Source organism: Streptomyces sp. V1I1 (assembly GCF_030817355.1).
Taxonomy (GTDB): Bacteria; Actinomycetota; Actinomycetes; order Streptomycetales; family Streptomycetaceae; genus Streptomyces.
This window is the reverse complement of the sequence record NZ_JAUSZH010000001.1, coordinates 3,020,891-3,135,343: the sequence shown is the minus strand read 5'-3', so window position 1 is coordinate 3,135,343 and position 114,453 is coordinate 3,020,891. Positions and strand designations below refer to the sequence as shown.

General features: G+C 69.6%; 103 protein-coding genes and 2 pseudogenes (1 of these 105 running past the window's edge). 54 read left to right on the top strand and 51 right to left on the bottom strand.

The features are described from left to right. Positions 1-770, bottom strand: the 5' portion of a protein-coding gene (locus tag QFZ67_RS14590) for an alpha-2,8-polysialyltransferase family protein (protein ID WP_307661532.1). Its footprint begins 580 nt before the window's first position; the window shows 770 of its 1,350 coding nt (coding positions 1-770); the start codon lies at positions 768-770; the stop codon falls past the left edge of the window. Further along, positions 770-1,755, bottom strand: a pseudogene (locus QFZ67_RS14585) (glycosyltransferase family 2 protein). The gene QFZ67_RS14590 and the pseudogene QFZ67_RS14585 overlap by 1 nt, the downstream one beginning before the upstream one ends. A 187-nt stretch (positions 1,756-1,942) precedes the next feature. Here QFZ67_RS14585 and QFZ67_RS14580 point away from each other — a divergent pair. The 13 genes from QFZ67_RS14580 (at position 1,943) to QFZ67_RS14520 (ending at position 16,218) form a co-directional block, all read left to right on the top strand. Beyond that, entirely contained in the window at positions 1,943-3,268 is a 1,326-nt protein-coding gene (locus tag QFZ67_RS14580) for a DUF6716 putative glycosyltransferase (protein ID WP_307661531.1), read from the top strand. A 50-nt stretch (positions 3,269-3,318) separates the two neighbouring features. Next, positions 3,319-4,647 (top strand): acylneuraminate cytidylyltransferase, encoded by a 1,329-nt coding sequence (locus tag QFZ67_RS14575; RefSeq protein WP_307661530.1) that lies wholly within the window; start codon positions 3,319-3,321, stop codon positions 4,645-4,647. Positions 4,648-4,660: 13 nt separating this feature from the next. After that, the gene (locus tag QFZ67_RS14570; protein WP_307661529.1) at positions 4,661-5,584 is read left to right on the top strand and encodes an N-acetylneuraminate synthase family protein; all 924 of its coding nucleotides are present in this window, start codon (positions 4,661-4,663) and stop codon (positions 5,582-5,584) included. Between the two features lie 105 nt (positions 5,585-5,689). Further along, on the top strand, positions 5,690-6,772 hold the full coding sequence (locus QFZ67_RS14565; RefSeq protein ID WP_307661528.1) for a hypothetical protein: 1,083 nt from the start codon (positions 5,690-5,692) through the stop codon (positions 6,770-6,772). A gap of 162 nt (positions 6,773-6,934) precedes the next feature. After that, positions 6,935-8,203: an amidohydrolase gene (locus QFZ67_RS14560; RefSeq protein ID WP_307661527.1), complete on the top strand. Its 1,269-nt coding sequence runs from the start codon at positions 6,935-6,937 to the stop codon at positions 8,201-8,203. Between the two features lie 478 nt (positions 8,204-8,681). After that, positions 8,682-9,728: a BMP family protein gene (locus QFZ67_RS14555; protein ID WP_307661526.1), complete on the top strand. Its 1,047-nt coding sequence runs from the start codon at positions 8,682-8,684 to the stop codon at positions 9,726-9,728. Positions 9,729-9,906: 178 nt separating this feature from the next. Further along, entirely contained in the window at positions 9,907-11,499 is a 1,593-nt protein-coding gene (locus tag QFZ67_RS14550; protein ID WP_307661525.1) for an ABC transporter ATP-binding protein, read from the top strand. Then, complete coding sequence (locus tag QFZ67_RS14545; protein WP_307661524.1) at positions 11,496-12,599, top strand: ABC transporter permease; 1,104 nt, start codon at positions 11,496-11,498, stop codon at positions 12,597-12,599. The genes QFZ67_RS14550 and QFZ67_RS14545 overlap by 4 nt, the downstream gene beginning before the upstream one ends. Further along, the gene (locus tag QFZ67_RS14540; RefSeq protein WP_307661523.1) at positions 12,596-12,727 is read left to right on the top strand and encodes a hypothetical protein; all 132 of its coding nucleotides are present in this window, start codon (positions 12,596-12,598) and stop codon (positions 12,725-12,727) included. The genes QFZ67_RS14545 and QFZ67_RS14540 overlap by 4 nt, the downstream gene beginning before the upstream one ends. Continuing rightward, on the top strand, positions 12,724-13,989 hold the full coding sequence (locus QFZ67_RS14535) for an ABC transporter permease (RefSeq protein WP_307661522.1): 1,266 nt from the start codon (positions 12,724-12,726) through the stop codon (positions 13,987-13,989). The genes QFZ67_RS14540 and QFZ67_RS14535 overlap by 4 nt, the downstream gene beginning before the upstream one ends. Beyond that, positions 13,986-14,387, top strand: a complete 402-nt coding sequence (locus tag QFZ67_RS14530; RefSeq protein WP_307661521.1) for a cytidine deaminase — start codon at positions 13,986-13,988, stop codon at positions 14,385-14,387. The genes QFZ67_RS14535 and QFZ67_RS14530 overlap by 4 nt, the downstream gene beginning before the upstream one ends. Before the next feature lie 105 nt (positions 14,388-14,492). Beyond that, positions 14,493-15,770, top strand: coding sequence for a thymidine phosphorylase (locus tag QFZ67_RS14525; RefSeq protein WP_307661520.1), 1,278 nt, complete (start codon positions 14,493-14,495; stop codon positions 15,768-15,770). Positions 15,771-15,924: 154 nt separating this feature from the next. Continuing rightward, positions 15,925-16,218 carry an STAS domain-containing protein gene (locus QFZ67_RS14520; RefSeq protein WP_307661519.1) on the top strand — a complete coding sequence of 98 codons (294 nt, stop codon included), beginning with the start codon at positions 15,925-15,927 and terminating at the stop codon, positions 16,216-16,218. A 254-nt stretch (positions 16,219-16,472) separates the two neighbouring features. On the opposite strand, the gene QFZ67_RS14515 is transcribed toward QFZ67_RS14520, so the two are convergent. The 3 genes from QFZ67_RS14515 to QFZ67_RS14505 all read right to left on the bottom strand — a co-directional run bounded on the left by QFZ67_RS14515 (position 16,473) and on the right by QFZ67_RS14505 (position 19,652). Beyond that, positions 16,473-17,489, bottom strand: coding sequence for a sigma-70 family RNA polymerase sigma factor (locus tag QFZ67_RS14515; protein ID WP_307661518.1), 1,017 nt, complete (start codon positions 17,487-17,489; stop codon positions 16,473-16,475). A 67-nt stretch (positions 17,490-17,556) separates the two neighbouring features. Beyond that, a complete protein-coding gene (locus tag QFZ67_RS14510) occupies positions 17,557-18,225 on the bottom strand; it encodes a L,D-transpeptidase family protein (RefSeq protein ID WP_307665846.1) in 669 nt (222 codons plus the stop codon). A 158-nt stretch (positions 18,226-18,383) separates the two neighbouring features. Then, positions 18,384-19,652, bottom strand: coding sequence for an MFS transporter (locus QFZ67_RS14505; RefSeq protein WP_307661517.1), 1,269 nt, complete (start codon positions 19,650-19,652; stop codon positions 18,384-18,386). A gap of 62 nt (positions 19,653-19,714) precedes the next feature. On the opposite strand from QFZ67_RS14505, the gene QFZ67_RS14500 reads away from it, so the two are divergent. Beyond that, the gene (locus QFZ67_RS14500; protein ID WP_307661516.1) at positions 19,715-20,668 is read left to right on the top strand and encodes a LysR family transcriptional regulator; all 954 of its coding nucleotides are present in this window, start codon (positions 19,715-19,717) and stop codon (positions 20,666-20,668) included. 20 nt (positions 20,669-20,688) lie between these two features. Here QFZ67_RS14500 and QFZ67_RS14495 read toward each other — a convergent pair whose 3' ends face one another. Then, entirely contained in the window at positions 20,689-21,369 is a 681-nt protein-coding gene (locus QFZ67_RS14495) for an alpha/beta hydrolase (RefSeq protein ID WP_373430222.1), read from the bottom strand. Positions 21,370-21,664: 295 nt separating this feature from the next. Here QFZ67_RS14495 and QFZ67_RS14490 point away from each other — a divergent pair. Next, a pseudogene (locus QFZ67_RS14490) lies at positions 21,665-22,818 on the top strand (adenosine deaminase). A gap of 125 nt (positions 22,819-22,943) precedes the next feature. Continuing rightward, positions 22,944-23,324: an ATP-binding protein gene (locus QFZ67_RS14485; RefSeq protein WP_307661514.1), complete on the top strand. Its 381-nt coding sequence runs from the start codon at positions 22,944-22,946 to the stop codon at positions 23,322-23,324. A gap of 110 nt (positions 23,325-23,434) precedes the next feature. On the opposite strand, the gene QFZ67_RS14480 is transcribed toward QFZ67_RS14485, so the two are convergent. The 6 genes from QFZ67_RS14480 to QFZ67_RS14455 form a co-directional block, all read right to left on the bottom strand. Then, entirely contained in the window at positions 23,435-23,635 is a 201-nt protein-coding gene (locus QFZ67_RS14480) for a PspC domain-containing protein (RefSeq protein ID WP_307661513.1), read from the bottom strand. 94 nt (positions 23,636-23,729) lie between these two features. After that, on the bottom strand, positions 23,730-24,299 hold the full coding sequence (locus tag QFZ67_RS14475) for a VanZ family protein (protein ID WP_307661512.1): 570 nt from the start codon (positions 24,297-24,299) through the stop codon (positions 23,730-23,732). Between the two features lie 100 nt (positions 24,300-24,399). Beyond that, a complete protein-coding gene (locus QFZ67_RS14470) occupies positions 24,400-25,041 on the bottom strand; it encodes a hypothetical protein (RefSeq protein WP_307661511.1) in 642 nt (213 codons plus the stop codon). Further along, entirely contained in the window at positions 25,038-26,600 is a 1,563-nt protein-coding gene (locus QFZ67_RS14465; RefSeq protein WP_307661510.1) for a HAMP domain-containing sensor histidine kinase, read from the bottom strand. Before QFZ67_RS14465 ends, QFZ67_RS14470 begins: the two co-directional genes overlap by 4 nt. Positions 26,601-26,643: 43 nt before the next feature. Further along, positions 26,644-27,321, bottom strand: a complete 678-nt coding sequence (afsQ1, locus tag QFZ67_RS14460; protein ID WP_175257369.1) for a two-component system response regulator AfsQ1 — start codon at positions 27,319-27,321, stop codon at positions 26,644-26,646. Between the two features lie 130 nt (positions 27,322-27,451). Beyond that, positions 27,452-27,769, bottom strand: a complete 318-nt coding sequence (locus tag QFZ67_RS14455; RefSeq protein ID WP_307661509.1) for a hypothetical protein — start codon at positions 27,767-27,769, stop codon at positions 27,452-27,454. 262 nt (positions 27,770-28,031) lie between these two features. Between QFZ67_RS14455 and QFZ67_RS14450 the strand changes: the two genes are divergently transcribed. Beyond that, the gene (locus QFZ67_RS14450) at positions 28,032-28,766 is read left to right on the top strand and encodes a SigE family RNA polymerase sigma factor (protein WP_307661508.1); all 735 of its coding nucleotides are present in this window, start codon (positions 28,032-28,034) and stop codon (positions 28,764-28,766) included. A 356-nt stretch (positions 28,767-29,122) separates the two neighbouring features. On the opposite strand, the gene QFZ67_RS14445 is transcribed toward QFZ67_RS14450, so the two are convergent. Continuing rightward, positions 29,123-29,761: an ATP-binding protein gene (locus QFZ67_RS14445; RefSeq protein WP_307661507.1), complete on the bottom strand. Its 639-nt coding sequence runs from the start codon at positions 29,759-29,761 to the stop codon at positions 29,123-29,125. Between the two features lie 120 nt (positions 29,762-29,881). Here QFZ67_RS14445 and QFZ67_RS14440 point away from each other — a divergent pair, with 120 nt between their 5' ends. Then, positions 29,882-30,283 carry a hypothetical protein gene (locus QFZ67_RS14440; RefSeq protein WP_307661506.1) on the top strand — a complete coding sequence of 134 codons (402 nt, stop codon included), beginning with the start codon at positions 29,882-29,884 and terminating at the stop codon, positions 30,281-30,283. Between the two features lie 80 nt (positions 30,284-30,363). On the opposite strand, the gene QFZ67_RS14435 is transcribed toward QFZ67_RS14440, so the two are convergent. From QFZ67_RS14435 to deoC, 3 genes are read right to left on the bottom strand one after another with little or no spacing between them, the layout of a single operon-like run. After that, positions 30,364-31,254, bottom strand: a complete 891-nt coding sequence (locus QFZ67_RS14435; RefSeq protein ID WP_307661505.1) for an aldehyde dehydrogenase family protein — start codon at positions 31,252-31,254, stop codon at positions 30,364-30,366. Further along, positions 31,247-32,683 carry an aldehyde dehydrogenase family protein gene (locus tag QFZ67_RS14430; RefSeq protein WP_307665845.1) on the bottom strand — a complete coding sequence of 479 codons (1,437 nt, stop codon included), beginning with the start codon at positions 32,681-32,683 and terminating at the stop codon, positions 31,247-31,249. Before QFZ67_RS14430 ends, QFZ67_RS14435 begins: the two co-directional genes overlap by 8 nt. Continuing rightward, positions 32,683-33,627 (bottom strand): deoxyribose-phosphate aldolase, encoded by a 945-nt coding sequence (gene deoC / locus QFZ67_RS14425; RefSeq protein WP_307661504.1) that lies wholly within the window; start codon positions 33,625-33,627, stop codon positions 32,683-32,685. Before deoC ends, QFZ67_RS14430 begins: the two co-directional genes overlap by 1 nt. Before the next feature lie 137 nt (positions 33,628-33,764). On the opposite strand from deoC, the gene QFZ67_RS14420 reads away from it, so the two are divergent. After that, positions 33,765-34,400, top strand: coding sequence for a PH domain-containing protein (locus QFZ67_RS14420; RefSeq protein ID WP_307661503.1), 636 nt, complete (start codon positions 33,765-33,767; stop codon positions 34,398-34,400). 128 nt (positions 34,401-34,528) lie between these two features. Here the strand turns inward: QFZ67_RS14420 and QFZ67_RS14415 are convergent, their stop codons facing one another. From QFZ67_RS14415 to QFZ67_RS14400, 4 genes are all read right to left on the bottom strand, one after another. Further along, positions 34,529-35,734, bottom strand: a complete 1,206-nt coding sequence (locus tag QFZ67_RS14415) for a hypothetical protein (protein ID WP_307661502.1) — start codon at positions 35,732-35,734, stop codon at positions 34,529-34,531. Positions 35,735-35,868: 134 nt separating this feature from the next. Continuing rightward, positions 35,869-37,524, bottom strand: coding sequence for a phospho-sugar mutase (locus tag QFZ67_RS14410; protein WP_307661501.1), 1,656 nt, complete (start codon positions 37,522-37,524; stop codon positions 35,869-35,871). A gap of 385 nt (positions 37,525-37,909) precedes the next feature. Further along, positions 37,910-38,740: a purine-nucleoside phosphorylase gene (locus tag QFZ67_RS14405; RefSeq protein ID WP_373430041.1), complete on the bottom strand. Its 831-nt coding sequence runs from the start codon at positions 38,738-38,740 to the stop codon at positions 37,910-37,912. A 102-nt stretch (positions 38,741-38,842) separates the two neighbouring features. After that, positions 38,843-39,280, bottom strand: coding sequence for a gamma-glutamylcyclotransferase (locus QFZ67_RS14400; protein WP_142214025.1), 438 nt, complete (start codon positions 39,278-39,280; stop codon positions 38,843-38,845). Between the two features lie 163 nt (positions 39,281-39,443). Between QFZ67_RS14400 and QFZ67_RS14395 the strand changes: the two genes are divergently transcribed. Continuing rightward, a complete protein-coding gene (locus QFZ67_RS14395; RefSeq protein ID WP_307661500.1) occupies positions 39,444-40,883 on the top strand; it encodes an NAD(P)H-quinone dehydrogenase in 1,440 nt (479 codons plus the stop codon). Between the two features lie 155 nt (positions 40,884-41,038). Then, positions 41,039-42,001, top strand: a complete 963-nt coding sequence (locus QFZ67_RS14390) for a DeoR/GlpR family DNA-binding transcription regulator (RefSeq protein ID WP_307661499.1) — start codon at positions 41,039-41,041, stop codon at positions 41,999-42,001. A 189-nt stretch (positions 42,002-42,190) separates the two neighbouring features. Here QFZ67_RS14390 and QFZ67_RS14385 read toward each other — a convergent pair whose 3' ends face one another. Then, complete coding sequence (locus QFZ67_RS14385; RefSeq protein WP_307661498.1) at positions 42,191-42,802, bottom strand: TetR/AcrR family transcriptional regulator; 612 nt, start codon at positions 42,800-42,802, stop codon at positions 42,191-42,193. Between the two features lie 123 nt (positions 42,803-42,925). On the opposite strand from QFZ67_RS14385, the gene QFZ67_RS14380 reads away from it, so the two are divergent. Further along, positions 42,926-44,356, top strand: coding sequence for an MFS transporter (locus tag QFZ67_RS14380; RefSeq protein WP_307661497.1), 1,431 nt, complete (start codon positions 42,926-42,928; stop codon positions 44,354-44,356). Between the two features lie 77 nt (positions 44,357-44,433). On the opposite strand, the gene QFZ67_RS14375 is transcribed toward QFZ67_RS14380, so the two are convergent. After that, a complete protein-coding gene (locus QFZ67_RS14375) occupies positions 44,434-46,188 on the bottom strand; it encodes a biotin carboxylase N-terminal domain-containing protein (RefSeq protein ID WP_307661496.1) in 1,755 nt (584 codons plus the stop codon). 356 nt (positions 46,189-46,544) lie between these two features. Here QFZ67_RS14375 and QFZ67_RS14370 point away from each other — a divergent pair, with 356 nt between their 5' ends. Continuing rightward, entirely contained in the window at positions 46,545-47,012 is a 468-nt protein-coding gene (locus tag QFZ67_RS14370) for a hypothetical protein (protein ID WP_307661495.1), read from the top strand. Between the two features lies 1 nt (position 47,013). Here the strand turns inward: QFZ67_RS14370 and QFZ67_RS14365 are convergent, their stop codons facing one another. From QFZ67_RS14365 to QFZ67_RS14350, 4 genes are all read right to left on the bottom strand, one after another. Continuing rightward, on the bottom strand, positions 47,014-47,619 hold the full coding sequence (locus QFZ67_RS14365; RefSeq protein WP_307661494.1) for a nucleoside triphosphate pyrophosphatase: 606 nt from the start codon (positions 47,617-47,619) through the stop codon (positions 47,014-47,016). Between the two features lie 20 nt (positions 47,620-47,639). Next, on the bottom strand, positions 47,640-47,768 hold the full coding sequence (mmpB, locus tag QFZ67_RS14360; protein WP_307661493.1) for a morphogenic membrane protein MmpB: 129 nt from the start codon (positions 47,766-47,768) through the stop codon (positions 47,640-47,642). 217 nt (positions 47,769-47,985) lie between these two features. Further along, on the bottom strand, positions 47,986-48,192 hold the full coding sequence (locus tag QFZ67_RS14355) for an acyl-CoA carboxylase epsilon subunit (protein ID WP_307661492.1): 207 nt from the start codon (positions 48,190-48,192) through the stop codon (positions 47,986-47,988). Positions 48,193-48,225: 33 nt separating this feature from the next. Then, on the bottom strand, positions 48,226-49,815 hold the full coding sequence (locus QFZ67_RS14350; RefSeq protein ID WP_307661491.1) for an acyl-CoA carboxylase subunit beta: 1,590 nt from the start codon (positions 49,813-49,815) through the stop codon (positions 48,226-48,228). Positions 49,816-49,929: 114 nt separating this feature from the next. Here QFZ67_RS14350 and QFZ67_RS14345 point away from each other — a divergent pair, with 114 nt between their 5' ends. From QFZ67_RS14345 to hutH, 5 genes are all read left to right on the top strand, one after another. After that, a complete protein-coding gene (locus QFZ67_RS14345; RefSeq protein WP_307661490.1) occupies positions 49,930-50,787 on the top strand; it encodes a biotin--[acetyl-CoA-carboxylase] ligase in 858 nt (285 codons plus the stop codon). Positions 50,788-51,087: 300 nt separating this feature from the next. Continuing rightward, on the top strand, positions 51,088-52,176 hold the full coding sequence (locus QFZ67_RS14340) for an adenylate/guanylate cyclase domain-containing protein (protein WP_373430221.1): 1,089 nt from the start codon (positions 51,088-51,090) through the stop codon (positions 52,174-52,176). A 91-nt stretch (positions 52,177-52,267) separates the two neighbouring features. Beyond that, positions 52,268-53,062, top strand: coding sequence for an enoyl-CoA hydratase/isomerase family protein (locus QFZ67_RS14335; protein WP_307661488.1), 795 nt, complete (start codon positions 52,268-52,270; stop codon positions 53,060-53,062). Between the two features lie 82 nt (positions 53,063-53,144). Beyond that, complete coding sequence (locus tag QFZ67_RS14330) at positions 53,145-54,311, top strand: diguanylate cyclase domain-containing protein (RefSeq protein ID WP_307661487.1); 1,167 nt, start codon at positions 53,145-53,147, stop codon at positions 54,309-54,311. Between the two features lie 86 nt (positions 54,312-54,397). Continuing rightward, positions 54,398-55,939 (top strand): histidine ammonia-lyase, encoded by a 1,542-nt coding sequence (hutH, locus tag QFZ67_RS14325; RefSeq protein WP_307665843.1) that lies wholly within the window; start codon positions 54,398-54,400, stop codon positions 55,937-55,939. A 61-nt stretch (positions 55,940-56,000) separates the two neighbouring features. Here the strand turns inward: hutH and QFZ67_RS14320 are convergent, their stop codons facing one another. Continuing rightward, a complete protein-coding gene (locus QFZ67_RS14320) occupies positions 56,001-56,273 on the bottom strand; it encodes a hypothetical protein (protein ID WP_307661486.1) in 273 nt (90 codons plus the stop codon). A gap of 108 nt (positions 56,274-56,381) precedes the next feature. On the opposite strand from QFZ67_RS14320, the gene QFZ67_RS14315 reads away from it, so the two are divergent. Together QFZ67_RS14315 and QFZ67_RS14310 are read left to right on the top strand one after the other, a co-directional pair. After that, positions 56,382-56,747, top strand: coding sequence for a hypothetical protein (locus QFZ67_RS14315; protein WP_307661485.1), 366 nt, complete (start codon positions 56,382-56,384; stop codon positions 56,745-56,747). 159 nt (positions 56,748-56,906) lie between these two features. Next, a complete protein-coding gene (locus QFZ67_RS14310) occupies positions 56,907-58,166 on the top strand; it encodes an Ig-like domain-containing protein (RefSeq protein ID WP_307661484.1) in 1,260 nt (419 codons plus the stop codon). 104 nt (positions 58,167-58,270) lie between these two features. On the opposite strand, the gene QFZ67_RS14305 is transcribed toward QFZ67_RS14310, so the two are convergent. Beyond that, the gene (locus QFZ67_RS14305; protein WP_307661483.1) at positions 58,271-59,140 is read right to left on the bottom strand and encodes a helix-turn-helix transcriptional regulator; all 870 of its coding nucleotides are present in this window, start codon (positions 59,138-59,140) and stop codon (positions 58,271-58,273) included. Between the two features lie 119 nt (positions 59,141-59,259). Between QFZ67_RS14305 and QFZ67_RS14300 the strand changes: the two genes are divergently transcribed. Then, a complete protein-coding gene (locus QFZ67_RS14300) occupies positions 59,260-60,303 on the top strand; it encodes an NAD(P)-dependent alcohol dehydrogenase (protein WP_307661482.1) in 1,044 nt (347 codons plus the stop codon). An 81-nt stretch (positions 60,304-60,384) separates the two neighbouring features. On the opposite strand, the gene QFZ67_RS14295 is transcribed toward QFZ67_RS14300, so the two are convergent. The 7 genes from QFZ67_RS14295 to QFZ67_RS14265 all read right to left on the bottom strand — a co-directional run bounded on the left by QFZ67_RS14295 (position 60,385) and on the right by QFZ67_RS14265 (position 68,503). Next, positions 60,385-60,753 (bottom strand): VOC family protein, encoded by a 369-nt coding sequence (locus QFZ67_RS14295; RefSeq protein ID WP_307661481.1) that lies wholly within the window; start codon positions 60,751-60,753, stop codon positions 60,385-60,387. A gap of 56 nt (positions 60,754-60,809) precedes the next feature. Then, entirely contained in the window at positions 60,810-62,477 is a 1,668-nt protein-coding gene (locus QFZ67_RS14290) for a hypothetical protein (protein WP_373430040.1), read from the bottom strand. Between the two features lie 913 nt (positions 62,478-63,390). Then, positions 63,391-64,647, bottom strand: a complete 1,257-nt coding sequence (locus QFZ67_RS14285) for an ABC transporter substrate-binding protein (protein WP_307661480.1) — start codon at positions 64,645-64,647, stop codon at positions 63,391-63,393. Continuing rightward, the gene (locus tag QFZ67_RS14280) at positions 64,644-65,894 is read right to left on the bottom strand and encodes a branched-chain amino acid ABC transporter permease (protein WP_373430039.1); all 1,251 of its coding nucleotides are present in this window, start codon (positions 65,892-65,894) and stop codon (positions 64,644-64,646) included. The genes QFZ67_RS14285 and QFZ67_RS14280 overlap by 4 nt, the downstream gene beginning before the upstream one ends. Further along, positions 65,887-66,777, bottom strand: coding sequence for a branched-chain amino acid ABC transporter permease (locus tag QFZ67_RS14275; RefSeq protein WP_307661479.1), 891 nt, complete (start codon positions 66,775-66,777; stop codon positions 65,887-65,889). Before QFZ67_RS14275 ends, QFZ67_RS14280 begins: the two co-directional genes overlap by 8 nt. Then, positions 66,774-67,646 (bottom strand): ABC transporter ATP-binding protein, encoded by an 873-nt coding sequence (locus QFZ67_RS14270; RefSeq protein WP_307661478.1) that lies wholly within the window; start codon positions 67,644-67,646, stop codon positions 66,774-66,776. The genes QFZ67_RS14275 and QFZ67_RS14270 overlap by 4 nt, the downstream gene beginning before the upstream one ends. Further along, positions 67,643-68,503 carry an ABC transporter ATP-binding protein gene (locus QFZ67_RS14265; protein ID WP_307661477.1) on the bottom strand — a complete coding sequence of 287 codons (861 nt, stop codon included), beginning with the start codon at positions 68,501-68,503 and terminating at the stop codon, positions 67,643-67,645. The genes QFZ67_RS14270 and QFZ67_RS14265 overlap by 4 nt, the downstream gene beginning before the upstream one ends. A gap of 370 nt (positions 68,504-68,873) precedes the next feature. Here QFZ67_RS14265 and QFZ67_RS14260 point away from each other — a divergent pair, with 370 nt between their 5' ends. From QFZ67_RS14260 to QFZ67_RS14250, 3 genes are all read left to right on the top strand, one after another. After that, positions 68,874-70,178 (top strand): CdaR family transcriptional regulator, encoded by a 1,305-nt coding sequence (locus QFZ67_RS14260; RefSeq protein ID WP_307661476.1) that lies wholly within the window; start codon positions 68,874-68,876, stop codon positions 70,176-70,178. 276 nt (positions 70,179-70,454) lie between these two features. Continuing rightward, positions 70,455-70,670: a hypothetical protein gene (locus QFZ67_RS14255; RefSeq protein WP_307661475.1), complete on the top strand. Its 216-nt coding sequence runs from the start codon at positions 70,455-70,457 to the stop codon at positions 70,668-70,670. Further along, positions 70,670-72,274 (top strand): cation acetate symporter, encoded by a 1,605-nt coding sequence (locus QFZ67_RS14250; protein ID WP_307661474.1) that lies wholly within the window; start codon positions 70,670-70,672, stop codon positions 72,272-72,274. Before QFZ67_RS14255 ends, QFZ67_RS14250 begins: the two co-directional genes overlap by 1 nt. A gap of 37 nt (positions 72,275-72,311) precedes the next feature. On the opposite strand, the gene QFZ67_RS14245 is transcribed toward QFZ67_RS14250, so the two are convergent. The 3 genes from QFZ67_RS14245 to QFZ67_RS14235 form a co-directional block, all read right to left on the bottom strand. Further along, a complete protein-coding gene (locus QFZ67_RS14245) occupies positions 72,312-74,216 on the bottom strand; it encodes a nitrate- and nitrite sensing domain-containing protein (RefSeq protein ID WP_307661473.1) in 1,905 nt (634 codons plus the stop codon). 311 nt (positions 74,217-74,527) lie between these two features. After that, the gene (locus QFZ67_RS14240; RefSeq protein ID WP_307661472.1) at positions 74,528-74,650 is read right to left on the bottom strand and encodes a hypothetical protein; all 123 of its coding nucleotides are present in this window, start codon (positions 74,648-74,650) and stop codon (positions 74,528-74,530) included. 380 nt (positions 74,651-75,030) lie between these two features. After that, positions 75,031-75,351 carry an MmcQ/YjbR family DNA-binding protein gene (locus QFZ67_RS14235; protein ID WP_307665840.1) on the bottom strand — a complete coding sequence of 107 codons (321 nt, stop codon included), beginning with the start codon at positions 75,349-75,351 and terminating at the stop codon, positions 75,031-75,033. 267 nt (positions 75,352-75,618) lie between these two features. Here QFZ67_RS14235 and QFZ67_RS14230 point away from each other — a divergent pair, with 267 nt between their 5' ends. The 6 genes from QFZ67_RS14230 (at position 75,619) to QFZ67_RS14205 (ending at position 84,199) form a co-directional block, all read left to right on the top strand. Further along, positions 75,619-76,827 carry an IS110 family transposase gene (locus tag QFZ67_RS14230; RefSeq protein WP_307659275.1) on the top strand — a complete coding sequence of 403 codons (1,209 nt, stop codon included), beginning with the start codon at positions 75,619-75,621 and terminating at the stop codon, positions 76,825-76,827. 182 nt (positions 76,828-77,009) lie between these two features. Continuing rightward, complete coding sequence (locus tag QFZ67_RS14225) at positions 77,010-78,497, top strand: recombinase family protein (RefSeq protein WP_307661471.1); 1,488 nt, start codon at positions 77,010-77,012, stop codon at positions 78,495-78,497. Positions 78,498-78,758: 261 nt separating this feature from the next. After that, positions 78,759-78,947: a hypothetical protein gene (locus QFZ67_RS14220; protein ID WP_307661470.1), complete on the top strand. Its 189-nt coding sequence runs from the start codon at positions 78,759-78,761 to the stop codon at positions 78,945-78,947. A gap of 2 nt (positions 78,948-78,949) precedes the next feature. Then, positions 78,950-80,119 carry an FxsB family cyclophane-forming radical SAM/SPASM peptide maturase gene (locus QFZ67_RS14215; RefSeq protein WP_307661469.1) on the top strand — a complete coding sequence of 390 codons (1,170 nt, stop codon included), beginning with the start codon at positions 78,950-78,952 and terminating at the stop codon, positions 80,117-80,119. Continuing rightward, positions 80,109-81,233, top strand: coding sequence for a hypothetical protein (locus QFZ67_RS14210; RefSeq protein WP_307661468.1), 1,125 nt, complete (start codon positions 80,109-80,111; stop codon positions 81,231-81,233). Before QFZ67_RS14215 ends, QFZ67_RS14210 begins: the two co-directional genes overlap by 11 nt. Further along, positions 81,203-84,199 (top strand): tetratricopeptide repeat protein, encoded by a 2,997-nt coding sequence (locus QFZ67_RS14205; protein WP_307661467.1) that lies wholly within the window; start codon positions 81,203-81,205, stop codon positions 84,197-84,199. The genes QFZ67_RS14210 and QFZ67_RS14205 overlap by 31 nt, the downstream gene beginning before the upstream one ends. A gap of 473 nt (positions 84,200-84,672) precedes the next feature. Here QFZ67_RS14205 and QFZ67_RS14200 read toward each other — a convergent pair whose 3' ends face one another. Beyond that, positions 84,673-85,650: a hypothetical protein gene (locus tag QFZ67_RS14200; RefSeq protein ID WP_307661466.1), complete on the bottom strand. Its 978-nt coding sequence runs from the start codon at positions 85,648-85,650 to the stop codon at positions 84,673-84,675. Between the two features lie 220 nt (positions 85,651-85,870). Between QFZ67_RS14200 and QFZ67_RS14195 the strand changes: the two genes are divergently transcribed. Together QFZ67_RS14195 and QFZ67_RS14190 are read left to right on the top strand one after the other, a co-directional pair. Continuing rightward, positions 85,871-86,410: a winged helix-turn-helix domain-containing protein gene (locus QFZ67_RS14195; RefSeq protein WP_307661465.1), complete on the top strand. Its 540-nt coding sequence runs from the start codon at positions 85,871-85,873 to the stop codon at positions 86,408-86,410. Then, on the top strand, positions 86,407-86,943 hold the full coding sequence (locus QFZ67_RS14190) for a transposase (protein ID WP_307665839.1): 537 nt from the start codon (positions 86,407-86,409) through the stop codon (positions 86,941-86,943). The genes QFZ67_RS14195 and QFZ67_RS14190 overlap by 4 nt, the downstream gene beginning before the upstream one ends. Positions 86,944-87,045: 102 nt before the next feature. On the opposite strand, the gene QFZ67_RS14185 is transcribed toward QFZ67_RS14190, so the two are convergent. The 3 genes from QFZ67_RS14185 to QFZ67_RS14175 form a co-directional block, all read right to left on the bottom strand. After that, a complete protein-coding gene (locus QFZ67_RS14185; protein ID WP_307661464.1) occupies positions 87,046-87,243 on the bottom strand; it encodes a hypothetical protein in 198 nt (65 codons plus the stop codon). A 100-nt stretch (positions 87,244-87,343) separates the two neighbouring features. Then, positions 87,344-88,015, bottom strand: coding sequence for a peptide-methionine (S)-S-oxide reductase MsrA (gene msrA, locus QFZ67_RS14180; protein WP_307661463.1), 672 nt, complete (start codon positions 88,013-88,015; stop codon positions 87,344-87,346). A 78-nt stretch (positions 88,016-88,093) separates the two neighbouring features. Beyond that, positions 88,094-89,197, bottom strand: a complete 1,104-nt coding sequence (locus QFZ67_RS14175) for a hypothetical protein (RefSeq protein ID WP_307661462.1) — start codon at positions 89,195-89,197, stop codon at positions 88,094-88,096. Positions 89,198-89,372: 175 nt separating this feature from the next. Here QFZ67_RS14175 and QFZ67_RS14170 point away from each other — a divergent pair, with 175 nt between their 5' ends. After that, on the top strand, positions 89,373-90,527 hold the full coding sequence (locus tag QFZ67_RS14170; protein ID WP_307661461.1) for a cystathionine gamma-synthase: 1,155 nt from the start codon (positions 89,373-89,375) through the stop codon (positions 90,525-90,527). 82 nt (positions 90,528-90,609) lie between these two features. Here QFZ67_RS14170 and QFZ67_RS14165 read toward each other — a convergent pair whose 3' ends face one another. From QFZ67_RS14165 to QFZ67_RS14150, 4 genes are all read right to left on the bottom strand, one after another. Then, complete coding sequence (locus QFZ67_RS14165) at positions 90,610-90,801, bottom strand: DUF1059 domain-containing protein (protein ID WP_307661460.1); 192 nt, start codon at positions 90,799-90,801, stop codon at positions 90,610-90,612. 63 nt (positions 90,802-90,864) lie between these two features. Beyond that, entirely contained in the window at positions 90,865-91,116 is a 252-nt protein-coding gene (locus tag QFZ67_RS14160) for a hypothetical protein (protein ID WP_307661459.1), read from the bottom strand. Next, positions 91,113-91,586, bottom strand: a complete 474-nt coding sequence (locus QFZ67_RS14155; protein WP_307661458.1) for a sigma factor-like helix-turn-helix DNA-binding protein — start codon at positions 91,584-91,586, stop codon at positions 91,113-91,115. Before QFZ67_RS14155 ends, QFZ67_RS14160 begins: the two co-directional genes overlap by 4 nt. Positions 91,587-91,618: 32 nt before the next feature. Beyond that, the gene (locus QFZ67_RS14150; RefSeq protein WP_307661457.1) at positions 91,619-92,131 is read right to left on the bottom strand and encodes a MarR family winged helix-turn-helix transcriptional regulator; all 513 of its coding nucleotides are present in this window, start codon (positions 92,129-92,131) and stop codon (positions 91,619-91,621) included. 145 nt (positions 92,132-92,276) lie between these two features. Here QFZ67_RS14150 and ilvA point away from each other — a divergent pair, with 145 nt between their 5' ends. From ilvA to QFZ67_RS14135, 3 genes are all read left to right on the top strand, one after another. Continuing rightward, positions 92,277-93,506 (top strand): threonine ammonia-lyase, encoded by a 1,230-nt coding sequence (gene ilvA / locus QFZ67_RS14145; protein ID WP_307661456.1) that lies wholly within the window; start codon positions 92,277-92,279, stop codon positions 93,504-93,506. Positions 93,507-93,700: 194 nt separating this feature from the next. Further along, positions 93,701-94,747, top strand: a complete 1,047-nt coding sequence (locus tag QFZ67_RS14140; RefSeq protein ID WP_307661455.1) for an ATP-binding cassette domain-containing protein — start codon at positions 93,701-93,703, stop codon at positions 94,745-94,747. Beyond that, entirely contained in the window at positions 94,744-95,604 is an 861-nt protein-coding gene (locus tag QFZ67_RS14135) for an ABC transporter permease (RefSeq protein ID WP_307661454.1), read from the top strand. Before QFZ67_RS14140 ends, QFZ67_RS14135 begins: the two co-directional genes overlap by 4 nt. 68 nt (positions 95,605-95,672) lie before the next feature. Here the strand turns inward: QFZ67_RS14135 and greA are convergent, their stop codons facing one another. Both greA and QFZ67_RS14125 read right to left on the bottom strand, forming a co-directional pair. Next, the gene (greA, locus tag QFZ67_RS14130; protein ID WP_307661453.1) at positions 95,673-96,170 is read right to left on the bottom strand and encodes a transcription elongation factor GreA; all 498 of its coding nucleotides are present in this window, start codon (positions 96,168-96,170) and stop codon (positions 95,673-95,675) included. 173 nt (positions 96,171-96,343) lie between these two features. Next, on the bottom strand, positions 96,344-96,748 hold the full coding sequence (locus tag QFZ67_RS14125) for a DUF4307 domain-containing protein (protein ID WP_307661452.1): 405 nt from the start codon (positions 96,746-96,748) through the stop codon (positions 96,344-96,346). A gap of 153 nt (positions 96,749-96,901) precedes the next feature. Between QFZ67_RS14125 and mca the strand changes: the two genes are divergently transcribed. Further along, positions 96,902-97,783: a mycothiol conjugate amidase Mca gene (gene mca, locus QFZ67_RS14120; RefSeq protein ID WP_307661451.1), complete on the top strand. Its 882-nt coding sequence runs from the start codon at positions 96,902-96,904 to the stop codon at positions 97,781-97,783. Beyond that, entirely contained in the window at positions 97,776-98,030 is a 255-nt protein-coding gene (locus tag QFZ67_RS14115) for a hypothetical protein (protein ID WP_307661450.1), read from the top strand. Before mca ends, QFZ67_RS14115 begins: the two co-directional genes overlap by 8 nt. Before the next feature lie 147 nt (positions 98,031-98,177). On the opposite strand, the gene QFZ67_RS14110 is transcribed toward QFZ67_RS14115, so the two are convergent. Continuing rightward, entirely contained in the window at positions 98,178-101,384 is a 3,207-nt protein-coding gene (locus QFZ67_RS14110; RefSeq protein WP_307661449.1) for a tetratricopeptide repeat protein, read from the bottom strand. 154 nt (positions 101,385-101,538) lie between these two features. On the opposite strand from QFZ67_RS14110, the gene QFZ67_RS14105 reads away from it, so the two are divergent. From QFZ67_RS14105 to QFZ67_RS14085, 5 genes are all read left to right on the top strand, one after another. Continuing rightward, positions 101,539-103,590 carry a thioredoxin domain-containing protein gene (locus QFZ67_RS14105; protein WP_307661448.1) on the top strand — a complete coding sequence of 684 codons (2,052 nt, stop codon included), beginning with the start codon at positions 101,539-101,541 and terminating at the stop codon, positions 103,588-103,590. A 228-nt stretch (positions 103,591-103,818) separates the two neighbouring features. Further along, entirely contained in the window at positions 103,819-105,033 is a 1,215-nt protein-coding gene (locus QFZ67_RS14100; RefSeq protein WP_307665838.1) for a glycosyltransferase, read from the top strand. Continuing rightward, positions 105,030-106,694, top strand: coding sequence for a glycosyltransferase family 39 protein (locus QFZ67_RS14095; RefSeq protein WP_307661447.1), 1,665 nt, complete (start codon positions 105,030-105,032; stop codon positions 106,692-106,694). Before QFZ67_RS14100 ends, QFZ67_RS14095 begins: the two co-directional genes overlap by 4 nt. Continuing rightward, positions 106,691-107,926 carry a glycosyltransferase gene (locus QFZ67_RS14090; protein ID WP_307661446.1) on the top strand — a complete coding sequence of 412 codons (1,236 nt, stop codon included), beginning with the start codon at positions 106,691-106,693 and terminating at the stop codon, positions 107,924-107,926. The genes QFZ67_RS14095 and QFZ67_RS14090 overlap by 4 nt, the downstream gene beginning before the upstream one ends. Next, positions 107,926-110,502, top strand: coding sequence for a galactose oxidase-like domain-containing protein (locus QFZ67_RS14085; RefSeq protein WP_307661445.1), 2,577 nt, complete (start codon positions 107,926-107,928; stop codon positions 110,500-110,502). Before QFZ67_RS14090 ends, QFZ67_RS14085 begins: the two co-directional genes overlap by 1 nt. A gap of 62 nt (positions 110,503-110,564) precedes the next feature. On the opposite strand, the gene QFZ67_RS14080 is transcribed toward QFZ67_RS14085, so the two are convergent. Together QFZ67_RS14080 and QFZ67_RS14075 are read right to left on the bottom strand one after the other, a co-directional pair. Next, on the bottom strand, positions 110,565-111,200 hold the full coding sequence (locus QFZ67_RS14080) for a TetR/AcrR family transcriptional regulator (protein WP_307661444.1): 636 nt from the start codon (positions 111,198-111,200) through the stop codon (positions 110,565-110,567). Positions 111,201-111,286: 86 nt separating this feature from the next. Continuing rightward, positions 111,287-111,964, bottom strand: coding sequence for a hemolysin III family protein (locus QFZ67_RS14075; RefSeq protein WP_307661443.1), 678 nt, complete (start codon positions 111,962-111,964; stop codon positions 111,287-111,289). A 280-nt stretch (positions 111,965-112,244) separates the two neighbouring features. On the opposite strand from QFZ67_RS14075, the gene QFZ67_RS14070 reads away from it, so the two are divergent. Continuing rightward, entirely contained in the window at positions 112,245-114,068 is a 1,824-nt protein-coding gene (locus QFZ67_RS14070) for a phosphoenolpyruvate carboxykinase (GTP) (RefSeq protein WP_307661442.1), read from the top strand. Positions 114,069-114,453 lie beyond the last annotated feature (385 nt).

Here is a 114,453-nt window from a genome sequence, read left to right as displayed (position 1 = left end):
ATCCGGCGGTGGCCGAGCGCGACCGCGCCCCGCACCATCCGGACGTGGAGGGCCTCTTCCTCATCGGGCGTGATGATGCCGAGCGCCGCGAGGTACTGGCCGAGCAGCAGGGCCGGGCCGTCGCCCGCCGCAGTTCCCTCGCCCGCCGCAGTCCCCTCGCCGGGTGCCACATCCGTGACGCCGTCGGAGAGTTCGGCGACGACCTTGACGAACGCCTCCGTCGGGACGACCTGCGGCTGCGCCCCGAACTCCGCGAGCAGCAAAGGCTTCAAGCCCGGCACGAGGTCCAGATGGAACAGCCTGCGCACCCGCTCGCCGACCAGCGGGTCGATCTTGCTGCGGGTCGGTCCGTAGCTCATCAGCCCGTCCGCGTACACATCCAGCGTCGCGTCCGGGAAGAGCTGCGCGATCGCCAGCGCCGGGTTGACCTGGATGGACTCGACGGCCAGCTCGATCCGGTCGTCACCGAGGTCCCACAGCATCCGCAGATACCGCTCCCACAGCGGGCCGTCGTCCGGGCGCGGGGCCCAGCCGCCCGGATGAAAAGGGGAGATCGCCTCGTTCCAGGAGAGCACCCCGTCGAAGCGGCCGCGCAGCTGCTCGAAGCCGGGCATCGTGTCCAGCGAAGGCGAAGTCTCCGGCGTCGCCGCGTTGTTGGCGACCAGCAGGAGGCGCCGGTCGGCGGTCGCGAAGCAGCCGCTGTCGATCGCCGCGGCCAGCGTGGCGGCCCCGTACAGCGAGGACGCGTAGAAGATCTGGGTCGTACGCATCAGGCCGCTGCCTCCCCGGAGAGCGGGGCGGGGCGGCGGCGTAGCCTGCGCAGCCTCGATGCGCGCGCTCGACGTCCATCGAGTCGAGCGCGTCCTTCAAAATGTCCTGCGGCATCCGCTTCAGGGCCGCCGCGCTCATTGCACGCAATTTCCGCGCCACTGCGGGTTCGAACCTCTCTACTGATCCCAAGTGGTGGGAAATGACGGCACAGTACGTTCGCACGGCTTTTGGCAACAGCTGAGCGGAATCCGGATCCTTCGCCGTTTCTTCGAGCACCTGGTCGAATGCCCGGATGAAATCAAGCTGGCGAATGTCACCAATTTGTGTCAGGGATGATGCAACGCCGCGTCGGTAGAAGATCCCCAAGTGGCTGATCGCGGCAAAAGACTCGGCCTCGCGGTGCAGCCGCCAGATCCACGGCCGGTCCTCGGCGGTGCGCAGCCCGTGCGTGAAATGCAGCAGCCCGCGCTCCGCGAGCCGCCGGTGATACATCCCGGCCCAGGCGAAGGGGTAGTCGACGCCGGTCGACCGGTCGGCGGGCAGGATCGCGTCCCGCGGCCGCAGCACCTCGCCGCGCCGGCCGACCGGGACGCGGTGGACCGTGCGGGCCCTGGCCGTGCACTGGACATGGTCGGTGCGGACGAAGTCGCAGCCCAGCTCCTCGATGGCCGTGAGCAGCCGCTCGTAGTGGCCGGGCGCCAGCCAGTCGTCGCCGTCGAGGAAGGTGAGGTACTCCCCGCTCGCGGCGTCGAGACCGGTGTTCCGCGCGGTGGCGAGGCCGCCGTTCTGTTCATGTCTGATCAGCCGAGCCCCCGGAACCTCACGCTCCGCGCGCTCCAGGATCTCCGGAGTCCCATCTGTCGAGCAATCGTCGACAAGCAGGAATTCGAAGTCCTCGCGGGCGTTCGCCTGGAGGCTTCTCAGGGTGTCGGGGGCGTATGTCTGCACGTTGTAGAACGGCACGATGACGGAGAGCTTAACCACCCGCGTGAGGCTAGGCCGAGACCCGGCATTCGTTCTGTCGCTGGGAGGGATGGCGGGTGAACGCAGGGCGGCGAGTCCGTTAACCAGCTTGATTCATGGGCCTTTTCGCCAACCGTAGACGCGCTGTTAACCAGCTGTTGTGGTCGAGTTGGGCCGTCAAACGGAATGCCTTTCTAACGTCCTCGGCGTGCCATCAAGTACAAGCGAGGCCGTACGGGTCGCCGTACTCGCCGACTCCGACACCCGGTGGAAATGGGGCGCGCTCACCGCGCGTCGTATCGCCCCCTCCGACGCCCCGGACTCCATCGAGCTGAGCGGCTTTCTGCTGCGCGGCCGGGCCACTCCCACGGCCCGTCAGCTCGCCGAAGTCGGAGTGCGTGCCGACGAGCTGCGCGAGGTGACCGGGAACGAGTTCCTGCGGGCGATGAAGGACGAGCCGTACGACGTGATCGTGCTCTCCCTCGTCGGCGGCGCGGTCCAGGCCATGCTGCACGGGCTCGCCGCGCTGGCGCTGCCCCGCAGACCCGTCGTCGTCACCGGCTATGTCGGCGTCGTATACGAGAAGCTCGCCGACGGCCTGCTGCTGCGGCACGGCGCGGACGTCGTCCTCGCCAACTCACGGCACGACGCGGAGCGGTTCCGCGCGGTGTACGAGGGCGTGGGCGCCGACGCCTCGTCCGTCACCGAGGCCGCGCTGCCGTTCCTCGGCGGCGCGCCCTACGAGGCCGCGGACGACCGCGACACCGTCGTCTTCGCCGCTCAGCCCTCCGTGCCCGAGTCCCGCGCCCACCGCACCTATCTGCTGCGGCGCCTGGTCGAGCACGCCAGGCTCCATCCGCACCGCGAGGTGCTGCTGAAGCTGCGCTCCAAGCCCGGCGAGCACACCACGCACCTCGAAGAGCTGCCGTACCAGAAGCTCGCCGACAAGCTGCCCGGCGGACTGCCGCCGAACTTCAAGCTGGTCTACGGGCACATGGGCGAGGTCCTCGACCGCACCGACCTGCTGGTGACGGTCTCCTCGACGGCCGCCCTGGAATCCCTGCACCGGCGCATCCCCACCGCGGTCCTCAGCGACCTGGGTGTGCGCGAGGCGCTCGGCAACCACCACTTCATCGGCTCCGGGCTGCTGACCTCCTGGGACAGCCTGGACGGCGGCTACCGGCCCGTCCCCGACCCGGACTGGCTGGCGCGGCAGGGCGTCGCCGCGGACGGTACGTACGAAACGGCCTTCGACGCCGCCCGCAAGCGCGTTGCCGAGCTGCTCGAGCAGCCCGAGCTCCCTCCGATCGCGCCGTACTACACGCCCGCCACCGCGCCCGGCTATCTGCCCGGCATCCTCGCCCGCCACCACCTGGCCCCCGACGGCACCCCGCGGCCTGGCGCGGCCCCGAAGACAGAGGCCACCGGCATACGGCGCGTGGTGCGCGACGCCGTACGGAACGCGGCGCGCGGCGCGTACCGCCACGGCGTGCAGCGCGTCGCCCCCATCATCCGCCGGATGGGCGAGCTGTGACCCCCGTCGCCCCGGGCGCCTCCCCTCAACTCCCGTACTCAGGAGCACAGATGACCGTTCTCGCCGTGATTCCCGCCCGTGGCGGCTCCAAGGGCGTACCGGCAAAGAACCTGGCCCCGGTCGGCGGCGTGCCGCTCGTCGCACGCGCCGTCCGCGAGAGCCTCGCCGCCCGCCTGGTCACCGATGTCGTGGTCTCCACGGACGACCCGGACATCGCGTCGGCGGCGCGCGGCGCGGGCGCCGAAGTTGTGCTGCGGCCGGCCGCGATCGCCGGGGACACCGCCACCAGCGAGGCGGCGGTGCTGCACGCGATGGACGCGCACGAGGCGATGCACGGCGCGCCCGTGGACGTGGTCCTGCTCGTCCAGTGCACCAGCCCCTTCCTGACGCGCGCCGACGTCGAGGGCGTCGCCGCCGCGGTCATCGAGGACGGCGCGGACAGCGCGGTCACCGTGGCCCCCTTCCACGGCTTCGTCTGGCGCGAGCAGGGCTCCGACTCCGGCGCCGAGCAGCCCGCCACGGCGGCCATCGGCGCCCAGCGCGTCGGCGGCTCCACGGCCGTGCTCCTCGAGGCCGCCCCGGCCTCCGGACACGGCGTCAACCACGACGAGTCCTTCCGGCCGCGCCGCCAGGACCGGCCGCAGGACTTCCTGGAGACGGGAGCCGCGTACGCGATGTCCGCCACCGGTTTCCGCGAGGCCGGGCACCGCTTCTTCGGCCGCACCGCGCTGGTGCGAACCGACCCCGCGCGCGTCCTCGAGGTCGACGACCCGCACGACCTCGCCCGGGCCCGCGCGCTCGCCCCGCTGCTCGACACCTCCGCGCTGCCCACGCGCGACGCCGTCGACGCCGTCGTCCTGGACTTCGACGGCACCCAGACCGACGACCGCGTCTACATCGACGCGGACGGGCACGAAACCGTCGCCGTGCACCGCGGCGACGGCCTCGGCATCGCGCATCTGCGCAAGTCCGGCCTGGAACTGCTCATCCTGTCCACCGAGCAGAACCCGGTCGTCGCCGCCCGCGGCCGCAAGCTCCAGATCCCCGTCCTGCACGGCATCGACCGCAAGGACCTCGCGCTGAAGCAGTGGTGCGAGGAGCGCGGGATCGCGCCGGACCGGGTGCTCTACGTCGGTAACGACGTCAACGACCTTCCGTGCTTCAACCTCGTCGGCTGGCCCGTGGCCGTCGCGAGTGCGCACGGCTCCGTACGTGCCGCAGCGCGTGCCGTCACTGCCACGCGCGGCGGCGAGGGGGCGATCCGCGAAATCGCCTCCTGGCTCCTCGGCCCGACTCTCAACACCCCTGCGAGCACCACCAACACCCCTGAGAACACCCCCGATACCCCTGCCACCTCCCACAACTCCCCCGAGAAGTAAGGAACGACCCCTCATGAGCACGTCTCGTCTGCGCACCCTCGGCACCAAGACCGCGGGCCCCGGTCACCCCGTCTACGTCACGGGTGAGATCGGCATCAACCACAACGGCGACCTGAACAACGCCTTTGCGCTCATCGATGCCGCCGCCGACGCCGGCTGTGACGCGGTCAAGTTCCAAAAGCGCACCCCGGAGATCTGCACCCCGCGCGACCAGTGGGACATCGAGCGCGACACCCCCTGGGGCCGGATGACGTACATCGACTACCGCCACCGTGTGGAGTTCGGTGAGGACGAGTACCGCCAGATCGACGCGCACTGCAAGAAGCGCGGCATCGACTGGTTCGCGTCCCCGTGGGACACCGAAGCCGTCGCCTTCCTGGAGAAGTTCGACGTCCCCGCCCACAAGGTGGCCTCCGCGTCGCTCACCGACGACGAGCTGCTGCGCGCCCTGCGCGCCACCGGCAAGACCGTCATCCTCTCCACCGGCATGTCCACGCCGAGGCAGATCCGGCACGCGGTCGAGGTGCTCGGCAGCGACAACATCCTGCTCTGCCACGCCACGTCGACGTACCCGGCGAAGGCGGAGGAGCTCAACCTCCGCGTCATCAACACCCTCCAGGGCGAGTACCCGAACGTCCCGATCGGCTACAGCGGCCACGAGACCGGCCTTCAGACCACCCTCGCCGCGGTCGCCCTCGGCGCCGCCTTCGTCGAGCGCCACATCACCCTCGACCGTGCCATGTGGGGCTCCGACCAGGCCGCCTCCGTCGAGCCGGGCGGCCTGCAGCGCCTGGTCCGCGACATCCGCACCATCGAGACCGCGCTCGGCGACGGCGTCAAGAAGGTCTACGAGTCCGAGCTCGCCCCGATGAAGAAGCTGCGCCGCGTCGCGGGCGTCGTCGCCGAGGGCGGCGACCGCGAGCCGGCCCAGGTCTGACAGGCCTGGCGCCGTGCTGTGCCTCCCCGGGGGCCGGGCCCCCGGACCCCCGTCCCACAAGCAGGCCAGCGGGCTGGCCGACCCGGCACCACGAGGTGAAAATCGGTGAACCTCGCCTTTGTCGAGAGTCCGGTCCAGCTCCTGAACGTCCTGGAGTGGGCCCACGCACAGCACGGTGCGCCGCTGACCGGTGTCCCGACCCAGCCGGCAGGCCCGGCGGGCACGGCACGGACCGGCGTCGCCGACCTCACGGTGGTCGTTCTGTCGCCCACCGACCCCATGTCGCGGGGCCAGCTGCGCCGGATGGCGGAGCTGGCCCGCGACGAGGGGTACACGGTGCGCTGGCAGGAGGCGCGCGGCCGGGCGGGCGCGCCGCTGAAGACGGTGCGCGAGCTGGCCCCGCTGCTGCATCGCGCCGAGCGCATCGTCATCGGGGACCCGTTCTCCCGCTACGTACAGCTGCTGCTGACCCTAGTCGGCAGCAAGGATCTGACCGTGGTCGACGACGGCACCGCCACGATGGAATTCGTGGCACAGCTCGCGCGCGGCGAGAAGCTGGTGCGCTGGCACCGGCGCGGCAGGCGGGGGCCTCGCGAGCTGGTCCTCGCGCCGGTCACCTTTCTGGCCCGCCGCCGGCTCACCCCGTCGCGCAGCCGCGATGTCGAGGTCTTCACCTCGATGCCGGTCGAGCCGCCGCAGGGGATCACGGTCACGCCGAACCGGTTCGGCTGGACCCGCTCCCGGTTCGGCCCGCCCAAGATCACCCGGGGCGCGGACCTGGTCGGGACGTCGCTGGTGGAGACGGGGGTGGTCGACCCGGACCAGTATGTGGAGGCGGTCGCCGCCCTGGCCCGTACGCACGGAGCCACCCGCTACTTCGCGCACCGCCGCGAGAGCTCGGAAAAGCTCCACCGCCTCGCGGTCGAGACGGGCCTGGAGATCGTCCGCCCGGACCTGCCGCTGGAGCTGATCGCCCGTCGCGGCCCGATAGGCGCCACGGTCCTCAGCTTCCCCTCGACCGTGGTGCACACCCTGCCGCTCGCCCTGATGGGCACCGGAATCAGGGTCGCGGTCTGCGACATAGCCCCCGAATGGCTCAGGGACAGCGCCTCCCCACGGGCCCAGGGGTTCCTGGCGGGGGTCACGGGGACGGCCCAGGATGTGCAGCGGCTGCCCGCGCCCGCCTGAAGGCCTGATCGGCCGGGCGGGAAGAAGGAGTGAGTTTACCCACATGGATGGACAACCATGCACCTCGGGGCCATCTTTCCTTCCCCTATCGGGCTGAACTTTTGTTGATCAGTGGCCAGTTGGACCCCACCTGGGCTTACTCTTCAACAGGTGAACCAACTCATGTCCCCCGAGTCAGACGCCGAACTGCGCGGGGAAGCCGCACTGCCCGGCACGCTGTCCGAATCGCTGCGCGCCGAGCTGATTGCCTTCCGCCGCGACCTGCACATGCACCCGGAGCTCGGCAACCAGGAGTTCCGTACCACCGCCGCGCTCAAGGCCCGCCTGGAGCAGGCCGGCCTCTCGCCGCGGGTGCTCGCCATCGGCACCGGACTCGTCTGTGACATCGGGACAGAAAAAGGGGCGCGAAGCTCAAGCATGGGTGGTGGGGGGCGACGGGCGGGCGGGGTACGTCCGCTGTTCGCAATCCGCGCCGACATCGACGCGCTGCCCATCCCCGACACCAAGACCGGGGTGCCCTACCGCTCCACCGTCCCCGACCGCGCTCACGCGTGCGGGCACGATGTGCACACCACCACGGTCCTCGGCGCCGGGCTCGTCCTCGCCGAGCTCGACCGGCAGGGCCTGCTCCCGCAGCCGGTCCGGCTGATCTTCCAGCCCGCCGAGGAAGTGCTGCCGGGCGGCGCGGCCGACGCCATCGAGTCCGGTGTGCTGGAGGGCGTCGGCAAGATCATCGGGGTGCACTGCGACCCCAGGGTCGACGCGGGCGTCATCGGGCTGCGGTCCGGACCCATCACCTCCGCCTGCGACCGGCTGGAGGTCACCCTCGACGGCCCCGGCGGCCACACGGCCCGCCCGCATCTGACCACCGACCTGGTCACCGCGGCGGCGAACGTTGTCACCGAGGTCCCGGCCCTGCTCGCCCGCCGCGTCGACGCGCGCTCCGGTCTCGCCATCACCTGGGGCCGTATCGAGGCGGGCCACGCCTGCAATGTTATCCCGCAGCACGCCGAGCTGTCCGGAACTGTTCGCTGCCTCGACCTGCCGGGCTGGCGCGCGGCCCCCGACCTGGTGCACGCGGCCATCGACGAGATCGCCACGCTGCACCGGGCCAAGTCGCAGGTCAACTACATCCGCGGGGTCCCGCCGGTGGTCAACGACCCGGTGGTGACCGAGCTGCTGCGCGACGCGCAGACCGCGCGCCGGGGATCGTACGCAATCGAGGACACCGAGCAGAGCCTGGGCGGCGAGGACTTCTCCTGGTATCTGGAGCATGTGCCCGGCGCGATGGCGCGACTGGGCGTGCGTACACCGGGTGACACGACCCGGCGCGATCTGCACCGCGGCGACTTCGACGCCGACGAGCGCGCGATCGAGGTCGGTGTCGAGCTGTTCACGGCCGCGGCCCTGATCGACGGGCTCCCTGCCTGAGCCGAAAAGGACGGAAGGCACCCGCGATTCCGCGGGTGCCTTCCGTTTTGCCGGCGGCGGAAGCGGCCGGGGCAGCGCAGTGCGACACAGCGGACCGTCCCCGATTCCGGCTGGGGAAAGTCGAAGTTCTGTGGGTTACCACTTGCTGACCCTTTTGCGGGAGCCCCTCTCCGGAATAGAGAATTCCGATCATTCGCCGTGCCGGTTGTCGCGAAGGCGAGACCTCCCCGGCTCGAGGTGGGTCACTGCCGGTGACCGTGCGATGTGCTTCACGTAGCGAAACGTGTCCGGAATATGGATCATGCGAAGTGTGTGAGCTCTATGGAAGAATGTCGGCCATGCGTAACCGCGAAGTCCGCCACGCGTCGATCCGATAACGACTGATGAACGGGTCTTTAACTGACATCTACGCGCGTTACGATCGCCGCGAACGCAGCGCCGGAAGTGGCGCTTTCGGCCAGGTCTAAGGAGCCTTTCCGTGCGCCGGATCACCAGGATCGCCACCGTGGGCATCGCCTCCGCGGCTCTCGCACTGTCCGCCACCGCGTGTGGCGGCAAATCGTCTTCCGAGGCTGGCTCGGACAAGGGCGGCACCGCCGCCATCGCCTACGACATCGGCGGCCGTGGCGACCAGTCCTTCAATGACGCCGCCTACGCCGGTCTTGAGAAGGCCGAGAAGGACCTCGGCATCAAGGGCACCGAAGCCGAGCCCAGCGAGGGTGAGGGCGACCCGGACAAGGTCCAGCGCCTCACCGAGCTGGCCCGGGCCGGCAACAACCCTGTGATCGGCGTCGGCTTCGCCTACGCTCCGGCCATCGCGGAGGTCGCGCCGAAGTTCCCGAAGACCACCTTCGGTCTCATCGACGACACCTCGAAGACCGGCAAGAACATCGCCAACCTGGTCTTCAACGAGGAGCAGGGCTCCTACCTGGCCGGTGTCGCCGCCGCCAAGGTGACGAAGTCCAACGCCGTCGGCTTCATCGGCGGTGTCGAGACCCCGCTGATCAAGAAGTTCGAGGCGGGCTTCGTCCAGGGCGTCAAGGACACCAACAAGAGCGTCAACGTCAAGGTCCAGTACCTGACCCAGCCGCCGGACTTCGGTGGCTTCTCCAAGCCCGACCTGGGCAAGGCCGCCGCGCAGGGCCAGCTCGACGCGGGCGCCGACGTGATCTACGCCGCCGCCGGTCTCGCCGGCTCGGGCTCGATCGAGGCCGCGGCCAAGGCCAAGAAGTGGGCCATCGGCGTCGACTCGGACCAGTACAACCAGAAGGGTCTGGCGCCCTACAAGGAGTCCATCCTCACCTCGGTGACCAAGGACGTCTCGGACTCCGTCTTCAACCTGATCAAGTCGGTCAAGGACGGCAAGCCGCAGTCCGGTGAGGTCCGTTACGGCCTCGCCAAGGACGGCGTGGGCCTGGCCGCCTCCAACCCGGCCTACACCAAGCTGACCGACGTGACCGCCGCGGTCGACAAGGCCAAGGCCGACATCATCGCCGGCAAGATCAAGGTCAAGACCGCTCCGTAACCGCGCGGCCCGGAACCGAAGGTCCGCGGGTCCGGAGGGCGGCGAACAGCCGCCCTCCGGACCCCGGGCCGGTTTCCTGCCACGGGTTTTCCGTATTCGCCGGTGCTACGCGCGTAGATAGCTCTCTGACGCGGTAACTTCGCCCCGCCCCCTGCCTCCAGCCCGTCCGCCTGCCCCCATGCTCCTTTCCCGCCAAGGAGAGTGCGTCATCAACGCGTCCAGCCCTCCTGCCGCCGTAGAACTGCGCGGCATCACCAAGCGCTTCCCCGGCGTCGTCGCCAACCACGACATCGACATCACCGTCGGCAAGGGCACCGTCCATGCCCTCGTCGGTGAGAACGGTGCCGGCAAGTCGACCCTTATGAAGATCCTCTACGGCATGCAGAAGCCGGACGAGGGCACCATCACCATCGAGGGCGACCAGGTCACCTTCTCCAGCCCGGCCGACGCCATCGCGCGCGGCATCGGCATGGTCCACCAGCACTTCATGCTGGCCGACAACCTCACCGTGCTGGAGAACGTGGTTCTCGGCGGCGAGAAGCTGTACGGCATCGGCGCCCGGGCCCGTAAGAAGATCAAGGAGATCTCGGACGCGTACGGGCTGAACATCCGCCCTGACGTCCTGGTCGAGCAGCTCGGCGTCGCCGACCGCCAGCGGGTGGAGATCCTCAAGGTCCTCTACCGCGGCGCCCGCATCCTCATCCTCGACGAGCCGACCGCCGTGCTCGTCCCGCAGGAGGTCGACGCGCTCTTCGACAATCTGCGCGAGCTCAAGGCCGAGGGCCTGACCGTCATCTTCATCTCGCACAAACTGGGCGAGGTCCTGTCGGTCGCCGACGAGATCACGGTGATCCGCCGCGGCACGACGGTCGGCACCGCCGACCCCCGCACCACCACCACCAAGCAGCTCGCCGAGCTGATGGTCGGCAGCGAACTGCCCTCGCCGGAGACCCGTGAGTCGACGGTGACGGATGTGCCGATGCTGCGGGTCTCGGACCTCAGGCTGACCGTGACAGACCCCGACGGCGTCATCCGCGAAGTGCTCGCCGGGATCACCTTCACCATTCACAAGGGTGAGGTCATGGGCATCGCCGGTGTCGAGGGCAACGGCCAGACCGAGCTCATCGAGGCCCTGATGGGCATGCGCGACCCCGACGGCGGTGTGATCACCCTTGACGACACCGACATCTCGCACGCGCCGACCCGCAGGCGCCGCGAGGACGGCATCGGCTACATCCCGGAGGACCGCCACCGCCACGGTCTGCTGCTGGAGTCCCCGCTCTGGGAGAACCGCATCCTCGGCCATGTCACCGAGCGCCCCAACAGCAAGAAGGGCCTGCTCGACCTCAAGGGCGCCCGCGCCGACACCGAGCGGATCGTCCGCGAGTACGACGTCCGCACCCCCGGTATCGAGGTCACCGCGGCATCCCTGTCCGGCGGCAACCAGCAGAAGCTGATCGTCGGCCGCGAGATGAGCCACACGCCGAAGCTGCTGATCGCCGCCCACCCCACCCGTGGTGTGGACGTTGGCGCTCAGGCGGCGATCTGGGACCAGATCCGTGAGGCGCGCCGTGAGGGCCTCGCGGTGCTGCTGATCTCCGCCGACCTGGACGAGCTCATCGGGCTCTCCGACACCCTGCGGGTGATGTACCGCGGCCGGCTGGTCGCGGACGCCGACCCCGCCGCGATCACCCCGGAGGAGCTGGGCTCGGCCATGACCGGCGCCGCCACCGGCCACCTTGAGCACGACGAGAACGGTGAGGGCCGATGAAGAAGTTCGACAAAGACCGGCTGATCCTGGGTCTCGCCGGCCCGGCGCTCGCCCTGGTCGTGGCCTTCGCGCTCACCTCGGTGGTGCTGCTCGTCTCGGACCGGAATCCGGTCGAGCCGTACCAGCTGATGTGGGCGAACGCCGAGTACACCGACGTTCAGGTGCTGATCCTTAATCAGGCGGGTACGTACTACCTCGCCGCCCTGGCCGTCGCCATCGGCTTCCGGATGAACCTGTTCAACATCGGTGTGGACGGCCAGTACCGCCTCGCGGCGATGCTCGCGGCGGTCGTCGGCGCCTCCGTGGAGCTGCCAGGACCGCTCCACATCCTGCTCATCGTGCTTGTCGCCATGTTCGTCGGCGCCTTCTGGGCCGGAATCGCGGGCATCCTGAAGACCACCCGCGGGGTCAGCGAGGTCGTCTCCACGATCATGCTCAATGCGATCGCCACCAGCCTGATCGCGTGGATGATCCTGCCGGCCAACCTCGGTGTGCAGCCGGAGGGTTCCAACGACCTGACGACCGGTGAGATCTCCGAGTCCGGATGGTTCCCGGGCGTGGACGTCGACGGCGGAGTCATCTACGGCTTCACCTTCGTCGCCTTCGCGCTCGGCATCGTCTACTGGTTCGTGCTCAACCGCACCCGCTTCGGCTTCGACCTGCGCGCCACCGGCGCCAGCGAGTCCGCCGCCCAGGCGAGCGGCGTCGACGCCAAGAAGATGGTCCTCACCGCCATGCTGATCTCCGGCGCGGTCGCGGGTCTGTCCGGTCTGCCGCTGCTGCTGGGCCAGACCCACACGTACAGCCTGAGCTTCCCGGTCGGTGTCGGCTTCACCGGCATCACCATCGCGCTGCTCGGCCGTAACAACCCGGTCGGCATCTTCTTCGCCGCTCTGCTCATCGCCTTCCTGGAGAAGACGTCGGCCTCGCTGGACCAGCACGGCTACGAGAAGGAGATCGCCACGATCATGCAGGGCCTGATCGTGATCTCGGTCGTCGTGTCCTACGAACTCGTCCGCCAGTACGGGCTCCGCCGTCAGCAGCAGAAGGTCGGCGAGGAGCTTGCCGCGCAGGCCAAGAACAAGGAGGTCGTTCTGTGAGCGACGCACGCGAGGCCGCCGGGCCGCAGACGGAGACGAAGGCCGCACCGCTGCGCCGAGCGGGCGGAGATGGGGGCACCACCCAGGCGTCAGCTCTGGGGGAGAAGGAAAGGAGGGAGGCCGCATGAGTACGAGCACCGTCTCTATGGCGAGCACCGCGCCCAAGAAGGGCGGCGGACGCCGCAAGCTGTCCCTGCCGGTCATCATGCTGATCATCGCGGCCGGCCTCGCGCTGTTCTCGCTGGTGCGTGTGATCAGCGGCGCGAACGACCTCACCTCCGTCGGCCAGGTCGCCGGCGCCCTCCAGCTGGCTGTGCCGATCGGTCTCGCGGGACTCGGCGGTCTGTGGGCCGAGCGGGCCGGCGTGATCAACATCGGCCTCGAGGGCATGATGATCCTCGGCACCTGGTTCGGTGCCTGGGCGGGCTACCAGTGGGGTCCGTGGACCGGTGTCCTGATGGGCATCGTCGGCGGCGCGCTCGGTGGCCTGCTGCACGCGATCATCACGGTGACGTTCAACGTCAACCACATCGTCTCCGGTGTGGCCATCAACATCCTGGCCGTGGGCGTCACCCGCTATCTGTCGAACTTCACCTTCGCCAATGCCGAGGGAGGCTCGTCCAAGCAGTCCCCGCGAATCGACCAGATCACGGAAATCACCATCCCGGGACTCTCGGACTGGCTGGCGGACGTCCAGGCCAGGCACTGGTTCTTCATCTCCGACCTGGCCGGTGTCCTCGGTGGTCTGGTGACCAACCTGTCGCTGCTGACGGTCCTGGCGATCCTGCTGATCCCGGGCACCTGGTGGGTGCTGTGGCGTACGTCCTTCGGCCTGCGGCTGCGTTCCTGCGGTGAGAACCCGGTCGCCGCCGAGTCCCTCGGCGTCAACGTCTACAAGTACAAGTACATCGCCGTCGTCGTCTCCGGCGGCCTGGCCGGTCTCGGCGGCGCCTTCCTCGCCATCGTGTCCACCGGCATCTATCAGGAGGGCCAGACCGGCGGCCGCGGCTACATCGGTCTCGCCGCGATGATCTTCGGCAACTGGATGCCGGGCGGCATGGCGCTGGGCGCCGGACTCTTCGGCTTCACCGACGGCCTCAAGCTGCGCGGCGGCGCCCAGAACGTCCACGCGATGCTGCTTCTGCTGGCGATCCTGCTGGTGGTGGTCGTGGTCTGGCAGCTGTACAAGAAGAAGTACCTGCAGGCCGTGATCGCCGCGGCCGTGTCCGCTCTGCTGTTCACCTGGTACTCGCTGACCGACGCGCTGCCGAGCCAGTTCGTGGACGCCGCGCCGTACGTCACCACGCTGCTGGTCCTGGCGCTGTCCGCGCAACGCCTGCGGCCGCCCAAGGCCGACGGCATGCCGTACCGCAAGGGCGAGGGCAAGTGACCACCGCCGCCCGGGAAGTCGACTGGGACGCTCTGCGCGAGCGGGCGCGCGAGGCCATGTCGCATGCGTACGCCCCCTACTCGGGCTTCCCGGTCGGCGTGGCCGCGCTCGTCGACGACGGCCGTACGGTCGTCGGCTGCAACGTCGAGAACGCCTCGTACGGCCTGAGCCTGTGCGCGGAGTGCGGTCTGGTCTCCACGCTCCAGGCCACCGGCGGCGGCCGGCTGACCCACTTCACCTGCGTGGACGGCCGGGGCGAGATTCTGGTGCCGTGCGGCAGGTGCCGGCAGCTGCTGTTCGAATTCGGCGGCCCCGAGCTGCTGCTGGAGACCCCGGAAGGGGTGCTCCCGCTCTTCGAGATGCTGCCGCAGGCCTTCGGGCCCGGGCATCTGCGCTAGCCCCTCGGCCTCCCGCTCCGGCGGGCGGCCGTTTTCCCTACTCTCTATGCGTGCAGAGGCGCGTAGAGCGCACATTGCGCGTACAGCGCACACTGGAGGACTCCCATGGACGCCATCTCCGTCATCCGCACCAAGCGGGACCGGGGCGAGCTGAGCCCCGAGCAGATCGACTGGGTCATCGACGCGTACACCCGCGGCGAGGTCGCCGACGAGCAGATGTCGGCGCTGGCGATGGCGATCCTGCTGAACGGCATGAACCGTACGGAGATCGCCCGCTGGACTGCCGCGATGATCACCTCCGGTGAGCGCATGAACTTCGACGCGCTGTCCCGCCCCACCGCCGACAAGCACTCCACGGGTGGCGTCGGCGACAAGATCACGCTGCCGCTCGCGCCCCTGGTGGCCGCGTGCGGCGCCGCCGTACCGCAGCTGTCCGGACGCGGCCTCGGACACACCGGCGGCACCCTCGACAAGCTGGAGTCCATCCCCGGCTGGCGCGCGCTGCTGTCCAACGAGGAGATGCTGCACGTCCTGGACTCCACCGGCGCGGTGATCTGCGCGGCAGGCGACGGACTCGCCCCGGCGGACAAGAAGCTGTACGCGCTGCGCGATGTCACCGGCACCGTCGAGGCGATCCCGCTCATCGCCTCGTCGATCATGTCCAAGAAGATCGCCGAGGGCACCGGCTCGCTGGTCCTGGACGTCAAGGTCGGCACCGGCGCGTTCATGAAGACCATCGAGGACGCCCGCGAACTGGCCTCCACCATGGTCGCGTTGGGCACCGACAGCGGTGTGAAGACCGTCGCGCTGCTCACCGACATGTCCACCCCGCTCGGCCTGACCGCGGGCAACGCGCTCGAGGTCCGCGAGTCCGTCGAGGTCCTGGCGGGCGGCGGCCCCCAGGACGTCATCGACCTCACCGTGGCCCTCGCCCAGGAGATGCTCGCCGCGGCGGGCATCAAGGACGCCGATCCCGCGAAGGCACTCGCCGACGGCTCCGCCATGGACGTCTGGCGCCGCATGATCGCCGCGCAGGGCGGGGACCCGGACGCCGAGCTCCCGGTCGCCCGGGAGCAGCACGTGATCACCGCCCCGTCGTCGGGTGTCCTCACCCGCCTCGACGCGTACGACATCGGCGTTGCGGCCTGGCGCCTCGGCGCGGGCCGCGCCCGCAAGGAGGACCCGGTCCAGGCCGGCGCGGGCCTCGAACTCCACGCCAAGCCCGGCGAGCCGGTGACCGCGGGCCAGCGCCTGCTGACCCTGCACACGGACACCCCGGAGAAGTTCGAGTACGCCCTGAAGTCCCTGGAGGGCGCGTTCGACATCGCCTCGTCGGACACGGAGTTCACCCAGAACCCGATCGTGCTGGACCGCATCGCCTGACGCGGCCCCCCGACGGGCAGGCCGATGAGAATTGGCCTGCCCCGCGGTCCACAGAGCAGGGACATATCTGCCACCGCGACCGGACGGGACGTGAGCCATGAGCCGCCGACTGGGTACGGCGATGAGTTCCGCCCGCAGGGGCAGTCTGCTCCGTGTGGACGCCACACAACCGATCGTCGTGCGCATCGCGGGGAGAGTGACCCCGGCCGATGTGCCGTGCCTGTGCGAGGAGTTGAGCGTGCGGCTCACCGGTGCCGGGGCCACCGAGGCGATCTGTGACGTCGGCGGGCTCACCCATCCCAACCTCGCCGCCGTCAACGCCGTCGCCCGCCTCCAGCTCACCGCCCGCCGGCTGGGCTGCCGGTTCCGGCTGCGCGATGCCGGGCCCGAGCTGGTGGCGCTGCTGGACCTGGTCGGTCTGGGCGAGGTCGCCAAGGGCGTGTTTTAGAAGTCCCTCCCCCAGAGCTTCGCCTGGGAGGTGCCCCCAGCCCTGCGACGCTTGGCACGCACTCCCCCAGCTACCGCTGGGCGGTGCCCTCACGCGATGTTGTCGGAGTCGCCCAAGTACTCCCCCAGAGCTTCGCCTGGGAGGTGCCCCTTCGTACGAGGGCGATCTCCCCCAGACTTCGTCCGGGGGTGCCCCCACCGCCTTGCGATTGCACGCACCAGACGCCGCAGGGCCCGCCCTTCGGGCGGACGGCGCTACTTCTCAAACACGCCCTGGCTCTCGGGCGCGCCCTCCTTGTCCAGCCGGGGCGGCAGGTCGAACAGCGGGAACCAGCGCTTGGTGTCCAGGAAGAAGTCCATCCCGCCGACCCTGCCGTCCGAGATCTCCAGCACGATCAGTGCCCACGGCTCGTACCCGTCGCCGGACTGGCTCGGGTGGTAGTGCGCGAAGGCCGGCGAGCCGTTCGCCACGGTCGGCACCAGCTTCGAGCCGCGGCAGACCTCGCCGACGCCGAGCATCCAGCCCACGATGTCGTCATGGCCGCGCAGCCACAGGTCGTACGGCGGCATCGACATCGTCGCGTCCTCGTGGAGCAGCGCGGTCAGCGCCTTCATGTCGTAGCCCTCGAAGGCCGCGACATAGCGCTCCAGCAGCTTCTGCTGCTCCTCGTCCAGCGGGTCGGCCGAGTCGGTCGAGGCCGGCTCCGATTCGGCGAGCGTCGCCCGCGCCCGCTGCAACGCGCTGTTGACCGAGGCGGCCGTGCTGCCGAGCAGCTCGGCCACCTCGCTCGCCTTCCAGGCCAGCACCTCGCGCAGGATCAGCACCGCACGCTGTTTGGGCGGCAGATGCTGCAGCGCGGCGACGAACGCCAGCCGGATGGTCTCCCGCTCCACCGCCGTCTCCGCCGGGTCGGCGGTAGACGGCAGCACCCGCCCGTCCGGCACCGGCTCCAGCCAGGTGATCTCCGGGCGGGAGGTGAGCTGTGCCTGGGCCACCGGCGTGGCAGCCGTGAGGTCCATCGGGCGGGCCCGGCGGTTGCCGGCGTTGAGCATGTCCAGACAGACGTTCGTCGCGATGCGGTAGAGCCATGATCGCAGCGACGACCGCCCCTCGAACTTCTCGAAGTTCCGCCAGGCCCGCACCATGGTGTCCTGGACGGCGTCCTCCGCCTCGAAGGCCGAGCCCAGCATGCGGTAGCAGTAGCCGGTCAGCTCCCGTCGGTACTGCTCCAGCCTGGAATCCAGGTCCTGCGTCGCTGCCAGATCACTCATCGGGTCCACCCCTGTCGCCCTTGGCACCAGCCGTTCGGAACCTACAGGAGGGGACTGACAATGCGGATCAGGTTCCGGGCTTGCGCCCGTAGACGTAGACGTCGTCGCCGTTCTTCAGCAGATTCCAGTATGCCTTCGCGTCCGCGGGGCGCATATTGACGCAACCGCCGGAGCCGGGCGGGTTGTACATCGACTTCGTGGTGGAGTGGAAGGCCTGGCCGCGGTCGAAGAACTGCGAATACGGCATCCGCACGTTGTAGAGGGTCGACCAGTGGTTGATGCTGCGCCAGTAGATCTTCTTCGCGCCGGTCCGGGTCTCGGTGCCGTTCTTGCCCGTACGCACCGGCACCGGGCCGTATTTGAGGTGCTTGCCGTCCTGGATCCAGGTCAGCTGGCGGGTCAGGTCGACGCAGGCGATACGGCCCTTGTTGGTCGGGCACTTGCCCGCCTTGTTCGGGGTCTTTCCGGCTGCCCGCTGCGCGAGCATCGTGTTCATGGTGCGCCAGGTCACCGGCCCCGCGTAGCCGATGGTCGGGGTTATGCCGTGCTTGGCCTGGAAGGCGCGGATGGCCTTGCAGTCGGCAGCCGACTGCTTTCCGTCCACCGGGCGTCCCAGGAACTTCTCGACCTGCTTCTGGTACGGCCCCGTGGACGTCGTGCACGACGCGGCGTGCGCGGTCCCGCTGCCCAGTGCCACGGTCAGCGGGACCACCAGGCCGGTCAGTCCGAGCACGATGCCCGCCCGCCCACGTATGCCGCGCGTCCGTCTTGTTCCTTGTGTCCCGCCTGTGTCTGTCACAGCCACCAACTCCCCTTTGTGCACTACGCGATTGCGATCGCTCAGTGTTTGACGCTCGTCGGGGAGCAGGAGTTGCACGGATTCGGTGCGGAATCTCAGTGGCGGGCCGCCGCCAGGACCAGCCGGTGCTCGGCCCTGGCCACCCGCGTCCCGTACAGCGTGATCGATACGACGCCGAGGACCGCGAGCAGGCCCAGCACGACCGTGCCCGCCCAGCCGCCGGAGTGGAAGGCGACCGCGCCGAGCGTGCCGCCCGCGCTGCTGCCGAGGTAGTACGCCGACTGGTAGAGCGCCGACGCCTGGGCGCGGCCCGTCTTGGCCGTACGGCTCACCGAGGACGAGGCGACCGCGTGGCCGGCGAAGAAGCCCGCGGTGATCAGCACCAGGCCGAGCAGTACTGCGGGCAGCGACTGTGCCAGCGACAGCAGCAGGCCGGCCGCGGTGGTGGTGACCGCGAGGTACAGCGCGCCACGGCGGCCGAGGCGGGCGACGAGCCTGCCGGCCGCGGCGGAGGAGACCGTGCCGACCAGGTAGACCAGGAAGATCGAGCCGACGATGCCCTGGGGGAGGCTGAAGGGGGCCTCGACCAGCCGGTAGCCGATCACCGTGTAGACCGCGCCGAAGACGGTCATGAACAGTGCGCCGATCGCGTACAGCCGCAGCAGCAGCGGGTCGGCGAGATGGCCGCGTACGGTCTTCGCCAGGGCGCGCGGGTTCAGCGAACCGGGCGTGAAATGACGGGCCTTGGGGAGCATCGCGCGGAAGACCAGCGCGCACACCACTGCCATCAGGCCGACCGCGGCGAGCGCCGCGCGCCAGCCCCACAGCTGGGCCACCCAGCCGGTGACGATCCGGCCGCTCATGCCGCCGATGCTGTTGCCCGCCACGAACAGGCCGATCGCGGCGATCAGCGCCTTGGGCCGCACCTCCTCCGCGAGGTATGCCATCGCCGACGCCGGCAGCCCGGCGAGCGCAGCGCCCTGCACGGCGCGCAGCGCCACCAGCCACTCCAGGCTCGGCGCGAACGGCACCAGCAGCCCGACCGCGACGGCGACCGCGAGCGAGGCGGTCATCACGGTGCGTCGCCCGTACCGCTCGGACAGGGCGCTCATCGGCAGTACGCACAGGGCCAGCGCGCCCGTCGCGGCGGAGACCGTCCAGCTGGCGGCGCTCGCGGTCACGCCGAAGTCGGCGGAGACGGCGGGCAGCAGCGCCTGCGTGGAGTAGAGGAGGGCGAAGGTGGCGACACCGGCGGCGAAGAGCGCGAAGCTCATGCGGCGGTAGCCGGGGGAGGAAGGGGTGAGGCGATGGTCGGAGTCGGCGCCCACAGCGGTGGCGGGCGCCTTGGTACTGGCAGGAGGCATGCATCGAACGTAAGCCTTGGTATTTCATGCGTCCAATGCATGGAATGGCGATAATCGTTCCCATGGTGCATCAACACAGCTCACAGCCGCGGCTGTCACCGAGCAGTTACGAAGAAGACATCACGCTGCTGCTCGCTCCGCGCCTGGCGTACTTCGCCGGAGTGGCCCGCCAGGAGCATGTGACCCGTGCGGCGCAGGAGATGGGCGTCCCGCAGTCGACGCTGTCGCGGGCGATCGTGCGGCTCGAGGAGGATCTGGGGGTCGTGCTGTTCGCCCGCAAGGGCCGTACGGTGTCGCTGACACCGGCCGGCCGGACCTTCCTCACCTCCGTGGAGCGGGCGCTCGCGGAGGTGGAGCGGGCGGCGGAGTCGGTGCAGGCGGACGCGGATCCGGCAGCGGGGAAGGTGGCCTTCGGCTTTCTGCACACGATGGGCTCGGAGACCGTGCCGGGACTGATCCGGGCTTTCCGGGCGGACCATCCGCGTATCCGCTTCACCCTCGTCCAGAACTACGGCGAGGCCATGATCGAGCGCCTGCGCGCCGGCGACCTCGACCTCTGTTTGACCTCCCCGGTCCCGGACGCGCCCGACCTGGTCGCCCGCCGCCTGGACGAGCAACGGCTGCGCCTCGTCGTGCCGGACGACCACCGCCTCGCCGCCCGCAAGCGGATCCGCCTCGCCGAGGCGGCCGACGAAACCTTCGTCACCCTCGAACCCGGCTACGGCCTGCGGCGGATCACCGACGACCTGTGCGCGGAGGCGGGCTTCACGCCTCGCGTTGCCTTCGAGGGCGAGGAGGCGGAAACCCTGCGCGGCCTGGTCGCGGCGGGCCTGGGCGTGGCGCTGCTCCCGCCCCCGGCGGTGGCGCGCCCGGGCGTCGTCGAACTGACGGTGACGGCCCCCCGCGCGGTCCGCGAAATCGGCGTCGCCTGGCTGGACGGTCATCCGGACACGGCCCCGGTGGCGGAGTTCAAGCGGTTCCTGCTGTCACGCCGGGGCCACCTGCTGCCGGACTGACCCGCCTGCCGCCGCAGCGTCTACCGTCGCAGCGACCGCCCGAATCCTCCCGCCAGCGGCATCCGCAGACCCAGCGGCGGCGGGGCGGCGAGCGCGTCCGCCACCGGGCGGGCGTAGGCACGCGTGAACAGCGCACCCAGGACGAAGTCCGACGCCAGGGCCTGGACTTCGCCCTGGTGTTCGCGCAGTGCGTGGCCGTCCGAGTGGACCTCGAAGCGGCAGATGTCGCGGTTCGCCTTCTTGGCTCGCTCCGCCAGCCGGTAGGAAAGCTCCGGGTCCGTACGCGCGTCGTTCGTGCCGTGCACGATCAGGACCTGGCGTCCCGCCAGCTGCTTCACCGGCTCCGGGGCGGCGGCCACATCGTCCTCCGGCAGCCAAGGCGCCAGCGCCAGTACGGAGTTGACCGCCGGGTGGCCCGCCGCGTGGAGTGCCGCGCGGCCCCCCATGCCGTGGCCCGCGAGGCAGACGGGGACGTCGCCGTAGCGGCGTACGACCTCCTCCACCGCCCAGGTGGCGTCCGCCGCGAGGTGCGCGTCCGGGCCGTTCCAGCCGCGGCAGCGGTAGCGGACCGTGTGCACGAACAGGCCGTCCGCGCGGCCCGCCCTGGCCAGCGTGCGGCCGAGCGGCAGCGCCGCAGCGTACGACAGTGCTGAGGGCTTGCGTGCCGACTCCGGCTCGCCGTCCGGCAGGATCAGCACCACCCCGCCCACGGCGGAGTCGGCTCCCAGCGCGCGTCCGCCGGCCGCGCGGCCGAGACGGGCGCACGGTGGCGTCCGACTCCCTCGCGCTCCCCTTGTCACGGTCGCCTCGCGGCGGGTGTCCGCTCCTCCGGCCGTCTCGGCCGGACGCCCCCACCACAGGGGCAGTGCGTGGTGTGCCATGGCAGAACAGTCTCAGAAGTGCAGGTGTACTCCACCCGTCCGCACGGTCACTGTTACGTATCGACGGGGGGTGTGAGGGGGCGCTCTCTACGCGCGTAGGGGCTAGAGTGCGCAGATGACGAGCCAGACCCTCAACACGCCCACCGCGGACCAGATCCGCCGCGCTCCGAAGGTGCTCCTCCACGACCACCTCGACGGCGGGCTGCGTCCGGGCACGATCATCGAACTCGCCCGCGAAACGGGCTATGAATCGCTTCCCGAGCACGAGCCCGACAAGCTCGGAATCTGGTTCCACGAGGCCGCCGACTCCGGCTCGCTGGAGCGCTACCTGGAGACCTTCGCGCACACCTGCGCCGTCATGCAGACCCGTGACGCCCTCTTCCGGGTAGCCGCCGAGTGCGCGGAGGACCTCGCCGAGGACGGCGTCGTCTACGCCGAGGTGCGGTACGCCCCCGAGCAGCACCTGGAGGCGGGACTCACGCTCGAGGAGGTCGTCGAAGCCGTCAACGAGGGCTTCCGCGAGGGTGAGCGGCTGGCCCGCGCTAGCGGCCACCGCATCCGCGTCGGCGCCCTGCTGACCGCGATGCGGCACGCCGCCCGCGCGCTGGAGATCGCCGAACTCGCCAACCGCTACCGCGACTCGGGCGTCGTCGGCTTCGACATCGCCGGCGCCGAGGCGGGCTACCCGCCCACCCGCCACCTCGACGCCTTCGAGTACATGAAGAGGGAGAACAACCACTTCACGATTCACGCGGGCGAGGCCTTCGGGCTGCCGTCCATCTGGCAGGCGCTCCAGTGGTGCGGCGCGGACCGCCTCGGGCACGGGGTGCGGATCATCGACGACATCGAGGTCGCCGACGACGGCAGCGTGAGGCTCGGGCGGCTCGCCGCGTACGTACGGGACAAGCGCATCCCGCTGGAGCTCTGCCCGACCTCCAATCTGCAGACCGGGGCTGCCGCCTCGTACGCCGAACACCCCATCGGCTGCTGCGCAGACTGCACTTCAGGGCCACGGTCAACACCGACAACCGGCTGATGAGTGGCACCAGCATGAGCCGCGAGTTCGAGCTGCTGACCGAGACCTTCGGATACACGCTCGACGACATGCAGTGGTTCACCGTCAATGCGATGAAGTCGGCGTTCATTCCTTTCGATGAACGACTGGCGATGATCAATGACGTGATCAAGCCGGGATACGCCGAATTGAAATCCGAATGGCTGTTTCGGCAGACCGCCACGACCAGCGATTCTTCCTTCGGCGAGAGCTGATCGCCGATGCGCCGGAGCGGCCGGGATCGTCAACACTCGGCCGCTTCGTGGTGTTTGCGGCCGCTGCGCGGGGCTGGCTAGCTTGCATAGCCGCTCAATATTCCCGTCCCAAGGACTCATCACTGATGAAGCAGTCTGCTGCCAAGACTCTCGGCATCGCCGCTCTCGGCGCCGCCTTCGCTGCCGCCGCCGCGGGCACTGCCTCCGCCGCGCCGACCGCACTCCCCGACTCCGCCGCCTCGCTGGACACGGTCACCAGCATCCTGCCGGTCCAGGAGGCTGTCACGAAGCTCCCGGCCGCCCCCGAGTCGCTGGCGGGCGGTCAGCAGGCGCTCATCGGCAGCGCGACCACGCTGCCGGCCGCCGTCCAGGAGGCCGCCGCCAAGGGGCTGCCGACGACCGACCATGCCGACCCGGTCTCCGGTCTGCTCGGCGGCCTCCCGGTCGGCGGCGCGGCCGGTGGTCTGCCCGCCGGTCTGCCTGGTGGTCTGCCCGGCCTCGGCTGACGTCGGCTGACGTACGCCAACAAGTGTGGGGCGCACACCCGATTCGGGTGTGCGCCCCACTTTGCTGGTGCCAGGAGGTACTGCCAGGCGGTGAACTGCCAGGCGGTGAACTACCAGGCGGTGCCGGCGGTCTTCTCCGACGGCAGCAGCAGCCACAGCGCCAGGTAGAGCAGGAACTGCGGCCCGGGCAGCAGACACGAGAGCACGAAGATCACACGCATCGTGGTCGCGGAGGTGCCGAAGCGCCGAGCCAGCGCTGCGCACACTCCACCGATCATGCGTCCGTCTCGGGGGCGGGCAAGTGCGGCCATGGTGGGCTCCTTCGCGAGAACCGTTCGTGGGAGCAGCTCCGTCGTGCTCCCGATGACTCCATGGTGGCCGAGCGAAGGGGGTCAAAGCGTCGCTCTACGGTGCGATCCCGACCCTGGGAATCGTCGGGGTAGCCCCCTGAGGCGCCTCATCCCGCAGCAGGGCCCCGCGGCGCTGCCGGGAGGAGCCCGCGGCCACCCGCTCCTGCCTGCGACGGAGGCGGACCCGGCCCGCGGGCACCACCACCAGATGGGCCAGGGCCACCCCGGCCGTGTTCAGCAGCAGCGAGTCCACGTCGAGCACCCGGCCGGGCACCCCGGTCTGCAGTAGCTCGATGCCGAGCGACAGCAGGGCTCCGGCCGCGATCGTGCGGGCCAGCGAGGCCAGGGGAGAGACGGTGAGCCGGCCGCCCGCCATCGGCAGCAGAATGCCGAGAGGGGCCAGCAGCAGCAGTCCTTCGCCTATCCGGCGCGCGGCCTGAACGGAACCCAGCGCCAGATCCGCCTTTATCCCGGCGAGCGGCTCGAGATTCGTGGCCGTCACCCACACCACGTCCAGTGGGCGCAGCGTCAGCCATGCGACGAGCAGCAGATGCGCGAGGAGGAGGATGACCCCCGCCGCGCGGAAGCGGATGGCGGCACTGCCGGCCGGACCTTGACGCTGCACGCCCCCCAAGACGCATGCTGCGCGCGAATCGGTTCCGCGCGGTGCCAAGAGGAACCCGGCCGGCCCAGGGGGAGGCCTACGACGGGGTGAACTACGACGCCTACGACGAGGGGAGCGGGCCGAGGGTCGGCACGGCCTCTTCGGGCCGCTCCTTGGTCCCGGCGGAACACTGGTACCCCCGCGGCGCGTACTCCCCGGGCCCGCCCAGCAGCACCGTGCCGTCCGTGGCGGCCGTCCTGCTCTCCGCGAAGGTGCAGACGATCTGGGCGAGCGCCGCCGTCGGAAGGTCCTCCGGCTGACGGCTCAGCCGCAGCGTGCCCGCGGGATCGCCCTCGCGCGGCCCGCTCAGCGTCAGCGGCCCGCGTACGTACGTTGCGAAGCCGGCCTCGTGCTCCGGCGACGACGGCTCCTCCCGGAGCTCGTCGAGGAGCGCCTGCGCGACCTGTACGCGGCTGTCGACGGCCTTCCCCTCGGGGATCTGGACCGTACGGTCCACGGACTCCAGCTGCGATGCGCAGACCAGGTAGACGCGGACCGGGACGCCCTGCGGCTGCGCCTGCGGGGTTACGTTCTCGCCGGTCACCTCACAGGGCACCCGCGAGGGCGCGGGGCCCGCGTCGACCGGCACCTGGGTGGGCCTGATACCGCAGCCGCCGAGCACGACGGCTGTGATGAGTACGGCAAGAGTGGCTGCTGTCCGCCGGGCACGGGCACGGGTGCGGCTACGGCCGTTCGGCGTCACTGCGCGTCTCCCTCTCCCCGATCGCGGTTGCGCTCTTCGCCATCGTCCGCATCCGCGTCGTCGTGCCCGTCGCAGTCCTTCAGCGACGAGGCGTCGCGCGGCAGCCGCAGTACGAACACCGCGCCGTCGCCGTCCGCGGAGTTCGCCGCGATGATGTCGCCGCCGTGGATGTGCGCGTTCTCCATCGCGATCGACAGCCCCAGACCGCTGCCCTCGGAGCGCGGCCGCGAGGCGCTCGCCTTGTAGAACCGGTCGAAGACATGCGGCAGTACGTCCTCGGGGATGCCGGGCCCGTGGTCCCGTACCTCGATCAGCAGCTCGTGGTCGACCGGCCGCACCGACACCCGTACCGGCGAACCGCCGTGCTTGAGTGCGTTGCCGATCAGATTCGCCAGAATCACGTCGAGCCGGCGCGGATCGAGCTGGGCCATGATCCCGCGCTCGGCGTCCAGCTCCACCGCGTCCAGCCAGGCACGTGCGTCGATGCAGGCGGTGACCTGGTCGGCGACGTCGACCGTGTCCACTACGAGCCTGGCGGTGCCCGCGTCGAAGCGGGTGACCTCCATCAGATTCTCGACGAGGTCGCCGAGCCTCCGGGTCTCGCTCACCACCAGGTTCACCGCGGGCGCGATCATCGGGTCGAGGCTGTCGGCCTCGTCCTCCAGCACCTCGGTGACGGCGGTGAGCGCGGTCAGCGGGGTGCGCAGCTCGTGCGACATGTCGGCGACGAAGCGACGGCTGGACTCCTCCCGCGCGCTCATGTCCGCGACCTTCTTCTCCAGCGACTCCGCCGTCTTGTTGAACGTCCTTGCCAGCTCGGCGAGTTCGTCCGTGCCGGAAACCCGCAGCCGGGTGTCGAGCTTGCCCTCGCCGAGCCGGCGGGCCGCCTCGCCGAGGCGGTGCACGGGCTTGAGCACGGTGGTGGCCGCGGCCTGCGCGAGCAGCGCGGAGCCGACGAGCGCGAGCGCGGTGGCGATCCCCAGCGACCAGGCGAGCGAGTTGAGGTCCTGGCGCTCCTGGTCCAGCGACTTGAACAGATAGCCGGTCGGACCGCCGCCGATGATCCGCGTGCCGCCGACCAGATAGGGCTTGCTGCCGCGCTGGGTGCGCTGCCAGTAGAGGTGGTACGGAACGGAGTTGCCCGCGCCGACGCCCTGCCGCTCGTTCACCGCCTCCCGCAGCTTGTCCGGCACGTCGTCGAGCGTGAAGCTGTCCGGGTCCGATGCGCCGACGATCGGCTTGCCCTCGGCCCGCTCGCCGATGAGCAGCACGCTGTAGCCGGAGTTGCCGCCGGCCATCTGCTCGGCGGCCTTCTGCAGCTCGTTCTGCGTGGGCCGCAGCGGCAGCGCGGCGGCCCGGTTCTGCATCTCCTGGCGGAAGTCCCGCAGCGCCGAGTCCTGCGTACGGGTCAGCACGGCTTCGCGGTTGAGCCAGTACGCGATGCCCGACGCGGACACGGCGGCGGTCAGCGCGACCAGGGCGAAGACGACGACGAGACGCAGCCGCAGGCTCGTCCAGCGAAGTCCGGCGAGGATCGCGCGCTTTGCGGCACCGCTCACCGAGGGGTTCCGTTCCTGTGGGCCGTCACCGTGTGCACATGTCTCACTGCGGGACGTCCAGCCGGTAGCCCACGCCACGCACTGTACGGATCAGGGTCGGTGAGGACGGCACGTCCTCCACCTTCGCCCGCAGCCGCTGCACACACGCGTCGACCAGCCGTGAGTCGCCGAGGTAGTCGTGCTCCCACACCAGCCGCAGCAGCTGCTGCCGCGACAGGGCCTGCCCGGGCCTGCGGCTCAGCTCCAGCAGCAGCCGCAGCTCGGTCGGCGTCAGCTGCAGGTCCTCGCCGTTCTTGGTGACCGTCATCGCGGAGCGGTCGATCACCAGCGAGCCGAAGGTCGCCGAGTCGGTGGACTCCCGCTCTCCGCGCCGCAGCACCGCGCGGATCCGGGCGTCCAGCACACGGCCCTGCACGGGCTTGACGACATAGTCGTCCGCGCCGGACTCAAGACCCACGACCACATCGATGTCGTCGCTGCGCGCGGTCAGCAGGATGATCGGCAGCTGGTCGGTCCGCCTGATCCGCCGGCACACCTCGAAACCGTCGATCCCGGGCAGCATCACATCCAGCACGATCAGGTCCGGCCGCTGCTCGCGCAGCAGCTTCAGGCCGTCCTCGCCCGTCGCCGCGGTGGCCACTCGGTGGCCCTGGCGTGACAGCGAGAGTTCGAGGGCCGTGCGGATGGCGTCGTCGTCCTCGATCAGCAACAGGAAAGGCACGGAGGTCATTCTGGCCCATTGGGGTGCCGGAGTTCGACCGTTGGGGCCCTCTCACACGACTCCTCCGCTTGTGAGAGGCGTTTCGAGCGCTTTCGGGACGGGTCGGAGAGGGCTTTACCGGAGGGTTCCGTCAGAAGACTTGGACCCCGGGGCTGCCGTGCGGCGAGGCGGACCGTTGGGCGGCCGACGGTACAGCGAAGTTGTTGCGGATCTTCCTGACCAGGTCCGCGTAGCCCGGTACGACGAAGGGGCCCACGAGCCGGATGTCCGGAATGAGGTCGACCGGGACCAGGGCCGGCTCCGCGTCCAGTGCGAGGCGGCCCGGTCGCATGGCCGCGTGCAGGAGCCGCCTCCGCTGTTCGTTCCAGCGGGCCGCACCACTGGGCGTCTGCAGAACGCTGCCACCGATGCCGGGTACGACGATCACAAGATGGTTGAGCCGCTGCATGACGATCCCCCGTCTCGCCCCACGCCGTGACCTCATGGCGGACCAGGGGTGACGGCCGTTTGAAGAGTCGACGATAGCGCCACCGCACCAAGGCGGTCAGGGCTTCGACGATTCGCCAATCCGTGCGGTGTCACGGTGCAGTTGAGCGTCTGCAGGGCCCTGTGACAGGTCTGTGACAGTCGACGGACAACGCCATGAAACTGCCGGGGCAAGCTTCTTGGCACACGGACAGAAGCTGACTCCACTCGACGGGGGGCGCGAGATGAACGCACTGCACAGCACCAACTCAAGCGCAGTTGTCACGCGTCTCCACGACGTCGTGAGGAGCACGGAGAAGTCCGGCGCCGTGAACGGGCGGGGGTGCGTTCGCGGCGCCGGGCGTCAGCACAAGCCGTCGTACATGACGGTGGTTGACGCACCTGTGGGGGGCAGCGGGGCCGCGTACGGGGAGGTAACGGGGGAGCGGACGAGCCTTTCGGAGGCGGAGTTCACCGCCTACGTGCAGGAGCGCCGCGCCTCCCTGTACGCGACCGCGTACCACCTGACCGGTGACCGGTTCGAGGCGGAGGATCTGCTGCAGAGCGCGCTGTTCTCGACGTACCGGGCCTGGGACAGGATCAGCGACAAGGCGGCGGTCGGGGGCTATCTGCGCCGCACCATGACCAACCTGCACATCAGCGCCTGGCGCCGGCGCAAGCTCAACGAGTACCCGACGGAGGAGCTGCCGGAGACGGCGAGCGACACCGACGCGATGCGGGGTACGGAGCTGCGTGCGGTGCTCTGGCAGGCGCTGGCCAGGCTGCCCGAGCTCCAGCGGACGATGCTGGTCCTGCGCTACTACGAGGGCCGCACCGACCCGGAGATCGCGGAGATCCTGGACATCAGTGTCGGCACGGTGAAGTCGAGCATCTGGCGGTCACTCCGTCGGCTGCGCGAGGACGAGGTCCTCAGCTTCGGCCGTGACGAGGAAGAGTCCTTCGGCGAGCTGGTGGCCTGAGGGTAACGGGGGGGAACGGGGCCGCTGTTTCGGGGGAGACGGCGGGAACGGGGGCCGCCGTCTCGGGGGAGACGGCGGGAACGGGGGAACCACGGGGTCACGGGGGATCACGGGGGCCACGGGATCACGGGGGAAACCGAGCGGGACCGGACAGGCCGGGGGGTCTTGTCCGGCCCCGCGCTTATTTTTTGCGCCTCTCGCACCGTTCGGCCCGGGGGGCCACCGGACCCGGTTGAGGCGACGGGGCCCGCGCAGCGGAAGCCCGGGCAATGTGAACGTGCGTCGCGAAGCTGCCGCCACCGGGGGCGTGGGGTGCCCCGTACCCCACCATCAAGGGCGGGCGGGAACGACCCCCGTTACGCCAACGTCCGCGCCGCAGGCGACCTTCGGCAGCGGCCCGCGGCCGCCGCCAGGCGGCCCAGGGCCTCCTCCTTGCCGCAGGGGTGCGCTCCCAGACTCGTCTGGCGGGCCACGATGCCGCGTTCCGCGCGCATCAGGCGCCAGCCGCGGCGGAGCAGGAAGCCCACCGACTTGCGGCCCTCGCGCAGGTCCCTGGCCAGTCGGCGGCGGAACGTCGTCGACGGCCGGCCGCGCAGGCACAGTGCGTCCGCCAGCACGCCCAGTTCCTGGCAGCGCTCGACGATGTCCGCCGCGAAGATGCCCTCCGCCACGAACAGCGGCGTGCGGTCGATGTCGAACGCCTCCGTGTCGACGCGTGCGCTCGTGGCGATGTCGTACACGGGGACGGTCGTACGTCCCGTACGGCACAGCTCCACGATCGCGGCCACCGCCGCATCCGCGTCCCAGGACCCCGGGGAGTCCCAGTCGATGTCCGTGCTGCCCGTGACGAGCGGCAGCGTCGGGTCGCCGGCCTCTTTGTAGAAGTCGTCGAGCCGCAGTACCGGCAGGCCGGTGCGGGCGGCGAGGGACGACTTGCCGGAGCCTGAGGGGCCCGCGAGCAAGACGACGCGGGTCGGGATGGGTTGGGAACTCACGGGAGACAAGTGTGCGGCATTGACCCGGCCAGGGGACCCCCCGGGGCAGCGGTTGGTATCGGGAGTCCCAACTCAACTACTCTGCGCACTCACACGATTACTCACGTAGGCAGGAATCCCATGGCTCGTCATGCAGCTTCGAACAACCAGCGGCGCGCTCTGCTGCGCGTCGGCCTGACCGTCGCCGCGGCGGGTGCGGCCATCGGCGCGGGCGGTGCGGCGGCGCAGGCGGCGCCCATGCCGCCGGTGGGCGCACCCCTGGCGTCCGGGCAGTCGGCGGACGACCTCAATGTGCCTGCCGGGGTCGAACACGCGCTGCCGGGCGCGCTGGCTCCGGTCAAGCGCCTTCAGCTCGACCCGCTGGCGAACACCGGCGTCGATCCGCTGAACAACGCCGTGGGCACGCAGATCGCGGACTTCAAGCCGGTGAGCACCGCGATGGTGACGGACCCGGTGGCCAAGGGCGGCGCGCTGCGGGACCTGCCGCTGGTCGGGCAGGCGACGGCACTGCTCCCGGGCTGAGCCGCGCGCACAAGAGAGCCCCCTGCCGCCGGACGGGACGGCAGGGGGCTCAGCCATGGGGCCGGGTCGGCCCGGGCGGGTCAGTACGCCGAACCGGACGCGCCGAGCGAGCCCGTCGGGTGCCAGACCGTCTTGGTCTCCAGGAAGGCCGTCAGGCGGTGGGTGCCGGGGTCGGCCGAGAAATCCACAGCCTGTGGACGAAGGACGCGCTTGAGGTTGTCCGCCGCCGCGATCTCCAGCTCCTTCGCCAGTACGTCATCGGCACCGGTGAGGTCGATGGCGTTGACGTCCTGGTGCGAGGCCAGCGGCGTCGCGATCTCGGCGGTCCGGCCCGAGAGGACGTTGACCACGCCGCCGGGGAGGTCGGACGTGGCCAGTACCTCGCCGAGGGAGAGGGCCGGGAGCGGCGACTTCTCGCTCGCGACGACGATCGCCGTATTGCCCGTGGCGATCACCGGGGCGAGCACCGAGACCAGGCCCAGGAAGGAAGACTCCTGGGGCGCGATGACGGTGACCACGCCCGTAGGCTCGGGGGTGGAGAGGTTGAAGAACGGGCCCGCGACCGGGTTCGCCCCGCCCACGACCTGGCCGATCTTGTCCGTCCAGCCCGCGTACCAGACCCAGCGGTCGATCGCCGCGTCCACGACGGCGGCCGCCTTCGACTTGGACAGGCCCTCCGCGTCCGCCACTTCGCGTACGAACTGCTCGCGACGGCCCTCCAGCATCTCGGCGATGCGGTAGAGGATCTGGCCGCGGTTGTACGCGGTCGCGCCCGACCAGCCGCCGAAGGCCTTGCGGGCCGCGACGACCGCGTCACGTGCGTCCTTGCGGGAGGAGAGAGGGGCGTTGGCCAGCCACTTGTCCTTTGAGTCCGTCACCTCGTACACCCGGCCGCTCTCGGAGCGGGGGAACTTGCCCCCGACGTACAGCTTGTAGGTCTTGAAGACGCCAAGACGAGACACGTCAGACATCGAGGTAGGCCTCCAGACCGTGACGGCCGCCCTCGCGGCCGAAGCCCGACTCCTTGTAGCCGCCGAAGGGCGAGGTCGGGTCGAACTTGTTGAACGTGTTGGCCCACACCACACCCGCGCGGAGCTTGGCGGCGACCGCGAGGATGCGGGAGCCCTTCTCCGTCCAGATTCCGGCGGACAGGCCGTACTGGCTGTTGTTGGCCTTGGCGACCGCCTCGTCCGGCGTACGGAACGTCAGCACCGACAGCACCGGGCCGAAGATCTCGTCGCGCGCGATCCTGTGCGCCTGGGTGACATTCGTGAACAGCGTCGGGGCGAACCAGTAGCCGGAACTCGGCAGCTCGCACGCCGGCGACCAGCGCTCGGCGCCCTCCGCCTCGCCCGTCTCGGTCAGCGCCTTGATACGGGCCAGCTGCTCGGCGGAGTTGATCGCGCCGATGTCGGTGTTCTTGTCCAGCGGGTCGCCGAGGCGCAGCGTGGAGAGGCGGCGCTTGAGCGAGTCGAGCAGCTCGTCCTGGATCGACTCCTGGACCAGCAGGCGTGAGCCCGCGCAGCAGACCTGGCCCTGGTTGAAGAAGATGCCGGAGACGATGCCCTCGACGGCCTGGTCGATGGGGGCGTCGTCGAAGACGATGTTCGCGCCCTTGCCGCCCAGTTCGAGGGTGACCTTCTTGTCGGTGCCGGCGATCTGGCGGGCGATGGCCTTGCCGACGGCGGTCGAGCCGGTGAAGGCGACCTTGTTGACGTCGGGGTGCTCGACGAGCGCGGCGCCCGTCTCGCCGTATCCCGGAAGGATGTTGACGACGCCCTTCGGCAGTCCCGCCTGGCGGCAGATGTCCGCGAAGAAGAGGGCGGAGAGCGGGGTCGTCTCGGCGGGCTTCAGCACCACGGTGTTGCCGGTGGCGAGCGCCGGGGCGATCTTCCACGCGAGCATCAGCAGCGGGAAGTTCCAGGGGATGACCTGGCCGGCGACGCCGAGCGGGCGCGGGTCGGATCCGTACCCGGCGTGGTCGAGCTTGTCGGCCCAGCCCGCGTAGTAGAAGAAGTGCGCGGCGACGAGGGGGAGGTCCGCGTCGCGGGTCTCCTTGATCGGCTTGCCGTTGTCGAGGGTCTCCAGGACGGCCAGCTCGCGCGAGCGCTCCTGGATGATCCGCGCGATGCGGAACAGGTACTTGGCGCGCTCCGTGCCGGGCAGCGCCGACCACTTCTCGAACGCCTTGCGGGCCGCCTTCACGGCGCGGTCCACGTCCTCGGCGCCGGCCTGGGCGACCTCGGAGAGGACTTCCTCGGTGGACGGGGAGACCGTCTTGAAGACCCTGCCGTCCGCGGCGTCGGTGAACTCGCCGTCGATGAAGAGGCCGTACGACGGCGCGATGTCGACGATCGACCGCGATTCGGGGGCGGGTGCGTACTCGAAAGCCATGGTGATCAGTCCACCGTCACGTAGTCGGGGCCGGAGTAGCGGCCGGTCGCCAGCTTCTGACGCTGCATCAGCAGGTCGTTCAGCAGGCTCGACGCGCCGAAGCGGAACCAGTGGTTGTCCAGCCAGTCCTCGCCGACGGTCTCGTTGACCAGGACGAGGAACTTGATGGCGTCCTTGGTGGTGCGGATGCCGCCCGCGGGCTTCACGCCGATCTGGATGCCGGTCTGCGCGCGGAAGTCGCGCACGGCCTCCAGCATCAGGAGCGTGTTGGCCGGGGTGGCGTTGACCGCGACCTTGCCGGTCGAGGTCTTGATGAAGTCCGCGCCGGCCAGCATGCCGAGCCAGGAGGCGCGGCGGATGTTGTCGTACGTGGAGAGTTCGCCGGTCTCGAAGATGACCTTCAGCCGGGCGGGGCCGGCGGCCTCCTTCACGGCGCGGATCTCCTCGTACACCTTCAAGTATCGACCCGAGAGGAAGGCTCCCCGGTCGATCACCATGTCGATCTCGTCGGCCCCGGCGGCGACGGCGTCGCGGGTGTCCGCGAGCTTCACGTCGAGCGCGGCGCGGCCGGCCGGGAAGGCGGTGGCGACGGAGGCGACCTTGACTCCGGAGCCCTTCAGGGCCTCGGCTGCGACGGCCGCCATGTCGGGGTAGACGCAGACCGCGGCGGTCGCCGGGGTGGTGCGGTCGGTCGGGTCGGGATGGACGGCCTTGGCGGCGAGCGCCCGGACCTTGCCCGGGGTGTCCGCGCCTTCGAGCGTCGTCAGGTCGATCATCGAGATGGCCAGATCGATGGCGTACGCCTTGGCCGTGGTCTTGATCGAACGCGTCCCCAGCCCTGCGGCGCGGGCCTCCAGGCCGACGGCGTCGACGCCGGGCAGGCCGTGGAGGAAGCGGCGCAGTGTGCTGTCGGACGCTGTCACGTCAGCGAATGCGGGTGCAGAGGGCATGGTCACAAGGGGAGCATATCTACGCGCGTAGCGACCTGTACAGGGGGGTCCGGGCGAAGGTTGCCCGGAGGAGGGTGGGCGGCAGGTGTCACCAGGCCAGGGAACCACGGCCGGAGGCGTACGGCAGAATCGGAACCATGACCAGTCCCCAGCAGCCCACCGAGCCCACCTACGCCGACCGGACCTTCCGGTCGCCCGGCGCGATGGTGGGCGGAGTGCTGCTGCTCGCGCTCATCACGTGGATCTGCGGGGACGCGTTGATCCGGGGCGAGGGGCGCACGCCGTGGCTGGCACTCGCCGCGGCGCTGCTGACCGTCCCGCTTGTGGTGGCGTACACACTGCGGCCGGCGGTCTTCGCCAACAACGACCGGCTGCGGATCAGGAACCCCTTCCGGACGATCACGCTGCCCTGGGCGGCGGTCGCGGATGTGCGGGCCGGGTACTCCAGCGAGGCGTTCACACAGGACGGTACGAAGTACCAGTTGTGGGCGATCCCGGTCTCGTTGCGACAGCGCAAGCGGGCCGCACGGCGACAGATGCAGCATGCGCAGGACGACCCGCACGGGCGGACGTCGGTGAGCGCGGATGTCACCGACTCCAAGGCGCGGGTCGCTCAGGCCGACCAGACGGTCGCGGACCTGCGGGAACTGGCCGAGCGCAACGCCGCGCTGTCGGGTGCGCAGGGTGAGCCGCAGATCCGCTGGGCGTACGAGATCGTCGCGCCGGCGGTGGCTGGGGCGGTGCTGCTCACGGTGCTGCTGGCGACTGGCTGAGGGCTGGCTGACGTTCGATCAGCTGACGTTCGATCGGTTGACGGTCATCGGCTCGCGGTCGATCGGCTCGCGGGCGGCCGGTTCGCGGTCGGCCAGCTCGCGGTCGGCGTCTGTGACCGCAGTCCCGGTCACGGCGGGCCCTTCCACACCAGCAGCATGTACGCCCCCAGCCACGCCGACCACACCGTCGCAGCTCCCAGCACCACCCCCACCACTGCCGTACGCCGCGCCCGCGCCAGCGCCCGTGCGACCGGCATCAACAGCGGGAAGCCCGGCAGCAGAAAGCGGGCCCGTGGGAAGTAGACGCCGCCGCTGCCGAGGACGACCAGCAGCAGCATGCCGGTGAAGACCAGCAGCGCGATCGGCTGCCGCTCGGCGATGCAGAGCAGATACAGCCCGACCGACACGATCAGCACCACCGACACGATCACCAGGAACAGCTGAGGACGCGTCATGTAGACGAGCAGCTGCCGCAATTCGCGCAGCGTGCGCGCCCCGCCGTCCCACTCGTTCCGCCACAGCTTCTGTACGAGGAAGTAGCCGTCCACACGGCCCACCCGCAGCCCCACCCACGCGACGAACGCCAGCCACCCCGCCGGCGCGATCAGCGCCCCCGCAAGCGCCGCCCCGCGCCCGCCCCGCCCTCCGCGGCAGGCCAGCAGCGCTGCGACCGACACCGCCGCCGCCAGCGCGATGCCCGTCGGTCTGGTCAGCCCTGCCAGCGTCGCGAGCGAACCCGCCAACAGCCAGCGCCCTGCCAGCACCGCGTACAGCGCCCACGCCGCGAGCGCCGTGAACAGCGACTCGGTGTAGCCCATCCACTGGACCATCGCGACGGGCATCACGCCCCACAACACGGTGAGCAGGATCCCGACCCGTCGCCCGTACAGCCGGTCGCCCACCGCGAAGATGCCCCACGCCGCGACGAGCGAGAACCCGACGGCGAGCAGCAGCGCCACCGTCGCGCGTGAGCCGGGCGTGACTCCGGCGACGGCCTTCACCAGCACCGGATAGAGCGGGAAGAAGGCGAGGTTGTTTTCGTTTACACGGGTGCCGAGGGCGTCGTCGTACCCCTGGTCGGCGATCTCCAGGTACCAGCGCGAGTCCCAGGACGTGGCCAGCGTCGGCCAGATGCCGTGCCCCCGCACATGCGACCACCTGGAGAGAACCAGCAGCCCGAACAGCCGCACCGCGAGATAGCCGATCAGCGCCGGCGCGGCCCGTCGCAGCGCCCGCGTCAGCCCGTCCCGTACGCCCGCCGGGCCACCGCCTCCCGGGGCCGGCGGCCGACGGGAGGCGGGGACGGTGGCTCGAACGGTCGCGGCGAGGGACACAGCGGCTGCTCCTGGGACTCGGCGTGCACTCGGCGTGCGCTACCGGGCCACCATTTCCCGGCCGGTCCGAAGGAGCGGCTGCCGCTGCCTCGACTCCGTACGAGATTCACTCGTACGGGCGGTCGTACGGGCGGTCAGATACCGGCTGCCGCCGCCAGGTCCCGCTTGATCCCCTCCAGGACCTCCGTCGCCCGCTCCCGCGCGGACGCCAGCTCGCTCGCGTCCGCGACCGGCACGACGACCTCCAGGTAGCACTTGAGCTTCGGCTCGGTGCCGCTCGGGCGGACGATGACGCGGGCATTGAACTCGCCGTCGAGGTAGTACCGCAGGCCGTCCGTCGGCGGCAGCTTGTCGGTGCCCCGGTTCAGGTCCTCGGCGACGGCGACCCGCAGCCCGGCGAGCGCGGCCGGCGGCTGCTCGCGCAGCGCGCGCATCGCGTTCGCGATGATGCTCAGGTCCTCGACCCGCACCGACAGCTGGTCGGTGGCATGGAGCCCGTGCGCGACGGCGAGGTCGTCGAGCAGATCGGTGAGGGTGCGGCCCCGTTCCTTGAGCTCCGAGGCGAGTTCGGTCACGACGAGGGCCGCGGTGATGCCGTCCTTGTCGCGTACGCCGTCGGGGTCGACGCAGTAGCCCAGCGCCTCCTCGTAGCCGTACCGCAGGCCCTCCACACGGGCGATCCACTTGAAGCCGGTCAGTGTCTCCTCGTACGAGAGTCCTGCCGCGTCCGCGATCCGCCCGAGGAGGGACGAGGACACGATGGACTCGGCGAAGGTGCTGTTCTTGTCCCGCGAAGACACCCCCTTGTGGACGAGGTGCGCGGCGAGCAGCGCGCCGACCTCGTCGCCGCGGAGCATCTTCCAGTCCGAGCCTGCGGGGACGGCTACGGCGCAGCGGTCCGCGTCGGGGTCATTGGCGATGACGATGTCCGGCTGGACCCGGCGGGCGGTCTCGAAGGCTAGATCCATCGCCCCCGGTTCCTCCGGGTTGGGGAACGCGACGGTCGGGAAGGCCGGGTCGGGCTCGGCCTGCTCCTGTACGAGGGTTGGCGCGGGGAAGCCGGCACGGGCGAAGGCGGCGGTCAGTACGTCTTTGCCGACGCCGTGCATGGCGGTGTAGACGACGCGGGCGGTACGGGGGGAGCCGGGGGTCAGCACGGCGTCCGTACGCTCCAGATAAGCCTCCAGGACCTCGTCACCGAGGGTGTCCCAGCCGGTCTCGGCACGCGGTACGTCGCCCAGGCTGCGGATCGCGTCGATCCCGGCGGCGATCTCCGCGTCGGCGGGCGGCACGATCTGGGAGCCGTCGCCGAGGTAGACCTTGTAGCCGTTGTCGCGCGGGGGGTTGTGGCTGGCGGTGACCTCGACGCCGGCGGCGGCGCCCAGCTTCCTTATGGCGAAGGCGAGTACGGGCGTGGGCAGCGGGCGCGGCAGCACGGCGGCGCGGAGGCCGGCGCCGACCATGACGGCGGCGGTGTCCAGCGCGAAGTCGGCGGACTTGTACCGGGCGTCGTACCCGATCACGACGAGCCCGTCGCCCTGCCCCTTCGCCTTCAGGTACGCGGCGAGCCCGGCGGCGGCGCGGATGACGACGGCCCGGTTCATCCGCATGGGCCCGGCCCCGAGCTCCCCGCGCAGCCCGGCTGTCCCGAACTGCAGCGTCCCGGCGAACCGCACGGCGAGCTCGTCGAGATCCTGCGCCTCGATGAGCTTCCCGAGCTCCTCCCGGGTCTCACTGTCCGGGTCCTCGGCCTGCCATGCCCTGGCCCGCGCGATGAGGTCCTGCTGCACGGTTTGGTCCGCCTCTCGTGTGTTCGTCGCCCGACCATTCTCGGGCGCGGTGATGTTCCCCCACCCCGCCCCTTCCCGTAACCGGGGCTCCGCCCCAGACCCCGCGCCTCAAACTCCCCCAGACTTCGTCCGGGGGGACCCCACCACGAGGCTGGATTTCGCGTCCGAGTCCGCTCCTCAATCGCCGGAGGGGCTGGTTTTCGCCCGGGCGGAAATCAAGCCTGTCCGGCGTTTGAGGACAACGCCCGAAGGGCGTACGGGGTCTGGGGCGGAGCCTCAGTTCGGGACGGGGCGGGATTGGGGAAAAGCCCCCGGCCGAGCCGCCGCACCCCGCGCGTCGCGAACGCCCGCGCAACGGCCCCCGCACCCCAAACCAAGCGCACCGTCAGATGCGGTCCAGTACCCGCGTCAGCAGCTCGCCCATCCGCGCCGCCGAGTCCCGCCCCGCCTGCAGCACTTCCTCGTGGTTCAGCGGCTCGCCCGACAGGCCCGCCGCCAGGTTCGTGACCAGGGAGATGCCCAGCACCTCCGCGCCCGCCTCGCGCGCCGCGATCGCCTCGAGGACCGTGGACATGCCCACCAGGTCGCCGCCCAGCACGCGGACCATGTTGATCTCAGCCGGCGTCTCGTAGTGCGGGCCGGGGAACTGCACGTACACGCCCTCCTCCAGCGACGCGTCGATCTCCTTGCACAGTGCCCGCAGCCGCGGCGAGTACAGGTCCGTCAGGTCCACGAAGTTCGCGCCGACGATCGGCGACGTCGCCGTCAGGTTGATGTGGTCGCTGATCAGCACCGGCTGGCCGGGCCGCATGCCCTCGCGCAGGCCGCCGCAGCCGTTCGTCAGGACGACGGTCTTGCAGCCCGCGGCGATCGCCGTGCGCACCCCGTGCGCGACCGCGGCGACACCGCGGCCCTCGTAGTAGTGGGTACGGCCCAGGAAGACCAGCACGTGCTTCGCGCCGATCCGGTACGAGCGGATCTTGCCGCCATGGCCCTCGACCGCCGGCGGCGGGAAGCCGGGCAGCTCGGTGACCGGGAACTCGGCCTCGGGCGTACCGAGCGCGTCGACGGCCGGGGCCCAGCCGGAGCCCATCACCAGGGCTACGTCATGCGTCTCGGTGCCGGTCAGCTCACGCAGGCGCGCGGCTGCGGCATCGGCCGCGGCGTGGGGGTCGGCGGTAGCGCCGTTGAGGTCCGGATTCACAGATGCGTTCACGCGGACGAGGGTAGCCGGTCATTCCCTACGCGCGTAGATGACGCAACTCACGGTCTTTGGATCGTTGTCTTGTCGTTTCCGACAAACGGCGCGTCGAACGCACTAGCAGGGCCGCTTCCGCAGCTCCATCACATAGTCGTGCGGCGCCCCCGCCGAGTCCGCCGCATCCGCAAGCTCCCCCAGATACCGCGCCGACGGCAGCCCGCCCTCGTACCCGTTCAGCACATACACCCAGGCCGGCTCCTCGCCGTCCAGCGTGTCCACCCGCACCCGCATCCGCCGGTAGATGTCCAGGCCGACGCCCTCCCAGCGGTCCATCGAGTCCTCGTCCATCGGGGCGATGTCGTACAGCGCGACGAAGACCTGCGAGCGCGGCGCCTCCACGATCGTGGCCAGCGCCCCCTCCCAGCCCATCTGCTCGCCGCCGAAGGTCAGCCGCCAGCCGTTGAGCCAGCCGGTGCCGCGCAGCGGGGAGTGCGGGGCGCGGCGGGACATCAGCCGCGCGTCGAGGTTGCCGGCGTACGCGGCGTAGAGCGACATGGGATCGAGGGTACGGGAGGGGCACGGGTGGTCGCCGTTCACCAATCGAGGGACCCGGGGCGATGGCACTTGAACCGTGCGGGACAATGGGGGACGTACTGCGGTCCCAAGGGCCATCCCCCGAACCCGGCAGAACGTAACGAGAGCGCGAGGCGTAACCCCAGTGACCCGGATCGTGATCATCGGCGGCGGACCCGGCGGATACGAGGCGGCCCTGGTGGGCGCCCAGCTCGGCGCGGAGGTGACCGTCGTCGACTGCGACGGCCTCGGCGGGGCGTCGGTGCTGACCGACTGCGTACCGTCGAAGACCCTCATCGCCACGGCCGAGGTGATGACGACCTTCGACTCCTCCTACGAAGAGCTCGGCATCATCGTGGCCGACGACACCCCGCCACTGGAGCAGGCGGCCCGCGTGGTCGGCGTGGACCTCGGCAAGGTCAACCGACGGGTGAAGCGGCTCGCCCTCGCCCAGTCCCACGACATCACCGCCTCCGTCACCCGGGCCGGCGCGCGCGTGCTGCGCGGCCGCGGCCGGCTGGAGGGCCAGCAGGCGATGGACGGCTCCCGCAAGGTGGTCGTGCGCGCCGCGGACGGCACCGAGGAGACGCTGATCGCCGACGCCGTGCTGATCGCGACCGGCGGCCACCCGCGCGAGATCCCGGACGCCCTCCCCGACGGAGAGCGGATTCTGAACTGGACGCAGGTGTACGACCTGAACGAGCTCCCCGAGGAGCTCATCGTGGTCGGCTCCGGCGTTACGGGCGCGGAATTCGCCGGCGCGTACCAGGCGCTCGGCTCCCGGGTCACCCTCGTCTCGTCCCGCGACCGCGTGCTGCCCGGCGAGGACCCGGACGCCGCCGCCGTCCTCGAGGACGTCTTCCGCCGCCGCGGCATGAACGTCATGGCCCGCTCCCGCGCCGAGTCCGCCAAGCGCGCCGGCGACCGGGTCGAGGTCACGCTCTCCGACGGCCGGGTCATCTCCGGCTCGCACTGCCTGATGGCGGTCGGCGCGATCCCGAACTCCGCGGGCATGGGCCTGGAGGAGGCCGGGGTCCGGCTCAAGGACTCGGGTCACATCTGGACCGACAAGGTCTCCCGTACGAGCGCCCCCGGCGTGTACGCCGCAGGCGACGTCACCGGCGTCTTCGCGCTCGCCTCGGTCGCGGCCATGCAGGGCCGTATCGCGATGTACCACTTCCTGGGCGACGCGGTGCAGCCGCTGAACCTCAAGACCGTCTCGTCGAACGTCTTCACCGACCCGGAGATCGCGACCGTCGGCTACAGCCAGGCGGACGTGGACGCGGGCAAGATCGACGCGCGGTCGGTCAAGCTGCCGCTGCTGCGCAACCCGCGCGCGAAGATGCAGGGCATCCGGGACGGCTTCGTCAAGATCTTCTGCCGGCCGGGTACGGGGATCGTGGTCGGCGGCGTGGTCGTCTCGCCGCGTGCCAGCGAACTGATCCATCCCGTCTCGATCGCGGTCGACAACAATCTGACGGTGGAGCAGATCGCAAACGCTTTCACCGTGTATCCGTCTCTGTCGGGGTCGATCGCAGAGGTGGCACGGCAGTTGCAGAGCCGGAAAACGACGGGTGAGGCGTGATGCGGGTGTAAACCCGAAGAACCCCGGGCACTCGCCGCATCCGGCGATCAACTACGGTGCCGCTCATACCACTTGGCGGCCCCGTGTGGGCGCAACTTCTGTTATTCGGCGCATAGTGCTGAAATCTATCGGCCGGTCAGGTTACTGTCAGTTTCGTGTTCGCTGCAGAACGTCGCCAATTGATCCTCGAAATGGTGCGTGCCAACGGGGCCGTGTCGCTCCGTGAGCTCGCCCGCGTCGTCCAGACCTCCGAAGTGACCGTACGGCGGGACGTGCGGGCGCTGGAGGCAGAAGGACTCCTCGACCGCCGGCACGGCGGTGCGGTACTGCCGGGCGGTTTTACGCGTGAGTCCGGCTTTCCGCAGAAATCCTTGTCCGCGACCGCGGAGAAGACCGCCATCGCCGATCTTGCCGCGAGTCTCGTCGAAGAGGGCGAGGCCATCGTGGTCGGCGCGGGGACGACGACGCAGGAGCTGGCCCGCCGGCTTGCGCGCGTCCCCGGGCTGACCGTCGTCACCAACTCCCTGCTGGTGGCTCAGGCGCTGGCGCATGCCAACCGGGTCGAAGTCGTCATGACCGGGGGGACGTTGCGCGGCTCCAACTATGCGCTGGTGGGCAGCGGCGCGGAGCAGTCCCTTCAGGGACTGCGGGTGTCCCGTGCCTTCCTCTCCGGGAGCGGACTGACCGCGGAGCGCGGCCTGTCCACGTCCAACATGCTCTCGGCGAGCGTCGACCGGGCGCTGGTTCAGGCCGCCGCGGAGGTGGTGGTCCTCGCGGACCACACCAAGCTGGGCACCGACACGATGTTCCAGACGGTGCCCACGGACGTGATCACGCGGCTTGTCACCGATGAGCCGCCGACGCACGACGACCGCGCGGCGACGGAGCTCCAGGCGCTGGCGGACCAGGGGGTCCAGATCGCGGTGGCCGGATCGGGTGCGGGAGCCGCGGGCGGTGACGGCGTCCCGACGGGGCGCCAGCCCCGCCGGGACGTCCCTCTCCCGGGTCAGCGCCGCACCCGCGGGGGCGCCCCTCTGCGCGCGGCGGCGGGATCCCTGACGCCGGACCAGCCCCCAGCGGAACGCGCAGCAAGGGTGGCGGACCTCCGCCGCCGCTGAGGCCGTGCCCGCGCCGCGGGTGCGGCGTTGGCCCCCGCGGTCAGGGGCCCGGTCTGTTCCGCCGGGGCGCGAGCGCCCGCCGTCGCGGCTGCGGGCACGGCACCCCGCTCACGCGCCGGGGCTCCGCCCCGGACCCTGACACGGCCGAAGGCCGTACGGGGTCTGCGGCACCCCCGGCCCCCAAGTCCCTCAGCCGTCCGCCTCCCCCTTCAGCCCCCGCAGCGTCAGCATCAGCAGCCGGTCCGCCAACTCCGGGTCCCCCGGGTCCTGTTCCGCCGCCAGCGCGATCGCGTTCGTCAGCTGCATCAGGTCCCCGATCGACACATCCGCCCGCACCGCGCCGCTCTCCTGCGCCCGCACCAGCAGCCGTTCGCCCGCCTCGCGCATCGGCACGCTGCACTCCGACAGCGCCGAACTCTCGTCGTGCGAGGCCGACATGAGCGCCCGCGCCAGGCCGCGGTACTCACCCGCATGAGTGATGATGGCGCGCAGCCACTCCACCAGAGCTGCGCACGGCTGCTCCGCCCCGGCGAGCTCGCGGGAGCGCTGCAGCAGTGAGGTCAGCGCGTCCTGGAAGACCGCGCTCATCATCGCGTGGCGGTTGGGGAAGTGCCGGTACAGCGTGCCGATACCCACGCCCGAGCGGCGTGCGATCTCCTCGAGCGACGCATCGGTTCCGTGCTCGGCGAAGACGGTACGGGCTTCGGCCAGCAGTCGTTCGTAGTTGCGGCGCGCGTCGGCTCGCATCGGCCGTGCCGAACCCGGCGCCGTACTCCCCGTACTCGTCGTGCTCGTCGCCATCGCGCCGTCCTCCCTGAGTCCGCCCCCGGTTGTCCAGGATGCCATCGCCAAAGCGGAGGCATCCTCCGTATCTTAATCAGAGGAACCCTCCGTATACCGTCGTCCCCCTGGAGGCATCGCCGCATGTCCGAAGCCGGGCTCACCGACACCGCTCCCGCGCCGCCGCCCACCCGGTCCCGCCACCGGCCCGCCCTCGCCCTCACGCTCATCCTGACCTGCCAGATGATGCTGATGCTCGACGCGACCGTCGTGAACATCGCCCTCCCCGACATCGGCGAGGAGCTCGGCTTCAGCTCCGCCGGCCTGTCCTGGGTGCTCAACGCCTACACCCTCGCCTTCGGCGGCCTCCTCCTCATCGGCGGCCGGATCGGCGACCTCATCGGCCGCCGCCGCGCCCTCCTCATCGGCGTGCTCGCCTTCACCGCCGCCTCCCTCGTCGGCGGCCTCGTCGACAGCGCCGGCTGGCTGCTCTTCGCCCGCGCCGCCCAGGGCGCCGCCGCCGCACTCACCGCGCCATCCACCCTCGCCCTCGTCGCCACCACCTTCGGCCAGGGACGGGAACGCGACCGCGCGCTCAGCCTGTTCACCTCCATGGCCGCCGCCGGCTCCGCGATCGGCATGATCCTCGGCGGCATCCTCACCGAGGCCGGCTCCTGGCGCTGGACGCTCTTCATCAATGTGCCCGTCGGCCTCGCCGTCGCCGCCCTGGTCCCGCTCGGCATCGCCGAGACCGCACGCCGCCGGGCCCGTTTCGACCTCGCCGGCGCGCTCACCGGCACCGGCGGCGTGACCGCCCTCGTCTACGCCTTCATCCGCGCCGCCGACCACGGCTGGAGCGATCCCCAGGTCGGCTGGGCGTTCGTCGTCGCCGCCGTACTGCTGCCGGTCTTCCTGCTCATCGAGCGCCGGGTCCGGCAGCCCGTCGTACCGCTCGAACTCTTCGCCGTACGCAACCGGGTTATCGCCTTCGCCGGGATGCTGCTGGTGCCCGCCGCGATGTTCGGCGTCTTCTACTTCGACACCCAGTACTTCCAATTCGTACGCGACTACAGCCCGTTGCGCGCCGGAGCCGCCTTCCTGCCGCTCGCCGCCGGCACCTTCGCCGCCTCCACCTTCGCCGGGAAGCTGCTCGCCCGCCACGGCCTGAAGAAAGTCGCGGGGACGGGACTCGCCCTCGCGATCGCCGGCGTGCTGTGGCAGTCCACGCTCTCCACCGGCAGCGGTTACTGGACCACCCTCTTCGTCCCGCTCGCCGTGAACGGCTTCGGCGTCGGACTCGTCTTCATGCCGCTCAGCGTCCTCATCCTCAGCGGTATCCGCCCCGACCAGGCGGGCGCGGCCTCCGGTCTGATGCAGACCATGCAGCAGGTCGGCGGCGCGCTCGGCCTCTCGGCGCTGGTGACGGTGTACGGGAGCGCCGTGCGCGGCGCGGGCAGCTTGGGGCCCCACGCCATGACTGAGGGCTTCTCCGCGGGGCTGCTGGCGGCCGCGGTCTTCATGGCGATCGCGCTCGCCCTGCTGCTGCTGTCCCGCACACCCGCCGACGGATCATGAACACACGTGTGGGGCCTGCCCGTTCTCACTCGAACGAGCAGGCCCCACACGTATGAACACAGCCGGACGGCCGGACGTCAGTCCTTGATCTCGCAGATCGTCGCGCCTGACGAGATGGACGCGCCGACCTCGGCCGACAGGCCCTTGATGGTGCCGGAGCGGTGCGCGTTGAGCGGCTGCTCCATCTTCATCGCTTCGAGTACGACGACGAGGTCGCCCTCATTGACCTCCTGGCCCTCCTCGACCGCGATCTTGACGATCGTGCCCTGCATCGGGGACGCGAGGGTGTCGCCGGAGGCCGCCGACGCGGACTTCTTCGCGGCGCGCCGCTTGGGCTTGGCACCGGCGGCCAGGCCGGTACGGGCGAGCGACATGCCGAGTGAGGAGGGCAGCGAGACCTCCAGGCGCTTGCCGCCGACCTCGACGATGACCGTCTCGCGGCCCGGCTCCTCGTCCGTGTCCGTCTCTGCCGGAGCGACGAACGGCTTGATGTCGTTGACGAACTCCGTCTCGATCCACCGGGTGTGCACGCGGAACGGGCTGGCGGTGAACGCCGGGTCGGTGACGACCGCGCGGTGGAAGGGGATGGCGGTGGCCATGCCCTCGACGTTGAACTCCGCCAGCGCACGCGCCGCGCGCTGCAGCGCCTGCTCACGGCTGGCGCCGGTGACGATCAGCTTGGCCAGCAGGGAGTCCCAGGCCGGGCCGATGACGCTGCCGGACTCGACGCCCGCGTCGAGGCGGACGCCGGGGCCGGACGGCGGCGCGAAGGTGGTGACGGTGCCGGGGGCGGGCAGGAAGCCCCGGCCCGGGTCCTCACCGTTGATGCGGAACTCGAACGAGTGCCCGCGCACCGCGGGGTCGTCGTAGCCGAGCTCCTCGCCGTCCGCGATCCGGAACATCTCGCGGACCAGGTCGATGCCGGTGACCTCTTCGGTGACCGGGTGCTCGACCTGGAGCCGGGTGTTGACCTCCAGGAAGGAGATGGTGCCGTCGGTGCCGACGAGGAACTCGACGGTGCCCGCGCCGACGTAGCCGGCTTCCTTCAGGATGGCCTTGGACGCGGCGTACAGCTCGGCGTTCTGCGCCTCGGACAGGAACGGCGCCGGGGCCTCCTCCACCAGCTTCTGGTGGCGGCGCTGCAGCGAGCAGTCACGGGTCGAAACGACGACGACGTTGCCGTGGGAGTCGGCCAGGCACTGGGTCTCCACGTGCCGCGGCTTGTCCAGGTACCGCTCGACGAAGCACTCGCCGCGGCCGAAGGCGGCGATCGCCTCGCGCACGGCGGAGTCGTACAGCTCCGGCACCTCTTCGAGGGTGCGGGCGACCTTCAGACCGCGGCCGCCACCGCCGAACGCCGCCTTGATCGCGATCGGCAGCCCGTGCTCCTCGGCGAAGGTGACGACCTCGTCGGCGCCGGAGACCGGGTCGGGTGTACCGGCGACCAGCGGGGCGCCGGCGCGCTGCGCGATATGACGGGCGGCGACCTTGTCGCCCAGATCGCGGATCGCCTGCGGCGGTGGGCCGATCCAGGTCAGACCCGCGTCGATGACGGCCTGGGCGAAGTCGGCGTTCTCGGAGAGGAATCCGTAGCCGGGGTGAATGGCGTCGGCACCCGAATCCTTCGCCGCCTGGAGCACCTTGGCCATGTCCAGATAGCTGGCGGCCGGGGTGTCACCGCCCAGGGCGAACGCTTCGTCGGCCGCGCGGACATGCAGAGCGTCCCGGTCCGGATCGGCGTAGACGGCTACGCTCCCGATCCCGGCGTCCCGGCATGCACGGGCAACACGGACAGCGATTTCGCCACGGTTGGCGATGAGCACCTTGCGCACGATGGCTCCCTCCTTGAAACAAGCTGAGTTTAGGGACTGCCGACACGGCCTTTCGACCCATCCCCAATGGTGAGCTTGCCCACACGGAGCGTGATTCGAGGCTCGCGCAAGTCGCGAAATCCCTTGTCGCACCACGGTACGACGGGTTCCTCCCTCGAACAGTAGCCCTCGGGTGTGGCACAGGTCTCTGTTCGAGAGGCCAGCGACGGATGACGTTTCTTTGTCGAGTCCCTACGAATGGCCCAATGATTCTTTGCTGCGGGACCGAGCGTGCCGGAACACTTGTCCAGCCCTTTACCCGTTAGTAGCGTTCACGCTGTCGTACGTACTTCCGGTAACAGAGGGTTGGGGGCGCCGTGGCGCGCAGACCGGTGGCCGTGGTGGCCGCGATTGTTCTGCTGGTTGAGGCCGTCGGCATCGTGCTGATCAACGGCATCCTCGCCACCTTGGCGGACAACCAGAACATGTCTCTCGCCCACCTGGACCCGGGCGCGATGGTCGCGGGCACCTGGGTGATGGGCGGGGTCTTCGGCCTGTATCTGGCGACGTGTGGCGTGTTGTGTCTGCTGATGGGGCTGCGCGACCGGGCCCCGGGGCGTATCGCCCGGATCCTGCTGATCAGTTGCGCGATCGTGCACGGGGTATTCGGAGCGCTGACGGTGGGGCTCGTGGGGTGGGACGCGTTCGCGTTCCTGATGGTCGTGCTGGCGCTGATCGTGCTGACGCTGGTGTCGTACGGCAAGGAGAAGGAGAAGGACAAGGGGCCCGGCGCCGAGAACGGCAACGGCAACGGGGCGGAGACCGAGGCCCCCGCCACAGCCTGAACTACGCCCACAGGTCCGTGATCGAGTAACCGAGCTCGGCCAGCAGCCTGCGCAGCAGCGGCAGCGAGAGGCCGATCACGTTCCCGTGGTCGCCCTCTATGGAGTCGATGAACGGCGCGGAGCGGCCGTCCAGCGTGAACGCGCCCGCCACATGCAGCGGTTCGCCGCTGGCGACGTAGGCGGCGATCTCCGCGTCCGTCGGGTCGCCGAAGCGCACCGTGGTCGACGCGGTGGCGGACGCGCTGCGGCCGGCCGCGGTGTCGGTCACGCAGTGGCCGGTCAGCAGGACGCCCGAGCGGCCGCGCATCGCCTTCCAGCGGGCGGTGGCGTCCTCCGCGTCGGCCGGCTTGCCGAGGGCCTCGCCGTCGAGTTCGAGGATCGAGTCGCAGCCGATGACGAGCGCGCCGGCGGCCTCGGGGCGGGCGGCCACGGCGGCTGCCTTGGCCTTGGCGAGTACCAGGGCCAGCTCGGCGGGGGTCGGCGCGTTCAGCGCGTCCTCGTCGACGCCGCTGACGATCACCTCGGGGGCGAGTCCGGCATGGCGCAGCAGGTTGAGCCGGGCGGGGGAGGCGGAACCGAGGACGATGCGGGGGCGCTGAGCGGTCATGGGGTCATCGTAGGTGGCGGTCAGCGGAGCCCGAGCACGAACATCGCAAGCACCATGGCCAGCGCCAGCACAAGGCCCACGCGGCGCATCATGGCTTGCATCTCGCGCAGTTCCTTGGGGGGCTCGTCCTTCGGGTCGGACCACAGCATGCCTTCGATCCTGCTGCCGGGTCGTGGACGGCGCCTGAGTACGGGTACTCAACCGCCGGGGTGACAACGGACTAATTCCAGGTGGCGAAGCGGCCAAATGGGACTGCTGTTCCGTTAAGGGCGCTCGGCCTGCTACGGAATCGGCCGGACGGGCTGAAGATCAGCCCGTCCGGCGATTTGAGGACCAGGGTGTGGGGCGGAGCCCCGTCGGCTTGCCCTACACCGGCCAGTACGTACGCGCCCACGCGCGCGGCCCCGGCAGTGGCCTGCGGCTGCGTGCGATGCGCGCCGGGTCGGCCCACTGCTCGGGCGGCGCCGGCGCGCCCTCCATCGCGGAGGCCGTCGCCGCGGCGCGCGCCTGAACCACCGCCAGTGCGGCGGCCAGCTCCTCAGGGGTCGGATTGCCCCGTACAACCTTGATCACAGCGGCTCCTTCCAGGCTTATGGGCTTGTGCGCTTACAGAGGGATGTTGCCGTGCTTCTTCGGCGGCAGGCTTGCCCGCTTCGTACGCAGCTGACGCAGGCCCCGCACGACGTGCGCCCGTGTCTCCGACGGCATGATCACGGCGTCGACATAGCCGCGCTCGGCCGCGACGTACGGGTTGAGGAGCGTGTCCTCGTAGTCCTGGATCAGCTCGGTGCGGGTCGCCGCTGCCTCATCTTCGTCCTTCGCTGCCTCGATGGTGCGGCGGTGCAGGATGTTCACCGCGCCCTGCGCGCCCATCACCGCGATCTGCGCGGTCGGCCAGGCCACATTGAGGTCGGCGCCCAGGTGCTTGGAGCCCATGACGTCGTACGCGCCGCCGAAGGCCTTCCGTGTGATCACTGTGATCAGCGGGACCGTCGCCTCCGCGTAGGCGTAGATCAGCTTCGCGCCGCGCCGGATGATCCCGCCGTACTCCTGGTCGACGCCGGGCAGGAAGCCGGGCACGTCGACGAAGGTCAGCACGGGAACGTTGAAGGCGTCGCAGGTGCGGACGAAGCGCGCGGCCTTCTCGGAGGCGTTGATGTCCAGGCAGCCGGCGAACTGCATCGGCTGGTTGGCGACGATGCCGACCGGGTAGCCCTCGACCCGGCCGAAGCCGGTGACGATGTTCGGCGCGAACATCGTCTGCGTCTCCAGGAACTCGCCGTCGTCCAGCACATGCTCGATGACCGTGTGGATGTCGTAGGGCTGGTTCGCGGAGTCGGGGATGAGGGTGTCGAGCTCGCGGTCCTCGTCGGTCGTCTCCAGGTCGGCCTCCTCGGGGAAGGCCGGTGCTTCGGAGAGGTTGTTGGACGGCAGGTACGACAGCAGCGACTTGACGTAGTCGACGGCGTCCTTCTCGTCGCCCGCCATGTGGTGCGCGACACCCGAGGTGGTGTTGTGCGTACGGGCTCCGCCCAGCTCCTCGAAGCCGACGTCCTCGCCGGTGACCGTCTTGATGACGTCGGGTCCGGTGATGAACATGTGCGAGGTCTGGTCGACCATCACCGTGAAGTCGGTGATCGCGGGGGAGTAGACGGCGCCGCCCGCGCACGGTCCGACGACCAGCGAGATCTGCGGGATCACGCCGGAGGCGTGGGTGTTGCGGCGGAAGATCTCCCCGTACATGCCGAGGGCCATGACGCCCTCCTGGATACGGGCGCCGCCGGAGTCGTTGATGCCGACGACGGGACAGCCGGTCTTCAGCGCGAAGTCCATCACCTTCATGATCTTCTGGCCGAAGACCTCGCCCAGGGAGCCGCCGAGGACCGTGAAGTCCTGGGAGAAGACCGCCACCGGGCGGCCGTCGACCGTGCCGTAGCCGGTGACCACACCGTCGCCGTAGGGGCGGTTCTTCTCCATGCCGAAGTCGGTGGACCGGTGCCGGGCGAACTCGTCGAGTTCCACGAACGAACCCTCGTCCAGCAGCAGTTCGATCCGCTCGCGGGCAGTCAACTTGCCCTTGGCGTGCTGCTTTTCCACCGCGCGGGCGGAGCCGGCATGCGTCGCCTCTTCAACGCGGCGCTGCAGGTCCGCGAGCTTTCCTGCGGTGGTGTGGATGTCAATCTCGGACTCCGACATCGGGATGCGGCTCCCTGTCCTGGTCAACGTCAACCGGAATGGCTACTGACACGTAGCGTATCGGCGTGCATGGCGCTCAGCAGTGCGGCGTTTGCCACACCTAACCTGGCTTGCATGACGCCTGAGAATGCGCCCGAGAGCCGCTGGTCCGACCTCGACCGGCCGCCGCTGAACGAGCCCATGCTGCGCCGTGCGCTGCTACAGCCGGGCGGGCTGTGGACTTCGCTCGACGTCGTGGCATCGACCGGCTCCACCAACTCCGACCTGGCGGCCCGTGCCGCGTCCCTGGACGAGGGGGCGGTGCTCGTCGCCGAGGAGCAGACGGCGGGGCGGGGGCGGCTGGACCGGACCTGGACGTCCCCCGCGCGCTCGGGGCTGTTCCTGTCCGTACTGCTGCGGCCCGGGGCGGGCGTCCCGGTGGAGCGCTGGGGGTGGCTGCCGCTGCTCGCCGGAGTGGCGGCCGCGACCGGCCTCGCGCGGGCCGCGGGAGTCGACATGTCCCTCAAATGGCCCAATGACCTGCTGGTAAAAGTCGGCGGCGAGGAGCGCAAGACCGGCGGGATCCTCGCCGAGCGCGCGGGGGACGATGCGGTCGTCATCGGCATCGGCGTCAACGTCACGCTGCGCGAGGGCGAACTCCCCGTCCCCACCGCGGGCTCCCTGGGCCTGGCGAACGCGATCTCCACGGACCGCGACCCGCTGCTGCGGGCGGTGCTGCGCTCGCTGGAGCAGTGGTACGGCGACTGGCGCGCGGCGGGCGGCGACCCCGGGCCCTCGGGGCTGCAGGCGGCGTACGCGGCGGGCTGCGCGACGCTGGGACAGACCGTACGGGCCGAGCTGCCGGGCGGCCGCTCGGTCACCGGCGAGGCGGTGGCCCTGGACGGCGACGGGCGGCTGGTGCTGGCCACCGAGGACGGCGAGGACCAGCCGATCAGCGCGGGCGACATCGTGCACCTGCGGCCGACCGGCTGAGCCGGTACGACGACCAGGACGTGAGCCAGGGCACACCTGCCGTATCGTTGAGGCGATCGAGCGACAGATCGGCAGGTCAGTGCGCAGGGAACGGGCAGGAGGCGGCTGGTGACCGTCGACGACACCAATTCCGGCGAGGGCGCGCAGCCGCCGTCGGACTCCTCCTCCGGCGCGTCCGCCTCGTCCAATTCATCGACCGACGAGACATCTGCGTCGTCGGACGCGTCCTCTGCCCCTTCCTCTTCCACGGCGTCTTCCGGTTCCGGATCCTCTTCCGGGCCGTATTCCGGATCCTCCTCCGTGCACCCGCCGCACCACGAGGTCGATCACACGGTGGAGCCGACCGACAACCCGCTGGCGATCCGCCTCGAGCAGCTGATTCTCGGCGCGGAGCGGCGCTATACGCCGTTCCAGGCAGCCCGTACGGCCGGTGTCTCGATGGAGCTGGCCTCCCGCTTCTGGCGGGCGATGGGCTTCGCCGACATCGGCCAGGCGAAGGCGCTGACCGAGGCGGACGTGCTGGCCCTGCGGCGGCTCGCCGGTCTGGTCGAGGCGGGACTGCTGAGCGAGCCGATGGCGGTCCAGGTGGCCCGCTCGACCGGGCAGACCACCGCCCGGCTGGCGGAATGGCAGATCGATTCCTTTCTGGAGGGCCTGACCGAGCCGCCCGAGCCCGGGATGACCCGCACGGAAGTCACGTACCCCCTGGTGGAGCTGCTCCTGCCGGAGCTCGAGGAGTTCCTGGTGTACGTCTGGCGCCGCCAGCTCGCCGCGGCCACCGGGCGTGTGGTCCAGGCCGCGGACGACGAGGAGATGGTCGACCGCCGGCTCGCGGTCGGCTTCGCGGACCTCGTCGGCTTCACGCGGCTGACGCGGCGGCTCGAGGAAGAGGAACTGGGCGAGCTGGTCGAGGCGTTCGAAACCACTTCGGCCGACCTGGTCGCGGCGCATGGCGGCCGCCTGATCAAGACGCTGGGCGACGAGGTCCTGTACGCGGCGGACGACGCGGGCACGGCCGCGGAGATCGCGCTGCGGCTGATAGAGACGATGACTCACGACGAGTCGATGCCGGCACTGCGTGTCGGCATCGCTTTCGGGACGGTCACCACGCGGATGGGCGATGTCTTCGGTACGACGGTGAACCTGGCCAGTCGGCTGACATCGATAGCGCCGAAGGACGCGGTGCTGGTGGACGGTGCGTTCGCGGAGGGACTTGTCCGTACGGGCGACGCGCCGGCCTCCGAGGCGGAGGCGGCGGAGGAGGCAGCCGCGGCCGAAAAGGAGGGCGAGGAGCCCCCCTCGTACCGCTTCGCCCTCCAGCCGATGTGGCAGCGCCCGGTCCGCGGCCTGGGAGTGGTCGAGCCCTGGCTGCTGTCGCGCAGGGGCTGAGTCCGGGCGGTGCCCCCGCGCGCCTATGATCCGGTGAACCATCGTGCTGTGCTATGGGGGTTCCCCCCAAACCCCCAGGGAGGGTGCCGTCATGTCCGAGTCCGAGCTGCGGTTCGGGGAATTCGTCGTCGTACGCCGGCACGAGCACGTCGCCGAGCTCGTGCTCGACCGGCCCAAGGCCATGAACGCCGTCTCGACCGAGATGGCCCGCTCCATCGCCGCCGCCTGCGACGCGCTCGCCGCCGACCGGGGCGTGCGCGTCACTGTCCTCACCTCCACCCATGAGCGGGCCTTCTGCGTCGGCGCCGATCTCAAGGAGCGGAACTCCTTCTCCGACGCCGAGTTGGTGCGCCAGCGGCCGACCGCGCGGGCCGCCTACACCGGGGTGCTCGAGCTGCCCATGCCGACCGTCGCCGCAGTGCACGGCTTCGCGCTCGGCGGGGGGTTCGAGCTGGCGCTGGCCTGCGATCTGATCGTGGCCGACGGCACCGCCGTCGTGGGGCTGCCCGAGGTGTCCGTGGGCGTCATCCCCGGCGGCGGCGGGACGCAGCTGCTGCCGCGCCGGGTCGGGGCCGCACGGGCCGCCGAGCTCGTCTATACGGCGCGGCGCGTGGAGGCCGCCGAGGCGCGGGAGTTGGGGCTCGTCGATCAGCTGGCGGACGACGCCAGGACCGAGGCGCTCGCCATCGCCGCCCGGATCGCCGCGAACTCGCCCGTCGGGCTGCGCGCCGCCAAGCGCGCGCTGCGGCTGGGGCAGGGGCTCGATCTGCGGGCGGGTCTCGAGGTGGAGGACGCCGCCTGGCGTTCGGTCGCCTTCTCCGGGGACCGGGCCGAGGGAGTCGCGGCCTTCAACGAGAAGCGGAAGCCGCAGTGGCCCGGCGAGTGACCACGTACCGAATGACTCGGTGAGCATTTCGGATCGGGGACAACCCAAGTGATCGAAGTGGGGCAAAACTCCCTAAGCTGGGATGATGGCTGAGGATCGGCGGCTGCGAGCCGTAGTGGCGCTGGCGCAGGCGATGGCGTCCGCGCACACCCCGCGCGAGTCCTGGCGGGCGGCTGCGCTGGGCGCGCGCGACGCGCTCGCCGGGTCCTTCGCCGCGCTTTCGGTGTGGGAGCGCGAGCTCGGACGGCTCAAGGTCCTCGTCAACGCGGGCGAACGGGCCCCCGAGGAGGAGGAGTTCCCCGAGTCCGAGACCTACCCGGTCAACCGCTTCCCGGAGATCACCGAGTTTCTGCACGAGCGGTGGGCCGGCGGCGGCGAGCCCGACGCCTGGGTGGAGACCGTGGACGGCCCGGCGACGCCCGCGCACGGCTACTGCCACCAGAGGGTCGCGGCCCTGCGCCGGCGCCGCCGCGGCTGCTGCGTCGTCGCGCCGATAGTGCTGCACGGGCGTGCCTGGGGCGAGCTGTACGTCGCCAGACCGCTCGACGCCCCGGTGTTCGGCCGGGACGACGCGGATTTCGCGACTGTGCTCGCCTCCGTCGTGGCCGCCGGGATCGCCCAGACCGAGCGCCTCGAAGAGGTCCGCAGGCTGGCCTTCACCGACCCGCTGACCGGGCTCGCCAACCGCCGCGCCGTCGACATAAGGCTCGACCAGGCCCTTGAGCGGCATCGCGCGGACGGCTCGGTCGTCAGCCTCGTCGTCTGCGACATCAACGGCCTCAAGCAGGTGAACGACACCCATGGCCATGCCGTCGGCGACCGGCTGCTCGAACGATTCGGCTCGGTCCTCTCGCTGTGCGGGGCGATGCTGCCGGGCGCGCTCGCGGCGCGGCTGGGCGGGGACGAGTTCTGCCTGGTCACGGTGGGACCCGCGGCGGACGAGGTGGTCCATGTCGCGGACGAACTCTGCGTCCGCGCGGGCGAGTTGGAGCTGGGTGAGGGAGTGGCGTGCGGGGTCGCGTCGACCGGCGACCCGATCGGGCAGGTCCGCTCGTCCCGCCGGCTGTTCCGGCTCGCGGACGCGGCCCAGTACCGGGCGAAGGCTGCGCGCTCGCCGAAGCCGGTGGTCGCGGGCCGCGACGGAACGGTGATCCGCCTCGCGGACGCCCCGCCGCGTCCGCCGCACGAGCGCCGCGCCTTCCGGGGCGTACGGCCGCAGGACGCCGAGGAGCCCTGGAGCGAGCCCTGACAACGGTGTGACATTGCAGTAAGGGGTCAACCCGGCCGGCAGTAGTGACAGGTTGAGATTCAGTCCGTACGCTGCTGAATATGGATATGCAAACAGTCGTGGTGGGGACGTCCGGTACCACCGCCGATGACGTCATCGCCGTGGCCCGCGAAGGCGCCCGCATCGAGCTCTCCGCCGAGGCCGTCGCCGCCCTGGCCGCGGCCCGCGGGATCGTCGACGCGCTGGCCGCCAAGCCCGAGCCCGTCTACGGGGTCTCCACCGGATTCGGCGCACTCGCCACCCGGCACATCAGCCCCGAGCTCCGCGCCCAGCTCCAGCGCAACATCGTCCGCTCGCACGCCGCCGGCATGGGCCCGCGCGTCGAGCGCGAGGTCGTCCGCGCGCTGATGTTCCTCCGCCTGAAGACCGTGGCCTCCGGCCACACCGGCGTACGCCCCGAGGTCGCCCAGACCATGGCGGACATTCTGAACGCGGGCATCACGCCCGTCGTCCACGAGTACGGCTCCCTCGGCTGCTCCGGCGACCTCGCGCCGCTCTCCCACTGCGCGCTCACGCTCATGGGCGAGGGTGACGCCGAGGGCCCCGACGGGATCGTGAAGCCCGCCGACGAGCTGCTCGCCGATCACGGCATCGAGCCCGTCGAGCTCCGCGAGAAGGAGGGCCTCGCCCTCCTGAACGGCACCGACGGCATGCTCGGCATGCTGGTCATGGCCCTCGCCGACCTCCAGCGCCTCTACGTCACCGCCGACATCACCGCCGCCCTGTCCCTGGAGGCGCTGCTCGGCACCGACAAGGTGCTCGCCCCCGAGCTGCACGCCATCCGCCCGCACCCCGGCCAGGCCGTCGCCGCCGCCAATATGAGCGCAGTGCTCAAGGGCTCCGGGCTCACCGGCCACTTCCAGGAGGAGGAAGCGCCCCGCGTCCAGGACGCGTACTCGGTGCGCTGCGCCCCGCAGGTCGCCGGGGCCGGGCGGGACACCCTCGCCCATGCCCGCCTTGTCGCCGACCGCGAGCTCGCATCCGCCGTCGACAACCCGGTCGTACTCCCCGACGGCCGTGTGGAGTCCAACGGCAACTTCCACGGCGCGCCCGTCGCGTACGTCCTGGACTTCCTGGCCATCGCCGCCGCCGACCTCGGCTCCATCGCCGAGCGCCGCACCGACCGGCTCCTCGACAAGAACCGCAGCCATGGCCTGCCGCCCTTCCTCGCCGACGACGCCGGCGTGGACTCGGGCCTGATGATCGCCCAGTACACGCAGGCCGCCCTAGTCAGCGAGATGAAGCGGCTCGCCGTGCCGGCCTCCGCCGACTCGATCCCGTCCTCCGCGATGCAGGAGGACCATGTCTCGATGGGCTGGTCCGCCGCGCGCAAGCTGCGCACGACCGTCGCCAACCTGAGCCGGATCCTCGCCGTGGAGCTCTACGCCGCGACCCGGGCGATCGAGCTCCGGCGCGGTCTGACCCCCGCGCCCGCCTCGCAGGCCGCCATCGAGGCGCTGCGCGCGGCAGGCGTCGAGGGGCCGGGCCCGGACCGTTTCCTCGCGCCCGACCTGGAGGCCGCGGACGCGTTCGTACGGGACGGAAAGCTCATCGCGGCCGTGGAGCCGGTGACCGGCCCGCTGGCCTAGCGCGTACGGAAGGGCCGCCCCGACGGGGCGGCCCTTCCCGTACACGTCACAGAAAAATTCTTCACATCTGCCAGGCACCGCGGCGGCGCACCGAGTACGTCACGAGACCGACGCCGATCCCCAGGAACGCCGTCCCGCCGACCAGATACGGAGTCGTGTCCACGGTGCCCGTGTCGGCGAGAGTCAGCCCCTGCGACGACGCGGCGGCAGCGCTGTCTTGTCTCTGTACCGCTTCCCGCTCGGCGGTGGCATTCGCCGAGGGAACGAACCACAGCGCACACAGCAGAGTCCCTGCGGCAGTGGCGGTCAGAAGCGGTCGACGTGCGACGGACACGGACTCGATCCCCCTTGAGGCATCCTCGAATTGGGCGGGTGCGTTGATGCTAATGAAAGCAGCGGGTCGGGGGAAAGCCGCAGGGGTGAGAGGCCTACCCTCCGTCGTATGACCACTTCTGAGACATCACGGTATGTGCGGCTGCGGGTGGAATTGGTGCTGGAGGTGGGGGACCCCGGCGAGCTGACCGGCGCCGCCCTCGACCGCATCGCGGCGGACGAGTTCATGCCCGACGAGGAGCGTGCGCACGCCGAGTCGGCCGTACGCGAGGACGAGGCCGAGGCCATCGCCTATCTCGTGGACCCCTTCGATCTGGTCAGCGACGTCCCTGGGGTGGAGCTGGCCCAGGCATCCTGGAGCAGTGAGCAGATCGATTACGACCCCGATGCGGAGGACTGGGACCTCGACGAGGAAGATGGGGAGAGCGAGGCGTACGAGGACGGCGACGAAGGTGCCGACGAAGGCGGTCGGTGAACCGGAGCCCGGCTGATTTCGTGCCGTGGTGCAACCGGCGGGGGCCGCGGCTGCGTCCGTTGATCGGTAAGTGGTCTTCCCCACATCCAAATGTGATGTGGAACCGGGTAGCCCGGTAATGGGTGTTCCTAAAGGTGTGGGTCAGGGGAATCGGCGACGATGGAGAAGCGTGTGATAACGGACAGCAAGCGGCGCAGGGGCCTTATGGCCGCGTCCGCCGTGCTCGGTGGCGTGCTGGTGATGTCTGCCTGCAGCGGCGACGGGGACAAGGGCGCCGAAAGCTCGAAGAAGTCGCAGGCCCAGGTTGACGCGGCGGCGGCGAAGGACGCTTCGAAGGCCCGAATAACCATCTCGCCCAAGAACGGCGCGACCAACGCCGGCATCAACAATGACGCCAAGGTCACCGTCAGTGACGGCACTCTGACTCAGGTGGCCATGACGACCGCCGATGGTCAGAGCGTCAAGGGCACGCTGGCCGCCGACGGCAAGAGCTGGAAGCCGGACGCACAGCTCGAGCGCTCCACCACGTACAAGATCGCCGCGACTGCGAAGGACACCGAGGGCCTGGAGGCCCACGAGAACTCCTCCTTCACGACGGTCTCGCCCGCCAACAGCTTCATCGGCAACTTCACGCCGGAGGACGGTTCCACCGTCGGCGTCGGCATGCCGGTGTCGATCAACTTCAACAAGGCGATCACCGACAAGAAGGCCGTCCAGTCCGGGATCACCGTGACGTCGAGCAGCGGCCAGGAGGTCGTCGGCCACTGGTTCAACGGGCAGCGTCTCGACTTCCGCCCCGACCAGTACTGGCAGGAGGGCTCGACCGTCACCCTGAAGCTGAACCTCGACGGCGTCGAGGGTGCCGACGGAGTCTTCGGCGTCCAGCAGAAGACGGTCACCTTCAAGATCGGCCGTAACCAGGTCTCCACCGTCGACGCGTCGGCCAAGACGATGACGGTCACCCAGGACGGCAAGACGATCAAGACCATCCCGATCTCCGCCGGTGCCCCGGACAACCCGACGTACAACGGCCAGATGGTGATCTCCGAGAAGTTCAAGGAGACCCGGATGGACGGCTCGACGGTCGGCTTCAAGAAGAAGGACGGCAAGGGCGAGTACGACATCAAGGACGTTCCGCACGCGATGCGGCTGTCCACGTCGGGCACGTTCATCCACGGCAACTACTGGGGCTCCGACTCGATCTTCGGCAGCGCCAACACCAGCCACGGCTGTGTCGGTCTGAACGACGTGAAGGGCGCGGGCGACCCGAACCAGCCCGCCGCCTGGCTGTTCAACAACACGATCGTCGGCGATGTCGTCATCGTGAAGAACTCCCAGGACAGGACCATCCAGCCCGACAACGGCCTGAACGGCTGGAACCTGAACTGGAGCCAGTGGAAGGCCGGATCCGCGGTCTGAGCCCGGCTCCGTACGGATTGAGAAGGCGGCGGCACCCCTGACCGGGGTGCCGCCGCCTTCGTCGCTGCGAGACCGGGCCGCGGTCTTCCGGGGTGGACGAAGCTCTAGCCGCGTTCGGTCGCGTCGGCGTCCGCCGCCTCGTCCACGCCCCAGCCGGCCAGCAGCCGCAGTGAATCGGCCGACCGGCTGCCCGGCTCCGCGTGATAGGTGACCAGCGACAGATCGTGGTCGTCGGGCAGACTCAGCGTCTCGTACGACAAGGTCATCTCACCCACCAGCGGATGGTGCAGCCGCTTGGCGCCGTGGCCCTTGTTCTGCACGGTGTGGGCGGCCCAGAGCCGGCGGAACTCCTCGCTCTTCACGGACAGTTCGCCGATCAGCTCCGGCAGCTGGGGGTCGTCCGCCGAGCAACCCGCGTACATCCGCAGCACGCTGACCAAGTCGGTCGCCTTGACCTCCCAGTCGACGTACAGGTCGCGGGCGTTGGGGTCGAGGAAGACGAGCCGCGCCATGTTCCGCTCCTGCGGCGGCAGCGCGGCGAAGTCGCCGAGCAGCGCGCGGGCCATCCGGTTCCAGCCCAGGATGTCCAGGCGTCGCCCGAGCACGTACGCGGGCACTCCGTCCATCGCGTCCATCAGATGCTGCACCGCCGGCCGCAGCTGCTGCGGCCGTCCCATGCGCCGGTGCTTCTTCTGCTTCGGCTTGGCGAGGTGCGTGAGATGGTCGCGCTCGGCGTCGGACAGCTTCAGGGCCCGCGCGATGGCGTCGAGCACCTCGGTGGACACATTGCGGCTGTTGCCCTGCTCGAGACGTGTGTAGTACGCCACGGAGACCCCGGCGAGCTGAGCCAGCTCCTCCCGGCGCAGCCCCGGGACACGGCGGTGGCGGCCGAGCTGCGGCAGACCGACGTCCTGCGGCTGCAGCCGGCCACGGCGCGAGCGGAGGAATTCGCTGAGTTCGGCACGCTGGTCCATACAGCCAGTATTACCGGCCGGGGAGCCTGTCGAGGCTGTCCCTGTCAGTAGTAGGCACGCTGGACGTAGGTACAACAGAGGGCTGGGTAGGTGCCGCGACCCGGCGCAGGCTGAATGCCATGACCACCACCGTTTCCGCATACGCCGCTCTCGCCGCCAAGGCGCCGCTGGAGCGGACCACCGTCCCGCGCCGCCCTGTCGGCGAGCACGACGTGCTCATCGAGATCAAGTACGCCGGCATCTGCCACTCGGACATCCACCAGGCCCGCGACGGCTGGGCCGAGGGCATCTTCCCGATGGTGCCGGGCCACGAGATCGCGGGCATTGTCACCGAGGTCGGCGACGGCGTGACGAAGTTCGCCGTCGGCGACCGGGTGGGCGTCGGCTGCATGGTCGACTCCTGCCGCGAGTGCGAGAACTGCACGGCAGGCCTGGAGCAGTACTGCACGGGCGGCATGGTCGGCACGTACAACGCCCTCGACAAGAGCGGCGAGCCGACGTACGGCGGCTACTCCACCCATATCGTCGTCGACGAGGCATTCACGCTGCGCATCCCCGACGGCCTGTCGCTGGACATCGCGGCCCCGCTGCTGTGCGCCGGCATCACGCTCTACTCGCCGCTGGCCCACTGGAACGCGGGCCCCGGCAAGAAGGTCGCCATCGTCGGCCTGGGCGGCCTCGGCCACATGGGCGTCAAGATCGCGCATGCGCTGGGCGCCGAGGTGACCGTCCTCAGCCAGTCGCTGCGCAAGAAGGACGACGGCCTGAAGCTGGGCGCCGATCACTACTACGCGACCAGCGACGAGGCGACCTTCGGGCAACTCGCGGGCACCTTCGACCTGATCGTCTCCACGGTCTCCGCGCCGCTTCCGCTGGACAAGTACCTGAGCCTGCTGAAGACGGACGGGGCCTTTGTGAACGTGGGCGCTCCCGAAGAGCCCGTCTCGCTGAACCTGTTCTCCGTCATCGCCGGTCGCAAGACCCTCGCGGGTTCGGGGATCGGCGGTATCCGCGAGACCCAGGAGATGCTCGACTTCTGCGCCGAGCACGGTCTGGGCGCGGAGATCGAACTGATCCGCGCGGACCAGATCAACGAGGCGTACGAGCGGGTGCTGGCGAGCGACATCCGCTACCGGTTCGTGATCGACACGGCGACGATCTGAGCTGACTGAGCCGGTCGCGCCAAGTGTCCCGGTCGCGGCGGATCAGGCGAGCCCTGACCCGCCGCTACCGGGGTTGGAGCTTCACTCCGGCCTATGGCAGACCGCCTCCACGTTGTTGCCGTCCGGATCCCTGACGAACGCCCCGTAGTACGAAGGGTGGTACTCGGGCCACACGCGTGGCTCGTGCAGCACCTCCGCCCCCGCCTCGACGGCCGCCGCGTGGAACGCTCGTACGCCCGCGCGGTCGGCCGCCACAAACGCGATGTGCACCTCGCGCGGCTGCCCCTCCGTCGTCACCGGGCCGATCCAGAACGTCGGTTGCGCCGTGCCCCAGCCGATCACCTCGCCGAAGTCGAGCAGCCGGGTGCCGCCGAGCGGGGCCAGCACACGGTCGTAGAAGACGGCACTGGCCGCCGGGTCATCCACCTGCACCGCGATGTGGTCAATCATGGGCCCGAGCGTGGCACACGCCACTGACAATCGGCCCTCACCGCGAGCCGGTCAGCTCAGCAGCCCGAGCCCGCCGAGCGTGGCAGCCGGTAAGGCGATTCCAGCCGGTACTCTCCCGCCCGCGGCACGGTCAGCCGTGTCCACTCGCCCTCCTCCCGCACACACGCCCCTTCCGCCCGCAGCCACGGCGAGTACGCCACCCGCACCGTCACCGATCCGGCCGCCGGTATCCGCACCACCAGCTCCGCGTCGTCGCCGCGCACCACGGTCGCCGGGGCGGCCGCCAGCGGAACCGCGTCCCGCACCCGGTAGACGGTCCAGCCTTCGTCCTGCCACACCCGCTCCAGCCAGCCGGGCCCGCTCCTGACGATCGCGGCCTCGCCCTCGGCGGGCCCGTCGGGGCGCCCGTGGTGCAGCACAACCAAGCCGACGGCCCACCGGTCCAGCCACTGCCGGTACGTCGCCTCGGTCAGCGACCCGTCGTAGAAGAGCCGCCCGCGCTCGACGTCGAGCTGCCGGTTCCAGCCGCGCGCCATGTTGATGTGCGGGGCGAGGACGGTCGCCTCCCGGTGATTGCGGGCGGGGACGACCTCGACCCGTGTACGGTCGGCGCCCAGCCGCTCCAGCGCCCGTACGAGTCCGTCGGTGTGCGCGGCCCATGCGGGCACGTCGTTGGAGACGACCAGATCGTCCTCGGTCTTGTCGATCAGCCAATGCGCGTTCAGCACGAGCGCGATCGCGAGCACGGCTCGCAGGAGCCCACCGAGCGTGACCAGCCCTCTGAGCCTGCCCAGCCCTCTGAGCCTGCCCAGCTCTCTGAGCTTGCCCAGCCCGCTGATCCCGCTCGCGAGTACCGCCGCGAGCAGCACCGGCGGCCCCACCAGACCCACCAGCCGCTCGACGTTCGTGCCGATCGGCGAGGCGATGAGATACGTCAGCACCACCCCGACGCCGTACACCCCGGCTCCGTACCGCACCACCGGCCACTTGCGCGGCGCCGCGACGGCCACCGCGGCGGAGACGGTCAGCGGCAGCCACAATTTGCCGGACGCCATGGGCTGTTCGCCCTGGAAGGGGAAGAGCAGTGTCACCGCTCCCACCACGACGAACGGCGGCAGCGCGAGCGCGGCGCCTTTCCGCAACTGCCGGTCCAGCAGATACGCCGCCCCCGCCACCAGCAGGAACAGCCCGGCGACCGGACTGGCCATGGTCGCGAGCGCCGCGCACACCGCCGCGATCGCGCTCCTGCGTACGTACAGCACGGCAAGCAGCCCGATCGCGACGCCCAGCGCGAACGTCGTACGCCCGGAGGCCACGTTGCACCAGAGCGCGAGCGCCCCGACGACAGCAGGCCACACCGGCCGCGGCACCCCGCTGTGTACGAACAGGCAGGCCAGCACCCACGCTCCGGAGAGGCCGGCGGCCACGGACACGGCCGGTACGCCGAAGACGGCCATCAGCGGGGGAGTCAGCAGGCTGTAGTTGGCGGTGTGGGTGCCGCCGTACCAGGAGAGGTTGTACGCGGACGCAGGGTGCCGCTCCATGAAGCCGGCCCAGGCGAGCTGCGCGGCCAGATCGCCGCCGCCGGTCGCGAGCCGGCCGGCCCACAGGATGCACAGGGGCACGACGACGGCGATCGCCACGAGCGGGACGCGCCACCTCGGTGACGTGTCCCGCTCGCCGACGCTTGTCCGTACGGTCTCTGCCTGTTCGCTGACCCCCACGCCGGCAACCCTAACGGGGGCGCCATCCGGCTGAGCGGGGGATCGGCGGGCCGGTCCTCACCAGGGGCGTCCGTCCTCCCGCAGCCGCGCGCGGTAGCCCTTCGGGGTGTCCCATCTCGCCGCCACAGGGCGCGAGTTGCTCTGGCACAGCACCTCCTGCAGGCGCGCGTGCCGGAAGTCGTACACGCTGCCGCGCCGCCGGAGCGCCCCCGCCTGTGTGCGTCCTCCAGGAAGCCGAGCAGCCGCCACGGGAGCCGGCCGCCCCGCCAACGGCGAGCGCCCGCGGTCCCGGCGCGTACGCCGCGGGGATCAGCGCGTCGGCCAGGTGCGCCTGGATCGCCGAGTCGGTCCGGGCACCGACGTTCTCGGGGTGGTCGGCGAGGTCGCCCGGACCCGGGACCCAGCGGACGGTCAACGGCGCGGTGGTGAACAGCCCTTGGTGCGCGGCCTCGTCCTTCCACTGGACGGCGACCATACGGCGCAGCCCACGGGCGGCGCGGTCGAGGGGGTCGGGGGGGTCGGGGGGCGGGGCGCCGCCGACGCACAGCCGTCCGATGTGGTCGGCCTGGATGACTTCCTTCGCCGACCCGCCGAAGTGGTTGCCGCCTGACCGGCCCGGACCGCCTGGTCTGTCTGACCGGCCCGGACCGCCCGGGCCGTCTGATCGACCCGGACCGCCCGGGTCGTCTGACCGCCCCGGACCGCCCGATCCGGGTAACTCGTCTGGTCCGCCTTGCTCCGGCCGTCCCGGACGCCCGTTCGGCACGACTCCTCGCCCCCGACACTCGCGTTCGCTCTGCCCTCCCAAGCTACGGCGAAGTCGTCTTCGGAATGGTCAGTTTCGCCTGGTTCGGCCGGCGGCCGTGTGCGGCAGCGTGAGAGCGCTGCCGCACACGGCGGACCGGGTGACGGGTCAGCTCTTGGGCAGTGGATAGCTCCGTGCCGCGGGCACTTCGCGGGCCGGCTCGACGGTCACCAGTCCGCCCGCCGCTTTCTTGGCGGGCTTCTGGATGAAGGACTGGTAGGTGGACGGCTTGGCGCGGTCGGAGAAGTCGAACGACACTCCGAGAACGTTGAGCCCGGACTGCTTGCGGTGCGCCGCGGCGATGCCTTCCCGGGTGAGGTCCTTGGCCTTGCAGGCTGCCTTGAGGTCCTCACCGAGGACGCTGATCGTGTTCCAGCCGCTGACGACCCCTGCGTCGAGCAGCTGGCCCGGATACTTCGCCTGGTAGTCCTTGGCGAGCTTCTGGATCGCCGGGGTGTCGGAGCTGAACGCCGGGGCGGCGCTCACCAGGTAGAGCTGCTTCTCCAGGGCGGGGCCGACCGGGGTGGCGAGCAGTTGCGGGGCGAAGCCGGGTGCGTTGCTGAGTACCGGGACCGCGAATCCCTTCGCCGCCGCGGTGCCGACCAGGGCCGCCGACTGCCTGGGGCCGGCGCTGATGAGGATCGCCTTGACACCGGCCTGCTTGAGGGCGGTGACCTGTGCGGTCAGATCCTGATCGGTGGGCTTGATCTTCTGCTCGACGATGCTCAGCCGGTGCTGCTTCGCCGCGTACTTGGCTCCGGCGAGTGCGTTCTCACCGTACTCGCCCTCGAAGTAGACGTGGCCGATCTTGTCGCCGGGCTTCAGCTTGGCCTTGCGGACGACGAAGTCGACGCCGTTGATCATGTCGATGTCATAGGTGGATCCGACCACTTGGACGTACTCGTGGCCCAGCAGGCTGGACGCCCATCCCATCGGAAGCGTCAGCAGGTGCTTGGCTTCGATCTCCTGCTGCAACGAGGACACCACGGGAGAACCGACCACCTGGGACAGGGCGGCCACATTCGGCTCGGTCTCGGTGAACGCGGACACGGCCTTCTGTACGTCGTAGCCGTGATCCTTGACGGTTATCCGGACGGTACGGCCGCAGACGCCGCCGGAGGCGTTGAGCTGGTCGGCGTACAGCTGCTGCGCGTTGACGATGCTCTTGCCGAGCGATGCGTACGGTCCGGTGAGGTCGGTCAGCGCGCCCAGGGTGATGGTCTTCTGCGTCACTCCGGGGCCGGTCTTGACGCCGTCGCTGCCGGCCGTGTTCGTGCCGGTACCGCTTTTGGTGCTGCAGGCCGTGGCGCTCAGGGTGAGTACGGCGAGGACGGCTGCAGCCGGGGCAAGGCGGGGGTGTCTCACGGTGTTTGCTCCTTCGGGGTGGCGCCTTCGACGCCCTGAGGGTCGGAGGTGGTGCGGGTGCGGAGAGGGAAACGCCAGTTGCGGCGAGTGCCGTCGCCGGTGCGGCGCGGCCGTCTGTGGGCCAGGCCGGCCAGGCCGCCCGGCGCGAAGACCAGGACGAGGACGATCGCGGCGCCGTAGAGGTAGCGCGCGGCGTCGCCGGGGGTCACGCCGGATCCGGCCGTACCGGGTGCGGTGAGCAGCGGCAGGTGGTCGGCGTACTTGGTGAGAACATGCGGTATCAGGGCGACGAAGACGGCTCCGGCGACGGCGCCGCCGACCGATCCCAGGCCGCCGATGACGATCATCGCCAGGTAGTCGATGGAGAGCAGCAGACCGAAGTGGTCGGGGACGACGCGTTTGAACACCAGAGCCAGCAGAGCGCCGGCGGCACCCGCGTACATCGAGGAGACGATGAACGCCGAGGCGCGGTAACGGGAGAGGGGAACTCCCATGACGGCTGCGGCGATTTCGCTGTCGCGTACCGCCGCAAGGGCACGGCCGGGACGTCCGCGCACGAGATTGCGCGCGGCGAGCCAGGCCATGGCCACCAGTACGAGGCCGAAGTACCAGAGGCGTTCAAGTCCGCCGAAGGGGACGCCGAGTACCGCGAGCCCGTCGGGTGAGGTCTCGGAGAAGGAGAACCCGAAGATTTCCAGCGCCGGCACGGAGCGGCCGTTGAACCCGCCTGTGATGTCCCGGGCGTTGAGCATCATGTGGTGGCCGAGGAAGACCAGGGCGAGGGTGGCGATGCCCAGGTACATGCCGCGCAGGCGACCGGAGATGGGGCTGAACAGCCCTCCCGCGACACCGGCGAGGACGACGGCGAGAACGAAGGCGAGCAGGGGCGGCAGCCCGAGCCCGTACAGGTGGGCGGAACCGGTGCCGGACGGGTCCGCGGCCAGCCACACATAGCCGTACGCGCCTACGGCGAGAAAGAAGGCGTGGCCCAGGGACAGTTGTCCGGTGGTCCCGGACAGCAGGTTCAGTCCGATGGCGCCGATGACGGCGGCCATGGCGAACAGGCCTGTCTGAAGCCAGAACGAGGAGACGTAGAAGGGGAGGACGAGCAGAAGCAGCACGGCGACGGCGACGGTGCCCGCCCTGGAAGCTGTGCCGGACCGGCGTCCGGCGGCGCCGCCCGAGTCGTCGGGGGGAGCGCCCGTGGTGGCAGGAGGGGAGGTGTCGGGCGACAGGGTGTCAGACACGGGTCAGCTCCTTCGATCCGAAGAGACCGGTCGGGCGGACCAGGAGTACGAGCACCATCACGAGGTAGGGGGCCACGTCGGAGATTCCGGAGCCCAGGGCGCTCAACTCGTTCTGGTAGCCGGCGGCCATCGCCGCCGTCAGGCCGATCACGAGACTGCCGACGAGTGCGCCGGCGGCCGAGTCCATACCGCCGAGGATGGCGGCGGGGAAGGCGCTCAGGGCGATCTGGCTGGTGGTGCGGTCCAGGCCCGCGGCGGGAAAGGCGGCGAGGAACACCGCCGCGAGAGCGGCCAGCGCTCCGGCGACGCACCAGGCGATGAGCCGTACGCGGTCCAGCCGTATGCCCATCAAGGAGGCGGCCTCCGGGTCGGCGGCCGCCGACCGCATGGACAGGCCCCAGCGGGACCAGCGGAACGCGGCGAAGAACACGCTGATGACAACGATCGCCACCGCTATGCTCGCGATCCGGGAGTCGGCGACGGTGATGTCCCCGAGCTGCGTCACGTCGGCACCCCAGGGATCTCCCATGTTGAGGAAATCGGCGCCCACCCGCCTGTTCAGTTCGGTGCTGAGCAGGACGTCGATACCGATCGTCAGGATCGTCAGCGTGTGGATTTCCGCTCCGCGCAGACCGCGGGTAGCCAGCAGTTGCACCAGCCCCGCGAGCGCCGCTGCCAGCGCGGCGCCGACGAGCACAGCCGGCAGGAAGCCGATGGTGTCGTGCAGCCGTGCCGTGACATAGCCGCCGAACAGGAGCAGGGAGCCGTGGGCGAAGTTCATGACGCCTGACGCCTTGAAGATCACGACGAAGCCCAGGGCTATCAGGGCGTACACCGAACCCAGCGCCAGTCCGTTCAGAATCGTTTCGGCCAGCTTGATCATGGTTGCGTTCCTTCGTCCTGGGCGTCCTGGGCGTCCTCTGCGGGGACGCCGAGGTAGGCGCTGATGACCGCCGGGTCGCGCTGGACACGTTCGGGCGTCCCGTCGGCGATGAGCCGGCCGAAGTCGAGAACGGTCACGGCATCGGCGATCCGCATGATCAAGCCCATGTCGTGCTCGACGATGAGGATCGAGATGCCCAGGGCGTCACGGACCTTGGCGATGGTTTCGGCCATGGCCACCCGCTCGGTGGGATGCATACCGGCGACGGGTTCGTCGAGCAGCAGCAGCTTGGGCTCCATGCACAACGCGCGCGCCATCTCGACGCGCTTGCGGTCGCCGTACGCGAGCGAACCCACCGGCTTGTCGAAGGCGGGGCCCAGGCCGAGGAAGTCCGCGATCTCGGCCGCGCGCTCCCGGTGGCGGCGCTGCTCCCTTACCGCTTGGGGCAGTCGCAACGCGGTCGCCGTGAATCCCGCACGGGTCAGGCTGTGGCGGCCGAGCATGAGGTTGTCGGCGACGGTTCCGTGGGTGAGCACGATGTTCTGGAAGGTGCGGGCCACTCCGAGTCGGGCGATGCGGTGCGGTGCCAGGCGGGTGAGGTCCTTGCCCGCGAACCGGACGGCTCCGGCCGTGGCGCGGTACACCCCGGACACGACGTTGAAGCAGGTCGACTTCCCCGCGCCGTTGGGCCCGATGAGGGCGTGGATCGTACCGGGGGCGACGGTGAATGAGACGGCGTCGAGGGCGACGAGGCCGGAGAAGCGGACGGTCAGCGCGTCGACCGTGAGCGTCGGCACCGGCTCCGTCTCCGCGTCCGGTTCCGGTGACGAGGCGGGATCGCGCGTCGTGGCCGCGGCGTCGATGCTCATCCGTTCCACCTGGCCAGCTCTGTCAGTCCTGGTGCGGTTGCGGACAGGGCGGTCGCGGACGTAGCTGCGGACACCGCGTCCTGGCCCGCCGTGCCGGCGTCGATGCTCTCGCCCAGGTACAGGCGCCGCACTTCGTCCGTGCCGGCGAGGTCGGCCGACGCCCCCTCCAGCCGCACCTGGCCGACGTCCAGCACCGAGGCACGGTCGGACAGTGCCAGGCCCATGGAGGCGTTCTGCTCGACGAGCAGGATCGACGTTCCCTGGGCGTTGATCTCGCGGATGACCGACGCGATGCGCTGAACCATGAGGGGCGCCAGTCCCAGTGAGGGCTCGTCGAGCAGCAGCAGCCGGGGGGCGGCCATGAGCGCGCGGCCCATCGCGAGCATCTGCTGCTCGCCCCCGGACAGCAGCCCCGCGGCCTGCCGCCGCCGCTCGGCCAGCAGCGGGAACAGCGCGAAGACGCGGTCGCGGGCCGCCTGCCGGTCAGCGCCACCGCGACGGCGGGCCCCCAGGAACCCGGCCCGCAGGTTGTCCTCCACCGACAGGGCGCCGAAGATCCTGCGGCCCTCGGGCACCTGCACCACTCCGGCGGCCACCGACCGCGCGGGATCGCCGGTCAGCCGTGTTTCGCCGAAGTGCACGGTGCCGCTGTCCACCGTGCCCCGATGGAGCGCGAGGGTCCCGGAGACCGCCCGGAGCAGCGTGGTCTTGCCCGCTCCGTTGGAGCCGAGGACGGCAACAATCCCGCCTTGCGGGACGCTCAGCGAAACCCCGTGCAGCGCCCGCACGGACCTTCCGTAGGTGACGTGGAGATCAGTGATCCGAAGGGATCCTGACTGCGTCGGTGGAGGGCTCATAGGGGGTCTCCTCGCAAAAGGTGCAAACGAGCGGGCCGGGCTGGGCGCTACGAGAACACGGCCCGAGCAGGGCGTCCATACAGGTAGGGCGAGCCGCTGTCCGCTCCCAGCCGGAAGGCGTCCCGCTTGTGAGAGCGCACAGTCCACAAGACCTACTGGCGGGAAACATCACGGTTTGGCTGAAACCTCGCCCTTCGATAAGCGACTGCTTAGCATGGTGGCCTCCGGGAAGGGTGCCGTTTCGGCTTCCGCACGCGGCTTCCGCGCGGCAGCCATTGACCCGGTGGAGGAACTTCACTGCGCTCCGCGCGGCTCACGACATGGCAACTCGCGTGTTCTTCTCGCACGCCCCGTCCAACCTGGAGGGTCCATGCACGCCAGTTCCGTCCCCGGCAGCGTTCGCACTCGCCGCCATGACATAGCCCCGCCCCGCGGTCCGCTGCCCGACGGCGGCGCGGACCCCTCTCCTGTCCAGCTCTTCGACCGTGCCTGCCGGCGCCTTCTGGCGCACGGCGTGGAATTCACCGACACCGTGGTGGACAGGATCCGCGCCGAAGTGCCGTACTACGCCGACCCGGTGCTCGCGCCGCCCGACGTGCGGCGGAACGTAGGCATCGGCATCCGCCACGGGCTGGAAGCCGGCGTGGATCCCAGCAGAATCGTGGACGTCGAGCGGTACACCAGAGACCTCGGCATGAGACGAGCGGAACAGGGCCGCCCCCTCGACGAGGTGCTGCATGCCTTCCGTGTCGCCGGCTCCGAAGTCTGGAGCGGGATCATCAGCGTGGTGGAGCGGGACGGACTCGGCGACACGCGCCAGTTGGTACACGTCGCCGAGCTGGTGTGGAAGAGCAACGACCGCGACGCCGTCATGGTCGCCGACGCCTACCGGCAGGTCGCCAAAGGCGTCGCAAGCCAGCACGGTGAACGCGTCCGTCTGATCCTCGCCGCCCTGCTGGAGAGCCGTAACGAACCCGAGTTCACCCGCGACGCGGCAGCGATTCTCGATCTGCCGGTCGACGGGCGCTTCGCGGTGGCGGTGGTGGGGGCGACACCGCCGTACGGCCGCGCGCCGCAGACCGTTCCGGAGGTTCGCGGCATCCGGATCCTGCGTCACGCCTGCGGACGGCGCGATGTGCTCGTCGCCCACCTGGGCGACCGTCCACTGGACGCGCTCGCCTCCGGCCTGGACGCCGGTCCCGGGTTCCGTATCGGGATCAGCCCGGTCGTCCAGGGGCTGGAGAGCCTGGCCCGAGCGCGTGACATGGCCGGGCTCGCCCTTCGCACGTGCCGGGCCGACGGTGAGATCGCCCGGCTCGACTCCCGCCTGCCCGAAGGGCTCCTGATCTCGCGGCCCGACCTGTCCGCCGAGCTGGCCCACGGGGTGCTCCGGCCCATGTACGACCTTGAACCTGCCGACCGGGACACGCTGTTCGACACCGTCGGTATCTGGATCGAGAACGGCGGATCCGCCGTCCAGGCCGCCCGCCACATGCTCTGCCATCGCAACACCGTGCTCAACCGTCTGCGCCGCTTCGAGCAGATAACCGGCCTTGAGCTGACCCGCCCCCGCGATCTGGTGCAACTCACCCTCGCGCTCGACGCCCACCGCCTGCTCGGACCAGCCGCCGCACTCGGCATCACCGACGACCGCAATCGCCCGCTCACTGCCTGACGACGCACGGCTCCGCGGCAGCCGATGACCGCCGACGGTCCGCCGGCGGGCACGGCTGAATGGGCACCAGCACAGTCACCCATGCGGGGCATTGGGAGGGGACAACGGCCCGAGCACAGCGCATGGACGGGCCGGGGCGCGGGTGCTCTGGTGAGCCTCGCATCAGAGGTGACCCACCCGAAGGTGCCCACCCGCATCCGCGCCCGCCAGGAGACAGCCATGGCCCAACAGCACGCCCCCATGCTTCATCATCGACCACGGCCGCATCGCCCGGGCATGTCCTTCGCTGTGGTCAACGGACTGACCTTCGGGGTACACCTGCTGCTCGCCTGCTCCGCCGCCGACTTCATGGCCACCCGCATCTGGGGGGAAACCACCATCGGCGTGCTGGCCCTCCTCTTCCAGGGTTCCCTGCTGGTGTGGACCGCGGCTCGGTACGACCGCCGTGCGGACGGACGCGGCGTTCCGCAGGAGCAGGAGCTGGATTACTGATGAATCCGGAGATCCTGCTCGCCGCGCCCGGCGCCCTGGACAGAGACACGCGCGCCCTGGTCCTCGTGGGCTTTCTGACGTTCATCGTCCCCATCTTGTTCATCTGCGTCCTCAGCGGCCCCGAGAGGGACCGGGTCAACGACTTCTACACAGCAGGTCGCAGCGTGTCGCCCTTGCGGGGAGCGCTCGTACTGTCCGGCGTCTACCTGTCCGCGGCCACGGTGCTCGGCACCACGGGAAGCGTCGCGGTCTTCGGCTACGACGGTCTGTTCATCGCCCTGTGCACCGTGCTGTCCCTCGGCGTGCTCCTGCTGCTGGCCCGCCCCCTGCGCGAGCGCGCCGGCTACACCTTGGGCGACATATTCGCCCTGCGGGCTCCAGGGCCCGCGGCAAGGATCGCGGCCGCCGTCGTGACCCTGAGCGCGTGCGTCCCCTATCTGGTCGTGCAGCTCTCCGGCGCGGGAGTGACCACCACGGCGCTGCTGGGACTGTCCGGTGCGGGCGCCGAACAGACAGCCGTCATCATGATCGGCGCACTGGTCGTCTGCGCCACGGTGTTCGGCGGCATGCGCGGCACCATCGTGATCCAGGTGATCAAAACAGTGGTGCTGCTCGGCGCGGCCCTGGCTGTGACAGCTGTGCTGCTCCATCGCTTCGACTGGAGCAGCGACTTTCTGATCGACGCCGCCGGACAGGGCAGCGGCCGTCCCGCCGGCTATATGAGTCCCGGCCTCCGGTTCGCCGGCGGCACCGACCCCGAAAGCACACTCGACTTCGTCGGCCTGATGATCACGATCGTGCTGGGAGTGGCGTGCCTGCCACACGTGTCCATGCAACTCGGCACCGCTCCCGACGCGGCCACCGCGCGCCGTACGGTGCGCCACACCATCGGCATCGTCGGCGCTTTCTGCCTCACCACAGCTCTGATGGGCTTCGCGGCCGCCGCGTTGGTCGGCGCCCCGGCGATCATCGCCGCGGATCCGGGAGGCAACACCACCCTGCTGATGCTCACCGGCGAACTGGCGGGCGGCTCGTCCACCAACACGGGCGGTGCGTTTCTCGTCGTACTGGTCTCCTCCGCGGTGTTCCTCACCACGCTCGCGGTCGTAGCGAGCATCACCCTGGCGGCCGCGGCGGCGGTCGCCCACGACCTGTACACGCATGTCCTGCGCCGGCGGCGCACGACCGAAGGCCGAGAGGTGGCCGCCGCACGCTTGGCGTCCGCCGGGGTGGGAGTACTGAGCATCGGACTGGCGGTCTGGGTCCAGGGATGGAACGTCCTGTTCCTGTCTGCGCTCTCCCTGGCGGTAGCCGCCTCCTGCCTGCTTCCGGCACTGGTGTACTCCCTCTTCTGGAGGGGCTACACCCGCGCCGGGCTGCTCTGGACGCTGTACGGAGGCCTGGGCTGCGCCGTCGGACTGCAGATCTCCGGCCCGGTCTTCTCCGGCTCCCCCTCGGCGCTCTTCCCTGACTGGCACCTCGACTGGTTCCCGCTCCAGACGGTCGTCCTCGTGTCGATGCCCGCCGCCTTTCTGCTCGGCGCGCTGGGCAGCGTACTGGGAAGGCAACGGGTGTCGGAGGTCGCCGAGCATGCCAGGGCATGAAATGGCGCACGGGGCTACTGCTGCCGAGCCGTCCCCGTCACAGAGCCGCCCGCCGAGTTCCGCCGGCCGTCGCTGATTGCGTCGCCGACACATCGACGAGCGTGGCAGGCAAGGCGACGTACGCCGTGACTCCCACGGCCCCGTCCTGCCCCTGCGTGGGGCGCAGTTCGACCTGGGCGCCGAGCCGGGCCGCCAGGGTCCCGACGACGTAGTGGCCGAGGAAGCGGGTGGGGGCGATCAGGAAGGTTTCCCGGCCCGCGAGCCGGGCGTTGGAGCGGGCCAGTTCCTCGGCGGTCATACCGGAACCCCGATCGACGACTGCGAGGCAGTAATCGCCGCCGTCACGCCAGCCGTAGATCTCGACCGGGTGCGAGGGAGGTGAGAAGACCAGGGCGTTCTCGATGAGTTCGGCGAGCAGATGGGAGAGCTCGGCGACGGCCCGGCCGCGGATCCGGCCGTCCTCTACGTCGGCCACCACGACGCGCTGGTACTGCTCGACCTCGGCGATCGCCGACTGCACCACCTCGGCCGCCGTCACCAGGCCGGACCAGGTCCGCGGCGGCAGCTCCTCGCCCGCGAGTACGAGCAGCGACTCGGCATTGCGGCGCATACGGGTTGCCAGGTGGTCGAGTTCGAAGAGCTCGCCAAGCGCGTCCGGGTCGATTTCCTGGCGCTCCAGCACGGTGATCAGGCGGAGCTGGCGCGAGAGCAGTGCCTGATTGCGGCGGCCGAGGCTGGCGAGCGACTCGGAGGTGTTGCGGCGGAGCACAGCCTGCTCGGTCGCAAGGCCGATCGCTGTGTGCTCGACATTGTGCAGAGCGGTGGCGAGCCGGGTGAACTCCCGGGCGCTGTCGGGAGCCCGGCGGGAGGGTTCAGGGACGAGTTCGTCGCCCGCCTCGGCCTTCTGTATACGGGCGACAGCGGCGGGCAGTCCGCTACGGGCCACCGAGTCGGCCTCATCGGCGAGTGCGACGAGCGGCCGGGTGATCGAGCGGGCGGAGAGCATGGCGAGTGCGGTGGCAACCGCGAGGATCAGCACACCGAGGCCGATGAAGCCGCCCAGCTGACCGGTGGCGTCGTCCCCGATCCGGTCCGCGCGAACCCGTACATCGGCGCCGATCTGCCCCTGTACGCGGTGCAGTTGGTCGACGAGCACGGTCATCGACGACCACCAGCGGCGGGGGTCCACAGCGAGTTTGCTGCCATCGGCTCCGCCCTCCGCCCGCTTCTCGAAGCCGGTGGCGCGCCGGGCGTCGCTGGTGGCGAAGGCGGCGTCGAGTGCGGACTGCTGGTCGGAGGTGGCGAGTTCGGCGTACTGACGCAGGAAGGACAGCCGGTCCGCCCGTACCTCGGTGAAGTCGAGGAACTCGCTCCCCTTGAAACGCCCGGCGGCAAAGACCCCGTTGAGGGAGCCGCGCTCCAGGGCGACCGCCTCGGTGGCCCGGGCGAGGGCCTGGAGGGCGCCCATCCCGTCGGCAAGGGGGCGGTCACCACGAGCGGGTTCCGCGGCCGAGGCGCTGATCAGTCCGTCGATCGCCTCGGTGTACGCGGTGAGAGTCTGGGCGCGCTGAGCGGTGCCGTCGTCAACCGACTGGCGCACGGCGGCCAACGCCGCGACGGGCGAGAGTGCGTCCCGTAAGTCGTCGGCGGTGTCCGCTCCCGCGCCGCCTGCCGCGAGCAGGGCATCGAATCCGGTACGGGCGGTGTCGGTGCGGGCACGCTGAAGGTCGACTTCGTCGCGGTACTCCTTGGCGCCGCCCACCAGCCCATTGGTGAGGCCACGTTCGCGCTGCAGCTCGCGCACCAGGTCCTGGGCCTTGAGTACAAGCTCGACCCGGCCGGCGGTCTCGCGCGCCGCGGACCAGTCGGCCGCCCGGTCGACGACACCGAGGCCGGTCACGACCAGGAGTAGACAGGTGGGGACGGCGAGCACGATGGCCACACGGCCGCGGATCGTGCCCCAACCTGGCAGGGCGGGCAGAGCGGGCGGTCGAGGCAGAGTGCGTCGTCGGTTGCGCGTCACGTCCGACGACGATACGAACCGGCATCCCCGGCGCGGTTTCGTGGCGGTAAGGGGATGGTTGCTCCCGGCTCACAGGAAGCCCGGCCGCCCCGCGCGCCATCCGCCACTCTCCTGTAACTCAGCACCCAGCGAGGCGCGTTGTGGGTGTCGAGACTGGCGGCGAAGTATGAGGGCCGACCGGATTCGCGTCCGCGGGCGAGCGGAGGGTCTCGAAGAGCCGGCCGAACTCGTCACCGCTGAGCACGGAAGTACTCCTCCAACACTGCGGCCGGGACCACGACGGCGGTCTCGCCCTCGGGTAGAACGAGCTGCGCCAGCCGCTTGGGGCCGGTGATGACGTACCCCTGGACCACGTAGTCCTTGGCGTCCTCGGTGCCCCACAGAGTCGGGCACGTTCCGTTCCTGCAGGGTCACCGGACAGCTTCCGCAGTATCCATGCCCCCACATGTCGGCGTACGCCTGTCGCGTTCGATGCTCCCGAGACGGTCGCGGGCCGGGTCAAGCGCCTGATCTTTCCAGAACAGGAAAGGGCGCTGTCGAGCGCCATGAGTCGTCCGTATCAGCCAAGTTGTTGGCAGGAACCGTCAGCGTGCACCTTGCACTTGAAGCCGCCCGCGTCAGCGAGCATGCGACCAACCCGACGGTGGCTGCGTTAAACGACTGGATGCGCCATGCCCTCGCCCGCATGGACGATGGTTAGAGCAAGCGCTGCGCGCCCGGGCCCGGGGCGCGATCAGCGGGCCTCGAGCTCGGCGATCAGCTTCTTCGTGGCGATGCTGCGGTAGCTCTCCTCCACCCAGTCGCAGAGCACTGCCGCCGACGGTGCGCCCTTCTGCGCGAGTGGGATCTGCACCCAGCCCGCCTTCCCCAGTCCGTAGCCGGACGGCTCAGCGCCCGGGCAGGACAGGACATGGGCGTGCATCGCCTCGTCCTTGAGTTTGACGCCGACACCCAGCGGATAGCTGCCGTCGGTCACTCCCAGAAAGACGAAGATCTTCTTGTTGACCTTGACGACGGTGTCGCCCCAGGGGAATTCCTCGCCGGCGCCGGGCAGGACGCCCCCGTTACTTTCTTCGTGGCCCTGAAACGGGGCTCCTGGCCTCCGGGCCCGGCATGACTGTTGCCCCCTGTCGAAGCGATGACCTGGGGGGTGGTGTCACCGGGTCCGGGGCACCGTCTGACCGCTGATGAGAGGCCCGACCGTCACCCGGCCGAGCGCAACGCCCGGCCGTTGAAGGGTGGCAGGTCTGCGTAACGTGGATGCGCGCGCTCGGTGCCGGTGGGTGAGGCCGGGACGGAACGACCACCCTCGGGGGGTGCGGTGCTCGACACCGGTGAAATCGCGGTCTTCCTCGGCCTGGACGTCGGCAAGGGCGACCACCACGGCCACGGCCTGACAGCGGGCGGCAAGACCGTCTACGACAAGCGGCTGCCCAACAGCGAGCCGAAACTGCGGGCCGTGTTCGACAAGCTCACGGCCAGGTTCGGCCGCGTGCTGGTCATCGTGGACCAGCCCGCATCGATCGGCGCCCTGCCGCTCGCGGTGGCCCGGGACGCCGGCTGCCACGTGGCCTACCTGCCAGGGCTGGCGATGCGGCGGATCGCCGATTTGTATCCCGGTGAGGCAAAGACCGATGCCCGCGACGCGCACGTGATCGCGGACGCCGCCCGCACCATGCCTCACACCCTGCGGGCCCTGGAACTGGCCGACGAGACCGCGGCCCAGCTGACCGTCCTGACCGGCTTCGACCAGGACCTCGCCGCCGAGGCCACCCGCACCAGCAACCGGCTCCGCGGCCTGCTCACCCAGTTCCACCCGAGCCTGGAGCGAGTACTGGGGCCCCGCCTGGACCACCAGGCTGTGACGCACCTGCTGGAACGCTTCGGCTCGCCCGCCGCCCTGCGCAAGGCCGGACGCCGCAGGCTCGTGAACCTGATACGGCCCAAGGCCCCGCGCATGGCCGAACGCCTGGTCAACGACATCTTCGACGCGCTCGACGAACAGACCGTCGTCGTCCCGGGCACCACCACCCTGGACGTGGTGGTGCCCTCGCTGGCCCGCTCGCTCGCCGCCGTCCACGAACAACGACGCGCTCTGGAAGCCCAGATCAGCGAGCTGCTGGAGTCGCACCCTCTTTCCCAGGTCCTGACCTCGATGCCCGGAGTCGGTGTCAGGACCGCCGCCACCTTGCTGGTCACCATCGGCGACGGATCGTCCTTCCCGACCGCCGCCCACTTGGCCTCCTACGCCGGCCTTGCCCCGGCCACGAAGTCCTCCGGATCGTCCATCCACGGCGAACACGCCCCCAGAACAGGCAACCGACTCCTCAAACGCGCCATGTTCCTCTCCGCCTTCGCGGCCCTGCACGACCCCGCCTCCCGCAGCTACTACGACCGGCAGCGAGCCCGCGGCAAAACCCACACCCAAGCCCTCCTCCGGCTCGCCCGCCACCGCATCAGCGTCCTGTTCGCCATGCTCCGAGACGGAACCTTCTACGAGTCACGCACCCCGGAAGCGACCCCCGCATGACCCACGCAGGCTTGACGAAGGACATAGAGGCACCCCCCAGTTCGTCGCGAACGGGGTACTTAGCTTGACGCCCGTCCCGCCCAGGCCGCAGTACCCCGCCGGGTTCTTGTCCAAGTACTGCTGGTGATACCTATGTACTTCAGGCAGTATTGGAAGTCCTAGACAGATAGGGGGAGTTAGGCATGAGCAGCGACGATCAGTTAGTGCCGGTGGTGGCGTACGCAAGGATCTCGGCGGACTTGGCCAGGGACGCCCACGGGGTCGAAGACCAGCACCTGGTGAACGACGAGACGGCGGCCACGCTGGGCTTGAAGATCATGCACTACTACACGGACAACGATCTTTCAGCAGCGAAGGCAGATCTTGTGCGGCCCGACTTTGAAGCAATGCTGAAGGTCCTCAAGGTGGGGCATCTTCCGGACGGTCGGACAGTGCGCGGCGCCATAGTTGTCGCGGATGACCGGCTGGTGAGGCGTGTAGGCGACTACGAACGGTTCGTGGACGCAGTGACGTTCGAGGACCGACGGATCTACGCGGACGCCAAGGGACTCAAGGACCTCTATAACGAGGATGTTGAGTCGATGGGGCTCTTCGGCGTGGTGGTCTCCAAGGCGGAAGTGCGGAAGATCAGGCGGCGAACACGTCGGTCGCACCGTCGTCGTGCAGAACAGGGCATCCCTGTCGGCGGAACGCGGCCGTTCGGTTGGGAGCACGACAAGCTGACGCTTCGCCCCGAGGAGGCCCGGCACCTCGCTCAGGCGGCCCGCGACGTCATCGCCGGAAAGTCGCTGCACTCCATCCTTGAAGCATGGCGGGATGCAGAGTTGCGCACGGTCCACAACAACGTATGGCAATCCCGGTCGCTCAAGCTCGCCCTGTGGAATCCCCGCATGTGCGGATGGCGCAAGCACAATGGGGAGCTGGTGAGGGACGCCGACGGTGTCCCCGTGGTGGGTAAATGGGATCCCATCATCACGCCGAAGGAATGGATGGCGATCGATGCGCTCTTCTCGGCGCGAGTCGGACCCAACATCAAGGCCGACGGAACCATCACCGACTATCGAACTCCCTCGCATCTTCTGACAGGGATTCTCCGGTGCGGAAAGCCCAAGGAAGACGGGAAGTTTTGCAATGCTCCCTTGAGGGTGAGCACGAGGCCGGACTTGTCGGGTGGCTATGTCTACCAATGCCCGTCCCGTTCCATGGGGGGCTGCGGGGGGAGCGCCCGCAACGGGGCCAAGGTTGATGAGTACATCACCGAAGCTGTGTTGGCGAAGCTGGAGGAGCGGGCCGCGGTCAAGCAGGAGTTGGACGCTGAGTGGGGTGGAGAGGAGGAACTAAACCGACTGATGACCAAGCAGCGAACGATGTTGCAGAAATGGCAAGAGGATCAGATTTCGGATGAGCTCTTCTTCCCTGAGAACCACAGGATGGAGTCCCGCATCAAAGAGCTGCGAAAGGAACGCACGCAGCACGCGTTGCAGATTCAGCGTGCTTCCGCCCTGACCGAGGATGTACGTGAGCAGTGGTACTCGAACAAGCTCGACATGGCGCAGAAGCGGGCTCTCGTCCGAGAGGCATTGCATGCGGTGATCGTCCTGCCCGTTGGAGGTGGCGGAAGGCGCCCGTTCAACCCTGACCTTCTCGTGCCCAAGTGGACTCGCGATTAGGTCCTGTCCGAGGTTGGCCAGCCTTCGTTGTGTGCGGCGGCCGACGGCCTGCGTGCCGCGACAGCGGCCCTCGTCCACAGCCGCTGGGCAGCAGGCGCAGGAATGAAGCTAGTGATGTTCCTGATGTCACCTGACAACATTGCACACACTTAATGGCCGCATTGTCATCTTGACGCTCTGAACGGCGAGATGTACTCTGCACCGAGCCATTGGCAAAGCTAATGGTGTGCGCCAACATTCTCATAAAAGATCCGGGGGCGAATGGAGAACGAAGAGAAATACGACTTCGATGACAATGAATTATCCGATGCCGCGGCCTCGGCACTGCGAGTCATTCTGCGCACGGCAAATCCGGCCCTGCGTGTGATACTGCTGCGACGTTACGGCATTTATGATGGCAACCGCCCTGCCGAAGGCACTTTCAATTCCTTCATAGAGCCGGAACTCTGAACATGCAGCCGTTCACTCAGTTCATCCTGAAAATGCACGGCCACTGTAATCTGAGATGCGACTACTGCTATTTGTACGAGATGGCCGACCAGAGCTGGCGTACTCGACCTGCGGCGATGTCTACGGCAGTTCTTGAGGCCACCGTGTATAGAATGTCCGAGCATATTCGAGAATTCAGTCTTCCCTCGGTGCAGGTAGTTCTGCACGGCGGTGAGCCCCTGCTTGCGGGTTACCAAAGAATATCCCACGCCGCCGAACACATTACGACCCGTCTCTCCGGCAGCGCCAAGGTATCGCTCGGCATTCAGACCAATGGACTGCTCCTGGACGAGGAGTACCTGGAGCTCTTCGACCGTTTTGACATCAAGGTCGGAATAAGCCTCGACGGGGCGCGGGCGGCCCATGACCGTCATCGGAAGGATCGACGGGGCAGCGGAAGCCATGCACGTGTGTCGGAGAAACTGTCACTGCTCACCCGGCCGGAAACCCGCCATCTCTTTTCTGGGCTGCTGGCCACCGTTAGCCTGGAGAACGATCCGCTGGAGACCTACGGTGAACTGTTGGCTCACAACCCCCCTGCCGTGGATTTTCTTCTGCCTCACGGGAACTGGACGAATCCTCCTCCCGGACGTCACAGCAATTCCCGGTCAACACCTTATGCCGATTGGCTGTTGCCCATTTTCGAGCGATGGTACGAGGCCCCTCTGCGGGAAACCGGTGTGCGACTGTTCGAGGATGTCATCATGCTCCTCCTAGGCAGCGCGGCCAGATCCGAGTCAGTCGGCCTGACTCCTTTCCGTTCCCTGATAGTCGAGACCGATGGGAGCCTCGAGCAAGTCGACTCCCTCAAGTCGGCTTTCGCGGGGGCCGCAGGTCTCGGGCTCAATGTCCGCGACCATGCACTGCAAGAGGCCCTCGCCCACCCGGCCACGGTCGCCCGTCAGCTGGGTGCTGCCAGACTGTGCGACACCTGCAGAGCGTGCAGCCTTCAGCGGGTGTGCGGTGGAGGGCACATCGCTCACCGCTACCGCGTCGGACACGGTTTTCTCAATCCCTCCGTCTATTGCCGGGACCTGCAGAAACTCATTGTTCACGTGCGCTCACGCCTGCACGCCGATATTTTCGCCGCGGGGCACCTGAGAGTGGCAGGAGCGCTGGCCGATGATGAATGACTCAGTGCTCGCCGCATACTTCGACCTCGAAACGGACCAGGGACCGCTCCACGCCAGAGCTGTGGCGGACATAGGCCGGCGGTATCTGGCGGGACGGCTGCTACCGCCCTACCAAGTCGTGACTTCAGGGAACTTCCGCCAGTCCCTTGCCGTCGCTTTTCCGCGGTGGGCGCACGTCCATGACCCGCGCGGGCTCCCCGAGCCATCGCGCAGCGCCGCATGGGCCTTACTATGCCAAGAACTGAACGACTGGGACTCGCTGGAAGACTCCAGGTGCCTCTCCGTCGCAAAAGTACTTGCCAGACTCGGCTTCTGGCACACTCTTGCAGGACTGGCGCCTGCCCGGAACGGCGATCCGGAATCCCTGGTACACGTCAGACTAGAAATCCTGCACTATACGGCCGCCCAGGTCACCCGGGGAATGGCACCGAATCTCGCGGCCAGGACTACCGAACTTCTCGTTCGCGTTGCCGAGAATCACCGGTTTCCCGCGAACGCCCGACTGAGCGCCGCAATCAATCTTCTCGTCAAGCATGCCCGTTCCGACCGCACCATGAGCGAGATGCTTCACTGGCAGAATGCTGCTGAACGTCTGATGGGGGACCCGCCGGAAGGCGGATTTAGCGCTCTGATGCTCAGCGCATGCTGGCGGGGTATGAGTTTTGTCCCCTTTTTCCTCTCCGACCACTCGGAGGTACGGCGCCAGCTGGACCTGTCCGAGCATTACGCGCGACTGGAATCTGCGGACTCCGTTCAAGGCGCCTACCTACACCCAGAAAATCTACGATTTGTCCTGATCTCACAGTCGAAAGCGGCCGAGGCCGCCGGAGATCGACGCACGGCCGAGCTATACCTTCGGAAAGTCGTTCGCCTCGATCCGTTGGATACAGCCAGTCATGTTCTCCTGGCGGACAATCTGGTCATCTCCGACCGGCTCGCCCTAGCGCGGCGGAGCTATCGAACGGCAGCGGGCCTCGGTGGCCCTTACGCCTCCTACGCTGCCGCACAGATGGCCCGCCTGAGTAATCGACCGGCTACTATGAGCCAACGGACTGCAAAGGGCGATGAGGGGGCGAAACTGTTATGGTCTCGATCGACATCGTCAGCGCTGTAGTCGGCTGGCTGGTCACGTTATGCAACGACTCCGGCGTTGAACTTGTCAGAAATCGTCGTGACGACCGGTCCCTGCGAAAGACAATCGGCCGTTCCGTGGGAACGGTCATTGCCCAATCAGACCCCGCCGTGCGCAGCACGCTTGAGCACGGCCTTGTCCGCTCTTTCAGCTCGCCGCCCAAGCTGCGCCTCGACGGCAGCGTGTCTGTGCGCGACGCCCTGCAGGAATCGGTGGCGGACCAGATCGCAGATTTCGGGGAATGGGTCAGCGACACCACCGGGCTGCCGTTCCAAGACGTCGTCGAGATCGAGCCGGATCGGTTCACGGAGCGCGTCTGCGAGGCTGTCGTATCCGGACTTCGTCAGTACGCTGCAGCCAGCGAGCTCACTGAGTTGGTGCACGCGCTCGACACGGCGGAGATCATAGGGCGGCTGGAAGCCCTCGGCCTGCGGATCGACGGACTATCTCTCCCCACCCGGGCCGCCGCTACGTTCAGTCTGCCCCGCGATATCCCTTCGTTCACCGGCCGTCATGCCGAGCTTGAGCGCGTATTGGAGGCGATGAATGTAACTGGGCCTGCGATGCAGGGGGTTGACATCCATGCGATCGACGGGATGGCAGGAGTCGGCAAGAGCGCCATGGCCGTGCGTGCCGCCCATCTCCTCGCCCCCCGCTTCCAGGACGGTCAGCTGTTCCTGCACCTCCACGGCCACACGCCCGGGCAGCGGCCCGTCGACCCACGGGACGCGCTCGCGTCCCTTCTACTAGTCATCGGTGTTCCCGCCGCTCAGATCCCCTCCGACCTGCAGACCCGATCGGCATTATGGCGAGACCGACTGCGAACGAAGCGGATACTGCTGCTGCTGGACGATGCTGTGTCCAGTGAGCAAGTGCGTCACCTGCTGCCCGGCTCCCAGGGCTCACTCGTCCTGGTCACGAGCCGACGCCGGCTCACTGCGCTCGAAGGGGTGGTCCCGATCAGCTTAGAAACCATGCCTCCGGCAGAAGCCAAGGTGCTCTTCTCACGCCTCGCGGCGCGTCCAGGCCTGATTCCGTCCGATCCTCAGGTCGCGGAGGTCGTCCGACTGTGCGGCTATCTTCCGCTGGCCATTCGGCTGACCGCGGGAAAGCTGGCACACCACCCGCACTGGAGCGTTCAGGACCTGGTCGAGGATCTGGCGGCGACCCGGCACCGCATCGCGACGATGCGGGCTGAGGAGGACTCGGTCGCCTCTGCGTTCGATCTGTCCTACCGTGACCTCACCTCAGGGCAACAGCGGCTGTTCCGGCTGCTGGGCTTGCACCCCGGATCGGTGATCGATGCGTACATCGCGGCGTCGCTCGCTGATATCCCTCTGGCGAACGCGCAAGAATTCCTCGACGGCATCTTCATGCACCATCTCATCGATGAGCCCGCTCGCGGCGACTACCGCATGCACGACCTCGTGCGCGAGAAGGCGCAGTCGCTGGTCTCCCTGGACCCGGTGGCGGAGACCGAGGCCGCGGTGACCCGCATGTTGAACTACTACCAGCACACGGTTCGTAGGGCGGCCCAGCTGATCAAAGGACGTACGCCCGAGTCGGACGTGCCAGCTTCCTCCACTCCCCCGGCATGGGCCCCGGACTTCGCTGGCCCGGCGCAGGCCGTGGACTGGCTGAAGCACCAGCGCTCCAACATCCATGCGACTGTGGACTACGCTGCGGTCCATGCGCGTCCCGCGCATGCGGTCGGCATCTCAGCGGCGATGAACAACTTTCTGCGCAGTCAGGGGCACTGGGATCAGGCGATGGCCCTGCATGAGAGCGCGCTGACTGCAGCGACGGCGGCAGGCGACCAGGCGGGCGAGGCGCAGGCATGGGGCCGTCTGGGGTCCATGCAGCGCCTGCGGGGTGAATTCTCCGCCGCGATGGCGAGCCAGGAGCGAGCGCAGGAGCTTCACCGACAGGTGGATGACCGCCTGGGCGAGGCGACGGCTGTTCACGAACTTGGCGTTGCGCAGCGCCTCTGCTGCGAGTACGAGGCCGACCGGGCGAGCCAGGAGCGGGCGCGTGAGCTCTACCGAGCGCTGGGCAACACGCTGGGAGAAGCCAATACGCTGCACGAGCTGGGGACACTGCACTGGTTGCTGGGGTTTTTGCGTACAGCGCACAACATCCACGCCGAGTCGCTCGAGATCTACCAGGACCTGGGCAATGAGTACGGGGAAGCATTCGCCTACAACCAACTCGCCCTCACTAACTACCACTTGGGTGACTATCCGACTGCGACAGCGCAGATCGCTCATGCGCTGGACCTGCATCACGCCCTCGGCGACCGCCACGGCCAGGCGTACTCGTTTAAGGAGTTGGGTGTTGTCGAGTACCTGACCGGTGACTTCGGGTCTTCTCTAGCCACTTTGACAAGGTCGGTGGATCTGCACCGGGAGCTCGGCAGCCGCTACGGGATGGGGCTTGCACTGACCGACCTGGGCGCGCTCCACCGCCTCATGGGCAACTACACCGCCGCCATGACCACACACATCCAAGCGATCGCCCAGCACAGAGAGTTCGGCTTCCGCTACGGGGAGGCCTGCTCCCTGAAGGAGTTGGGGGTGGTGAAGGGCTTGCTCGAAGACCGGGCAGGCGCAGAAGCGGACATTGGTGCGGCCCTTGAGCTGCACACATCCCTAGGCCACCGGTACGGCCAGACGGACGCCCTAATCGCACAGGGAAACCTGCTGGTGCGCCGTGCTCAATGCGAAGAGGCACACGACCCGTTGACATCTGCCCTTGCAGGAGCACGCGACATCGAAGCACCCCTGCTCGAGGCGCATGCGCTGGAGGGACTTGCCCGCTGTCTCTTCGGCACAAATGAGCCGGAGCAGGGCCTCTCCCGCCTGCGGGACGCGCTGGCCATCCTCCAACGCATCGGGTCCCCGGACCTGCAGCGAGTGGAGGAGGCACTGCGCCGACACTCCGCCGGTTAGATTCCTGGCCAGCCCCCGCCAGTAGCTGCGCCATCACGTATTGCGAGGCCGGTGGAGGCATGAACGTCGATCTGGCCGTGTTCCTCCACTTCCCAAACCGCGTCGGCAGTCTCGCCACGATGCCGGTCCGTTGTCGGAAGAGAATCCGGTGGATCACCCTGCGCTGCGCCTCCAACGCCCGCCCCACCCCGCGTTCTTCGGTAGTACCCGACAGATCACCCAGTCCAAAGCGACCTGAACGATCCCTCACCCCGCCGGACACGCAGGTTCCTGAGCGGTAGGGAAGGGGACATGACACGGTCCTCCCCACTCAGCTCCGGCGCTCTCGGCTGCGACTACTGAGCTTGAACGCGGGTTGTCGTTTGTTGTCCTGTGTCCTTGATGTTTGATCGCGTGCCATCGAACCTTGAGCTTGCACTGAGCGAGAAGTCGGGTTGCACGGCGAGGAACCTGTGGACGACCTCTTGAACGCTTCAGCCGCGGGTGACCACTTTCCACTCCTGTTGGTCGTCGTCCCAGGACACTTCGATAGCACTGGAATTGCTGGCCCTCATGAGGGCTGCCAGGTCCATGCTCATCAAGCGTCGAAGCGCCTCATCCGGCACGTTCACAGGCACATGGATGATCACGTTCTTCTGGCCATCGGGCTCAGCGGGCTGCACCTGCTCGCGTCGTGACATGCGCCGGATCGCAGAACGCACCGCACCGTAGCCGTCTTCACCCGCCTTGGCCATGATCGTTTGCAGAAATGGGATCACTGCCGCAGTGGCGACCATGGTCATCACCATCGTGCCCCAACTGGAGCCGCCCGTCGCGGGCACCACCCCGGTTCGGGCGATTTCGTCTCTGATGCGCGCCTCGTACTCTTCCTCGATGCGCGCCATGTACTCTTCCTGACGCTCCAGCTCGCGCAAGACCGCCTCGGCCGCCTCGAACCTTCCCCGGGCAAGCAGGTCAGGGACCCACTCATGCACCCTCGCCAGGGCGGAACACGTCGCGGCGACGTAGTCCCTCCCAAAAGCCTGGCGATACACCGCGATTGCGTCTTCCGCCGCGCCCCGCTCATGCAAGAGCTGGGCCAAACCCGTCATCGCCGGCACCGCGTAGCGGTCATCTGTCACACGGCGGTACCAAGACTCCGCCTCGTCCTTCGCGCCCCGAGCGCGTAGGAACCGGGCCAGGTACAGAACGGCGCCGTCGCTGCCTGCCTCTGCGGCCCGGCGGTACCAGGACTCAGCCTCGTCCGTCGCGCCCCGCCTGCTCAGGAAGAGAGCCAGACACTCCATCTCGTAAGTGCTGCCTGCCTCCGCGGCCCGGCGGAACCAAGGCTCAGCTTCTGCCATCGCTTCTTCCGTCGCACCCCACCTACTCAGCAGTTGAGCCAGACGCACCATCGCGTCAACGCTGCCCGCCTCCGCATCCGAGCGGATCGTCGCTTCTTCATCGCCCATTTACCGCCCGCCCCTTCTGAATCCCCGCGGTCCAGTCCCGCTGGTCATCCGACGAGTTTGCCCAGTGATTTAACGCAGCTCACCTGGTTCACGCAGTCAGCCACCCGCCCCGTGGCCATGTGTTATCGAAGCCGCTCGAACTTCGATGGCACGCGCTCAAGATCTGATGGCACAGGACATTTGTGCTGACAGGGCTTGATCCTCGCGGTACGCCGTCGTCATGAGGTATGCGCAGGGCGGTGGTCTGTCGGACGAACGTCGGCAGCTCCGCGAGGGCATTCGGATGATGGCCGCCGAGCGGTTCGCCCTGGGCGAGCCGAGTGCGGTGATCGCGAAGGAGTTACGGGTCGGTGTCCGGTCGGTCCAGCGGTGGCGGCGATCGTGGAACAAGGGCGGCCCGCGTGCTTTGCGGTCGGCGGGTTCGGCCTCACTGCCGCGGCTGAGCGAGGCCCAGTTCGCCGTGCTGGAAACGGAACTGGCCAAGAGCCCCGTGGCGCACGGCTGGCCGGACCAGCGGTGGACACTGTCGAGGATCAAGACCGTGATCGGGCGGCGTTTCGACAAGAGCTACACGCTGCAAGGGGTGCGCAAGCTGCTGATCAGGCACGGCTACTCCTGCCAGGTCCCGGCCAGACGGGCCGTGGAACGCGACGAGGACCAGGTCACTGGCTGGGTGAAGGAGACATGGCCGCAGGTGGAAAGACCGCGGCGGCGCTCGGGGCCTGGATCGTCTTCGAGGACGAGTCCGGCTTCTCGATGACGCCGCCGGTTGCCCGCACCTGGGCCCGGCGCGGGCAGACTCCCGTGATCCGGGTGCGGGGACGCTCTCGCCGCCGCATCTCGATCGCGGCCCTGACCTGCTACAAGCCGGGCGAACGCTCCCGGCTGATCTACCGGCCGCGCCGCGACGACGGCGGGCGCGACGGACGCAAGAGCTTCGCCTGGACCGACTACCGCGACCTGCTGATCACGGCCCACCAGCAACTGGGCGGACCGATCGTGCTCGTCTGGGACAATCTCAACGTTCATCTGGCTTATGGAATGCGGCAGTTCATCGCCAGACAGGAATGGCTGACCGCCTACCAGCTGCCCTCATACGCACCCGACCTCAACCCCGTCGAGGGCATCTGGTCCCTGCTGCGGCGCGGCTGGCTGTCCAACACCGCCTTCACCACACCCGAGCACCTCATCCAGACCATCCGACACGGGATGAGGAAGATCCAGTACCGCCCCCAACTGATCGACGGATGCCTTGCCGGGACCGGACTGTCCCTCATCCCTACGACTTCATGAGTTCAAACTCAGTAGCTGAGCCACGCTGCTGGGGAGTCCAGAGAATCTGGATGATCAACAATCCCGTGGCACTGAAGCCGATCAGAGCGGTAAGCCCCAGACCTATTGCGGTCGTATCTCGTGGGTGGGGTGGCCGGCGGGCCCGGTCGGCGTGTGCGACCAGTCCATGGTCACCACGAACACGTCGGTGCCCGCGAACAGTTCGTCGAGAACCGTGTTGTACCGGTTCAGCACGATCGCGTACTCGTCCTCGGGCTCCGGGTAGCGCTTCGAGCCGGGGAGGCTGTGGAAGTGCACCACCGGTCGCAGTACGTACTGCGGAACGTGTGGGCGATGGGCGGACCCGACGACCGCCGTTCCCGCCACAGCCCCGCCAACAGCTCGGGGGTGAAGCCGGAACTCACCCCTCGGCCTTCGCGACACCGATCGGGCACGAGACACCCGTCCCGCCGATCCCGCAGTACCCGTTCGGGTTTTTGCTGCTTGAAAGATACTGCTGGTGGTACCCCTCCGCCGGGTAGAACGGGCGGCCCTCCGCCGGCAGCAGTTCCGTCGTGATCGTGCCGTACCCCGAGCCCGTCAGGACCCCCTGGTACGCCTCCCGGGACGCCTGCGCAGTCTTCGCCTGGGAATCCGCGTGGGTGTAGATCGCCGAGCGGTACTGCGTGCCCACGTCATTGCCCTGGCGGAAGCCCTGCGTCGGGTCGTGGGACTCCCAGAACAGCTTCAGCAGCGACTCGTACGAGACGACCGACGGGTCGAAGACGACGCGTACCGCCTCCGTGTGGCCAGTCAGGCCCGAGCAGACCTCTTCGTATGCCGGGTTCTGGGTGTATCCGCCCTGGTAGCCGACCAGCGTCGTCCAGACGCCGTCCGTCTGCCAGAACTTGCGCTCCGCGCCCCAGAAACAGCCCAGGCCGAAGTCCGCGATCTCCAGGCCCTCCGGGTACGGGCCCAGCAGCGGATTGCCGAGGACCGTGTGGCGGTCGGGGACGGAGAACTCAGGGGTCGCGCGGCCGCGCAGGGCCTGGTCAGGGGTGGGGAGCTCGGGGGTGCGGCGGGACAGGAACATGCGGGTCTCCTCGACAGTCGGCCTTCATGACAACGTCCGGGGGTGAGCAAGGATTCCTGGCCCCGCCGCCCCGCCGCCTCACTGCAGCAGCGTCGCCGGGCTCCCCCCATTCGCCTCGTACCCCGCCACCGCCAGGTTCCGGTACACCGTGTACTCCGCCGCCGGATCGCCGCTGTGTGTCCATGGCAGCGCGCCGACGTGGCCGTCCACCCTCACCAGCTGGTTCATCGCCTCGGCCCACCTCTCCGACCGTACGAGGAAGAGGACCAGCAGATGCCGTACGTGCGCGAGCATGGGGTCGTCGGGGCGGGCGGAGTGCACCGCGAAGAGTGCGCCCTCCATCGCCTTCGTCACCACCGCGCTCTGGTAGAAGCCCTGCACCAGGACAACGTCCGGGACGTGCTCGTACACCGCGAACAGCGGGAGCGCGGCCAGCAGCGAGCCCTGCGGGGCGCGGGCCGCTGCCGTCGTCGCGAAGTGGTCGGCCTCCTCGCGGGAGCCGTGCCACTTCTCGCACCAGTAGTGCAGCGCGGCCAGATACGCGCCCATGTGCTCGGGCGCGCGGTCGATGACCTTGGCCCACACCTGGTCGAACTGCTCGGGGGTGTAGCCGAGTCCGCGCGCGACGGCGAGTTCGACGATGTACGGGACGGGGTCGCCGGGCGCGAGCAGAGCCGCCTCGCCGCAGACCGTACGGGCCTCCTCCAGGATGATCCGGAAGTCGTCCGTCCCCGCGGTCGAGGACCGCCAGGCCTGCTGCACCAGGAACTCCGCGTGCACCTGCGCGCCGCCCGCGTCCTTCGGGGACTCCGAGCGCCAGGCGCGCAGCCATGCCCCGCCGACGCCCGGCCGCTGCTGGAGCTCCAGCGACGCCGCCCCGGCGAAGGCCTGCACGCGCTGCCAGCGCACCTCGCCGTCCTTCGGGGTGCCCGCCAGCAGCTGCGACGCGGCCCGCCAGTCCTGGGTGTGCTGTACGACGTCGAGTACGTCGAGGAGGTCCTGGTCAGGTCCCGGCAGCCGGATGTCCAGCTCTTCCTGGCGCATGAATCCGTACGTGTCCGGGTCGGCGGCGTCGGGCGAGCCGGGCGCGACCTGCCGGATGCCGGAGCGGCGGCGCAGCGCAAAAGGACCGATGACCGCGGCCAGCATGGCCATCGCGATCAGGAACCAGAGAATCTCCATGGCCCCATTGTCTCCAAGACCGAACAGTCCAGGACAGCGGCGGGGGCGGGCCGCGTACCAGGGTCCGACCGCAATGTCCCGGACAGCGGCCGGGGCGGGCCGCGCACCGGGTCCGACCGCACAGTCACGGGGCGGGCCGCGCCCCCGAGCCCGAGCCGGACTACGCTCGGGCCTCATGAGCGACCAGCACAGCTTGCACAGCTTCGAGACCATCGCGATCCACGCGGGCAACACGGCGGACCCGCTGACCGGCGCGGTCGTCCCGCCCATCTATCAGGTGTCCACCTACAAGCAGGACGGCGTGGGCGGACTGCGCGGCGGCTATGAGTACAGCCGCAGCGCCAACCCGACCCGTACTGCCCTCGAGGAGAACCTCGCGGCGCTGGAGGGCGGCCGGCGCGGGCTCGCCTTCGCGTCCGGGCTCGCGGCGGAGGACTGCCTGCTGCGTACGCTGCTGGAGCCGGGCGACCATGTGGTGATCCCGAACGACGCGTACGGCGGTACCTTCCGGCTCTTCGCGAAGGTCGTCTCCCGGTGGGGCGTCGAGTGGTCGGTGGCGAACACCTCCGACCCGGCCGCGGTGCGCGCAGCCCTCACCCCCAAGACGAAGGTCATCTGGGTCGAGACCCCGTCCAACCCCCTCCTCGGCATCACCGACATCGCGGCGGTCGCGGAGATCGCGCGGGGCGCGGGCGCGCGCCTCGTCGTGGACAACACCTTCGCCAGCCCCTATCTCCAGCAGCCGATCGCGCTCGGCGCGGACATCGTCGTGCACTCGCTGACCAAGTACATGGGCGGCCACTCCGACGTCGTCGGCGGTGCGCTGATCGCGGCGGACGCGACGGTGGGCGAGGAACTGGCGTACCACCAGAACGCGATGGGCGCGGTGGCAGGACCGTTCGACGCGTGGCTGGTGCTGCGCGGCATCAAGACGCTGCCTGTCCGTATGGACCGGCACAGCGCGAACGCCGCCCGGGTCGCCGAGATGCTCACCCGCCACCCCAAGGTCACGCAGGTCCTCTACCCGGGGCTGCCGGAGCACCCGGGCCACGAGACCGCGGCGAAGCAGATGAAGGCCTTCGGCGGGATGGTCTCCTTCCGGGTCGAGGGCGGCGAGGAGGCGGCGGTCGAGGTCTGCAACCGAGCGAAGCTCTTCACGCTGGGCGAGTCCCTGGGCGGTGTCGAGTCGCTGATCGAGCACCCGGGACGGATGACGCACGCCTCGGTGGCGGGCTCCGCCCTGGAGGTTCCGGCGGACCTGGTGCGCCTGTCGGTGGGCATCGAGGCGGGCGACGATCTGCTGGCGGATCTGCAGCAGGCGCTGGGCTGACCCGGGCGGACCGGAGGCCGACGCCTGGCCGGCGCCCTACGGAAGAGGCCCTTACGGAAGAGCCCCTACGGAAGTGGCCCGGTCAGGCGTGGACCTTCTCGTCCTCGAGGAACTCCCGGATCTGCGAACGCAGTTCCAGGCTGTCCGTGTGTCCGTGCACGGAGACCGCGTGTTCACTGGCGGCCCGGACGACTTCCTCTTCCTCGCCGGAGATGGTGAGGGTGCAGTTCATCTCGCTCGGGAATTTGCGGCAGTCGGCAACTTTTCTGGTCATGACGACCTCCTCGGCTCGATCTGTGCGCCGCTCCATCCAGCATAGATCCGGACAAGGGGGTCGTTACCAGCCCTCCAGCGGAGGTGTTGTCCTAGTCGGCGGTGTCATCCACGGCTCCGTCGTCGCCGCCCAGACCGCGAACGCGATCGCCGCGGCCATGAGCAGCAGCCATGCGGCGCGGCGCACCGCCCGGTGGCGGCGCAGCAGCCGCGTCCCGTGTTCCGCCGCGCGGGCCGCCAGATCCGCCGGGACCGCGGGGTGGCGGGTCTCCAGCATCCGGCGGACCTCGTCCTCCTTGCGGTCCTGGCGGCTCATGTCACCGCCTGGGCCGGGGCGCGCGGCGGCGTCGGCGGGGCGCTGCGCATCGTCGCGATCGCGCGGGCGCAGATCGCGCGGACCCGTTCCACCGGGAGCCCGATCAGCGCCGCCGTCTGCTCCTCGGCGACCCCCTCGTACAGGCGCAGCACCAGGATGAGGCGTTCCTGCGGGGTGAGGCGTTCCAGAACGCCGCCGCGCACCCGGTGGTAGCGCCAGGCGCTGCGGGCGAAGCGGGCGGCGAGTTCCTGGCGGGTGCGGTCGTACGGGTCCTCGCCGCGCAGCCGGTCCCATTCCGCGTACGTATGGGCGAGGGCCGCGGTCAGCAGCTGCTGGGCGTGCGGGTTCGCATTGGGGGGCTCGGCGGTGAGCAGGGTCGCGGCATGCAGCAGCCGGCCGGCCGCGCCCGCGACGAACGCATCGAACTCACGGGCCCGGCGACGCCCTCGTACCGTCTGCCGCTCGCTCACGTCCTCATATAGAGGCAGATACGCCACCGGGGTCAAGAGGTCGGCGGCGTCTCCGTGTCCACGGGCGGCAGGCCGGCCTGGCGGGCGGAGAGCGCGGTGTTGAAGCGGGTGAGCAGGGTGCAGAACGACTCCCGCTCCGTCTCCGTCCAGCCGTCCGTCACCTGCGCCATCAGCTCGCGCCGCGAGGAGCGGACTTCTTCGAGCCTTGCCTGGCCGCGGGGGGACAGCTGGAGCACGACGGCGCGGCCGTCCTCCGGGTGCGAGGTGCGCTTGACCAGGCCCGTGTCGACGAGCGGCGCGACCTGGCGGGTGACGGTCGACGAGTCGATGCCCATCCCCGCGGCGAGCGCCTTGACCCCCATCGGGCCTTCCTTGTCGAGCCGGTTGAGCAGCAGATACGCGGCACGGTCCATGGAGTTGCGGACCTGGCCGACCCCGCCGAGCCGGGTCTGTTCCGCGCGGCGTGCGAAGACGGCGACCTGGTGCTGGAGGGCATCGAGGAGGCCGGGGTCGAGATGAGTCGTCATGTCCTGAGTGGTGGGCATGGCCAGGGGCTCTCTCGTGCGGTGGTCGGTTGGTGGGGGACAGAGTACGCGGCAACGACCCGGTGCGTACCAGGGCTGCACAAACCAGTGGGGAAGCACGGGATCCGGGCGGCCGCCGGTCCGGTGAGCTGCGAGACTTGACGTCATGACCTTCAGTACGCCTGGCACCTTTCGCCCCGTCATCCTCGACGACATCCGGGGGGCACAGAAGATGCTTGCGGGGGTCGCCAGGATGACCGCGATGGAGGGCAGCAGGCATCTGTCGCAGCTGGTGGGCGCGCCTGTCCACTTCAAGTGCGAGAACCTGCAGCGCACCGGCTCGTTCAAGCTGCGCGGCGCGTACGTACGGATCGCCGGGCTCTCCCCGGAGGAGCGGGCCGCGGGCGTCGTCGCCGCGTCCGCCGGCAACCACGCGCAGGGGGTCGCGCTGGCGTCGTCGCTGCTCGGGGTGCGCTCCACGGTGTTCATGCCGATGGGAGCGCCGCTGCCGAAGGTCGCGGCGACGAGGGAGTACGGCGCCGATGTGCGGATGCAGGGCCATGTCATCGACGAGACGCTGGCCGCCGCGCAGGAGTACGCGCACGAGACGGGTGCGGTCTTCATCCACCCCTTCGACCACCCCGACATCATCGCCGGGCAGGGCACGGTCGGCCTGGAGATTCTCGAGCAGTGCCCGGAGGTGCGCACGATCGTCGTCGGCATCGGCGGCGGCGGGCTGGCGGCCGGTATCGCGGTGGCGGTGAAGGCGCTGCGGCCGGATGTGAAGCTGATCGGTGTGCAGGCGGAGGGCGCGGCCGCGTATCCGCCCTCGCTCACCGCGGGGCATCCGGTGTCGATCGACCATCTGTCGACGATGGCGGACGGCATCAAGGTGGGCCGCCCCGGGGACGTGCCGTTCAAAATCATTGGCGATCTTGTCGACGAAGTCCGTACGGTCTCCGAAGACGCGCTTTCCAGCGCGCTGCTGCTCTGCCTGGAGCGGGCGAAACTCGTCGTCGAGCCCGCCGGGGCGAGTCCGGTGGCGGCGCTGCTGAGCGAGCCGCGGGCGTTCGAGGGACCGGTTGTCGCCCTGCTGTCGGGCGGCAATGTGGACCCGCTGCTGATGCAGCGCATACTGCGGCACGGCATGGCGGCGGCGGGCCGGTATCTCTCGCTGCGGCTGCGCCTGACGGACCGGCCGGGGGCCCTTGCCGCACTTCTCGGCTCGTTGTCAGTGGTCGACGCTAACGTCCTTGATGTGAGTCACGTACGGACCGATCCGCGGCTCGGGCTCACGGAGGCGGAGGTGGAGTTGCACCTGGAGACGAAGGGCCCGGAGCACTGCGCGGAGGTCGCAGCGGCGCTGTGCGATGCGGGTTACACCATCATCGACTGAGCCGTGGTTCGAGTTGTCGTCCTGCACCTATCGCGACTCATCACCTGCGCCATTCGCGACACTCTTGAGTAACGCGATGTATCGCGTTACTGTAGGCTCCTTGCCATGTTCCCGCCGAGCCGCGGGCACGCACGCACGCACATCCGAGCTTTTCGCACTGATGCGACCACCATCTGCCACCTTGGAGACCCCATATGCCAGGCGCCATTTACGCCGAAGGTCTGGTGAAGACCTTCGGCGACGTAAGGGCTCTGGACGGCGTCGATCTCGACGTCCCCGAAGGCACGGTTCTGGGACTTCTCGGCCCGAACGGCGCCGGCAAGACCACCACCGTCCGCGTACTGACCACGCTGCTGCAGCCCGACAGCGGCAAGGCGGTCGTCGCCGGTATCGATGTCCTCAAGCATCCGAACGAAGTCCGCCGCTCCATCGGCCTCTCCGGCCAGTTCGCCGCGGTCGACGAGTATCTGACCGGCCGCGAGAACCTCCAAATGGTCGGCCAGCTCTACCAGATGAGCGCGCGGGACGCGAAGACGCGGGCGGGCGGGCTGCTCGAGCGCTTCAACCTCGCCGACGCCGCCGACCGCCCCGCCAAGACGTACTCCGGCGGTATGCGCCGCCGCCTCGACCTCGCCGCGGCCCTGGTCGTGTCGCCGCCGGTGATGTTCATGGACGAGCCGACCACCGGCCTCGACCCGCGCAACCGGCAGCAGCTGTGGGAGGTCATCCAGGAGCTGGTCAGCGGCGGTACGACACTGCTGCTCACCACCCAGTACCTCGAAGAGGCCGACCACCTGGCCCATGACATCTGCGTCGTCGACCACGGCAAGGTCATCGCCCGCGGCACCTCCGACCAGCTCAAGGCCCGGACGGGCGGCGAGCGCGTCGAGGTCGTCGTGCACGCGAGCGAGCAGATCGGCCCGGCCCGTGAGGTGCTCCTCGGCTTCGGCAAGGGCGACGTCGCGATAGCCGAGCACACCCGCAAGCTCACCGTCCCGGTCACCGGCGGCGCCAAGCTGCTCGCCGAGGTCATCCGAGAGCTGGACATCCGCGGCGTCGAGATCGACGACATCGGCCTGCGCCGCCCCACCCTCGATGATGTCTTCATCTCGCTGACCGGCCACGCCGCCGAGACCGAGGCCGCGGAGAACGGCGCTCCGGAGGACGCCAGGGGCGCCCAGGGCGCCCAGAACGCCCAGGACGCGAAGGTCAAGAAGTCCCGGAAGGAGCCCGCGAAGTGACCGCCACAACCGCCACAACGGACGCCGTGCAGGTCACGGCCCCCAGACCTCGCGGCGGCATCGTGCAGTCGGTCAACGACTCGCTCGTCGTCGCCAAGCGCAATCTCATACGGATGACCCGGATCCCGGAGATGATCATCTTCGGGATGATCCAGCCCGTCATGTTCGTGGTGCTGTTCAGCTACGTCTTCGGCGGCTCCATGCAGATCGGCTCGTCCACCGCCCCGTCCGTCTACCGCGAATTCCTGATGGCCGGCATCTTCGCCCAGACCGTCACCTTCGCCACCGCGGGCGCCGGCGCGGGCATCGCCGACGATATGCACAAGGGCCTCATCGACCGGTTCCGGTCGCTGCCGATGGCCCGCGGCGCGGTCCTCACCGGTCGTACGCTCGCGGACCTCGTACAGACCGCGCTGACCGTCGTGGTCCTCACGATCGTCGCCCTCCTCGTCGGCTGGCGGATCCACGAGGGCCTCCCCAAGGCGCTCGGCGCCTTCGCCCTGCTGCTTCTGCTGGGGTACGCCTTCTCGTGGATCGGCGCACTGATCGGACTCTCGGTCCGGACGCCCGAGGCGGCCACCTCCGGCGGTCTGATCTGGCTGTTCCCGGTGACGTTCATCTCGAACGCGTTCGTGGACTCCAGCAAAATGGCCGGCTGGCTGCAGCCCATCGCCGAGTGGAACCCCTTCAGCGCCACGGTCCAGGCCTGCCGCCTGCTCTTCGGCAACCCGGGCGTCTCGCCGTCCGACGCCTGGCCGATGGAGCACCCGGTGCTGGCCTCGATCCTCTGGTCGGTCCTGATCATCGTGGTGTTCCGGACGCTGGCGGTGCGCAAGTACCGCTCGGCGACCGCCTGATCCGCAGCACGCAGAGCGAAGGGGCCGGACCCGCGTCACGCGGTCCGGCCCCTTCGCTCTGTCCGGTCTCAGCCGGTGTACGGCTTCGCCTCGAGGATCTTCACCGAAGCCTTCTTGCCGTTGGGCAGCTCGTAATCCGCGTCCTCGCCGACCTTCTTGCCGTTCACACCCGAGCCCAGAGGGGACTGCGGTGAGTACGTCTCGATGTCGTCGCTCGCGTACTCGCGGGAGGCGAGCAGGAAGGTCGTCGTGTCGTCCTCGTCGCCGTCGAAGGCGATGGTGACGACCATGCCGGGGGCCACCACACCGGTCGCCGCCGGGGCCTCGCCGACCTTGGCGTTCTCCAGGAGCTGGGTCAGCTGGCGCACACGGAGCTCCTGCTTGCCCTGCTCCTCCTTGGCCGCGTGGTACCCGCCGTTCTCGCGCAGGTCGCCCTCCTCACGCGCTGCCGCGATCTTGGTGGCGATCTCGGTGCGCGCGGGACCAGACAGGTACTCCAGCTCGGCCTTCAGCTGGCTGTACGCCTCCTGGGTGAGCCAGGTGACGTTCTCGCTGGTCTGGGTCACAGGTGCTCCTCGTAGGTACTGGGAATACAAAGCATCGCCCTACCCAGAAGGATGTGCCTTCATGGATGGGCGAAACCACGAGCCTAACAATTTCGTGGCGGAAGGGGGAGGACGAAAGCCATCAGAATTACATCAGCGCAGGTCAGAGCCGATACCACCTCGGCGGCGCGCCGTCAGAGTGCGGTGCACTGCTCCAGCTCGGCGCTGGTTGCGCGCGCCGTGGTGCGCACCGTCACGACCTGGTCGATCCGCTTCTCGCCCCGCTGGCCGACGACGACGTCGATACGGCCCACCTCACTGCCGTCCTCGGAGCGGGAGCGCAGCGTACAGGTGCCGGTGGCGTCCGCGTCCTTGCGCACCTCCAGATGCGCCTGGACCTCGGTGTCCGAGACAATCTGGAATTTGATCACTTCGGCGCTTATCTTCTGCCCGGCGATGTAGTCGTAACCGAACCAGCCGACCACTCCGAGCAGCACCACCCCGAGGCCCGCGCCCACGATTTTGAGCATGCGGTCGGCGCGCTCGTCCGCCGAGCGGCCATAACGGCCCTCCGGAAGCTGCTCGCGCACCGCGGTCATCGTGGATCCTCTCCAGAACGGGCTGCCGGAATTTTCCGTCCCCCGATTCGGTCACTATAGAAGCCTGCCGCCCGCCACCCGACCGCCGCCCCACATCGACGTCCCTGCGGGACGGCACCGGTTATTTCGCGACGAATCACTGAGGATCGAGTCTTGACTGAGCAGCTGCGACTGATGGCCGTTCACGCCCACCCCGATGACGAGTCGAGCAAGGGCGCGGCCACCATGGCCAAGTACGTGTCCGAGGGGGTGGACGTGCTGGTCGTGACCTGCACGGGAGGCGAGCGCGGCTCCATCCTCAACCCGAAGCTCCAGGGGGACGCGTACATCGAGGAGCACATCCACGAAGTGCGCAAGAGAGAGATGGACGAGGCGCGCGAGATTCTCGGCGTCAAGCAGGAGTGGCTCGGCTTCGTCGACTCCGGCCTGCCCGAGGGCGATCCGCTGCCGCCGCTGCCCGAGGGCTGCTTCGCGCTGGAGGACGTCGAGGTGGCGGCCGGCCGTCTGGTGAAGTCGATCCGCGCCTTCCGCCCGCAGGTCGTCACGACCTACGACGAGAACGGCGGGTACCCCCACCCCGACCACATCATGACCCACAAGATCTCGATGGTGGCCTTCGACGGTGCGGGTGACGGCGAGAAGTTCCCGGAGTCCGAGTTCGGCCCCGTCTGGCAGCCGCAGAAGCTCTACTACAACCAGGGCTTCAACCGGCCGCGTACGGTCGCACTGCACGAGGCGCTGCTGGAGCGCGGCATCGAGTCCCCGTACGGCGAGTGGCTGGAGCGCTGGAAGGAGTTCGAGCGCGCCGAGCGCACCCTGACCACGTACGTTCCGTGCGCGGACTTCTTCGAGATCCGCGACAAGGCGCTGATCGCGCACGCGACGCAGATCGACCCGGACGGCGGCTGGTTCCGCGTGCCGATGGAGATCCAGAAGAAGGTCTGGCCGACCGAGGAGTACGAGCTCGCCAAGTCCCTGGTCGATACTTCCCTCCCCGAGGACGACCTCTTCGCGGGCATCCGCGAGAATGCCTGATATGAGCGCAAGCGCAAACCTCGCACTGACGCATCTCGTCCCCCTCGCCAAGGAGGTCGACGACAACAAGGTCACCCCTGGTGTCCTCGGCTTCATCGTCTTCGCGGCGCTGGCCGTGGGCGTGTGGCTGCTGATGAAGTCGATGAACCGCCACATGGGCAGGGTCAACTTCGAGGAAGCCCCGGACCCGGCGGGCGATGCTGCCCCGGCGGACGGCAAGCGGAAGCCGGGCGCGGCGTCGGCCTGACCGCTGGGGCTCCGCCCCAGGCCCGCGCCTCAATCGCCGGCGAGGCTTGATTTGCGGGGCTCCGCCCCGGACCCCGCGCGCCTCAATCTCCCCCGGACGAAGTCTGGGGGAGATTGAGGACGAACCGGCTGCCGGACGGCCCCGGCGCTACGTCGCCGCGGGTACCGGGACGCCCATCACCTCGCGTGCGTGGCGGTTCGGGACCATCCCCAGGTGCCAGGCCTGCCAGCCGTCCTCCAGGTGCACGCCCCGTTCCAGCATCACCGCAAGCGCCTCCGCGCAGTCCTCCAGCTTGCCGTCGCGCGACGCGTGCGTCGTGCCCATCAGCTGGGCCAGTTCCTCCTGGGCCACCACCGTGCCGACCTCGATGCCGCCCGGCGATGCGAACGGCAGCAGCGTGCAGCGCAGGAATCTGGCCCAGTCGGCGCCCCGGTCGTCGTGGTACGAGGCGAACAGGGCCGCCGCCTCGTCGCACAGCGCCAGCGCCTGCCCCGGGCGGTTGTTGCCCGCGTCGACCAACGCCAGCTCCAGGCAGGTCCATGCCTCGCCGTGGGCAACGCCGATGCGATGGAAGTCGGCGCGGGCGTCCACCAGGAGCTGGCGGGCGAAGCCCGAGTTGCGCAGGTTGCCGGTCTGAGCCGCCCGCTGGTCCCGGGTGACACGGCCCGAGTGGTGGCGGGCGCAGGCCAGGCCGTACACGTCGCGCATCCTGGAGAACATCGTGCGGGCCCGCTCCAGCTCCCGTACCGCCTGGTCGCGGTCGCCGCGCTCCTCCAGCGCCTGGCCCAGGTAGTACAGCGTCCACGCCTCGCCGCGCGCGTCCTCGTTGTCGCGGTGGCGGGACAGTGCCTGGCCCAGCTGGTCCACCGCGGGGGCCGGGTCGCCGTCCACCAGCCTGGCCCGGGCCAGCTGCGTCAGCGCCCAGGCCTCACCGCGTCCGTCGCGGGTGCGGCCGTACAGATCGAGGGCCGCACGCAGTTCCGACTCGGCGCGCGGGACATCGCCCATCCGCAGGCACACCTGGCCCAGCTGGAAGTGCGTCCACGCCTCGCCGTGCAGCGACTCGCCCTCCCGGTGCAGCGTCAGCGCCGTCGCCAGCAGCGTCAGCGCCTCCGCGAGATTGGCCCGGTCGCGCTCCACCGCGGCCAGCGCGTGCAGCGACCACGCGCGGTCCTCGGCCTGCTCGTCCGATGACTGGAGCTCGATCGCCTCGTGCAGCTTCGCCGCGGCCTCGGTCAGATTGCCCTGGTGGTGCAGGGTGATGCCGAGAGAGCAGAGCGCGAGCGCGGTGCCCGAGTCGTTCTGCGCCTCGCGGTAGAGGCCGACGACTGACGACAGTGTCGTACGGGCCTTGTCGAGCTCGCCGAGCTGCCGGGCCGCGATGCCGGTACGCCAGCGCACGGAGCGTTCCAGCAGGCCCTGGTCCACCGCCTGCGACAGTTCACTGATCTCGCCGAGCCGGTACAGGTCGCCGCGCAGCAGGCAGTAGTCGCACAGCGCGCCCAGCAGATTGAGCACCGTCTGCTGGTTCACGCCCTCCGCGTGCCGCAGCGCCGAGGTGATGAAGCTCGACTCGTCGTCCAGCCAGCGCAGCGCCGCGTCAAGCGAGGCGAAGCCGTGCGCCCCGAACTGGCCCGCGCGCGTGGACATCTTGCCGTCGACCATGCGGATCACGGCCCCGGCCAGGTCCGCGTAGTTCTGGATGAGCCGCTCCTGCGCGGCCGTACGCTCCGCGGCCTCCTCCTCGTCGAGGAGACGCGCCCGGGCGAAGGACCGTACGACGTCGTGCAGCCGGTAGCGGCTGGCCCGCACATGGTCGATCAGTCCCGCGTCGGCCAGGCCCGTGAGCAGCCGCTGCGACTCCTGCTCGTCCGTGGCCAGCAGCGCCGCCGCCGCGGCCGCGCCCAGCGACGCCCGCCCGGCCAGCGCGAGCCGGCGCAGCAGCCGCCGCGCCTGCTCGGGCTGGTCGGTGTAGCGCAGCCACAGCGCCCGCTCGACCGGGCCCACCGGACCGTACGCGCCGAGATCTGCCGCCAGCTGATGTGCGGTCCGCGGGCCGAGCGAGGAGCCGGCGATGCGCAGCGCGAGCGGCAGCCCGCCGCACAACTCCCGTACCTCGTCGGCCGATTGGGCGTCGTACGGGCCGGACAGGGGCTCCTCGGCCGAGGCCCGCAGCAGCTCCTCCGCGCCGGCCGCGTCCAGCGCGTCGACCGGCAGCTGGTGCACCCACGCCGGAATGTCCGCCGGCAGGTCGAGCCGCTCGCGCGCGGTCACCAGCACCAGGCTGTCCGAACGCTCCGGCACCAGGGTGCGCACCTGCGCCGGGTCGCTCGCGTCGTCCAGCACCACCGTCACGGGAAGCCCGGTCAGATGCTGGTGGTACAGCTCGCCGAGGCGCCGCACCTGCTGCTCGGCCGACGAACGCTCCCGGAACAGCAGCTGTTCGCGCGGCGCGCCCAGCCGGTTCAGCAGGTGCAGCAGTGCATCGCGGGTAGAGAGAGGCTGCTCGCTGTCGCCGCGCAGATCGACCACGCACGCGCCCCGGAACTGATCCTTGAGATGGTGCGAGGCCCGCACCGCGAGGGTCGTGCGCCCCGATCCCGGCGCGCCGTACAGCACCACGACCGTCGGCCTGGTCTCCGTCGACGCGCGGGCGGCGTGCACCCACTGCGAGATCTGCGTCATCGCGTCCCGGCGGCCCGCGAACGGCCCCTCCGGCTCCGGCAGATGCCCGAAGGACTGCTCCAGCACCGACCGACTGCGGGCCGCCGCGCTCCGGTCCGCGCCGCGCAGCTGCGGCACCACGGTGGTCTTCTTCGCGGTACGGGTGGAGGAGGCCAGCATCCGCTGCTGGTCCAGGAACGGGCGGATGCCCCGCACCTCCAGCGCCGTCAGCCACTGCAACCGCAGCTGCTCGGTCCCGCCCGGCTGCCCCAGCGCCCCGGCTCTACGGTGCGCGGCCGGCCAGTGCGAGGCGGTCACCTTGGCGACGGTGGTCGCGGCCCCGGCGACGGCGACGACGGCCCCGGCGCCGAGCGCGGTACCCGTAGCCGTCCCCAGCGCGATGTCCGCGCCGATCGCCGCGGCCGCGGCAATGGCCGTGACCAGCAAGGGAGTTGAGAAGTTCTGTCGGCTGAACTGCGCGGACAGCGGCTGCTGCCCGGCCTCGGCCTCCACCAGCGCCTGCTCGTACGCGGCGTACTCCTCGCCCGCATTCGCCGCCATGGTGTCCAGGGCGGCGCGTGCGCGTGCCAACAGCACGCCCGAGTCCGACCGCCCGCCCGAGCGCCGTACCTCTTCCTCCACGGCGCGTACCAACAGCCGCTCGGCTTCCGCCCGATGGCTGTCCCGCATATGGGTCCCCCTCCGAGAGCCTTCCGGTTCCGTTCCGGTTCCGGTTCCGGTCCCCGTTCCGGTTCCGGTTCCGTTCCGGCGACAAGTGTCCTGCGTGCGGCGCGTCAGCGCGAGAGAGTCTGACGATCATCCGCACCTGAGAGAAGATGGGAGTATGCCGAACCGCCTCGCCCATGAGACTTCCCCCTACCTCCTCCAGCACGCCGACAACCCGGTCGACTGGTGGCCGTGGTCGGGCGAGGCCTTCGACGAGGCCCGGAGGCGCGGGGTACCCGTGCTGCTGAGCGTCGGCTATTCGAGTTGCCACTGGTGTCATGTTCTGGCAGTTGAAAGTTTCGAAGATGAACAAACGGCCGCCTACATGAACGAGCATTTCGTCAACATCAAGGTCGATCGAGAGGAGCGGCCCGACGTCGACGCGGTCTATATGGAGGCCGTGCAGGCCGCCACCGGGCAGGGTGGCTGGCCCATGACCGTCTTCCTCACGGCGGACGGCGAGCCCTTCTACTTCGGTACGTACTTCCCGCCCGAGCCCCGGCACGGAATGGCCTCCTTCCGGCAGGTCCTCGAAGGGGTCGCGGCCGCCTGGGCCGACCGGCGGGACGAGGTCGGCGAGGTCGCCGGGAAGATCGTCCGGGATCTGGCCGGGCGCTCGCTCGCGTACGGCGGCGAGGGAGTGCCGGGCGAGGAGGAGCTGGCGCAGGCGCTGCTCGGGCTGACCCGGGAGTACGACGAGCGGCACGGCGGCTTCGGCGGCGCGCCCAAGTTCCCGCCGTCGATGGTCGTCGAGTTCCTGCTGCGGCACTACGCCCGGACCGGGGCCGAGGCTGCACTGGAGATGGCCGCGGAAACGTGTGCGGCGATGGCCCGCGGCGGGATGTACGACCAGCTCGGCGGCGGCTTCGCGCGGTACTCGGTGGACCGCGAGTGGGTGGTGCCGCACTTCGAGAAGATGCTCTACGACAACGCCCTGCTGTGCCGGGTGTACGCACACCTGTGGCGGGCGACCGGTTCGGAGCTGGCCCGGCGGGTGGCGCTGGAGACCGCGGACTTCATGGTGCGGGAGCTGCGCACGGCCGAGGGCGGGTTCGCCTCGGCGCTCGACGCGGACAGCGCCGTCGGAGACGGATGGGGGCACCCCCGGGCCGAAGGCTCTGGGGGAGGTACGGGCAAGCATGTCGAGGGTGCGTTCTATGTGTGGACGCCGGAGCAGCTGCGCGAGGTGCTGGGGGACGAGGACGGGCGGCGGGCCGCCGAGCTGTTCGGGGTGACGGAGGAGGGGACCTTCGAGGAGGGCGCCTCTGTCCTTCAACTCCCGGACGAGGAGGTCGAATCGTCGGTCAAGGAGCGGCTGCTTGCGGCACGGGCGCAGCGGCCGCGCCCCGAGCGGGACGACAAGGTGGTCGCCGCCTGGAACGGCCTCGCGATCGCGGCGCTCGCCGAGGTCGGCGCGTACTTCGAACGGCCGGATCTCGTCGAGCGGGCCACTGAGGCCGCCGATCTGCTGGTGCGGCTGCACATGGACAGCGCGGCGCGCCTCGCCCGTACCTCCAAGGGCGGCCAAGTCGGCGCGAATTCAGGAGTGTTGGAGGACTATGCGAATGTCGCGGAGGGTTTCCTGGCGCTCGCGGGCGTGACGGGTGAAGGCGTTTGGCTGGATTTCGCCGGCTTTCTGCTGGACATCGTCATCGACCAGTTCGTGGCCGAGGGCGGGGCGCTGTACGACACCGCGCACGACGCCGAGCGGCTGATCCGCCGCCCCCAGGACCCGACGGACAGCGCGACTCCGTCCGGCTGGACGGCGGCGGCCGGCGCGCTGCTTTCGTATGCAGCCCACACCGGCTCCGAGGCCCATCGCACCGCCGCGGAGGGCGCGTTGGGCGTGGTGAAGGCGCTCGGGCCGCGGGCCCCGCGTTTCACCGGCTGGGGGCTCGCGGTCGCGGAGGCGCTGCTGGACGGGCCGCGCGAGGTGGCGGTGGTCGGCCCTCAGGACGACGCGGCGACACGGGAGTTGCACCGTACGGCGCTGTTGTCGCAGGCCCCGGGCTCGGTGGTCGCGGTCGGCGAACCGGGCAGCGAGGAGTTCCCGCTGCTGCGGGACCGTCCTCTGGTGGACGGCAGCCCCGCCGCGTACGTGTGCAAGCGCTTCGTTTGTGACGCCCCTACCGCGAACGCGTCCGTACTTGCCCGAAAACTCGCCAATTGACTGCGCAACTTCAGTTTTTATCAGGCGAGCACCGGACTTTAACCTTCCGCCTATAGGGTCCTGGGCACGAGGAGTAGCCGAGGGTCTGCACTGGGGAGTGCCGCACCGAGGCTGACACAGGTGTGTCGCCGGCCAGGGGGGTCCTGCTGCCGGGGCGCAGGTCCAAGGGGGGACCTTTCGGTGCTCATATCGGTGTTCGTTGTTGCCATTTCCGTGGCGCTGTTCTGGATGGCGGCGTTCACGCTGTGGTGGCAGATGCATGCCTGGCGTACGCCCGAGATACTCGCGGCGACCCGGTTCGACCGGCCCGACGGCGGCGTCGGGCTTTCTTTCTCCCTGCTTCTGCCGGCCCGCCACGAGCAGGCCGTGCTGGAGCACACCATCGAGCGGCTGCTGGAGTCCAGCCACTCCAACTTCGAGATCATCGTGATCGTCGGCCACGACGACCCGGAGACGGCGGCGGTCGCCGAGCGTTCGGCCGCGCGCGATCCGGTGCGGGTGCGGGTCATCACCGACACGCATGAGGTGAAGAACAAGCCCAAGGCCCTCAACACCGCGCTGCCGCACTGCCGCGGCGACATCGTGGGCGTCTTCGACGCCGAGGACCAGGTCCACCCCGAGCTGCTCGCCCATGTCGACCACGCCTTCACCTCCACCGGCGCGGACGTCGTCCAGGGCGGCGTACAGCTGATCAACTTCCACTCCAGCTGGTACAGCCTGCGCAACTGCCTGGAGTACTTCTTCTGGTTCCGCAGCCGCCTGCATCTGCACGCACAGAAGGGCTTCATCCCGCTCGGCGGCAACACCGTCTTCGTCCGAACGGCTGTGCTGCGCGAAGCGGACGGCTGGGACCCCAACTGCCTTGCCGAGGACTGCGACCTGGGCGTCCGGCTCTCGTCCGTCGGCAAGAAGGTCGTCGTCGCGTACGACAGCGACATGGTCACCCGTGAGGAGACCCCCGGCACGCTGATGAGCCTGCTCAAGCAGCGCACCCGCTGGAACCAGGGCTTTCTGCAGGTCTACCGGAAGAAGGACTGGAAACAGCTCCCGGGCTTCGGACAGCGGTGGCTCGCCCGCTACACCCTGATGACGCCATTCCTGCAGGCCTTCTCCGGCGTGATCATCCCGCTCAACGTGGCCATCGCGCTCTTCCTCGACGTCCCCGTCGGGATCGCCATCGTGACCTTCCTGCCGCTGATCACGGCCATGGTCACCGTCGTCTTCGAGATCGTCGGGCTGCACGACTTCGGCAAGCAGTACGGCCTTCGCGTCCGGACCGTCCACTACCTGAAGCTCATCGTCGGCGGCCCCTTCTACCAGGTCCTCCTGGCCGGCGCCGCGATACGCGCCGTCTGGCGGGAGCAGCGGGGACGCAACGAGTGGGAGCTGACCAGTCATGTCGGCGCGCATCTCACCGAGACCCGAGAGGACGCCCACCGGTGACCACAACTCTGCCTCCGGCTCCTGACACCGCCACTCTGCCCGCTGCCTCGAAGCCCCGGCCGACGGTGCCCGTCCACATCCGGCCCGTCATACGCTTCCGCAGCTCGCGGCCCGATCTCCTGCTGTGCTTCGGGCTGCTGGCCGTGATCCTGCTCGTCCAGGGCTGGAACATCACGCACTTCCCGACCCTCAGCGACGACGAAGGCACCTATCTCGCCCAGGCCTGGGCGGTACAGCAGGGCGACGGGCTCGCGCACTACACGTACTGGTACGACCATCCGCCGCTCGGCTGGATCCAGATAGCCGCGCTCACCTGGATTCCGTCGCTGATCGCGCCCGAGACGATGACCGTGGCGACGATGCGGTTCGCGATGCTGCTGGTCAGCGCGGCGTGCGCGGTGCTGCTGTACATACTGGCGCGCCGGCTGTTCCTGCCGCGCTGGGCCGCCGGTCTTGCGATGCTGCTCTTCGGGCTCTCCCCGCTCTCCGTGGTCCTCCAGCGCGAGATCTTCCTGGACAACATCGCGGTGATGTGGATGCTGCTGGCGTTCTGCCTGGCCGCGTCCCCCAGCCGCCATCTGTGGCATCACTTCGCCGCCGGGCTCGCCGCCGCGACCTCGGTGCTCACCAAAGAGACGATGCTGGTGGTGCTGCCCGCGCTGCTGGTGACGATGTGGCGGCACAGCCACCGGGACACCCGTAAGTTCGCGGTGACCGGCGCGATCACCGCATGTGCGCTGATCGGGCTCGCGTATCCGCTCTTCGCGCTGCTCAACAATGAGCTGTTCCCCGGGCCCGGCCATGTGTCGCTGATCGACGGGATCACGTACCAGATGGGCCGCGAGGGCTCGGGCTCCATCTTCGATTCGGGCTCGGGCTCGCACGGCGTCTTCCGGTCCTGGCTCTACTACGACCGGGTGCTGCCGCTCGGCGGACTCGCCGGCGCGGCCCTGCTGCTGGTGACCCTGCGCTGGTCGGTCACCGCACGCGCGCTCGCCGGACCGGCGCTGGTGGTGGCGATCCTCGCGCTCGTCGCGATGAGGCCCTCCGGCTATCTGCCCGCGATGTACGTCATCCAGGCGCTGCCGTTCCTGGCACTGGTGCTGGCGGGCGGCGCGGCGAGCGTGGCGCACGCGGTGCTGCGGCGAAGGCTGGGGGCTTCGCCCCCAGACCCCCAGTCCTCAATTGCCGGACGGGCTGACTTCAAGCCCCTCCGGCGGACGGTCGCCGCCGCCCTCGCCCTTGCCGCCGCCGCATACGTCGTGCCGAGCTGGTACGCCGGAAACCGCGACGCCCTCACCGTCGACGCCAACGCCCCCTACCGCGCGGCCGCTTCCTGGATGCAGAACGAGGTCGCCGACCCCGCGTCCACCCGGGTCCTGGTCGACGACGCGCTCTGGCTGGACCTCGTGCACGACGGGTTCGAGCCGGGCACCGGAGCGATCTGGTTCTACAAGGCCGACCTCGACCCCGCGGTGACGAAGACGATCCCGCGCGGCTGGCGGGATCTCGACTATGTCGTCTCGTCGCCGACCGTCCGCCGCGACGCCGTCGACCTGCCCAACGTCAAGGCGGCACTTGAACATTCGAAGCCCGTCGCCGTCTTCGGCGACGGCGAGGACCGGATCGAGATTCGCCGGATCACCGGAGGCGAGCGATGACCACCACCCCCCGTACTGGAGCCGAGGAACTCGGCGATCCGGAACTCAGTGCCGCCCAGCTCGCCGAGCCCGGGGCCGTCACCGTCATCATCCCGACCTTCAACGAGTCCGAGAACATAAGGGAGTTGCTCCACCAGCTCACCGAGTCCGTGCCGTCCCGGCTGCCCTGCGAGGTCGTCTTCGTCGACGACTCGACGGACGACACCCCGGACGTGATCCGCGGCGCCGCGCAGGACTGCCCGTTCCCGGTCGCCGTACTGCACCGCGACGTCCCGACCGGCGGGCTCGGCGGCGCGGTCGTCGAAGGTCTGAAGGGCGCGGGCTCCGACTGGATCGTCGTCATGGACGCCGACCTCCAGCACCCGCCCGAGCTCGTGCCGGAACTCGTCGCGGCGGGGGAGCGGTCGGGCGCCGATCTCGTCGTCGCCAGCCGCTACATCCGCGGCGGCAGCCGTGCGGGCCTCGCCGGCGGCTACCGTATCGCCGTCTCGCGCGGGGCGACCTGGCTGACGAAGGCACTCTTCCCGCGCAGGCTGCGCGGCATCAGCGACCCGATGAGCGGCTTCTTCGCGATCCGGCGCAGCGCGGTGACGGCCGAGGCGCTGAAGCCGCTCGGTTACAAGATCCTGCTGGAGCTGGCGGTGCGCTGCCGCCCTGAGACGGTCGCCGAGGTGCCGTTCGTCTTCCAGGAGAGGTTCGCCGGCGAGTCCAAGTCGACGGCGAAGGAAGGGATGCGCTTCCTCGGGCATCTCGTCGCGCTGCGTACGGCATCACCGGCGGCCCGGATGGTGGCCTTCGGACTGATCGGCCTCACCGGCTTTCTGCCGAACCTGCTCGGGCTGCATGTCCTGACCGCAGCCGGAATGCACTATCTGCCGGCCGAGATCGTCGCCAACCAGTTCGGCGTGATCTGGAACTTCCTCCTCATCGAGGTGCTGCTGTTCCGGGACCGCCGTAGGTACCGGCACTGGGCGGACCGGGTGGGCCGGTTCGCGCTGCTCGCCAACGCCGATCTGCTGCTGCGTATCCCGCTGATCGCGCTGTTCGTGGGCCGGATGGAGATGGCGGTGCTGCCCGCCACCGCGCTGGCGCTGCTGACCACGTTCGTCCTGCGGTTCGCGGCGACGGAGGCGCTTGTCTATCTGCCGCGCAGCGGTGGGCGCCACCGGGACGAGGGAGGCGGCAGCAACAGCCGCAGCAGTCGAGGGAGCCGCAAGGAAAGGACCGTGTAATGCCAGCCGAGCCACCCACACCCGGGCCCTCGGGGCCAGAGACCCGCGCGTCCAAGCCGCGCCTGCCGCGCATCCGCGCGCCGCGCCGCATGCGAGCGGCGGGCGCCGCGCTGCGAAGCGGGAGACGCCGCACTGCGCCGCAAGGCGGGAGACGCCGTGTCGCGCGGCAAGGCGCGAGACGTCGCGTCGCGCTGCTCGCCGTAGCCGCGCTCACCGGGGGGCTGCTGATATCCGCCCCGCAGCAGGCTTCCGCCGGCCCGCCCAACCTGATCACCAATCCGGGCTTCGAGACCGCCGGCGTTGCCGACATGCCCGCCTGCTGGGAGAAGTCCGGCTGGGGCGACAACGACTTCGCCTTCGAGACCGTCGCCGACGCCCACTCGGGCACCAAGGCCATGAAGGTCTCGCTGAGCCGCCGGGTCGACGGCGACCGCAAGGCCCTGATCACCGAGGACGCGGTCTGCGCGCCCAAGGTGAAGCCGGACAGCCAGTACGACCTCTCCCTCTGGTACAAGAGCACCACCCCCGACACCGCCGTCACGCTTTTCCGGCACGACGTGACGGGCGGCTGGCAGTACTGGACGGACCTCAAGACCCTTCCGATGAGCGCCGGTTACGAGCGGGTCGAGGTCCGCACCCCCGCCGTCCCGCCCGGCACCGACCAGATCACCTGGGGCGTGTCCGTCTACGGCACGGGCTCGGTCACCACCGACGACTACGTCATGGAGGAAGTGACCGTACCTGCCCCCGACCCCGTGTGCACGGGCACGACGGAGGAGTGCGCCAAGGGCCGTTGGGACGTCCTGCCGGTCCAGAACCCGGTGCGTTCCATGCATTCCGTGGTTCTGCACAACGGGAAGGTGCTCGTCATCGCGGGCTCCGGCAACGATGAAGCGCTGTTCCAGGCGGGCACCTTCACCTCCGCCGTCTATGACCCGGCCACCGGCGCCTTCCGGACCATTCCCACTCCCGTGGACATGTTCTGCGCCGGCCATGTGCAGCTCCAGGACGGCAAGGTCCTGGTGATGAGCGGCAACAAGGGCTATCCGTCGGCCGACGGCACGATCGGCTATCAGGGGCTGAAGGACTCGTACATCTTCGACCCGGCGACCGAGACGTATACGAAGACGAACGACATGAACGGCGGCCACTGGTATCCGTCGGCGACGATCCTCGGCAACGGCGACGTCATCTCCTTCGGCGGTCTGAAGGAGGACTCGACGGGCAATGTGACGGCCGAGAAGTTCTCGGCGGCCCAGAACAAGTGGCTGCCGTGGTACGAGGTCAACCAGACCTGGTCGTACTGGGGTCTGTACCCGTCGATGATCCTTATGCAGGACGGACGGCTCTTCTACTCCGGCAGCCATGTCTTCGGCAACGGCACACAGGGCTCCGGCGCCTCCATCTACGACTACACCGCCAACACCATCACCGATGTGCCCGGTCTGCAGAACAAGGACCAGCGGGACGAGTCGGCGAGCGTGCTGCTGCCGCCCGCCCAGGACCAGCGGGTGCTGACGATCGGCGGCGGCAACAACGAGACCAACCCGGCCGCCAACCGCTTCACCGACATCATCGACCTCAAGGACCCGAACCCGGCCTATACACACGGTCCGTTGCTGCCGCAGGGCCAGGTCGACCAGGGGCAGGGTAAGCGGCCGCAGACCGGCGCCGAGGGCAAGATGTTCGTCTCGGCCGTGCTGCTGCCCGACGGGAAGGTCTTCGAGACGGGCGGCGGGCTGCACGACCGGGCCGACCCGGTGTACGAGGCGTCGTTCTTCGACCCGGCGACCAATACCTACGAGGAGGGTCTCGCGACGGACCCGATCCCGCGGACGTACCACTCCTCGGCCTTTCTGCTGCCGGACGGGCGGGTGATGGCGGTGGGCGACAACCCGGGCAACGGCACGTACAACCACAATGTGTCCGTCTACACGCCGCCGTATCTGCTCAAGGGCGCCCGGCCGAAGATCACTTCGGTGATCGACGGGCAGTGGACGTACGGGGACACCCAGCGGATCACGGTCGACCGGCCCATCGCCAAGGCGGAGTTGATCCGCCCGGCCGCGGTCACGCACTCCTCCGACCCCAACCAGCGGTTCCTGGATCTGCCGATGACGGTGGACGGCAACAACATCGACCTCAATGTCACCAGCAACCCCAATATGGCGCCGCCCGGCTGGTACATGCTCTTCGCGGTCGACGCGAACGGGATCCCGTCGGTGGCCGAGTGGGTGCATCTCGGGGGACCGGCGGCGATGGCGGCCGATGCCCCGTCCGCGCATGTCCACGACTTCGCGGACGCTCCGGCGAAGGCGCCGAAGAAGGCACAGAAGAAGCGGAGTTCGGCGCCGGTGAGCCCGCAGATCGCGGGCTGCGACCGGCACTACGGCGCGGCCGGGGTCTGTGTCCCCACGGTGTTCCCACGGGAGGTGAAGGCGACGACGGCGGCGCGGTGCGGGTGGCTGGCGGCGCATGAGTACGGACGGCTGAAGGTGAACGGGAGGGACGACCCCTTGCGGCTCGACCCGAACAGGGACGGGTTGGCGTGCGGGAAGGGGGACGGGGCGAGGTAGCCCCGGGCGGTTCGGGCACGCCCTTCGGGGCGTGTCCGCTGGGTCCGGGGCGGAGCCCCGGGTCAGAGCTTCAGCCCGCCCCGCATCGTCGTCAGCGCGCGGTCCACCAGGTCGGCCAGATCGTCCTGGTGGTCCCGCGCCGCCCAGTACAGCATCACCTCGCGCAGCGCCCCGAGCACCGCCGCCGTGAAGACCCGTACGTCCAGGTCCTCGTGGTCCCGGCCGGTGCGGTCGGCGAGTGCGTGGACCAGCAGCTCGGACGTGGTGTCCATGGCCTCGGTCATCCTGGCCCGGACCGCCGGAACCTCCACCAGCAGCTTGGTGCGCTGAATGACCTCCTCGCGCTCGTCCTGGACGAAGGTCGACAGGCGGTGCGTGATCACATGCCGGATCGAGTCCAGCGGGTCCTCGTCGGCCGGACGTGCCCGCAGTTCCGCTTCCATGACCGGGTCGTACTCGTCGGTGAGGACGATGTCTTCCTTGGTCGGGAAGTAGCGGAAGACCGTGGAGGGGGAGACCTCCGCGGCCTCCGCGATCTGCTCGATGGTGGTCGCCTCGTACCCCTGCTCCGAGATGAGCCGGTAGGTCGCCCGGCGGATCGCGATCCGAGTCTTGAGCTTCTTGCGCTCGCGCAGGCCGAGCTGTGGCTGCGCTTTCGCGAGGGAATCGCGCGTGGGGCTATGTGTGGTGGCGGCCATGTCCGTCATTGTCCTGCATCGCGGCGGCGGGACATGGCAGCCAGCCTGAGAGTCAATGTCAAATGACTGCCACTCTCAAAAGATGCTCATGAGTGCTGGTAGGCGACCAGCGAGATGCCCACGTAATGCACGATGAACGCCGCGAGCGTGAGGGAGTGGAAGACCTCGTGGAAGCCGAACCACCGCGGTGACGGATTCGGCCGCTTCATTCCGTAGATCACGCCGCCCGCGCTGTAGAGCAGCCCGCCGACGATCACGCAGACGAGCACCGCGATCCCGCCGGCGCGCATGAAGTCGGGCAGGAAGAAGACGGCCGCCCAGCCCATCGCGATGTAGCAGGGCGTGTAGAGCCAGCGCGGGGCGCCGACCCAGAAGACCCGGAACGCGATGCCCGCCACGGCCGCCGCCCAGACAGCCCAGAGCAGCGCCCGGCCGGAGGAAGCGGGGAGCAGGAGCATCGTCAGCGGGGTGTACGTGCCCGCGATGATCAGGAAGATATTGGCGTGGTCGAGCCTGCGCAGCACGGCTTCGCCGCGCGGGCCCCAGTTGCCGCGGTGGTAGAGGGCGCTCACGCCGAAGAGCAGGCATGCGGTGAAGACGTAGATCGCGCAGGCCACCCGGGCCCGGGTGGAGTCGGCGAGCGCCGTGAGCACCAGTCCCGCGACCAGAACGGCGGGAAACATCCCGGCGTGCAGCCAGCCGCGCAGCCTCGGCTTCACAGGGGGTGGCTCTATGTCGGTCACTTCTGGCGCGGCAGCAGTCATGACGAGGATGTTACCTACGCAACCGTAGGTAACGGATGGGTCCGTACCTCCTCGCCGTGCCCCCCTGCTGCCCGGCCCGAGCGGCCTTCGAGATGCGGATCGGGCTTTGAGTGGCGATGCTCACGTGAGAGGTCCTCTGGACATATGCGCATACTGCACGGATGATCAGATGAGTGCGGTCGGCACCGGATGAGCGCCAAGAAGCAACAAAGGGACCGAAGCATCCGGGTCGCAGCCCCCACGGGGCAACAACCTTCGAACCCCTCACTTAGGAGCGATCGTGGCGCGCGACATCGCGGCTCCCAGCACCGTCCCCACCAACCACCAGGAGCTCGTCTCCTGGGTCGACGAGATCGCAGCAATCACGCAGCCGGACAGCGTCGTCTGGTGTGACGGATCCGAAGCCGAGTACGAGCGCCTGTGTGAGGAGCTCGTCGCCAAGGGCACCTTCAAAAAGCTGGACCCGATCAAGCGACCGAACTCCTACTACGCCGCGTCCGACCCGAGCGACGTCGCCCGCGTCGAGGACCGCACCTTCATCTGCTCCGAGAAGGAGGAGGACGCGGGCCCGACGAACCACTGGAAGGCCCCGGCCGAGATGAAGGACATCTTCGCCGGCGAGGAGGGCATCTTCCGCGGCTCGATGCGTGGCCGGACCATGTATGTGGTGCCGTTCTGCATGGGTCCGCTGGGCTCGCCGCTGTCCGCCATCGGCGTCGAGATCACCGACTCCGCCTACGTCGCGGTCTCCATGCGCACCATGACCCGCATGGGACAGCCCGTCCTCGAGGAGCTCGGCTCGGACGGCTTCTTCGTCAAGGCGGTGCACACCCTCGGTGCCCCGCTGGAGCCGGGCCAGGAGGATGTCCCCTGGCCCTGCAACACGACCAAGTACATTTCGCACTTCCCCGAGACCCGCGAGATCTGGTCGTACGGATCGGGCTACGGCGGCAACGCCCTGCTCGGCAAGAAGTGCTACGCCCTGCGCATCGCGTCCGTCATGGCGCGCGACGAGGGCTGGCTCGCCGAGCACATGCTGATCCTCAAGCTCACTCCGCCGCAGGGCGAGTCCAAGTACGTCGCCGCCGCCTTCCCGAGCGCCTGTGGCAAGACCAACCTCGCCATGCTGGAGCCCACCATCTCCGGCTGGACCGTGGAGACCATCGGCGACGACATCGCCTGGATGCGGTTCGGTGAGGACGGCCGGCTGTACGCGATCAACCCCGAGGCGGGTTTCTTCGGCGTCGCGCCCGGCACCGGTGAGCACACCAACGCCAACGCCATGAAGACCCTGTGGGGCAACGCCGTCTTCACCAATGTCGCGCTCACCGACGACAACGACATCTGGTGGGAGGGCATGACCGAGGAGGCCCCGGCCCACCTCACGGACTGGAAGGGCAACGACTGGACGCCGGCGTCCGAGACCCCGGCGGCCCACCCCAACGCCCGCTTCACCGTGCCCGCCTCGCAGTGCCCGATCGCCGCGCCCGAGTGGGAGGACCCCAAGGGCGTGCCGATCTCGGCGATCCTCTTCGGCGGCCGCCGTGCCAGCGCCGTTCCGCTGGTGACGGAGTCCTTCAACTGGCAGCACGGTGTCTTCCTCGGCGCGAACGTCGCCTCCGAGAAGACCGCGGCGGCCGAGGGCAAGGTCGGCGAGCTGCGTCGCGACCCGTTCGCGATGCTGCCGTTCTGCGGCTACAACATGGGCGACTACATGGCCCACTGGATCAAGGTCGGGCAGCAGGCCGACGCGTCGAAGCTGCCGAAGATCTACTACGTGAACTGGTTCCGCAAGAACGACGCGGGCAAGTTCGTCTGGCCGGGCTTCGGCGAGAACAGCCGCGTGCTCAAGTGGATCGTGGAGCGCCTGGCGGGCAAGGCCGAGGGCGTCGAGACGCCGATCGGCATCCTGCCGACGCGTGAGGCCCTCGACACGAACGGCCTCGATCTGCCCGAGGAGGACCTCGACTTCCTGCTCAAGGTCGACAACGAGGTCTGGCGCGAGGAGGCCGCGCTGGTCCCCGACCACCTCAACACCTTCGGCGACCACACCCCGAAGGAGCTGTGGGACGAGTACCGCGCGCTGGTCGCCCGGCTCGGCTGACGCTCGTACTGAATCGTCGCGGCGGACCAACTCGACATCCCGCCCTGACCTGTGGGGTCACCCAGGTCCGCCGCGTCCCCGGCCCCCGGAGCCCCCTCACGGCTCCGGGGGCCGGGCCCTTTTCCGCGCGGAGTGGTCACGGAATTCAACATTCCAGGCGGAGTTGGATGCATGGTAGGTGAAAGGGCAATCTCCGTATGCACCCGGAATCAGCCACTCTCACTCATGCGACGGCGCCCGTCGGCTGCTCTGGGCCGGAAATGCCATAGGCGAGCAGATGGATTTCAGGGCCACAACTCTATTGCCGGTCAAATAGCGAGTTCGGCCGTCCCGGAGCACATGACTCTTGTCACAGGCGACCCACCTGTCTGTGAACGTAGGCTCT

Excerpts from the sequence above, each read along its gene's own strand:
- QFZ67_RS14115 (WP_307661450.1), top strand. The coding sequence starts at position 97,776 with ATGCCTGATATGAGCGCAAGCGCAAACCTCGCACTGACGCATCTCGTC.
- QFZ67_RS14100 (WP_307665838.1), top strand. The coding sequence starts at position 103,819 with ATGGCGGCGTTCACGCTGTGGTGGCAGATGCATGCCTGGCGTACGCCC.
- QFZ67_RS14275 (WP_307661479.1), bottom strand. The coding sequence starts at position 66,777 with ATGATCAAGCTGGCCGAAACGATTCTGAACGGACTGGCGCTGGGTTCG.
- QFZ67_RS14190 (WP_307665839.1), top strand. The coding sequence starts at position 86,407 with ATGACGCCGCCGGTTGCCCGCACCTGGGCCCGGCGCGGGCAGACTCCC.
- QFZ67_RS14165 (WP_307661460.1), bottom strand. The coding sequence starts at position 90,801 with ATGACCAGAAAAGTTGCCGACTGCCGCAAATTCCCGAGCGAGATGAAC.
- QFZ67_RS14160 (WP_307661459.1), bottom strand. The coding sequence starts at position 91,116 with ATGAGCCGCCAGGACCGCAAGGAGGACGAGGTCCGCCGGATGCTGGAG.
- QFZ67_RS14420 (WP_307661503.1), top strand. The coding sequence starts at position 33,765 with ATGACCAGTCCCCAGCAGCCCACCGAGCCCACCTACGCCGACCGGACC.
- QFZ67_RS14335 (WP_307661488.1), top strand. The coding sequence starts at position 52,268 with ATGTCCGAGTCCGAGCTGCGGTTCGGGGAATTCGTCGTCGTACGCCGG.
- QFZ67_RS14575 (WP_307661530.1), top strand. The coding sequence starts at position 3,319 with ATGACCGTTCTCGCCGTGATTCCCGCCCGTGGCGGCTCCAAGGGCGTA.
- QFZ67_RS14505 (WP_307661517.1), bottom strand. The coding sequence starts at position 19,652 with ATGCCTCCTGCCAGTACCAAGGCGCCCGCCACCGCTGTGGGCGCCGAC.
- QFZ67_RS14255 (WP_307661475.1), top strand. The coding sequence starts at position 70,455 with ATGTCCTTCGCTGTGGTCAACGGACTGACCTTCGGGGTACACCTGCTG.
- QFZ67_RS14250 (WP_307661474.1), top strand. The coding sequence starts at position 70,670 with ATGAATCCGGAGATCCTGCTCGCCGCGCCCGGCGCCCTGGACAGAGAC.
- ilvA (WP_307661456.1), top strand. The coding sequence starts at position 92,277 with ATGACCTTCAGTACGCCTGGCACCTTTCGCCCCGTCATCCTCGACGAC.
- QFZ67_RS14195 (WP_307661465.1), top strand. The coding sequence starts at position 85,871 with ATGAGGTATGCGCAGGGCGGTGGTCTGTCGGACGAACGTCGGCAGCTC.
- QFZ67_RS14225 (WP_307661471.1), top strand. The coding sequence starts at position 77,010 with ATGAGCAGCGACGATCAGTTAGTGCCGGTGGTGGCGTACGCAAGGATC.
- QFZ67_RS14450 (WP_307661508.1), top strand. The coding sequence starts at position 28,032 with ATGAACGCACTGCACAGCACCAACTCAAGCGCAGTTGTCACGCGTCTC.
- QFZ67_RS14080 (WP_307661444.1), bottom strand. The coding sequence starts at position 111,200 with ATGGCCGCCACCACACATAGCCCCACGCGCGATTCCCTCGCGAAAGCG.
- QFZ67_RS14515 (WP_307661518.1), bottom strand. The coding sequence starts at position 17,489 with ATGAGTGATCTGGCAGCGACGCAGGACCTGGATTCCAGGCTGGAGCAG.
- QFZ67_RS14210 (WP_307661468.1), top strand. The coding sequence starts at position 80,109 with ATGATGAATGACTCAGTGCTCGCCGCATACTTCGACCTCGAAACGGAC.
- QFZ67_RS14125 (WP_307661452.1), bottom strand. The coding sequence starts at position 96,748 with ATGACCGCGGTGCGCGAGCAGCTTCCGGAGGGCCGTTATGGCCGCTCG.
- QFZ67_RS14455 (WP_307661509.1), bottom strand. The coding sequence starts at position 27,769 with ATGCAGCGGCTCAACCATCTTGTGATCGTCGTACCCGGCATCGGTGGC.
- QFZ67_RS14305 (WP_307661483.1), bottom strand. The coding sequence starts at position 59,140 with ATGGACCAGCGTGCCGAACTCAGCGAATTCCTCCGCTCGCGCCGTGGC.
- QFZ67_RS14345 (WP_307661490.1), top strand. The coding sequence starts at position 49,930 with ATGACGCCTGAGAATGCGCCCGAGAGCCGCTGGTCCGACCTCGACCGG.
- QFZ67_RS14485 (WP_307661514.1), top strand. The coding sequence starts at position 22,944 with ATGAAGCAGTCTGCTGCCAAGACTCTCGGCATCGCCGCTCTCGGCGCC.
- QFZ67_RS14560 (WP_307661527.1), top strand. The coding sequence starts at position 6,935 with ATGTCCCCCGAGTCAGACGCCGAACTGCGCGGGGAAGCCGCACTGCCC.
- QFZ67_RS14085 (WP_307661445.1), top strand. The coding sequence starts at position 107,926 with ATGCCAGCCGAGCCACCCACACCCGGGCCCTCGGGGCCAGAGACCCGC.
- QFZ67_RS14365 (WP_307661494.1), bottom strand. The coding sequence starts at position 47,619 with ATGACCGCTCAGCGCCCCCGCATCGTCCTCGGTTCCGCCTCCCCCGCC.
- QFZ67_RS14535 (WP_307661522.1), top strand. The coding sequence starts at position 12,724 with ATGAGTACGAGCACCGTCTCTATGGCGAGCACCGCGCCCAAGAAGGGC.
- QFZ67_RS14315 (WP_307661485.1), top strand. The coding sequence starts at position 56,382 with ATGACCACTTCTGAGACATCACGGTATGTGCGGCTGCGGGTGGAATTG.
- QFZ67_RS14215 (WP_307661469.1), top strand. The coding sequence starts at position 78,950 with ATGCAGCCGTTCACTCAGTTCATCCTGAAAATGCACGGCCACTGTAAT.
- QFZ67_RS14220 (WP_307661470.1), top strand. The coding sequence starts at position 78,759 with ATGGAGAACGAAGAGAAATACGACTTCGATGACAATGAATTATCCGAT.
- QFZ67_RS14150 (WP_307661457.1), bottom strand. The coding sequence starts at position 92,131 with ATGCCCACCACTCAGGACATGACGACTCATCTCGACCCCGGCCTCCTC.
- QFZ67_RS14175 (WP_307661462.1), bottom strand. The coding sequence starts at position 89,197 with ATGGAGATTCTCTGGTTCCTGATCGCGATGGCCATGCTGGCCGCGGTC.
- QFZ67_RS14260 (WP_307661476.1), top strand. The coding sequence starts at position 68,874 with ATGCACGCCAGTTCCGTCCCCGGCAGCGTTCGCACTCGCCGCCATGAC.
- deoC (WP_307661504.1), bottom strand. The coding sequence starts at position 33,627 with ATGCCCTCTGCACCCGCATTCGCTGACGTGACAGCGTCCGACAGCACA.
- QFZ67_RS14270 (WP_307661478.1), bottom strand. The coding sequence starts at position 67,646 with ATGAGCATCGACGCCGCGGCCACGACGCGCGATCCCGCCTCGTCACCG.
- QFZ67_RS14205 (WP_307661467.1), top strand. The coding sequence starts at position 81,203 with ATGGTCTCGATCGACATCGTCAGCGCTGTAGTCGGCTGGCTGGTCACG.
- QFZ67_RS14170 (WP_307661461.1), top strand. The coding sequence starts at position 89,373 with ATGAGCGACCAGCACAGCTTGCACAGCTTCGAGACCATCGCGATCCAC.
- QFZ67_RS14545 (WP_307661524.1), top strand. The coding sequence starts at position 11,496 with ATGAAGAAGTTCGACAAAGACCGGCTGATCCTGGGTCTCGCCGGCCCG.
- QFZ67_RS14140 (WP_307661455.1), top strand. The coding sequence starts at position 93,701 with ATGCCAGGCGCCATTTACGCCGAAGGTCTGGTGAAGACCTTCGGCGAC.
- QFZ67_RS14300 (WP_307661482.1), top strand. The coding sequence starts at position 59,260 with ATGACCACCACCGTTTCCGCATACGCCGCTCTCGCCGCCAAGGCGCCG.
- QFZ67_RS14105 (WP_307661448.1), top strand. The coding sequence starts at position 101,539 with ATGCCGAACCGCCTCGCCCATGAGACTTCCCCCTACCTCCTCCAGCAC.
- QFZ67_RS14385 (WP_307661498.1), bottom strand. The coding sequence starts at position 42,802 with ATGGCGACGAGCACGACGAGTACGGGGAGTACGGCGCCGGGTTCGGCA.
- QFZ67_RS14075 (WP_307661443.1), bottom strand. The coding sequence starts at position 111,964 with ATGACTGCTGCCGCGCCAGAAGTGACCGACATAGAGCCACCCCCTGTG.
- QFZ67_RS14550 (WP_307661525.1), top strand. The coding sequence starts at position 9,907 with ATGCTCCTTTCCCGCCAAGGAGAGTGCGTCATCAACGCGTCCAGCCCT.
- mmpB (WP_307661493.1), bottom strand. The coding sequence starts at position 47,768 with ATGCTGTGGTCCGACCCGAAGGACGAGCCCCCCAAGGAACTGCGCGAG.
- msrA (WP_307661463.1), bottom strand. The coding sequence starts at position 88,015 with ATGTTCCTGTCCCGCCGCACCCCCGAGCTCCCCACCCCTGACCAGGCC.
- QFZ67_RS14110 (WP_307661449.1), bottom strand. The coding sequence starts at position 101,384 with ATGCGGGACAGCCATCGGGCGGAAGCCGAGCGGCTGTTGGTACGCGCC.
- QFZ67_RS14200 (WP_307661466.1), bottom strand. The coding sequence starts at position 85,650 with ATGGGCGATGAAGAAGCGACGATCCGCTCGGATGCGGAGGCGGGCAGC.
- QFZ67_RS14295 (WP_307661481.1), bottom strand. The coding sequence starts at position 60,753 with ATGATTGACCACATCGCGGTGCAGGTGGATGACCCGGCGGCCAGTGCC.
- QFZ67_RS14525 (WP_307661520.1), top strand. The coding sequence starts at position 14,493 with ATGGACGCCATCTCCGTCATCCGCACCAAGCGGGACCGGGGCGAGCTG.
- QFZ67_RS14480 (WP_307661513.1), bottom strand. The coding sequence starts at position 23,635 with ATGGCCGCACTTGCCCGCCCCCGAGACGGACGCATGATCGGTGGAGTG.
- QFZ67_RS14570 (WP_307661529.1), top strand. The coding sequence starts at position 4,661 with ATGAGCACGTCTCGTCTGCGCACCCTCGGCACCAAGACCGCGGGCCCC.
- QFZ67_RS14435 (WP_307661505.1), bottom strand. The coding sequence starts at position 31,254 with ATGTCTGACGTGTCTCGTCTTGGCGTCTTCAAGACCTACAAGCTGTAC.
- QFZ67_RS14380 (WP_307661497.1), top strand. The coding sequence starts at position 42,926 with ATGTCCGAAGCCGGGCTCACCGACACCGCTCCCGCGCCGCCGCCCACC.
- QFZ67_RS14400 (WP_142214025.1), bottom strand. The coding sequence starts at position 39,280 with ATGTCGCTCTACGCCGCGTACGCCGGCAACCTCGACGCGCGGCTGATG.
- QFZ67_RS14090 (WP_307661446.1), top strand. The coding sequence starts at position 106,691 with ATGACCACCACCCCCCGTACTGGAGCCGAGGAACTCGGCGATCCGGAA.
- QFZ67_RS14350 (WP_307661491.1), bottom strand. The coding sequence starts at position 49,815 with ATGTCGGAGTCCGAGATTGACATCCACACCACCGCAGGAAAGCTCGCG.
- hutH (WP_307665843.1), top strand. The coding sequence starts at position 54,398 with ATGCAAACAGTCGTGGTGGGGACGTCCGGTACCACCGCCGATGACGTC.
- QFZ67_RS14440 (WP_307661506.1), top strand. The coding sequence starts at position 29,882 with ATGGCTCGTCATGCAGCTTCGAACAACCAGCGGCGCGCTCTGCTGCGC.
- QFZ67_RS14310 (WP_307661484.1), top strand. The coding sequence starts at position 56,907 with ATGGAGAAGCGTGTGATAACGGACAGCAAGCGGCGCAGGGGCCTTATG.
- QFZ67_RS14500 (WP_307661516.1), top strand. The coding sequence starts at position 19,715 with ATGGTGCATCAACACAGCTCACAGCCGCGGCTGTCACCGAGCAGTTAC.
- QFZ67_RS14265 (WP_307661477.1), bottom strand. The coding sequence starts at position 68,503 with ATGAGCCCTCCACCGACGCAGTCAGGATCCCTTCGGATCACTGATCTC.
- QFZ67_RS14330 (WP_307661487.1), top strand. The coding sequence starts at position 53,145 with ATGATGGCTGAGGATCGGCGGCTGCGAGCCGTAGTGGCGCTGGCGCAG.